Origin of the sequence: Shinella sp. WSC3-e, from assembly GCF_945994535.1 — a bacterium.
GTDB classification, from domain to species: Bacteria; Pseudomonadota; Alphaproteobacteria; order Rhizobiales; family Rhizobiaceae; genus Shinella; species Shinella yambaruensis.
In genome coordinates this window covers 3296174-3410359 of the sequence record NZ_OZ000530.1, presented here as the reverse complement: position 1 = coordinate 3410359, position 114186 = coordinate 3296174, and the positions used below count along the sequence as shown (strand labels likewise).

The 114186-nt window shown below is 65.9% G+C and carries 100 protein-coding genes (2 of these 100 only partly in view); 70 read left to right on the top strand and 30 right to left on the bottom strand.

Features of this window, described 5'->3' with window-relative positions; all coding sequences use genetic code 11:
- The 4 genes in view from AABF56_RS16825 to AABF56_RS16810 are tightly spaced (at most 39 nt apart) and all read left to right on the top strand, a layout consistent with a single transcriptional unit that may run on beyond the window.
- Positions 1–351 carry the final stretch of a FecCD family ABC transporter permease gene (locus AABF56_RS16825; RefSeq protein WP_272806826.1) on the top strand. It extends 699 nt beyond the left edge of the window, so the window shows 351 of its 1050 coding nt (coding positions 700–1050); its start codon lies off the left edge, out of view; its stop codon occupies positions 349–351.
- Entirely contained in the window at positions 348–1409 is a 1062-nt protein-coding gene (locus AABF56_RS16820) for a FecCD family ABC transporter permease (RefSeq protein ID WP_272806825.1), read from the top strand. The genes AABF56_RS16825 and AABF56_RS16820 overlap by 4 nt, the downstream gene beginning before the upstream one ends.
- Positions 1406–2245 carry an ABC transporter ATP-binding protein gene (locus tag AABF56_RS16815; protein WP_272806824.1) on the top strand — a complete coding sequence of 280 codons (840 nt, stop codon included), beginning with the start codon at positions 1406–1408 and terminating at the stop codon, positions 2243–2245. Before AABF56_RS16820 ends, AABF56_RS16815 begins: the two co-directional genes overlap by 4 nt.
- A gap of 39 nt (positions 2246–2284) precedes the next feature.
- Complete coding sequence (locus tag AABF56_RS16810) at positions 2285–4012, top strand: ABC transporter ATP-binding protein (RefSeq protein ID WP_272806823.1); 1728 nt, start codon at positions 2285–2287, stop codon at positions 4010–4012.
- 115 nt (positions 4013–4127) lie between these two features.
- Here the strand turns inward: AABF56_RS16810 and AABF56_RS16805 are convergent, their stop codons facing one another.
- Both AABF56_RS16805 and AABF56_RS16800 read right to left on the bottom strand, forming a co-directional pair.
- The gene (locus AABF56_RS16805; RefSeq protein WP_272806822.1) at positions 4128–5141 is read right to left on the bottom strand and encodes a substrate-binding domain-containing protein; all 1014 of its coding nucleotides are present in this window, start codon (positions 5139–5141) and stop codon (positions 4128–4130) included.
- 10 nt (positions 5142–5151) lie between these two features.
- A complete protein-coding gene (locus tag AABF56_RS16800; RefSeq protein WP_272806821.1) occupies positions 5152–6504 on the bottom strand; it encodes an ROK family protein in 1353 nt (450 codons plus the stop codon).
- Between the two features lie 185 nt (positions 6505–6689).
- Here AABF56_RS16800 and AABF56_RS16795 point away from each other — a divergent pair, with 185 nt between their 5' ends.
- From AABF56_RS16795 to AABF56_RS16770, 6 genes are all read left to right on the top strand, one after another.
- A complete protein-coding gene (locus AABF56_RS16795) occupies positions 6690–7502 on the top strand; it encodes a sugar phosphate isomerase/epimerase family protein (RefSeq protein ID WP_272806820.1) in 813 nt (270 codons plus the stop codon).
- 48 nt (positions 7503–7550) lie between these two features.
- Complete coding sequence (locus AABF56_RS16790; RefSeq protein WP_443021163.1) at positions 7551–8669, top strand: substrate-binding domain-containing protein; 1119 nt, start codon at positions 7551–7553, stop codon at positions 8667–8669.
- Positions 8670–8779: 110 nt separating this feature from the next.
- The gene (locus AABF56_RS16785; RefSeq protein WP_272806818.1) at positions 8780–9946 is read left to right on the top strand and encodes a Gfo/Idh/MocA family protein; all 1167 of its coding nucleotides are present in this window, start codon (positions 8780–8782) and stop codon (positions 9944–9946) included.
- Entirely contained in the window at positions 9943–11517 is a 1575-nt protein-coding gene (locus AABF56_RS16780; protein WP_272806817.1) for a sugar ABC transporter ATP-binding protein, read from the top strand. Before AABF56_RS16785 ends, AABF56_RS16780 begins: the two co-directional genes overlap by 4 nt.
- Positions 11510–12445, top strand: coding sequence for an ABC transporter permease (locus tag AABF56_RS16775; RefSeq protein ID WP_272806816.1), 936 nt, complete (start codon positions 11510–11512; stop codon positions 12443–12445). The genes AABF56_RS16780 and AABF56_RS16775 overlap by 8 nt, the downstream gene beginning before the upstream one ends.
- 2 nt (positions 12446–12447) lie before the next feature.
- Complete coding sequence (locus AABF56_RS16770) at positions 12448–12747, top strand: putative quinol monooxygenase (protein ID WP_272806815.1); 300 nt, start codon at positions 12448–12450, stop codon at positions 12745–12747.
- Between the two features lie 525 nt (positions 12748–13272).
- Here the strand turns inward: AABF56_RS16770 and rhaM are convergent.
- The 5 genes from rhaM to AABF56_RS16745 all read right to left on the bottom strand — a co-directional run bounded on the left by rhaM (position 13273) and on the right by AABF56_RS16745 (position 18674).
- Positions 13273–13590, bottom strand: coding sequence for an L-rhamnose mutarotase (rhaM, locus tag AABF56_RS16765; protein ID WP_272806814.1), 318 nt, complete (start codon positions 13588–13590; stop codon positions 13273–13275).
- 11 nt (positions 13591–13601) lie between these two features.
- A complete protein-coding gene (locus AABF56_RS16760; protein WP_272806813.1) occupies positions 13602–14606 on the bottom strand; it encodes an ABC transporter permease in 1005 nt (334 codons plus the stop codon).
- 119 nt (positions 14607–14725) lie between these two features.
- Positions 14726–16246: a sugar ABC transporter ATP-binding protein gene (locus tag AABF56_RS16755; protein ID WP_272806812.1), complete on the bottom strand. Its 1521-nt coding sequence runs from the start codon at positions 16244–16246 to the stop codon at positions 14726–14728.
- 54 nt (positions 16247–16300) lie between these two features.
- Positions 16301–17485: a sugar ABC transporter substrate-binding protein gene (locus AABF56_RS16750; RefSeq protein WP_272806811.1), complete on the bottom strand. Its 1185-nt coding sequence runs from the start codon at positions 17483–17485 to the stop codon at positions 16301–16303.
- A gap of 70 nt (positions 17486–17555) precedes the next feature.
- A complete protein-coding gene (locus AABF56_RS16745) occupies positions 17556–18674 on the bottom strand; it encodes a mandelate racemase/muconate lactonizing enzyme family protein (RefSeq protein ID WP_272806810.1) in 1119 nt (372 codons plus the stop codon).
- 168 nt (positions 18675–18842) lie between these two features.
- On the opposite strand from AABF56_RS16745, the gene AABF56_RS16740 reads away from it, so the two are divergent.
- The 11 genes from AABF56_RS16740 (at position 18843) to AABF56_RS16690 (ending at position 28808) form a co-directional block, all read left to right on the top strand.
- Complete coding sequence (locus tag AABF56_RS16740) at positions 18843–19571, top strand: FadR/GntR family transcriptional regulator (RefSeq protein ID WP_272806809.1); 729 nt, start codon at positions 18843–18845, stop codon at positions 19569–19571.
- Positions 19568–20344, top strand: coding sequence for an acetoacetate decarboxylase (locus tag AABF56_RS16735; RefSeq protein WP_272806808.1), 777 nt, complete (start codon positions 19568–19570; stop codon positions 20342–20344). Before AABF56_RS16740 ends, AABF56_RS16735 begins: the two co-directional genes overlap by 4 nt.
- A 2-nt stretch (positions 20345–20346) precedes the next feature.
- Entirely contained in the window at positions 20347–21318 is a 972-nt protein-coding gene (locus tag AABF56_RS16730; protein WP_272806807.1) for a C-terminal binding protein, read from the top strand.
- A 14-nt stretch (positions 21319–21332) separates the two neighbouring features.
- On the top strand, positions 21333–22379 hold the full coding sequence (locus AABF56_RS16725) for a Gfo/Idh/MocA family protein (protein ID WP_272806806.1): 1047 nt from the start codon (positions 21333–21335) through the stop codon (positions 22377–22379).
- 2 nt (positions 22380–22381) lie between these two features.
- A complete protein-coding gene (locus AABF56_RS16720) occupies positions 22382–23200 on the top strand; it encodes a sugar phosphate isomerase/epimerase family protein (protein WP_272806805.1) in 819 nt (272 codons plus the stop codon).
- Positions 23197–24003, top strand: a complete 807-nt coding sequence (locus AABF56_RS16715) for an SDR family NAD(P)-dependent oxidoreductase (protein ID WP_244769717.1) — start codon at positions 23197–23199, stop codon at positions 24001–24003. Before AABF56_RS16720 ends, AABF56_RS16715 begins: the two co-directional genes overlap by 4 nt.
- Positions 24000–24755, top strand: coding sequence for an SDR family NAD(P)-dependent oxidoreductase (locus tag AABF56_RS16710; RefSeq protein WP_272806804.1), 756 nt, complete (start codon positions 24000–24002; stop codon positions 24753–24755). Before AABF56_RS16715 ends, AABF56_RS16710 begins: the two co-directional genes overlap by 4 nt.
- A gap of 14 nt (positions 24756–24769) precedes the next feature.
- Complete coding sequence (locus tag AABF56_RS16705; RefSeq protein ID WP_272806803.1) at positions 24770–25822, top strand: zinc-dependent alcohol dehydrogenase family protein; 1053 nt, start codon at positions 24770–24772, stop codon at positions 25820–25822.
- A 632-nt stretch (positions 25823–26454) separates the two neighbouring features.
- Positions 26455–27750: a TadE/TadG family type IV pilus assembly protein gene (locus AABF56_RS16700; RefSeq protein WP_272806802.1), complete on the top strand. Its 1296-nt coding sequence runs from the start codon at positions 26455–26457 to the stop codon at positions 27748–27750.
- A 26-nt stretch (positions 27751–27776) separates the two neighbouring features.
- Positions 27777–28289, top strand: a complete 513-nt coding sequence (locus AABF56_RS16695; RefSeq protein ID WP_272806801.1) for a TadE/TadG family type IV pilus assembly protein — start codon at positions 27777–27779, stop codon at positions 28287–28289.
- A gap of 6 nt (positions 28290–28295) precedes the next feature.
- The gene (locus AABF56_RS16690) at positions 28296–28808 is read left to right on the top strand and encodes a TadE/TadG family type IV pilus assembly protein (RefSeq protein ID WP_272806800.1); all 513 of its coding nucleotides are present in this window, start codon (positions 28296–28298) and stop codon (positions 28806–28808) included.
- 606 nt (positions 28809–29414) lie between these two features.
- Here AABF56_RS16690 and AABF56_RS16685 read toward each other — a convergent pair.
- The 3 genes from AABF56_RS16685 to AABF56_RS16675 form a co-directional block, all read right to left on the bottom strand.
- Positions 29415–29978, bottom strand: a complete 564-nt coding sequence (locus tag AABF56_RS16685) for a methyl-accepting chemotaxis protein (protein ID WP_272806799.1) — start codon at positions 29976–29978, stop codon at positions 29415–29417.
- Between the two features lie 58 nt (positions 29979–30036).
- Positions 30037–31926 (bottom strand): methyl-accepting chemotaxis protein, encoded by a 1890-nt coding sequence (locus AABF56_RS16680; protein ID WP_272806798.1) that lies wholly within the window; start codon positions 31924–31926, stop codon positions 30037–30039.
- A gap of 162 nt (positions 31927–32088) precedes the next feature.
- Positions 32089–32259 (bottom strand): hypothetical protein, encoded by a 171-nt coding sequence (locus tag AABF56_RS16675; RefSeq protein ID WP_272806797.1) that lies wholly within the window; start codon positions 32257–32259, stop codon positions 32089–32091.
- Between the two features lie 163 nt (positions 32260–32422).
- On the opposite strand from AABF56_RS16675, the gene AABF56_RS16670 reads away from it, so the two are divergent.
- Positions 32423–34096, top strand: coding sequence for a hypothetical protein (locus AABF56_RS16670; protein WP_272806796.1), 1674 nt, complete (start codon positions 32423–32425; stop codon positions 34094–34096).
- 10 nt (positions 34097–34106) lie between these two features.
- Here the strand turns inward: AABF56_RS16670 and AABF56_RS16665 are convergent, their stop codons facing one another.
- Positions 34107–34289 carry a hypothetical protein gene (locus AABF56_RS16665; protein WP_272806795.1) on the bottom strand — a complete coding sequence of 61 codons (183 nt, stop codon included), beginning with the start codon at positions 34287–34289 and terminating at the stop codon, positions 34107–34109.
- 402 nt (positions 34290–34691) lie between these two features.
- On the opposite strand from AABF56_RS16665, the gene AABF56_RS16660 reads away from it, so the two are divergent.
- The 13 genes from AABF56_RS16660 (at position 34692) to AABF56_RS16600 (ending at position 50851) form a co-directional block, all read left to right on the top strand.
- Positions 34692–36725 (top strand): methyl-accepting chemotaxis protein, encoded by a 2034-nt coding sequence (locus tag AABF56_RS16660; RefSeq protein ID WP_272806794.1) that lies wholly within the window; start codon positions 34692–34694, stop codon positions 36723–36725.
- 93 nt (positions 36726–36818) lie between these two features.
- On the top strand, positions 36819–38876 hold the full coding sequence (locus AABF56_RS16655; protein WP_272806793.1) for a putative bifunctional diguanylate cyclase/phosphodiesterase: 2058 nt from the start codon (positions 36819–36821) through the stop codon (positions 38874–38876).
- Between the two features lie 26 nt (positions 38877–38902).
- Positions 38903–39382, top strand: a complete 480-nt coding sequence (locus AABF56_RS16650; RefSeq protein WP_244769730.1) for a hypothetical protein — start codon at positions 38903–38905, stop codon at positions 39380–39382.
- Positions 39379–41394 carry a GGDEF domain-containing protein gene (locus AABF56_RS16645; RefSeq protein ID WP_272806792.1) on the top strand — a complete coding sequence of 672 codons (2016 nt, stop codon included), beginning with the start codon at positions 39379–39381 and terminating at the stop codon, positions 41392–41394. The genes AABF56_RS16650 and AABF56_RS16645 overlap by 4 nt, the downstream gene beginning before the upstream one ends.
- A gap of 126 nt (positions 41395–41520) precedes the next feature.
- Positions 41521–42282 (top strand): FadR/GntR family transcriptional regulator, encoded by a 762-nt coding sequence (locus AABF56_RS16640; RefSeq protein ID WP_272806791.1) that lies wholly within the window; start codon positions 41521–41523, stop codon positions 42280–42282.
- A 108-nt stretch (positions 42283–42390) separates the two neighbouring features.
- Positions 42391–43368 carry a substrate-binding domain-containing protein gene (locus AABF56_RS16635; RefSeq protein WP_244769733.1) on the top strand — a complete coding sequence of 326 codons (978 nt, stop codon included), beginning with the start codon at positions 42391–42393 and terminating at the stop codon, positions 43366–43368.
- 102 nt (positions 43369–43470) lie between these two features.
- Entirely contained in the window at positions 43471–45042 is a 1572-nt protein-coding gene (locus tag AABF56_RS16630; protein ID WP_272806790.1) for a sugar ABC transporter ATP-binding protein, read from the top strand.
- Positions 45035–46042: an ABC transporter permease gene (locus AABF56_RS16625; RefSeq protein ID WP_272806789.1), complete on the top strand. Its 1008-nt coding sequence runs from the start codon at positions 45035–45037 to the stop codon at positions 46040–46042. Before AABF56_RS16630 ends, AABF56_RS16625 begins: the two co-directional genes overlap by 8 nt.
- A 3-nt stretch (positions 46043–46045) precedes the next feature.
- Positions 46046–47674: a GMC family oxidoreductase gene (locus tag AABF56_RS16620; protein ID WP_272806788.1), complete on the top strand. Its 1629-nt coding sequence runs from the start codon at positions 46046–46048 to the stop codon at positions 47672–47674.
- Positions 47671–48084, top strand: coding sequence for a hypothetical protein (locus AABF56_RS16615; RefSeq protein WP_272806787.1), 414 nt, complete (start codon positions 47671–47673; stop codon positions 48082–48084). Before AABF56_RS16620 ends, AABF56_RS16615 begins: the two co-directional genes overlap by 4 nt.
- A gap of 12 nt (positions 48085–48096) precedes the next feature.
- Positions 48097–48879, top strand: a complete 783-nt coding sequence (locus AABF56_RS16610; protein ID WP_272806786.1) for an SDR family NAD(P)-dependent oxidoreductase — start codon at positions 48097–48099, stop codon at positions 48877–48879.
- A gap of 28 nt (positions 48880–48907) precedes the next feature.
- Positions 48908–50089 (top strand): L-rhamnonate dehydratase, encoded by a 1182-nt coding sequence (rhmD, locus tag AABF56_RS16605; protein WP_272806785.1) that lies wholly within the window; start codon positions 48908–48910, stop codon positions 50087–50089.
- Between the two features lie 15 nt (positions 50090–50104).
- Positions 50105–50851, top strand: coding sequence for an SDR family NAD(P)-dependent oxidoreductase (locus AABF56_RS16600; protein WP_272806784.1), 747 nt, complete (start codon positions 50105–50107; stop codon positions 50849–50851).
- Positions 50852–50936: 85 nt separating this feature from the next.
- On the opposite strand, the gene AABF56_RS16595 is transcribed toward AABF56_RS16600, so the two are convergent.
- Positions 50937–51989 (bottom strand): LacI family DNA-binding transcriptional regulator, encoded by a 1053-nt coding sequence (locus tag AABF56_RS16595; RefSeq protein WP_272806783.1) that lies wholly within the window; start codon positions 51987–51989, stop codon positions 50937–50939.
- 318 nt (positions 51990–52307) lie between these two features.
- On the opposite strand from AABF56_RS16595, the gene AABF56_RS16590 reads away from it, so the two are divergent.
- From AABF56_RS16590 to AABF56_RS16505, 18 genes are all read left to right on the top strand, one after another.
- Positions 52308–53585, top strand: a complete 1278-nt coding sequence (locus tag AABF56_RS16590; RefSeq protein WP_272806782.1) for an amino acid ABC transporter substrate-binding protein — start codon at positions 52308–52310, stop codon at positions 53583–53585.
- 84 nt (positions 53586–53669) lie between these two features.
- A complete protein-coding gene (locus AABF56_RS16585) occupies positions 53670–54416 on the top strand; it encodes an ABC transporter ATP-binding protein (protein ID WP_272806781.1) in 747 nt (248 codons plus the stop codon).
- Positions 54416–55144, top strand: coding sequence for an ABC transporter ATP-binding protein (locus AABF56_RS16580; protein WP_244769744.1), 729 nt, complete (start codon positions 54416–54418; stop codon positions 55142–55144). Before AABF56_RS16585 ends, AABF56_RS16580 begins: the two co-directional genes overlap by 1 nt.
- A gap of 12 nt (positions 55145–55156) precedes the next feature.
- Entirely contained in the window at positions 55157–56035 is an 879-nt protein-coding gene (locus AABF56_RS16575; protein ID WP_244769745.1) for a branched-chain amino acid ABC transporter permease, read from the top strand.
- On the top strand, positions 56032–57078 hold the full coding sequence (locus tag AABF56_RS16570; RefSeq protein ID WP_272806780.1) for a branched-chain amino acid ABC transporter permease: 1047 nt from the start codon (positions 56032–56034) through the stop codon (positions 57076–57078). The genes AABF56_RS16575 and AABF56_RS16570 overlap by 4 nt, the downstream gene beginning before the upstream one ends.
- A gap of 63 nt (positions 57079–57141) precedes the next feature.
- The gene (locus tag AABF56_RS16565; RefSeq protein WP_272806779.1) at positions 57142–57927 is read left to right on the top strand and encodes a glutathione S-transferase family protein; all 786 of its coding nucleotides are present in this window, start codon (positions 57142–57144) and stop codon (positions 57925–57927) included.
- A 17-nt stretch (positions 57928–57944) separates the two neighbouring features.
- Positions 57945–58871 carry a dioxygenase family protein gene (locus AABF56_RS16560; RefSeq protein ID WP_272806778.1) on the top strand — a complete coding sequence of 309 codons (927 nt, stop codon included), beginning with the start codon at positions 57945–57947 and terminating at the stop codon, positions 58869–58871.
- Positions 58872–58874: 3 nt separating this feature from the next.
- The gene (locus tag AABF56_RS16555; protein ID WP_272806777.1) at positions 58875–59636 is read left to right on the top strand and encodes an SDR family NAD(P)-dependent oxidoreductase; all 762 of its coding nucleotides are present in this window, start codon (positions 58875–58877) and stop codon (positions 59634–59636) included.
- A complete protein-coding gene (locus tag AABF56_RS16550; RefSeq protein ID WP_272806776.1) occupies positions 59636–60514 on the top strand; it encodes a 3-keto-5-aminohexanoate cleavage protein in 879 nt (292 codons plus the stop codon). The genes AABF56_RS16555 and AABF56_RS16550 overlap by 1 nt, the downstream gene beginning before the upstream one ends.
- Positions 60515–60545: 31 nt before the next feature.
- Positions 60546–61550, top strand: coding sequence for a quinone oxidoreductase family protein (locus AABF56_RS16545; RefSeq protein ID WP_272806775.1), 1005 nt, complete (start codon positions 60546–60548; stop codon positions 61548–61550).
- A gap of 9 nt (positions 61551–61559) precedes the next feature.
- Complete coding sequence (locus AABF56_RS16540; RefSeq protein WP_272806774.1) at positions 61560–61892, top strand: cupin domain-containing protein; 333 nt, start codon at positions 61560–61562, stop codon at positions 61890–61892.
- Positions 61893–62024: 132 nt separating this feature from the next.
- Complete coding sequence (locus tag AABF56_RS16535) at positions 62025–63074, top strand: alpha/beta hydrolase family protein (RefSeq protein ID WP_272806773.1); 1050 nt, start codon at positions 62025–62027, stop codon at positions 63072–63074.
- Between the two features lie 190 nt (positions 63075–63264).
- Positions 63265–64509, top strand: a complete 1245-nt coding sequence (locus AABF56_RS16530) for an acyl-CoA dehydrogenase family protein (RefSeq protein WP_272806772.1) — start codon at positions 63265–63267, stop codon at positions 64507–64509.
- Positions 64510–64579: 70 nt separating this feature from the next.
- Positions 64580–65329, top strand: coding sequence for an electron transfer flavoprotein subunit beta/FixA family protein (locus AABF56_RS16525; protein ID WP_272806771.1), 750 nt, complete (start codon positions 64580–64582; stop codon positions 65327–65329).
- Positions 65329–66279, top strand: a complete 951-nt coding sequence (locus AABF56_RS16520) for an electron transfer flavoprotein subunit alpha/FixB family protein (RefSeq protein ID WP_272806770.1) — start codon at positions 65329–65331, stop codon at positions 66277–66279. The genes AABF56_RS16525 and AABF56_RS16520 overlap by 1 nt, the downstream gene beginning before the upstream one ends.
- Positions 66280–66326: 47 nt before the next feature.
- Positions 66327–67385 carry a helix-turn-helix transcriptional regulator gene (locus tag AABF56_RS16515; RefSeq protein WP_272806769.1) on the top strand — a complete coding sequence of 353 codons (1059 nt, stop codon included), beginning with the start codon at positions 66327–66329 and terminating at the stop codon, positions 67383–67385.
- Positions 67382–67858 carry a (2Fe-2S)-binding protein gene (locus AABF56_RS16510; protein WP_272806768.1) on the top strand — a complete coding sequence of 159 codons (477 nt, stop codon included), beginning with the start codon at positions 67382–67384 and terminating at the stop codon, positions 67856–67858. Before AABF56_RS16515 ends, AABF56_RS16510 begins: the two co-directional genes overlap by 4 nt.
- Positions 67855–69954 (top strand): xanthine dehydrogenase family protein molybdopterin-binding subunit, encoded by a 2100-nt coding sequence (locus AABF56_RS16505; RefSeq protein ID WP_272806767.1) that lies wholly within the window; start codon positions 67855–67857, stop codon positions 69952–69954. Before AABF56_RS16510 ends, AABF56_RS16505 begins: the two co-directional genes overlap by 4 nt.
- Before the next feature lie 120 nt (positions 69955–70074).
- Here the strand turns inward: AABF56_RS16505 and AABF56_RS16500 are convergent, their stop codons facing one another.
- From AABF56_RS16500 to AABF56_RS16470, 7 genes are all read right to left on the bottom strand, one after another.
- Complete coding sequence (locus AABF56_RS16500) at positions 70075–72033, bottom strand: SWIM zinc finger family protein (protein WP_272806766.1); 1959 nt, start codon at positions 72031–72033, stop codon at positions 70075–70077.
- A gap of 3 nt (positions 72034–72036) precedes the next feature.
- Complete coding sequence (locus AABF56_RS16495) at positions 72037–73176, bottom strand: VWA domain-containing protein (protein WP_272806765.1); 1140 nt, start codon at positions 73174–73176, stop codon at positions 72037–72039.
- Positions 73173–77114 (bottom strand): DUF4132 domain-containing protein, encoded by a 3942-nt coding sequence (locus AABF56_RS16490; RefSeq protein WP_272806764.1) that lies wholly within the window; start codon positions 77112–77114, stop codon positions 73173–73175. The genes AABF56_RS16495 and AABF56_RS16490 overlap by 4 nt, the downstream gene beginning before the upstream one ends.
- A gap of 21 nt (positions 77115–77135) precedes the next feature.
- The gene (locus AABF56_RS16485) at positions 77136–79463 is read right to left on the bottom strand and encodes a DUF5682 family protein (protein WP_272806763.1); all 2328 of its coding nucleotides are present in this window, start codon (positions 79461–79463) and stop codon (positions 77136–77138) included.
- A complete protein-coding gene (locus AABF56_RS16480) occupies positions 79435–80520 on the bottom strand; it encodes an ATP-binding protein (protein ID WP_272806762.1) in 1086 nt (361 codons plus the stop codon). The genes AABF56_RS16485 and AABF56_RS16480 overlap by 29 nt, the downstream gene beginning before the upstream one ends.
- A gap of 301 nt (positions 80521–80821) precedes the next feature.
- Positions 80822–82822, bottom strand: coding sequence for an amidase (locus AABF56_RS16475; protein ID WP_272806761.1), 2001 nt, complete (start codon positions 82820–82822; stop codon positions 80822–80824).
- Positions 82823–82866: 44 nt separating this feature from the next.
- On the bottom strand, positions 82867–83244 hold the full coding sequence (locus AABF56_RS16470) for a hypothetical protein (protein ID WP_272806760.1): 378 nt from the start codon (positions 83242–83244) through the stop codon (positions 82867–82869).
- 215 nt (positions 83245–83459) lie between these two features.
- On the opposite strand from AABF56_RS16470, the gene AABF56_RS16465 reads away from it, so the two are divergent.
- On the top strand, positions 83460–84029 hold the full coding sequence (locus AABF56_RS16465) for a hypothetical protein (protein WP_272806759.1): 570 nt from the start codon (positions 83460–83462) through the stop codon (positions 84027–84029).
- A gap of 147 nt (positions 84030–84176) precedes the next feature.
- Here the strand turns inward: AABF56_RS16465 and AABF56_RS16460 are convergent, their stop codons facing one another.
- The 8 genes from AABF56_RS16460 to AABF56_RS16425 form a co-directional block, all read right to left on the bottom strand.
- Positions 84177–84380, bottom strand: coding sequence for a hypothetical protein (locus tag AABF56_RS16460; RefSeq protein WP_272806758.1), 204 nt, complete (start codon positions 84378–84380; stop codon positions 84177–84179).
- A 354-nt stretch (positions 84381–84734) separates the two neighbouring features.
- Positions 84735–85808: an ABC transporter ATP-binding protein gene (locus tag AABF56_RS16455; protein ID WP_272806757.1), complete on the bottom strand. Its 1074-nt coding sequence runs from the start codon at positions 85806–85808 to the stop codon at positions 84735–84737.
- Complete coding sequence (locus AABF56_RS16450; RefSeq protein WP_272806756.1) at positions 85801–87336, bottom strand: sulfatase; 1536 nt, start codon at positions 87334–87336, stop codon at positions 85801–85803. Before AABF56_RS16450 ends, AABF56_RS16455 begins: the two co-directional genes overlap by 8 nt.
- Before the next feature lies 1 nt (position 87337).
- A complete protein-coding gene (locus AABF56_RS16445; protein WP_272806755.1) occupies positions 87338–88165 on the bottom strand; it encodes a carbohydrate ABC transporter permease in 828 nt (275 codons plus the stop codon).
- Positions 88162–89097, bottom strand: coding sequence for a carbohydrate ABC transporter permease (locus AABF56_RS16440; protein WP_272806754.1), 936 nt, complete (start codon positions 89095–89097; stop codon positions 88162–88164). Before AABF56_RS16440 ends, AABF56_RS16445 begins: the two co-directional genes overlap by 4 nt.
- Positions 89098–89107: 10 nt before the next feature.
- A complete protein-coding gene (locus AABF56_RS16435) occupies positions 89108–90463 on the bottom strand; it encodes an extracellular solute-binding protein (RefSeq protein ID WP_272806753.1) in 1356 nt (451 codons plus the stop codon).
- A gap of 107 nt (positions 90464–90570) precedes the next feature.
- Entirely contained in the window at positions 90571–92121 is a 1551-nt protein-coding gene (locus AABF56_RS16430; RefSeq protein ID WP_272806752.1) for a hypothetical protein, read from the bottom strand.
- A gap of 154 nt (positions 92122–92275) precedes the next feature.
- The gene (locus AABF56_RS16425) at positions 92276–93379 is read right to left on the bottom strand and encodes a GntR family transcriptional regulator (protein ID WP_272806751.1); all 1104 of its coding nucleotides are present in this window, start codon (positions 93377–93379) and stop codon (positions 92276–92278) included.
- Positions 93380–93636: 257 nt separating this feature from the next.
- Between AABF56_RS16425 and AABF56_RS16420 the strand changes: the two genes are divergently transcribed.
- From AABF56_RS16420 to AABF56_RS16365, 12 genes are all read left to right on the top strand, one after another.
- Complete coding sequence (locus tag AABF56_RS16420) at positions 93637–94434, top strand: ABC transporter ATP-binding protein (RefSeq protein WP_272806750.1); 798 nt, start codon at positions 93637–93639, stop codon at positions 94432–94434.
- Positions 94431–95222: an ABC transporter permease gene (locus tag AABF56_RS16415; RefSeq protein ID WP_272806749.1), complete on the top strand. Its 792-nt coding sequence runs from the start codon at positions 94431–94433 to the stop codon at positions 95220–95222. The genes AABF56_RS16420 and AABF56_RS16415 overlap by 4 nt, the downstream gene beginning before the upstream one ends.
- A complete protein-coding gene (locus AABF56_RS16410) occupies positions 95219–95998 on the top strand; it encodes an ABC transporter permease (protein ID WP_244769778.1) in 780 nt (259 codons plus the stop codon). Before AABF56_RS16415 ends, AABF56_RS16410 begins: the two co-directional genes overlap by 4 nt.
- A gap of 23 nt (positions 95999–96021) precedes the next feature.
- Entirely contained in the window at positions 96022–97065 is a 1044-nt protein-coding gene (locus AABF56_RS16405) for an ABC transporter substrate-binding protein (protein WP_272806748.1), read from the top strand.
- Between the two features lie 66 nt (positions 97066–97131).
- A complete protein-coding gene (locus tag AABF56_RS16400) occupies positions 97132–98199 on the top strand; it encodes a Gfo/Idh/MocA family protein (protein WP_272806747.1) in 1068 nt (355 codons plus the stop codon).
- The gene (locus AABF56_RS16395; protein ID WP_272806746.1) at positions 98190–99215 is read left to right on the top strand and encodes a Gfo/Idh/MocA family protein; all 1026 of its coding nucleotides are present in this window, start codon (positions 98190–98192) and stop codon (positions 99213–99215) included. Before AABF56_RS16400 ends, AABF56_RS16395 begins: the two co-directional genes overlap by 10 nt.
- 10 nt (positions 99216–99225) lie before the next feature.
- Positions 99226–100191, top strand: coding sequence for a glucokinase (locus AABF56_RS16390; protein ID WP_272806745.1), 966 nt, complete (start codon positions 99226–99228; stop codon positions 100189–100191).
- 222 nt (positions 100192–100413) lie between these two features.
- A complete protein-coding gene (locus tag AABF56_RS16385) occupies positions 100414–102063 on the top strand; it encodes an ABC transporter substrate-binding protein (RefSeq protein WP_244769783.1) in 1650 nt (549 codons plus the stop codon).
- 39 nt (positions 102064–102102) lie between these two features.
- A complete protein-coding gene (locus tag AABF56_RS16380) occupies positions 102103–103149 on the top strand; it encodes an ABC transporter permease (protein ID WP_272807525.1) in 1047 nt (348 codons plus the stop codon).
- Entirely contained in the window at positions 103146–104063 is a 918-nt protein-coding gene (gene nikC / locus AABF56_RS16375; RefSeq protein WP_244769785.1) for a nickel transporter permease, read from the top strand. Before AABF56_RS16380 ends, nikC begins: the two co-directional genes overlap by 4 nt.
- The gene (locus AABF56_RS16370; RefSeq protein WP_272806744.1) at positions 104060–104893 is read left to right on the top strand and encodes an ABC transporter ATP-binding protein; all 834 of its coding nucleotides are present in this window, start codon (positions 104060–104062) and stop codon (positions 104891–104893) included. The genes nikC and AABF56_RS16370 overlap by 4 nt, the downstream gene beginning before the upstream one ends.
- Positions 104890–105639 (top strand): ABC transporter ATP-binding protein, encoded by a 750-nt coding sequence (locus AABF56_RS16365; protein WP_272806743.1) that lies wholly within the window; start codon positions 104890–104892, stop codon positions 105637–105639. Before AABF56_RS16370 ends, AABF56_RS16365 begins: the two co-directional genes overlap by 4 nt.
- 6 nt (positions 105640–105645) lie before the next feature.
- On the opposite strand, the gene AABF56_RS16360 is transcribed toward AABF56_RS16365, so the two are convergent.
- Positions 105646–106119: an Lrp/AsnC family transcriptional regulator gene (locus AABF56_RS16360; protein WP_272806742.1), complete on the bottom strand. Its 474-nt coding sequence runs from the start codon at positions 106117–106119 to the stop codon at positions 105646–105648.
- A 176-nt stretch (positions 106120–106295) separates the two neighbouring features.
- Between AABF56_RS16360 and putA the strand changes: the two genes are divergently transcribed.
- Complete coding sequence (gene putA, locus AABF56_RS16355; RefSeq protein ID WP_272806741.1) at positions 106296–109982, top strand: trifunctional transcriptional regulator/proline dehydrogenase/L-glutamate gamma-semialdehyde dehydrogenase; 3687 nt, start codon at positions 106296–106298, stop codon at positions 109980–109982.
- Positions 109983–110035: 53 nt separating this feature from the next.
- Here putA and AABF56_RS16350 read toward each other — a convergent pair whose 3' ends face one another.
- Together AABF56_RS16350 and AABF56_RS16345 are read right to left on the bottom strand one after the other, a co-directional pair.
- A complete protein-coding gene (locus tag AABF56_RS16350) occupies positions 110036–110614 on the bottom strand; it encodes a UbiX family flavin prenyltransferase (RefSeq protein WP_272806740.1) in 579 nt (192 codons plus the stop codon).
- Positions 110611–112122: a UbiD family decarboxylase gene (locus AABF56_RS16345; protein WP_272806739.1), complete on the bottom strand. Its 1512-nt coding sequence runs from the start codon at positions 112120–112122 to the stop codon at positions 110611–110613. Before AABF56_RS16345 ends, AABF56_RS16350 begins: the two co-directional genes overlap by 4 nt.
- Before the next feature lie 108 nt (positions 112123–112230).
- Between AABF56_RS16345 and ubiT the strand changes: the two genes are divergently transcribed.
- The 3 genes in view from ubiT to ubiV are tightly spaced (at most 9 nt apart) and all read left to right on the top strand, a layout consistent with a single transcriptional unit that may run on beyond the window.
- Entirely contained in the window at positions 112231–112731 is a 501-nt protein-coding gene (gene ubiT / locus AABF56_RS16340; RefSeq protein ID WP_272806738.1) for a ubiquinone anaerobic biosynthesis accessory factor UbiT, read from the top strand.
- Positions 112722–113699: a ubiquinone anaerobic biosynthesis protein UbiU gene (gene ubiU, locus AABF56_RS16335; RefSeq protein ID WP_272806737.1), complete on the top strand. Its 978-nt coding sequence runs from the start codon at positions 112722–112724 to the stop codon at positions 113697–113699. Before ubiT ends, ubiU begins: the two co-directional genes overlap by 10 nt.
- A gap of 9 nt (positions 113700–113708) precedes the next feature.
- On the top strand, positions 113709–114186 hold the 5' portion of the coding sequence (gene ubiV / locus AABF56_RS16330) for a ubiquinone anaerobic biosynthesis protein UbiV (RefSeq protein WP_272806736.1). The gene runs 458 nt beyond the window's last position; the window shows 478 of its 936 coding nt (coding positions 1–478); the start codon lies at positions 113709–113711; its stop codon lies beyond the right edge, outside the window.

Here is a 114186-nt window from a genome sequence, read left to right as displayed (position 1 = left end):
GTGGTGCTCGGTGACAGCCTCGCCCGCGCGCTCGGGGCCGATGTGCTGCGCGCGCGCATCATCGTGGTGATCGCCGTCACGCTCCTTTCCGGCGCCGGCACGGCCGCGGCCGGTCCGATCGGCTTTATCGGACTGATGGTGCCCCATGTCGTGCGCTGGCTCACGGGGCCGGACCAGCACCGTATCATTCCGCTCACCATGGTCTTCGGACCGGTCTTGCTTCTCGTCGCCGATATTGTCGGCCGCCTCGTGCTCCATCCCGGCGAGATCGAGGCGGGCATCGTCACCGCCTTTCTCGGTGCGCCGGTGCTCATCCTGCTGGCACGGCGCGGCGAGGCGCGCGGCCTGTGAGGCGGAGCCGGTCGTCCTCCATCGGCTTCGGCCGCCCCGTGCTTGCCGTCAGGGCTTTCGGCGGCCGGCTGTCGTTCCTTCTCGATCTGCGTGCGCTCTCCATCGGTCTTGCGCTTCTCCTGCTGGCGCTCGCCGCCGCCGCGATCTCGCTTGCGAGCGGCGCCTATGCCGTCGCCCTCGCCGATGTGGGCCGCGCGCTTCTCGGCGAGGGCGAGGAGATGGCCCGCATGATCGTCACCGAATGGCGCCTGCCGCGCGCAATGCTTGCGCTGCTCTTCGGCGGGGCGCTGGGTTTGAGCGGGGCGATCTTCCAGTCGCTGACACGCAATCCGCTCGGCAGCCCGGACGTCATCGGCTTCGCCGCCGGTTCCTATACCGGCGCGCTGGTGGTGATCCTCCTCCTGTCGGGCGGTTACTACGAGACGGCGGCGGGCGCGCTGATCGGCGGTATCGCCACGGCGCTCGCCGTCTATCTGCTGGCCTGGCGCCGCGGCGTGAAAGGGTTCCGGCTGATCATCGTCGGCATCGGCGTCTCGGCGATGCTCGGGGCGTTCAATGCCTGGATGATCCGGCAGGCGGACCTGAAGGTGGCGCTCGGCGCCGCCGTCTGGGGCGCGGGCTCGCTGAACGGCCTCGGCGTCGAGCAGCTCGTGCCTGTCCTCCTCGTCCTGTGCCTCATCGTGCCGCCGACGCTGTTCCTTGCACGGCCGATGCGCCAACTCGAGATGGGCGACGACGTGGCCATGGCCTCCGGCGTCAATGCCAACCGGGTCCGTCTGTGCCTGATGGTGCTTGGTGTCGCGCTCACGGCCACTATCACGGCCGCCGCCGGGCCCATCGCCTTCATCGCCCTTGCCGCCCCGCAGATCGCACGGCGGCTGACCCGCTCGGCCGGCGTGGCGCTCCTGCCCTCGGCTCTGACGGGCGGCTTCCTGTTGTCCGCTGCCGACTGGGCCGCCCAGCACGCCTTCACCGCGCAGCTTCCCGTCGGCGTGATGACCGTCAGCATCGGCGGTCTCTACTTCCTCTGGCTCATCATCCGGGAGGGCCGCAAATGACGACCGACCGCCTTCACGCCCGCAACCTCACGCTTGCCTATGAGGAACGGACGATCTCGCGGGATCTTTCCGTCACCATTCCCGACGGATCCTTCACCGTCATCGTTGGGCCGAATGCCTGCGGCAAGTCCACTCTGCTGCGCGCCCTGTCGCGGCTGCTCGTTCCCGTAAGCGGAAGCGTCATCCTCGACGGCCAATCCATCGTCGCGCTGTCGTCCAGGGAGGTCGCCCGCCGGCTCGGCCTCCTGCCGCAGAGCGCCGTCGCGCCCGAGGGCATAACGGTTGCCGATCTGGTGGCGCGCGGACGCTATCCGCACCAGACGTTCCTGCGGCAATGGTCGCGGGCGGACGAGGCCGCCATCGTCGCGGCGATGGAGGCGACGCATGTCGCCGATCTTTCCAGCCGCCTTGTGGACGAACTCTCCGGCGGCCAGCGGCAGCGCGTGTGGATCGCCATGGTGCTCGCCCAGGAGACGCCGCTCCTGCTGCTCGACGAGCCCACCACCTTTCTCGACATCGCCCACCAGATCGAGATGCTCGATCTCCTCGCCGACCTCAACGCCGAAGGCCGCACTGTCGTCGCCATCCTGCACGATCTCAACCACGCCTGTCGCTATGCCTCCCACCTCATCGCCATGAAGGACGGGTGCATTCTCGCCGAGGGCGGGCCGGAAGAGATCGTCACCGAAGGCCTCGTCGAGGACGTCTTCGGCCTTTCCTGCCTCGTTGTCGACGATCCCGTCTCCGGAACTCCCATGATCGTGCCCAGGGGGCGGGATAGACAAAATCGCGCCACGGAGCAAAAGCCTGTGACGCGCGTCGGCGGGTCGAGATAATCATCGCCACTAAGTCAAATACCGAAAGCGCGCCTGCCGATGTCAGCCCTTCTGAAGCGTTTTGCGTCCTACTATCGTCCGCACCGCGGCCTGTTTGCGCTGGACTTCTCCTCGGCGGTCGTCGCCGGCCTCCTGGAGCTCGCCTTTCCCGTCGCCGTGACGCTGTTCATCGACCGCCTGCTGCCGACCGGCCGCCTCGACCTCGTCGCGCTCGCGGCCCTCGGCCTCTTCCTCATCTACCTCGTCAATGCCGGCCTGCAGGTCATCGTCACCTACTGGGGCCACATGCTCGGGGTGCGCATCGAGGCGGAGATGCGCCGCAAGGCCTTCGACCACCTGCAGAAGCTCTCCTTCGGCTTCTTCGACAACCAGAAGACCGGCCATCTCGTGGCCCGGCTGACCAAGGATCTCGAGGAGATCGGCGAGGTCGCCCATCACGGGCCGGAAGACCTCTTCATCGCCGTCATGACGCTCGTCGGCGCCTTCGTGCTGATGCTGTGGGTGCATGTGCCGCTCGCCTTGATCACCGCCGTCATCGTGCCGCTGACGGCCTTCGTCACCACCCATTACGGCGCGCGCATGACCACGACCTGGCATGCGCTCTACGGCCGCGTCGCCGATTTCAACGCCCGCATCGAGGAGAATGTCGGCGGCATCCGCGTCGTGCAGGCCTTCGCCAACGAGGACCACGAGCGTAAGCTGTTTGCCGAGAGCAACCGGAACTACCTCGTCACCAAGCTCCAGGCCTACAGGGTGATGGCGGCCTCCATGTCGCTCTCCTACCTTTCCATGCGCTTCGTGCAGGTGGTGGTGATGCTGGCCGGCGCCTGGTTCGTCACGCGCGGCGAGCTTTCGGCCGGCGGCTTCGTCGGCTTCCTGCTCCTGGTCGGCGTGTTCTTCCGGCCGATCGACAAGATCAACGCGATCATCGAGACCTATCCCAAGGGCATCGCCGGCTTCACGCGCTACACGCAGTTCCTCGACACGGAGCCGGACATCCGGGACCGCGAGGATGCCAGGGATGTCGGGCGCCTTGCCGGCGATATCGAATATCGCGCCGTCAGCTTCGGCTACGGTGCCGACCGGCCGGTCTTCGGCGGGCTGAACGTTTCGATCGGGGCGGGTGAGACGATCGCCTTCGTCGGCCCGTCCGGCGCCGGCAAGACGACGATCTGCTCGCTGCTGCCGCGCTTCTACGAGGTCGCATCGGGCGCGATCACCATAGACGGCATCGACATCCGCGACATGACGCTGCGGTCGCTGCGCTCGAACATCGGCATCGTGCAGCAGGACGTGTTCCTGTTCGCCGGCACGATCCGCGAGAACATCGCCTATGGAAGGCTGGAGGCCAGCGAGGCGGAGATCCTCGATGCGGCGCGCCGGGCGCGCCTCGACGACGTGATCGCCAACCTCGCCGACGGTCTCGACACGGTCGTCGGCGAGCGCGGCGTCAAGCTCTCGGGCGGCCAGAAGCAGCGCCTCGCCATCGCCCGCATCTTCCTGAAGAACCCGCCGATCCTGATCCTCGACGAGGCGACCTCGGCGCTCGACACGCAGACGGAGCGGGCGATCCAGCAGTCGCTCGCCGAGCTCTCGGCCGGCCGCACCACGCTGGTCATCGCCCATCGCCTCGCGACCATCGCGAACGCCGACCGCATCCTCGTCGTCGACGACGGCCGCATCGTCGAAAGCGGCAGCCATGCCGAGCTCATGGCCAGAAAGAATGGTCGTTATCGGGGTTTCCACCTGACTCAGGCGGCCGGTTAGGGCAGTCCTTCCTTGCTCAGAAAGGGATGAAGCTAGCCTGATTTAGTCGCTGAAAACGGAACTACCAGCAGCTGAATAGGCGAGGCCCTTGGTTCGAATCCTTTCAAGAACGGGGCTATTTTTCCGGGCCGACGAGGCTGAGCTTGCGCAGCACTTCGCGCGGCGCCGGCATGCGCCAGACGGTCTGGAAACATTCCACGACATTGCGCGCCGTGACGGCAAGGCCGGGCAGCGCGACCCAGGCGGGGGCTAGCCGGCCGAGGAGAGCGGTCACGACTATGGAAGCGGCGGTTTCGCCCTGCCGGAAGGGTTGCTGGGCGGCGATCGCAACGAGCGGTTCACTGGCGGCGAGGCCGATTGCAGCCTCCTGGCCAAGGTCCACCGTCGCCATCGAAATCCTGCGGCCCATCGCTTCGAGAACCTGGGCGGCGGTCATTGCCGGCGTGTCCCAGACGACGAAGAGGCCGGCAAGCCCGGGATGGGCTTCGGCAAGGTTTCGCGTGGTCTTGGCGACTTCTGAAAGGGCAGGGAACCGCCGCATACGCAGCGTCACATCCGGACGGTTGATCTGCATCCATTTGACGAAGGCGATTTCGCGCTCGTTCGTTGCAAAGAAGTCGGCGTCATAACCGAGTACGCCAACCTCCGCACCATCAGGCAGATGAGGCGACAATCCTTCCGCCGCAATCTTGCCGAGCCCGAAATTGTCCGCCGAGACGAGCGAGATATAATCCTTGCCCGGAAGAAGGCCGGTCGGCACGTTGTCGAGCAGGACGAGCTTTATGCCGGCCGCCGCGACGCGCGCATGCGCTGCTGCCACTTTGGAATTCGCGACGGGCAGCGAGATGATGGCGTTCGGCGCCTCGCCGATCAGCCGCTCCAGCGCCTCGATCTGCACCTCCGGCGTGAAGGCGCAATCGACCACGTCGATGACCGCGACCCCGCAATTGCCGAGCATGCCGACAATGCCGGAGAGCTGCTGTTTGGCCCAGTCGCTGGCAAGCGTGTGGAGCACGATCGCGACACGGAAGCCGCTTGCCCGTGCGCGCGCCATGTCTTCCGGCAGCAGCAGCACCCGCTCGGGTGCCGATGCCCGCTCGCCGTGAGGGCCGAGACCAGTAATCGCCATTGCTTCCTCCTCAAACATCCGGCGGCCGCAGGCTGTTTCCCTCCATGGTCTTCCTCCGGGCAATCTCGTCCTTCACCTGCTGGAAGAGCGGATGCGCCTGGGGCCGGCCGGCCATGATCCAGTCCCTCAGCATGGCAGGGGCGAACAGGCCTTCCGTCGCGACGATCGCGGCCCCGACAAGCCCTGACGAACTGCCCATCTGCGAGCGGATGATCTGCAGGTCCCGGCTCACCAGCGGATGGCAGGCGCCGTAGATCGCCTCGCGCGCGGCGGCAAGAAGGATGTCGTTCGTCTGGGCGATCGAACCCGACAGCACGATGAGTGCCGGGTTCAGCATGTTGGCCAGCGTCGCGACCACCTGACCGATCAGCCGGCCGCTCTGCGCGAGAATATCGATCGCCGCGGCGTCGCCCATTTGAGCAGCCTGCGCGACTTCGAGGGCTGTGATGTCGCTACCGCGCCGCATATGCTCGGCAAGGATAGGGCTCGCGCCATGCTCGGCCGCCACCTTGCCGTCCTGGGCGATGTGGTCGGAACCGGCCATGGCTTCCAGCGTGCCGGTCCTGTCGCCCACCGTCACGGGAACGGAACCGATAAGGCCAACGGCGCCCTGCGCGCCGCGAAACAGCGCGCCGTCGTTTGCAAGACCGGCGCCGATGCGTTTGCCCACCTTGACGAACAGCATGGTGTTGCGGCCGCCGCCAGCGCCGGCATGGAGTTCGCCCATCGTCATCGTCTCGACACTGGAGCGCAACCAAACCGGAGCGTCGAAGGCCGCGATGAGCGTCTCGACCAGCGGGAAGCTCTCCCAGCCGGGCAGGACCCCGGGCGTGCTGCGCTGGAAAAGCGCTTCACCGCCATCCGGCACCGCACCGGGTACGGAAATGGAAATGCCATAGAGCTGCGGATCCGCCTGCCGCTCGAGAATCCAGCGGAAAAGCGTGATCAGTCGCTCTGCCAGGGCGGAAACCGGCTGGGCCAGCTCGGCTGCCTCATGATGCTCCATGAGCAGGGATCCGGCGAGATCGGCGACGCCGACGCCGATGGCGGTCTGGTCGAGCGTCGCAACGAGAATGCGGCCGCGATCTGCCGCAAACCGCACGAGGCGCGGCGCGCGGCCGCCGGTGGGGGTGCCGAGCTCGCTTTCATCGATGAGGCCCAGTTCGCCGAGCGTTCCGAGCCGATCCGCGACGACGGCGCGCCCAAGCTCGCTGTGGCGTTCGATTTCCTGGCGGGTGGTGGCCTGTTCGGTGCGAACGAGGTTGAGGATGTCGACGAGGCTGGGGGCAGCGGTTTCGGAGACGCGCGGACGGCCTTTGCGGCGGGGATATCCATCAGTTTGCGCGGTCGCCGTCGTCGGCATGGGTTTTCCTTTCTGGCGGCTTCGCCTTCTTTCCCTTGATAATGCCGCTTGTTTCGACTGGCAACATCGAACTTTTGCATTAAATCAGCAAAAGTATTGATAGATATGCGCATAAATAATTGACATCAGGTTTTTCACGCCGTAAGACGGTCTGCAGTCGCGACGATCACTGGGAGGAGGCGCCGATGTCGAACTTCAAGCTCGCCTATCATGCGAACTGCTGGGGCAATCTCGGCGGGGATGCAGTCGGCGTAACCTCGATCACCAATCTCGCTTACCGCACCTTCGGTGACATGCGTCGTGCCTTCGCCGACATTGCCGCGGCAGGCTACGAGGGCGTCGAGCTCTTCGACGGCAACCTTCTCGATTTCAGCACTGACGACATGCGCTCCCTGCTCGCCGATAATGGGCTCGCGCTGGTGGCGACCTATGCCGGCGGCAATTTCGTCTTCGACGATATCCTGCCGGAGGAACTGGCCCGCGTGGTGCGCGCCGCGGATCGCGCCGCCGAACTCGGAGCACCCCATCTCGTTGTCGGCGGCGGCGCCAAGCGCTTCGACGGTATCCGCGAGGCGGACTATCACAAGCTCGCGGCCGCGCTCGACCGGGTGAAGGAGATCGCCGAGGCGCGCGGTCTCACCGCCCATTATCACCCCCATCTTTCGACAATCGTCGAGGGGCCGGCGGATGTGCGCAAGATCTTCGGGCTAACCGGCATCCATTTCTGCCCGGACACGGCCCATCTCGCGGCCGCTGGCGGTGATCCGGCCGCCCTCATTCGCGAGCATGCGGCGCGCATCTCCTATGTCCATCTCAAGGGTTTCCAGAAGGAGCCCTTCACCTTCACGCCCATCGACCGTGGCGACGTCCCGACGGACGGGATCATCGCAGTCCTTCGGGAGACCGGCTTTGCCGGCTGGGTTTGTACCGAACTCGATTCCTGGCCTGATCCGCTTGAGGGAGCGAAAGCGAGTATGGCCTATCTTAAATCGGCCTGACGGCCGCGACCGGGGCGGGAGCCCCACTTTCGGGAGGAGAAAGTGATGATGACGAGACGATTCCTGTTGGGTACGGCCGCCGTGCTGGCGCTTGCTCTTGCCTATTCTGCACCGGCCTCGGCCGATCCGGACACCGCGCTCGCGGAGCTCCAGAAGACGGTCCTCTCCAAGGGGCCTTCTGGCGAAGACCCGTCGCCGGCGTCCGATGTCACGCTGAACGACGAGGAACTCGCCAAGATCAAGGGCATGAACGCGACGGCGGCGATCGTCATGCATTATGGCGGCAACGACTGGTCGCGCGCCCAGGTCAACGGTCTGCAAACCCAGTTCGCCGCGATGGGCATCAAGGTTCTTGCGGTGACCGATGCGGGCTTCAAGCCGGAAAAGCAGGTCGCCGATATCGAGACGATCATGGCGCAGAAGCCGAGCGTCATCGTCTCCATCCCGACCGATCCGACGGCGACGGCCGCAGCCTACAAGGCGGCGGCGGAGGCCGGCACCAAGCTCGTCTTCATGGACAACGTGCCGACCGGCTTTGTGGCCGGGAAGGACTATGTGTCGGTCGTCTCGGCAGACAATTACGGCAATGGCGTCGCCTCGGCTCATCTAATGGCGAAGGCGCTGAACGGCGAGGGCGATATCGGCCTGGTGTTCCACGCCGCCGACTTCTTCGTCACCAAGCAGCGTTACGAAGCCTTCAAGGCAACGATCGCCGCCGACTACCCCAACATCAAGATCGTCGCCGAGCAGGGCATCGGTGGACCGGATTTCTCAGGCGACGCCGATAAGGCGGCGTCTGCGATCCTCACGTCCAACCCGAACATCAAGGGCATCTGGGCCGTCTGGGACGTGCCGGCAGAAGGTGTGATCTCGGCCGCGCGTGTCGCCGGTCGCGACGACCTCGTCATCACCACCATCGACCTCGGCGAGAACGTGGCGATCTCGATGGCCCAGGGTGGTTTCGTCAAGGGGCTCGGTGCGCAGCGGCCCTATGATGCCGGCGTGGTCGAGGCCAAGCTCGCCGGCTATGCGCTGCTCGGCAAGGAAGCCCCCGATTTCGTCGCACTTCCCGCTCTTCCGGTGACGCGGGAGACTTTGCTCGACGGCTGGAAAGCGGTCTATTCCAGCGAAGCGACCGACAACATCAAGACGAGCCTCGGCCAGTGATGATGGCAGGCACGGGGCATGATCATGCTCCGTGCCGCATGGAGTGAGCCGGCTCAGGCCGGCAGATGGAACGCGGCTTGCCTTAGCCGCTATCGTTCAGGAGAAACCCGATGACCAAAGTGATGAACGTCGCCATGATCGGCGGCGGCTTCATGGGCAAGGCGCATGCCATGGCCTATGCCTCCATGCCGATGTTCTTCTGGCCCGCACCGGCCATCCCCCATCGCAAGGTCGTCGTCGACGTGACGGACGGCATGGCGGAGGAAGCACGCCGCCGCTATGGTTTCGAAGAGGCATCCTCGGACTGGCGCGCTGTCGTCAACCGTCCGGATATTGATGTCGTCGACATCTGCACGCCCAACAATGTGCATGCCGAAATCGCCATCGAGGCGGCGAAGGCCGGCAAGCACATCATCTGCGAGAAGCCGCTCGCCCGCACGGTCGAAGAGGCGAGGGCGATGCATGACGCGGTGAAGGCTGCCGGCGTCATCCACATGGTCGCCTTCAATTATCGCCGCACGCCGGCCGTCGCACTCGCAAGGAAATATATCGAGGAAGGCCGCATCGGCCGTATCCTGAACTTCCGCGGCACCTATTTGCAGGACTGGTCGGCCGATCCGGATTCACCGCTCTCCTGGCGCTTCCAGAAGAAGATCGCCGGCTCCGGCTCGGTCGGCGACATAGCCACCCATGTGGTCGATCTCGCCCACTATCTTGTCGGACCGATCGCCGAGGTGAGCGCGCTCACCACCACCTACAACAAGACACGCCCCCTCCAGCAGGGCGGCGTCGACAAGCTTGGCGCGGCGGAAAAAGCCAAGGATGCGGAACGCGGCGAGGTGGATGTCGACGACGAGGTCGTCTCCATGCTGAAATTCGAGGGCGGCGCGATCGGAAGCCTGGAAGCGACCCGCAACGCCTATGGCCGCAACAACTTCATCACGCTGGAGGTCCACGGTACCAAAGGCTCGATCCACTTCAACTACGAGCGCCGCGACGAACTGCAGGTGATGTTCGCCGACGACCCGGCCGATGCCCGCGGCTTCCGCACCGTCTATACGGGTCCGGCACATCCCTATGGCAATGGTCTCTGGCCGATCCCCGGCCTCGGCATCGGTTATTCGGAGACGAAGATCGTCGAATGCTACGATTTCTTCTCGGCCATCGCGAAGAACCGGCTGCCGAGCCCGAACTTCGAGGATGGCCTGTTGACGGAACTCGTCGCCGACGCCCTTATCCGCTCGGGTGAGACGGGACAGTGGGAGAAGGTGGGATGACTGCGAGCGCCGCTGCCGTCCGCATGACCGGCATAAGCAAGGCCTTCGGTGGGGTGCGCGCGTTGGACGACGTTTCCTTCGAGGTCTTGCCCGGCGAGGTTCATGCGTTGCTCGGCGGCAACGGCGCCGGCAAGTCGACGATCCTAAAGGTCTTGAACGGGGTGCATCGCCCCGATCAGGGCGCAATCGAAGTCGGCGGCGTGCCCCTGACCACACATACGCCGGAGGCGTCGCGTGCCGCCGGCATCGCGATGAACTACCAGGAAATGAGCCTGGTTCCGACTTTGACGGTCGCCCAGAACATCTTCCTGACGCGGGAATGCCGTGACGGCATGGGGCTCATTGACGACCGGGAAGCCGAGCGGCGCGCGGCGGACATTTTCGCGCTGCTCGAAGTCTTCGTCGATCCGAAAGCCGTGGTCGGGGATCTGGGGGCCGGCCAGAAGCAGCTCACCGAAATCGCCAAGGCGATCTCGCAGGACGCCAAGATTCTGGTTCTGGACGAGCCATCCACGGCGCTCGCCGTTTCCGATGTCGAGCGGCTCTTCGTCTTCCTGCGCAAGCTGAAGGCCAAGGGCGTGGCAATCATCTATGTCAGTCACCGCATGGACGAGATCGCCCGCATCGCCGACCGCGCCACGATTCTGCGCGACGGCCGGCATGTCATCACCGCGCCTCTTGGCGAGCTATCGATCGATACGATGATCGAGCACATCGTCGGCAGGCGCTCGAAAGGGCTCTCCGATGTCGAGCGCGGCCATTCCATCAGGGGCGAGGTGCTGCTGGAGCTCGACCATGTCAGCGGCGTTCACAAGCCGGAAGACATTTCCCTGACGCTGCATCGCGGCGAAGTGGTGGGGCTTGCCGGTCTGCTCGGCTCGGGCCGCTCGTCTCTGGCGCGGGTGATCGCCGGCATCGACCCGGCGGCCAAGGGTGAGATCCGTATCAAGGGCCGCCCCGTCACGATCCACAAGCCGGGTGATGCGATCGCCGCGGGTGTCGCGCTGGTGCCTGAGGCACGCGCAACGCAGGGCATCATTCCCGCCCATTCGGTGGCCTCCAACATGATCCTCGCCGTCATCGATCGGCTGTCCAAGGTCGGTCTCGTCGACACGAAGGCGGCAAACGCCCTGACCGACACGCAAATCGAGCGCCTGCGCGTGAAGACGGCGAGCCGCGACCATGCCGTCTCGACGCTTTCGGGCGGCAACCAGCAGAAGGTGGTCATCGGCAAGTGGCTCGCCACCGATGCGGACATCCTCATCCTCGACGAGCCGACGGCGGGCATCGATATCGGTTCGAAATCCGAGATCATCCGCCTGGTGCGTGAACTCGCTGCCGCGGGCAAGGGCATCGTCATGATCTCGTCGGAGCTTTCCGAATTGCTGACCGCCTGCGATCGCATTCTCGTCATGTCCGATGGGCGCGTGCACCAGGATCTGCCGCGCGAGGCGCTGGAGGATCCGTCCGTGCCCGCCGACGACCTTGCCCACCGTCTCCAGGCCGCCGAACAGCGCTTGCAGATCGAAATCCAGAAGGCCCTTTCGGTTCAGGAGGTTTCCCATGGCTAACGCCTTCTTCGCCAACTGGCGCCAGAACATCATCTATATCGGCTTCGTCGTCATTTTCCTCGTCTTCGCGGTGACGCTTGCTGACAAGGGGTTTCTCAACCCGAACAACCTGCTCAACATCGTGCGGCAGACGGCGATGATCGCCGTCATGGCGATTGCCATGACCTTCGTGCTTTCGGCCGGCGAGATCGACCTTTCGGTCGGCGCGGTCGCAGGCCTTTCGACCGTCACCGTCGCGATGGCGATCGCCGCAGGCGGCCCGCTCGTCGGCGTCGGTGCCGGCATCGCCACGGGACTTGCGGTCGGCATGTTCAATGGCTGGCTCACCACCCGCATCGGTATCCCGTCCTTTCTCACCACGCTCGCCATGATGGGCATCGCCAAGGGTGTCGCCATGTGGATATCGGCGACCGCGGCCGTGCCGATCCTGTCGCCCGGCTATTCCTGGCTGTTCGGCGGCGGTGACCTAGGGCCGGTGCCGGTGCTGCTTGTCTGGATGGCGGTGCTCGGCGGCATCGGACACATAGTATTGCGTCGTTCGGGCTTTGGCCGACGGGTGCTTGCGACCGGCGGCGGCGAGACGGCGGCGCGCTATTCCGGCATCGATACCAAGGCCATAAAGTTCAAGGTGCTGGTCATCTCGTCCTCGGCAGCAGCACTCGCCGGCATGCTTTATGCCGGGCGCCTGCAATCCGGCCGCTTCCAGCTCGGCGAGGGCGACGAGCTCTCGGTCATCGCCGCCGCGGTGCTTGGCGGTACCAGCCTGTTCGGCGGCAAAGGAACCGTCATCGGCACAATCGTCGGCGCATTGATGATTGGCCTCATCAACAACGGCCTCATCCTGATGGGCCTCGAATTCAGCCAGCAACTGATCGCCCGTGGCGGCATCATCATCCTCGCCGTCGCGCTCAGCCAGAAGAGGAGCTGAGGATGACCGTCACCGTCGTCGCCACGATTGTAGCCCGCCCCGAGATGCGCGAAGAGTTGTATCATCTGCTCGCCGCACAGGTGGCGCCGACGCGTGCCGAGGTGGGTTGCCTCAACTACGACTTCCACGTGGACGCAACCGATCCCTGCATCTTCGTGTTCTACGAGAATTGGAGAAGTGAGGCGGACTTGGGTGCTCACATGGCAATGCTGCATCTCAAGCCGTTGCTCGAGCAGGCTGAGCGGCTGGTCGCAAAGCCGATAGAGGTGCGCCGCTTGATAATGATCAGCAAAGAAGTTTGATTCATACAATTCCTGACAGGATATCGGTTCGTATTCCTTCAACGCTAATAAGACTCTACAAGCCTCTGTGCATTCAGGCCCCCGCAACCAAACAAAGCCCCGCCGTAACACGACGGGGCTTTTTTGCGTTCCGGCCCTCTCCCGTCAACCGCTAACCCGACAGCGCTTCCTCCCACCCCGAACATCCCAAAACATTGCAACGGGAAGGCAGGCGTGGCCTTGTTGCGTTCTCAACTCCAGGTTTGCGCGAGCGGGCAGGCCTCAGGTTACAGGGCTTGAGCTGAATGTCTCTTGCAACATCTCACGGTCTAGCGAAGGCGAGGCATCGGCCATCGTCGCGGAAAAATTGATGGGGACGCGTTTGGCCTGCCGGCCCTCATCGGCGATTGATTGTCCCGTGCATGCGAGGCCGTGTCGGCGCGGATGAGACGGGCGGCGCGGCGACCGTTCTGTTGAAAGTGCTTCGTCGTTTGCCCGCGGCCCGGCTTCCTTCCAAATCCGTATCCGCCGGCGTCTCGGCGGGTTCTACGCCATATGGAAGACCGGTTTGAGTGGCACGACATGCGGCTCGCCGCGGTCGTTGTACTGCATGATATCGGCCATGAAATCCCACCAGCGGCGGTTCACGTCCGTTTGCGGCAGCGCGTCCATGCTATGGTCGTCCGCCCGCACCAGCGTTGCGAAGAGGTGGTTTGTCTCCTCGTCCAGCCAGATCGAGTAGTCGGACACGCCGGCGTCGCGTAGGGCCTGGCTCAGCTCCGGCCAGATCTCGTCGTGGCGCTTCTTGTATTCGGCCGCCTGGCCGGGGTTGAGGATCATTCGGAAGGCGATGCGTTCGGGCATGACGGTTCCTTTCAAATCTGCGAGCGGATGCGGAGCTGGTCGAGGCCGACGGCGAGCAGCAGGACGGCGCCCTTGGTGACGTCCTGCCAGAAGCTCGAGACGTTGAGCAGGGTGAGGCCGTTGTTCAGCGTGCCGAGGATGAGCACGGCGAGCAGCGTGCCCCAGACCGAGCCGCGGCCGCCGAAGAGGCTGGTGCCGCCGAGGATGATGGCCGCGATGACGGTGAGCAGGTGCTTGCCGACGGCATCCGGGGCGGCGGCGCCGAGCATTGCGGCGACGACGATGCCGGCGAGCGCGCCGGAGACGCCGGAAAGGATGTAAAGCTTGATCTGCGTTCGATCGACCGGGATGCCCAGCATGCGGCTGGCGTCGGGATTGCCGCCGGAGGCGTAGATGTAGCGCCCGAAGGGCGTGAAGGCCATGACCCACCAGATGGCCGCGAAGAAGACCAGCATCAGGATCAGCGGCACCGGCACGCTGAGGATGCGGCCGGAGCCGATCCAGTTGAAGCCGGGGATGGCCAGCGGCTGGGTGAGGCCGCCGGTCAGCACCAGCGACAGGCCGGTGATGATGCTCATCGAGCCGAGCGTCACGATGAAGGGATTGAGCCTGAGACCGTTGGTCAGCATGCCGTTGCCCCCGCCGATCGCGCCGCCGGCGAGGATGGCGATGGCGCAGGCAAGCCAGATGTCGATGCCGGCGGCATAACACAGCGAGACGATGACGCCTGAAATCCCGGCCACCGCGGCGACGGAAAGGTCCAGTCCCCCGGCGATGATCAGCGGCGTGCCGGCCGCCGCCATCAGGCCGACGAAGGCCATGTTCGAACCGATGGACAGGAGGTTCTTGAAGGTCAGGAAGAAGGGCGAGAGGATGGTGAAGACCACCAGCAGCAGGAGGTAGATGACGAGCAGCATCGCCGTGCCCGCCCAGGACTTGCCGAGCAGGCTGCGCCCGGCCTCGGGCTTCGGTGCTTCGCTCTGGCTACCCACGGTCTTGGCCGTTTCCTCGGACATGGAATCCTCTTTCCTGACTTGGAGCATTTCCGGCGAGGCGGATCGCCCGAAAATGCTCTATCTCTTTGTTTTCACACAATCCCGACCGCAAACTCTCGCGGCCTCATGATGGAATTGCCCTAGATGGCTTCAGCGGCGGCCGGTTTGGAGGCGGCGTTCATCAGCATCGCGGCCGAGACCGGCGCCTCATAGGTCGCGGCGACGCGGCCGCCGTCCAGCACGACCGACCGGTCGGCGAGGCCCGCGACCTCCTCCGCATCCGAGGAGATCAGCAGGATGCCGAGGCCGTTATCGGCCATCTGGCGGATCTGCCGGTAGATTTCCGCCCGCGCGCCGACATCGACGCCGCGGGTCGGCTCTTCCAGGATCAGCGCCTTGAGGTCGCCGATCAGCCAGCGCGCGAGGCACACCTTCTGCTGGTTGCCGCCGGAGAGACTGCCGATCGCCTGTTCGGCGCCGCGCGCGCGGATGGCGAAACGCCGGATCCAGTCGTCGGCGGTGGCCGTTTCCGTCTTGCGCTGGACGACGAGCCCCTTAGTGAAAAGCGGCAGGTTGCAGACCGACATGTTCTCGCGCAGGCTCAGCATGGAGATGATGCCTTCCTGCTTGCGCTCGGCGGCGACCAGCCCGAGGCCGGCGGCAACGCCCGCCTCGGCATTGCGGATCGCATAGGGCCGGCCGTCGACGGTCGTGCGGGCGGCTCTTGCCTTGGGTACGGCGCCGAACAGGGCACGGCCGGCCATCTCGACGCCGGAGCCGATCAGCCCGTGCATGCCGGTGATCTGTCCCTTGCGGATGGTGAAGTCGACACCGTGCAGCCAACCGTCCACCGTCAGGCCTTCGACGGTGACGACGTCGGATGCGACGCCGGTCGAACGGGCAAAATCCGGATAGAGGTTTCCAACCCGGTTGCCGACGATCGCTTCCAGCACAGCATCGACATCGGTCTTCTTCGTCTCGAACCGGCCGGCATTGCGCCCGTCGCGCAGGACGACGATCTCATCGGAGATCTCGAAGACCTCCTTGAGGTAATGGGAGATGTAGACGACCGAGATCCCCTCTGCCTGGAGGCGGCGGACACATTGGAAGAGCATCTTCACCTCGGCGTCGGCGAGCGAGGCGGTGGGCTCGTCCATGATCAGCATCCGGGCGTTGCCGGCCATGGCGCGGGCGATCTCGACGATGCGCTGGACATGGTGCGAGACCGTGCCCATGCGGGTCTTCGGCGAAAGCCAGTCGAGGCCCATGCGCACCAGAAGCTCGGCGGCGCGGGCTTCCACGGCAGCCTTGTCCACCGTGCGCAGCGGGCCGGAGCCCTTTGTCGGCAACGCACCGAGCATGATGTTCTCCGCCACCGTCAGGTCCGGAAAGATCGACAACTCCTGCGGCAGCAGGCGGATGCCGCCGGCGATGGCGTCTGCCGGTGCGCGAAAATCGGCCGGCCGGCCGTCGATGCGGATCTCGCCGGCATCGCGCGTGTAATTGCCCGACAGAATCTTCATCAGCGTCGACTTGCCGGCGCCGTTGGCCCCGAGCAGGGCAACGACCTTGCCCTCGTCGACCCGAAGGGAGACATCGGACAGCACGGCGACACGGCCGAACGACTTGCCAATGCCGGTCATCTCAACAAGGCCTGCCATCCATTCCTCCCATGCGCGAAAGGGCGCGCGAAAACCGCGCGCCCGGCTGCATCGTCACTTGCTCGGGATCAGCGTCTCGTAACCCTTGAGCGATTCCTGCCCCTTCAGCGAAGCGAGATGGGCTTCGAATTCCGCCTGCGGGAAGGCATAGTCGAAGCCCGGCTTCTCGCCGCACTTGTAGTCCTTGTAGTACTCGCAGACATTGGCCTTGGTGATCATGACATGATTGACCAGCACGGCCGGCGGCAGTTCCTTGCCGGCGAGGGCCGCCAGCGCGATCGGGATGAGATAGTTGCCGTAGCGCTCGGGGAAGTAGCCGGTGGCAGCGACCAGTTCCGGCTCCTCGGCCAGCGCCTGGGTCTCGTCCGCGCCGTTGCCGACGGCGATGACGTCGGCCTCGCGGCCGGCCTGCTTGACGGCGCGCAGCATGCCGATCGCGGACTGGTCATTGATGGCGTTGATCATGATCGGCACGCCATCCGGAATGCGGCCGAGCAGGTTGGTCATCTGGGTGAAGGATTCCTGCAGCGTGTTCTTGGTGTCGATGCGCAGCATCTGTTCCTTGGGGAAATCCGGCACTGCCGACAGGAAGCCGGCCTGCTGGCCTTCGGTGCGCATCGCCGGGATCGCGCCCGACTGCGGCAGCTCGCCGATGACGTAATAGCCCTGCTTGACCTTGTCGGCGCCGAATTTCGCGATGGCCGCCTGTCCGAGATAGGAGCCACCCATGAAGCCGGACTTCGGGTTGTTGGCGCCGAAGAAGGTCGCGCCTTCCATCGGAATGTCGATGGCCGCGACCTTCACATTGTCCTGGTTGAAGACGTTCATCACCGTCGGGCCGAAATTCACGTCCGTCTGGAACTCGATGACATAGTCCACATTGCGCTGGACGAAGGACTGCGCATTGGCGAGCGCGGTCGGGCCGTCGAGCCGGTTGTCGGCGATGGTCAGTTCGACGCCGGCCGCATCGGCATTGGCCTGGATGCCTTTTTCGACCACGACACCGAAGGTCATGTCGCGCTGCAGGTTGGCAAAGCCGATGACATATTTGGAGCCGTTGCGCGGCGGGGTGACGGCGGTCGCGTCCTTCACCATAGCCTGCAGCTGCTCTGCGGAGAGCATCGCGCCATCGAAGCTCACAGGGTCAAATCCGTGGAAGTCCTCCGCCGCGGCGGTGCCTGCAATCGTCAGTGCGAGCGCGGTGGCCGAGGCCAGAGCCGCCAAATTCCATTTCATCATGTTCTCCTCCCTGAAAATGCCGATGGTCAATTGCATTGGTAAACTTGTCAAGCAAGTTTACTTGTCTGGATCATATGGCAAGCCGGTTCAGCACCGCTTCGTTGATGGTGACGCCGAGCCCCGGGCCGGCGGGCGCGGACATCTCGCCGCCGGCATGCCAGATGGGCTCCTCCACGAGCTCGTTCTGGACGACGACCGGAAAGGGTTTCAGCTCGAACAGGCGCGCCGTGCGCGAGGCCAGCGACAAGTGAAGGCTGGCGGCCGTGAGAATGGCGGTGCTCCAGGCATGGGCGTTGATGGTAATGCCGTTTGCCGCGCAGAGTGCGTCGATCATGCGAAAGCCCGTCACGCCCTCGGCGCGCGCCGGGTCGACGCCGAGAACATCGACCGTGCCCGTCTCGATCAGCCGTCTGTAGCCGCTCACCGTCCATTCCCGCTCGCCCGTGCCGATCGGCACGTCGACCGCGGCCTTCAGCGCGCGATAGTCCTCGATGAAGGTGGGATAGAAGGGTTCCTCGATCCAGCCGATGTCACACTCGGCCATGCGCCTGACGGTGGCGACGGCGGTCGCCACGTCCCATTTCACGCCGTTGCCGGCGTCCACGATGATCTCGAAATCCTTGCCGACGGCCCTGCGCAGGGCGCTGATGAAGGCGACGTCGTTATCCGGATCGCGGCCGATGTTCGACAGGCCCTTCTTGGCGAAGCCGAGCTTGACGCCCTTGAATCCCTGCTGCTGGAAGCCGGCGATCTCGGCCACGCAGTCCTCGATGGTCGCCTTGTTGACATGGCTGGAGGCATAGGCGGGCAGGGACGTCCGGGCATTGTCCGCAAGCAGCGCATGGAGCGACTTGCCCTGGCGCTTGCCGTCGATATCCCAGAGTGCCATGTCGAGCGCGCTGTAGGCGAAGCAGGCGATACCACCCTCGCCATACCACCAGCAATGCGCCCGCATGCGTTCCCAGGCCCCGCGCACGTCGATCTCGCCGGCCTCGACGAGCAGATCGCCGAGCGCTGCGATGATCGTCGCCGTCGCCTTGCAGGCCTCCGGCCACATGGCGATGCCTTCGCCCCAGCCGACGACGCCATCCACCGTCTCGACGCGAACCAGCGTCGTCATGCGCCGGTTGGCGAAGTCGTTCGGATCGGAATAGGCGATCACATAGGGTCGTACATGGCGGATGCGCATGATGGTTCCTCACGCGCCGTGCGGTTCTGCTCCTCACCCGCCGACGCTGGCGATTGACTAACACTATCTCTGCCATTACGTCAATAAGTGGTAAGGCCACTTGGCCACTTGACAAGATTGGGGACAAGATGCGCAGATGGTCTCCGGGAAGCATCGGGAGGAAGCAGCGTGCAGGAACGGAGCCTTTCGGGCGTCGAACCGGTCAAGAAGGCCGGGCTCACGGAAATCCTCGTGTCGCGGATTCTCGGCCTGGTGACGGCGGGCAATCTCAAGGCGGGCGATCACCTGCCGTCCGAGCGCAGCCTGGCGGAATCCTTTCAGGTCAGCCGCCCGACGGTGCGCGAGGCGGTGCGGGCGCTCGCCGTCCTCGGGGTACTGGAAATCCGGCACGGCGGCGGCATCGTCGTTTCGCAGTTGAGCGCGGCCGATCTCCTGAAGCCGCTGACCTTCTTCCTGACCCTGCAGAACACCGAGGTGGACAAGCTCTACGAGGCGCGCGAACTGATCGAGGGCGACATCGCGGCCCGTGCAGCGGTCAATGCGAGCGCCGAAGATGTCGCCTTTCTCGAAAGGTTGATCGCGGCGCAGGAGGCTGCGACGGAGACGCCCGTGCAGTACCGCGAGGTCGATACGGCGTTCCACCGGCGGCTTGCGGAGCTTGCCGACAACGAATTCCTCGCCCGCACCGCCGAGAGCCTGAACATCCTCGGCCTCGAGTTCCGCAAGGTCGCATCCGAGACGGCCGGGGTCATCAGCGGGTCGATCGCGGATCACCGGGCGATCGTGCAGGCGCTCCGGGAAAAGAACGCGGAGGCCGCGCGCGCCGCGATGGCCGCCCATATGCGCAATGTCCTGCGCTCGACGCGGGAATCGATGAAAGCCGGAGGCCGGGTATGACCGAACGTCGCTGGGGGCTGACGAAGCCCACCGAAGCCGATATCGCGAGAGGCGGGTTCTCCACGCCGTGGGATGCGCCCTTCATTCCGCCGTTCCCCTTCCGGTTCCGCGATTGCGAGATCCTGACCGTCTTCTACCGCACGGATCCCGCTGCGGCCGCCTTCCTCGCCCCGCCGCCGGTCCGCGCGGCCGGCGATGTCGTGGCGATCCATCTCTACAAGATGAACGATACGGACTGGATCGGCCCCTACCATGAATGCAACGTGATGTTCGGTGCGGAGGTCGCCGGCCGGGCCGGGGCCTATTCGCCCTATCTCTTCCTGCATTCGGACGGCGGCGTGTCGCACGGGCGTGAAATCCACGGCCAGCCGAAGAAATATGCCAATCCCTCGCTGGAGTTCCGCGGCGATCTCATTGTCGGTACGGTCGAGCGCAACGGCATCGATGTCGTCACCGTGACGACGCCCTACAAGCAGCGCCAGGTCGATCCGGCCGAGATGCGCCGGCATTTCGATTTCGGCACCAACCTCAACCTCAAGGCGATCGACCATATCGACGGCCGGCCGGCGATCCGGCAGATCACCTCGCGCAAGCTGACGGACGTTGCCGTGCGCGAATGCTGGGTCGGACCGGCGACCGTCGAGCTTCGGCCCAACGCGCAGGCGCCGGTCTACCGCCTGCCGGTGGTCGAGCCGATCGAGGCGTTCTTCTGGAAGGCCGACTTCACGCTGGTGAGCGGCGAGGTCATCCACGATTACCTCACCAAGGCATGACCATGAACAAGCGCAAAGTCGTCGTCACCGATTACACGTTCCCGGCGCTCGCGCAGGAAGAGGCGGCGGCGATCGCCTCCGGCGCGGAGTTTTTCGCCTGTCAATGCCGTACGGCGGACGAGGTGGCCGAGGCGGTGCGCGGGGCGGATGTCGCCGTGGTGCAGTTCGCGCCGCTGACCGCGCGGGCGATCGAGGGATTGGCCAAGGGGGCGGCGGTCATTCGCTACGGCATCGGCTTCGACAATCTCGATATACCCGCCGCCAATGCGCGCGGCGTGCCGGCCGGCTACGTGCCGGACTATTGCATCGACGAGGTGGCCGATCACACCGTGGCGCTGATCCTCACGCAATTGCGCAAGGTCGTGCGGCTGGACGCCAGCATCCGCGCCGGCGAATGGGCGGCGGTGGCCGTGGCCAGGCCCCTTGCCGCCTATCGCGAGACGACGGTCGGCTTCCTTGGCTTCGGCCAGATCGCGCGGGCCGTCGCCGACCGGCTGCGCCCCTCCGGTTTCCGGTTCCTGGCGGCCGATCCCGTGCTGGATGCAGCAACCGCGAAGGACCTCGGCGTCGAGCTGGTCGATCCGGAAACCCTCGTGGAACGCGCCGACGTCCTGAGCCTGCATGCGCCCGGCACGCCGCAGACGACGAAGTTCGTCAATGCCGGGCGGCTGGCCCGCATGAAGCCCAATGCCTTCATCGTCAACACGGCGCGCGGCGTGCTGGTCGACGAGGCGGCGCTCGCCGAGGCGCTGAAGGCCGGCAGGATCGCCGGGGCGGCGCTCGATGTCTTCGAGATCGAGCCGCTGCCGCCGGAATCGCCCCTGCGGGATGCGCCGAACCTGATCCTGACGCCGCATGCGGCCTGGTATTCCGCGGCGGCAATCGAGGCGCTGCAGGGGCTCGTCGCCGACGATATCCGCGCCCATCTCGCCGGCCGGCCGCTGCGCCGGCCGGTGCCCGGCTCAAAGACGTGAGCGAGGAGGAGAAAATGCCCGACACGGTCAATATCGGCGTCATCGGGGCCGGCTGGTGGGCCACCCTCAGCCATATCCCGGCGCTGATCGCCAATCCGCATGTCGATATCGTCGCCATCAATCGCCCCGATGCGGACGGGCTCGAGACGGTTTCGAAAACCTTCGGCCTGCCGCACGCCTATCTCGACGCGCGCGACATGCTCGAGAAAGAAACGCTGCACGGCGTCGTCGTCGCCTCGCCGCATGTGCTGCATGCCGAACATGCGACGCTTGCGCTGGAGCGCGGGCTGAAGGTGCTGATCGAAAAGCCGATGGCCACGACCGCCGCCGATGCGCGCGCCCTCGTCGCGCTGGCAGAGGCCCGGGGCGGCGAGATCATCATGCCCTATGGCTGGAACTACAAGGCGATGACCGACGCTGCGCACCGGCTGATCCGCGAGGGCTGGGTCGGCGAGGTTCGCCATGTCGTCGCGCAGATGGCTTCCGCGCTCGCCGATCTCTTCGGCGGCGAACCGATGGTCGAGACGAAGGATCACCTGTTCCGCCCGCCGGCTTCGACCTGGGCCGATCCCAAACGCTCCGGCGGCTATGGCTGGGGCCAGCTGACGCACGGGCTGGGCGCGGTGTTCCGCCTGGTCGACCTCGCACCGGCCCGGGTCTTCGCGAAGACGGGGCTGTCGCCCGCCGGCGTCGATTTCTACGACGCCGCGGTGGTGGAGCTCGCCAACGGCGCGACCATGGTGCTGTCGGGCTCGGCCACCGTGCCGAAGGCGCGGAGTTTCCAGCTCGATATCCGCGTGTTCGGCACTGAGGGCATGCTGTTGTTCGATATCGAACGGGCGCGCGTCGAGGCCGTGCGCCATGATGGCAGGACCCATGTCGAGACGCTGGAGGCCGATGCCGGTGCTTATGAACAGGTCGAGCCGATCACCCGGCTGGTCGACCTGTGCCGGGGCCGGGATGTCGTCAATCCGGCCGATGGGGTGATCGGCGCGCGCGCGACGGCCGTGCTCGACGCAATGTACCGCTCCGCGAAATCCGGGCGGATGGAGGAGGTATGACGATGAAACTGAGCATCACGAGCTGGTCCTTCCCGCTGCTGACACTGGACGAGGTGGGCGCCGTTGCGCGCGCGATCGGCATGGAAGGCCTCGATATCGGCTATTTCTACCGCTCGGCCCTCGACAAGGCGCGCCTGCTGGCGGAGCCGGAGGCCTATGGCCGCGAGATCGCTGCAAGGCTGCCCTTGCCGGTGTCCAACCTCTATCATCTGTTCGGCTCCTCGCCGGCCGAGCGCAATCTCGCCCTGCCGGATCACCGTGCGGAGAACCTTGCCGATTTCCGCAAGGTGCTCGCCTTCTGCAAGGCGGCGGGGGCGCCGACCGTCTTCATCCTGCCGGGCATCATCAACGGCGCGCAGACGCGGGCGCAGGCGCTGAACGAAACGGTGGAATCGCTGAAACCCCTGATCGAGGCGGGGCAGGAGGCGGGCATCGACGTCTGCGTCGAGCCGCATGTGCATTCCTATCTGGAGACCCCGAGCCTGACCGCCGAGATGTGCACGCGCGTGCCGGGCGTCAAGCTGGCGCTCGATTACGCGCACTTTGCCGTCTCCGGCTACCGGCAGGAGGAGATCGACGTGCTGATCCCCTGGCTCGGCCACGCCCATCTGCGCCAGGCCCGGCCGGGCGCGCTGCAGGCCAAGATGGAGCAGGGAACGCTGAATTTCCCGGCCATGTTCGCCACGTTCAGGCAAAGCGGCTTTGCCGGCTACGTCGCCAGCGAATATGTCCATCAGGACTATTTCGACACGGTGCACGACGACGTGATGTCCGAGACGATCAAGATGCGCGACCTCTTCTTTGCCTGGAGAAAAGCATGAGCGGCAAGGCAGTCATCGTCACGGGCGGCGCCGGCGGCATCGGGCTTGCCGTCGCCACCCGGCTGAAGGCCGACGGTTTTGCCGTCGTCATCGCCGACCGCGATGCGGATGCGGCACGCCAAGCGGCAGCCGGCATCGGCGCGGACTGGCGCGTGCTCGATATCGCGGAGGAAGGCTCGGTCGTCGCCACGGTCGGCGAGGTGGCGCAGGCCCATGGCGGGCTGGCCGCCGTCATCAACAATGCCGGCGTGCACATGCAGAGCCTGGTGGTCGAGACGAAGGTCGAGGACTGGGACCGCATCCACACGGTCAATGCCCGCGGCACCTTCCTGATGTGCCGCGAGGCGGCGCGCGTGATGGGGCCGCAGGGCGAAGGCCAGATCGTCAACATCGTCACCCGGCTCGGCTACGGCAATCCGTTCTCCTCGGTCTACATGTCCTCGAAGAATGCGGTGGCGGCGCTGACGCAGTGCTTGGCGGTCGAGATGGCCGCGACCGGCGTGCGGGTGAACGCCGTCGCCCCCGGCCATGTCGGCGTCGGCACGGGCATGGAGGCGGCGTTCCGCAAGAAGGCGGAAAAGCTCGGCAAGGACTGGGATTCTTTCGAAAAGCAGGTGATCGGCTCCATTCCGCTCGGGCGCTGGTGCAAGCCGGAGGACGTGGCCGGCGCGGTTTCGTGGCTGCTCGGCCCTGATGCGGACTTCGTCACCGGCGAGGTGATTTCCATTACCGGCGGCTTCCAGGCTTATGGCATTTCGCCGGATCGCCAGACCGTGCTCAACGCCATCGAGGCTGCATCATGACCATTGATCTTGCAGGCAGAACGGCGATCGTCACCGGCGCGCGCCACGGTCTCGGCGCTGCGACGGCGATCGCCCTGGCCGGGGCCGGTGCGCACGTCGCGGTCTGCGGCCGGCGCGCCGGCGATTGCGTCGCGGTCGTGCAGGCGATCGAGGAGGCCGGCGGACGGGCGCTGGATGCGGCGCTCGATGTCGCCGATCTCGCCAATGTCAAAAGCCGGGTGGCGGAGATTGCCGACCGGCTCGGCGGTCTCGATGTCGTCGTCAACAATGCCGCGACGATCGAGCCGATGTCGCCGGTCGCGGCGCTCGACGCGGAAAAATTCGATCTGGCGATGCGGGTGAACGTGTCGGGTGCCGCCGCCGTCGTGACGGCCGCCTGGCCGCGCCTTGCCGGGCATGGGCGGATCGTCAATCTCCTGTCCGGTGCCGCGGTGCGGCCGCTGCATGGCTGGGCGGCCTATTGTTCCGGCAAGGCGGCGCTCTTGATGCTGACGCGTGCCATCGACGCCGAAGGCAAGGCCGAGGGCATCCGCTGCTTCGGCATCGCTCCCGGCCTGGTCGACACGGCGATGCAGGCGAGCATCCGTGCTGCCGGTATCAACGAGGTCTCCAGCATTCCGCAGGAGAAGCTCTCCGATCCCAAGGTCGCGGCAAAAGCGATCGCCTGGCTCGCCTCCGGGGCGGGCGACGATTATGCCGGGGCCATGGTGGATGTGCGCGACACGGACTTCATGGCGAAGGTCAACGGATAAGAGGGGGAAGTACGATGCCCAGGATGCTGGCCGCCTACCTGCCGGGGAATTCGACGGTGGAGCTGCGCGAGATCGAGAGGCCGGCACCCGGTATCGGCCAGGTGCTGCTGAAGATGAAGGCGTCGGGCATCTGCGGCAGCGATATCCACTATATCTACCACAAGCATCTGGGCGACGATCCGCGTACCGCCTACCAGGGCGTCGTCGCCGGGCACGAGCCGGCGGGGGAGGTCGTGGAACTCGGCGCCGGCTGCCGCCATTTCAAGCCCGGCGACCGCGTGGCGGTCTACCATATCTCCGGCTGCGGTTTCTGCCGCAACTGCCGCAAGGGGTTTCAGATCTCCTGCACCGATCCCGCGCGCGCCGCCTATGGCTGGCAGCGGGATGGCGGCCATGCCGAATACCTTGTCGCCGACGAGCGCGACCTCGTGCACCTGCCGGATTCGCTAAGCTACCGGGACGGCTGCTTCGTCTCCTGCGGTGTCGGCACGGCCTATGAGGCGGTGCTGCGCGGCAATGTGTCGGGCGGCGATGCGATCGTCGTGGTCGGCCTCGGGCCGGTCGGCATGGCGGCCTTGATGCTGGCGAAGGGACGTGGCGCGCGCCTTGCCATCGGCGTCGATACGCAGGCCGATCGGGTCGAGACGGCACGAGGGCTGGGTCTCGTCGACCATGGACTGGTGGCCGGTGCCGAAACGCTCGGCGAGATCGAGTTGCTGACCCGGGGCGGGGCGGGCGTCACAATCGACTGCTCGGGCAATCCGCGCGGCCGGCTGCTGGCGCTGCAGGCGACACGGACCTGGGGACGCTGCGTCTATATCGGCGAGACGGGGCCGGTCCAGTTCGACGTCAGCGACGATCTCCTGCACCGCCAGCGCACGATCTACGGCTCCTGGGTGACCAGCGTACACAACATGGATCAGTGCTGCGAGGACCTCGACGCCTGGGGCCTGCACCCGCACGACATCATCACCGATGCCTTTGCACTGGACGAGGCAGCGGCGGCCTACCGGCTGATGGCCGGCGGCAAGTCGGGCAAGGTGATCATCGCCTTCGACGGCGCTTAGCATACGTATCAGGAAGGTGTGGCTCCGGTCTCGCGGTTACGGCGGGGCATCGGACGGCTGCCCAGGCGTGCGGTCGTTCACGTTGCATAGTCAAAGATAAAATATACCTTTATTCAAGAGAATGATATTTCCATGGATATGAAATCTGCCCGCATGATTGGCAATTGTAATTAATGCTGTATTTTTTGATTCCAGCTATGATATTTAGGAATTTATAGAATACATGAAGTAATATATTGATCTATGATGCTTGTTATGGCGAAATTTCAAGATACACTCCGTGTATCGTTGCGTATCTTTTGCAAATATCAATTTTTAACTTCCTGATAAGATTCCAGGCCAATGCTGGGGGCGATCACTGATCATCCCCTTTGCGAGCATGATGTCTCGCTCCGATCGGCCCGACGGCCGTTTGAGGGAAAACTTGGCGGATAGACGGTCCTGATGCCAGCGGCGGATTAGCGCCGGCGGCGCGGATCTCACAATCAGAACGTTGCATCTGACATGCGCGGAACGGATCCCGGTTGGCGATCCGGTGAGCGATCCATGGCGACGGCCACTTCCGGCCGGACGGTCGACCGATCGTGCCATGGGCGTCGTGCTGTCACGGGTGCGGGTGCAAGGACGACGGAATGAAACGCAGTATTCTGAATGATGCCACGGGCAACGTCGCGATCATGTTCGCGATCTGTCTTTCCGTTATGGCTCTTATGGCAGGAGCCGGTATCGACCTCGCGCACCGCGAGCTTATTCGGCGCGAGTTGCAGGGCAGCCTTGACCGCGGGGTGCTCGCAGCCGCCTCGCTCTCGCAGAGACAGGAAACGGAAAAGACGCTCCGCGACTACTTCAAGACCCTGCCCTACGCCGATGACGTGACCATCACGATCGGCTCCTCGATCGTCAAGTCGACAGCGCGCGAGATCGCAGCGTCTGCGAGCTACGTGATGAAGACCGCCTTCCTTCCGCTCGCGGGCATAGACACGATGCGCATCGAGGTCGTGGCATCGGCCACCGAGGCGCGGCAAAATCTCGAACTTTCCCTGATCCTGGATGTCTCGGGCTCGATGGGCGAGAACAACCGCCTGGGGAACCTGAAGGTGGCCGCCAGACAGTTCGTGGAAGCGCTGCTGACTAAGGAGACCAGGGCCTACACCTCGCTCAGCATCGTTCCCTTCGCGGGCCAGGTGAGCGCCGGCGCTGCCGTCTTCGACAAGCTCAACCCCGGCGGGCGCTTCCACGACTATTCCTCATGCTTCGAGTTTTCCGCCGAGCGCTTCGGGAACCTGACGCCCAGCTTCAAGAACCGGCAGCAGATCGCGCACTTCACGGACGAGTACTTCGGGCGGACGGACCTGCAGCCATGGTGGTGTCCCGTCGGCGAGACCACGATCACCTACCATTCCAATGACGCGTCGTATCTGAAGGCGCGCATCGACAAGCTCGAGCGGCACGGGGGAACGGGAACGCAGTTCGGAATGCAATGGGGACTCATGCTGCTCGATCCGACAGGGATCGCGATCACCAATGCGGCCATTGCCGGCGGCCTCATGCCGAAGGCATTCGCAAACCGGCCGGCAAAGTTCGAAGACGAATCGACCCTGAAGGTCATCGTGCTGATGACCGACGGCGAGGTCATGGGGCAATACCGTCCCAAGGATCCCTATCGCTCTCCCGACCTTCCGCCGGACAACAAGTACATCACCAACAAAGCCACCGCCGTCGAGCAGCTTTACCGCGTCTGCGACCTTGCAAAGGAGAAGGGCGTCGTCGTCTTCACGATCGGCTTCGAGGTCGAGGGCATCGCCCACGAGCAGATGGCGCGTTGCGCGACAAGCCGCGCGCACTACTTCTCGGTTAAAGGCCTGCAGATCGCCGAGGCGTTCAAGTCCATATCGGGCAGCATACGCAAGCTGAGGCTCACCCAATGAGCCGGACGAACATCAAACATGGTCGGATGACCAAAAGCCTGCTGCAAAGCCGTGATGGCGCCGCCGCAATCGAGTTCGCCATTCTCGCGCCCGTCACATTGCTGCTGATCTTCGCCACCCTGGAGGCCGGCTGGATCATCACGCAGTCGATCATGCTGGACCGGGGGCTGGCGGTCGCGTCCCGGTCGCTGCAGATCGGCAGCCTTGCAGATCCGACATACGAAGAGGTGCGCGCGCGTGTCTGTCGCGAGGCGATCATCCTTGCGGATTGCGAGACGGCCCTTCGGCTCGAATTCACGCCGATAGACCGGGAGAGCGACTTTCCTGCCGCGGATGCTCCTTGCGTCGATCGAAAGGTGCCGATCGCGCCGGCGACCGCGTTCAATCCCGGGCGGCGTGCGCAGATGGTCTATGTCCGCGCCTGCTACATGCTGGCGCCGTGGTCGCCCGGCCTGAAATTCGGATTTGCCATGCCACACAGCGAGACCGGCGAGGTCCGGCTGACCTCGCTGTTTGCCTTCGTCAACGAACCCGGATGAGATGCAATGCGTATCCTGCATGACAAGACCGGCGCCGCGGCCGTCGAGTTTGCCATCGTCGCTCCCGTCATTCTGCTCCTGCTGCTCGGATGCCTGGCCGTGTTCGACATGTACCGGTCCAATGCGCGACTGGAGCAGGCGAGCCTGATCGTGGCGGACATGGTCTCGCGCGAAACCGCTCTGGATGGGGGCTACGCGAAGCGGCTCTATGCCGTCTTTGGCGAATTGTCGGAGACGGCGAATGTGCCGAACGCCCTGAGGCTGACCAGCATTGCCAACAGGGAAGGGCGATATACGGCGGATTGGTCGGTTCAGATGGGGCGGGCAGACCTGCTTGCGCCGGCGGGCCTCTATCTCGACGAAATTCCCGCGCTTTCCGATCAGGACAGCGTGATCCTCATCGAGACGGGCACCATCTACACCATGCTGTCATCGATCTTCGGCATCGAAACCGTGCATTTCCACAATCGGAAATTCATCCGTCCGCGGTTCATCAACGCAACGGTATTTTCCGGGTGATCCGGGCGCAGTCCCTTTGCCTTGGGGCTGCATTTGTCCGGACACGTTCGATAGTGCTCGTCGCCGCGTTCCGTCGTCATGCGGCCGCTCGTTTCTGTCCCTTCAATCCGGCGCGTCCGCCCGAATCGAGCCGGGGAATCGTCGTTGACTGGTTGAGCAGGACGTCGGCGGCGTTCTCTTTGCTTGGCCGCCGACAAAAAAGCTCACGGGGGCCAGTAGGCCTCCGCCGTCAGCGCGTTTGCAACACCAATCCGCCGGCATGGCGAGGGGGCAAGCAAGGCGCAAGAGATTTAACCGGGCTCATGCCGGTACCTCCTTTTCCTCGGGAGGCAGCGTAAAGGACGAGCGTCGCCCGGTTCCGGGGCGGCCGAAAGGCCTCGATGATCGTTTGGCAGGCCGCTTGATAGGCGTGAATGTTGGCAGCGTTTCCGCGTGTGTCGGTTCGCCGGGGCAATGGCTCCGGTGAGGAGCGCGGACTGAAGGGCAAGGGCCGAAGCAGTTGCCGGCAAGCCAACCGGCCGGCGGCGTTATCGAAAAGGAATCAAGGGCATCGAATGCCCCCGAAGACTGGAGGAGGGATTCCCCTCCGGCCTTGGCCCCTATTGTCTACGTGCCGGCGGCGACCGCGCGCAATGTGGTGCTGTTCGCGAGGCGGAAGTGGCTCAGAAGCTGTCGCAGGCGCGACGCTTCCTGCGCAAGCGTCGAGGTTGCCGCGTTCGTGTCCTTCACCATCTCGGTGTTCTGCCGGGTGACCTGCTCCATCTGGCTGACCGCCGTGTTGACCTCGGCAAGGCCGACGGTCTGCTCGCGGGCAGAGACGGCGATTGCTTCCATGTGCGCGTTGATCTGGCCGATCTCGGTTCCGATCGCCCGCAGCGCGTCGCCGGTCTGCTCGACCGGCCGCACGCCATTGTCGACTTCGGATGTCGAGCTGTTGATCAGGCTCTTGATCTCCTGGGCCGCCTGCGTGAGCAGCATCCGGCTTTCGAGCCAGCCGGCGACGCCGTCAGCTGCCTGTCGCCCGGTCTGCCGGATGCTCGAGCGAACGGCGTCGTCGATCGCGCGGCTCTGGAGCCCGTCGATGTAGAACGAGAAACATGCAAATGCCGTGACGGCCGCATAGGAGATGTCGGTCAGAATGCGCGTCATCAGGCTGGATCGCTTAACCAAGGTCTGCTCCCGGGGTGACAAAGTTGGAATGGTGTCGGGCTGAGAGAGCGGCAGGGGATCAGAATTCCTGCCAGCCGTTTGCCGCCAGCCTGGCGCCTTGCGCCGTGACCGCCGGCGCCGCCATTGCCGAGGCAATAGAGCGAAGGCCATGGACCTCGCGTCCGGCATCGCAGGTCCTGGACAGGCGGAACTGCCCGACCATCTCCCTCAACCGGGCCGCATCATCTGCAAGCGTCGCCGATGCCGCATTGGTCTCCTCGACCATCGCGGCGTTCTCCTGCGTGACCTGGTCCATCTGGTTGACCGCCGAATTGACCTCCTGCAGGCCGATCGACTGCTCCCTGGCGGACATGGCGATGGCATCGACATGATGGTTGATCGTCGCGACATATTCGCTGATGTCCTTCAGGGCCCCGCCGGTCGCGCTCACGAGTTTCACGCCGCCTTCGACCTCGCCGCTGGAGGTCTGGATCAATCCCTTGATCTCCTTGGCGGCGCCGGCCGAACGCTGCGCCAGTTCCCGGACTTCCTGGGCGACGACGGCGAAGCCCTTGCCGGCCTCGCCCGCCCGCGCGGCCTCGACGCCCGCGTTGAGCGCCAGGAGATTGGTCTGGAAGGCGATCTCGTCGATGACGCCGATGATGCTGGAGATGCGGTTGGAGGACTCCTCGATCCGCCGCATCGCATCGACGGCATCGACGACCACGGCATGGGACTTCTGGGCGTTTTCGTTCGCCTGTGCGGCAACGGCACGCGCCTCGTCGGCCCTGCGCGACGCGCTCGTGACATTCGCCGTGATTTCATCGAGCGCGGCCGCCGTCTGTTCGAGGGCCGCGGCCTGGCGCTCGGTCCGGCGCGAGAGATCGTCGGCCCCGCGGCTGATCTCCTGCGTGCCGCTGCCGATCGATACGATCGCCTCGGAAACGGAGGCGAGCGTCCGCCCGAGCTGCCCGACGGCGCTGTTGAGATCGTGGCGCAGGGCTTCGAATTCCGCGGAGAAAGGGGTTTCCAGGCTGAAGGCGAGGTCGCCCTCCGCGAGCCTCTTCAGGCCGCTTGCAAGCTCCGAATTGGCCTGCCGGATCATGTCCTTCGCGCGGTGCTCGGCCTCCTCCTGCATCGCCATCCGCTCCGCCTCGGCGCGCTGGCGCGCTTCGCCAGCTTCCTGTTCAAGCTGGTGATTGCGGCGCGCCGCCTGCCGGAACGTCGCGATGGCGCGCGCCATCTCGCCAATTTCGTCCTTCCGGTCATGGGGGCTCCCGTCATCCGTCAGGTCTCCATCGATGAGCCGGCGCATGGCGGCAATCTGCCCTGAGAGCGGGCGAACGATGTGGCGTGAGGTAAAAATGAAGAAGGCCAGCGCGATGACCAGGACGGAGCCGATGACGATGGAGCCGATGGTCTCCAATCGCTCGAAGGAGGCTTTCTTGTCGAGGAGAATGGTTTCCGCCTGCTTGACCTGCAGGTCCGAAAGGATCGAGATCGTGGCGGTTACCGGATCGATGCTCCGGTAAAGCTCCTTCTGAATGAAGTCATCGAGGGCAACACGGTTTGCGGACTGGAGAATGTCTTTGAGGCGGCCCACCGATGCATCGGCGGCTGCCAGCTTTTGCTGTGCGCTCGAGACGAGGCTGGCCTCCTCTATCGTGAGCTCCGTACCCGTGTAGGCCCGCCAGTGCGTGTTGATCGAGGCCGTGGCGTTGTTCAGCGACGCGAGGCCGTCCTCCGTGGTGATGGCGCCATGGTTCGCCTTGTGCGCGGCGTCGACGATGGCCACGGCATAGGCATCCGAGATCACCTTGAGGTCCTTCAGCGGCAGGATGCGATCCGTATAGACGCTGTCGAGCGTGACGGAGGTTTCCTGGAGAATGCCCCGGACATGGAGCGCAAGGCCGATCGCGATGGCGCTGAGTATGGCAATGGCTCCGAGGAGCTTGAACTTGATGGACATGGGAATCCCCCGAATGTAAATGTGGGAGGATTTTCTTGATTTGAGGGTAAATTAAGCGTTCATCGAGTGTCTGGCGGAATGAGATTGACTATTTATGCTACGCTGGAATTATGGAAGTTCCTGAATGATACTTGTGTTGGCGTAACGATACGAAGCGTCGTATCAATGATACGCACCGCATTTATCGGATCGGCGGCTTCCGGCACTCAGGGCATGTTTTGCAGGAGACAACCCGTGGATGTCCGCCGGGCGGTGGCGAAAAGGCGGCGCACGCTCGATTTCCAAAGCCTGCTCTGGCTCCTCGCGTTCGTTCGCTTCGTCGTCTGCAGCCATGGCGTGTGTCCGGGCTATGGGCGGCTCCTTCCGCGTCCTCGCCGGCGCGGTGGGGCGGGATCGCGTCCCGCTTGCGTGCAAAACGGGTCGATTCGGGATATACGAAGGGCCTAATAAGCGGCGCTCTTGCGTCGCGCCTTGGGGGAGGCAGCGCAAGTATCATATGGCAAACATGCAGAAGCCATCGGCAGAGCAGATCTGGCGAACAGTCGCGGCGATAACGGCGACGGATCCCTTCCGCAAGTCGGACCGCATGACCGGTCTTCTGACGTATCTCGTTACACAGGTCATCGAGCAGCCCGATACGAGGATCACGGCGGAGGCCATCGCCGCGGCGCTGTTCAACCGGACGGACGATTTCAATGCCGTCGACGATCCCATCGTACGAACGACCGTCAGCCGCCTGCGGGCGGCGCTTTTGGCCTATTTTGCCGATGACACGCGAACGGACGACGTCGAGATCCGCATCGCGAAGGGCAGCTATACGCCTGAATTCGTTCATCGCGGTGGGAAGCGGTCGGAATATGCGCGCGAGCCCGGCGGGCCGGCGAAAGACGAACACCGCCCCGTATTCTCGCGCGCCTCTGCGCTGATCGGCCTCGGTGCAATCGGCGGCGTCCTGGCGCTTCTTGCTCTCGGCGCCTGGCTGACGATGGGGCGCACGCGCGATGAGGCGGGTTACATGCCTCGTATCTTCGTTCAGCCGATCAAGGTTCTGGCCGCCGCGGGAGACGCCCAGGCGCTCGCGGCGGAGGCGGGCGACGTCCTGGTGGCAACGCTGTCGAATGTCGGCGGCGCGGCCATTGTCGATTCCGATCGGAACCGGCCGTCTCCCGGCGAAGGGGTGATGTCATCGGACTACGAGTTGCAGACCACGCTGCGCGAAGGGGCGGGCGACCTCACCGTGTCCTGGCGGCTGGTCGATCCTGAAACGGGTATCGTCCTGTGGGCCGCAAGCCAGACGGCGGCGAAGAATGGGGCGGGAACGCCGCAGCAGGTCGCAAGCCTCGTTGCCTCGAAGGTGCTCGGGCTCGATGGCGCAGTGCCCATCCTGCAGTCGCGTGTGGTGAATTCGAACGAACTGACAAGGTGCTTCTCCAATGCCCGCCGCATCCTGTTCGTCTACGGCGAGGAAACGCAGCAACAGACGGTGGATTGTCTCGATAGAACGCTCAGTTCGTCGCCGAATTTCGCAGACGGCTGGGCCATGCTCGCCTACAGCAACTATCGCCTGAGCACCTATGCCGTCTCGAAGGGCGAGGACCCGGCTCCCTATATTGCAAAGGCGACGGTCGCCGCCGCGCGGGCGCGGGAACTGGCGCCCCAGAATTTCCTCACGCAGGAGGCCCTTGCCTATATCGCATTCAGCACCGGCGACGTCGCCACGTTCAAATCGATAGCATCGACCCTGCTGCAACGCTATCCGGGCGATCCCGACATCAAGGTCCGTTTCGGCCTTCGCCTGGCGACGGTCGGTGAGGAAGAGGAGGGGCGCAACCTCGTCAAGGAAGGCATCGCCGCCGGCGCTGCGTCGAGCTCGGCGGCGTACATGTCCCTTGCCTTCAGTGCCTATACGGAAGGTCGAGACCGGGAGGTCATCGAGCTTCTGGAAAAAGGCCGCCAGGGAAGCGACTATCTCTACGAGGTCCTGAAGACCGCCGCCTATGGCCAGCTGGGCGATGCGGAGAACGCGCGGACGGCCCGCGACGAGCTGCTGAAGATCCGGCCCAACTACGCCAGGGATTTCCCGAAGGATGCCGCAAACCGGCGCGCCAGCCCGCAACTGACCGAGCGTTTGGCCGACGGCCTGCGGAAGGCCGGCCTAGAGATCCAATAGAGGCCGACGTCTACCGCTTGGCCGCGTCGGCGGAATTGCATTTGCTTCCCGCCGTGATGACCTGCCGACGCAGATTGTCGCGAACGGCCTCCAGTTCCTGCGCCAGGGTTCCCATCAACTTGAGAATGTCTTTGCCCGAATCCTTTGCGAGGTCGGCATTGGTCTTTTCAGGAAATACAATAACGTTCGACATCTTTAACCTCGAATCTTGCGTTTATTTGTATTTATTCAAGATATGTTGTCGCTTCTCTTGATTAATAATGAGTTAAAATTGAATGTTCGAACAAGTGATACTTGAGGTGTATCTTAAGATACTCCCCGTGTATCTAAGATAATTTACGATAAAGGCGCAATATTGCGGTCAAGTTGCTGATTTTTTACTAACCATTAATTTGGAATACTCATAGTCCGGCTCTGCGCAACGAGCAACCACGCCCAGTCGGCGTGCATGGCAAGCGTCCAGAGCAGCTTGCTCCGATGCCCGGCGCGTATGGAATCCGGCGGGAATGAGCTCCCGCTCCAATGACAACTTGTCTCATGACGAGGCTCGGTTGGCCTCGCAAGGTCGGTCGCTGTCGATCGAACGATTGCGGGCATGTCGCTCATTTCCGGAGCCATCCCGATGCGCATCAAGCAGTTCTTCATCATCTCCTCAGCCGCCACGATCGTCGTGGCGGCCGGCCTCATCCTCTCGCTCTGGCTCTATGGGAAAGCCGAGACGCAGGTGAAGGCCGCCCATGTCTCGCAGTATCGCTCCTATCTGTTGGCCGATGAGGTCCGGCAGTCCTCGGACGATCTGACGCGGCTTGTCCGCACCTATGCCGCGACGGGTAACCCCGATTTCAAGGATCAGTACAACCGCGTGCTCGCGATCCGGGACGGCAAGGCGCCGCGTCCGGCCGACTATCACCGTATCTATTGGGATTTCGTCGCTGGCGGCATCGCCGAGCCGCAGCCGTCCGGTGAAGCGGTTTCGATCGGCGACCTGATGAAGCAGGCCGGTTTTACCAAGGAAGAGTTCGCGCTGCTGGACGAGGCAAAGAAGCGCTCGGACGGGCTGGTCAAGCTGGAGGTCGAGGCCATGGCGCTGGTCGACGACATCAACGAACGCACCAGTGCCGCGTCCCGGGCGCGCGCCATCGCGATGCTCAATTCGCAGGACTATCACAAGCTGAAGGCCAACATCATGCAGCCGGCCGACGAATTCTACGTCGCCCTCGAAACGCGGCTGAAGGCGGCGATCCATGCGGCGGAATCGACGGCCGCGTTCTACTGGACCGCCGTCATCGTCTCCACCGCGCTTCTCGGGGCGATCCTCGGCGTCTTCGGCGTTACCGTCTTCGTGCGGGTCATCGGCGGGATCCTGTTCCTGCGGAGCGCCATGGACCGGATTTCCGGCCAGCAATTGAGCGAGACCGTGGCGGGGCAGGATCGCCGCGACGAGATCGGCGACATGGCGACCTCGCTTGAAGGCTTCCGCCAGGCTGCCCTTGCCAAGGTTATGCTCGAGCAGGAGGCCGAGCGCCAGCGCGATGGTGCGGAGGCGGAACGGCTTCGCATCCAGGTGGAGGCCGATGCGGCTGCGCAGGAGCGCCTCGACCAGGCGACCAGTGGCCTTGCCAACGCGCTTCGCCGTCTGGCGAAGGGTGACCTCTCCTTCGAACTGGCCGAACCCTTCCACCAGGACTTCGAGCCGCTGCGGCACGATCTGAATGCGACGATCGGCCAGCTGGCGAACGCACTCGGCGCCGTCGCGCGCAGTGCCGAGACGATCTCGCTGGGCACCGGCGAGATCAGCACCAGCGCCGACGATCTTTCCAAGCGGACCGAGCAGCAGGCCGCCTCCCTCGAACAGACCGCCGCTGCGCTGGAGCAGATCACCGCCAATGTGACGAGTTCGGCCAGGCGCACGGAAGAGGCGCGGCAGGTCGCGACCCAGGCCAATGTCAGCGCCGCGAAATCCGGCACGGTCGTCGCCAATGCCGAGGACGCGATGCGGCGCATCGAGCACTCGTCGGGCCAGATCTCAAACATCATCGGCGTGATCGACGACATCGCTTTCCAGACAAACCTTCTGGCGCTCAATGCCGGCGTGGAGGCTGCGCGCGCCGGAGAGGCGGGTAAGGGCTTTGCCGTCGTGGCGCAGGAAGTGCGCGAACTCGCGCAGCGCTCGGCGAATGCCGCCAAGGAGATCAAGGGCCTGATCGGGAACTCGACGGCCGAGGTCAAGAGCGGCGTCGAACTGGTCCGTGAAGCCGGCCAGGCGCTCCGGACGATCGAGGAATATGTCGGCTCGATCAACCAGCACATGGACGCCATCGCCACCGCCGCGAAGGAACAGTCGGTCGGCCTCGCCGAGGTCAACACCGCCGTCAACCAGATGGACCAGGTGACCCAGAAAAATGCGGCCATGGTCGAGGAGACCAACGCCGCCGGTGCGACGCTCGCCGAGGAAGCGCTGAAACTGCGGGACCTCATCTCGCACTTCGCGCTTCGCGGCCAGCGCCGCGCGGGAGCGTCGGCCGCCGTCAAGGACATGCCTGCCCCACGCCCCCAGCCTCGCTCGCTCCCGCGCATGCACGGCGCGAATGCTCTCGCCGTCCATCCGGGCACCTGGGAAGAGTTCTGAGAGCTGCACCCCTCCGGCAACCCCCTGTGCCGGAGGGGACAGATATTTTTCTTGCGGCGCGCCGAGCCGGCTGCACCGCGGAGGTTCACGAGAATGATAGGCCCGCTATTCCGTGTATTCGCATCAGAGCAGGATCCGCGCGATCGCGAGGAACTGGTCGTCGCGCAATACAAGTCGCTGACGAAGCAGATCCCGCTTCTCTACGTCATCCTGCTGTCGAATGCCTGGATGGTGGCGCTTTCCCACCATGGAAGTGCACCCGTGCCGCTGACCCTGCACATACCCGTCATCCTCACGGGGCTTTGCGTTGCGCGCCTGCTGCGGTGGTGGCGCCGTTCGCAGGCCGAGCCATCGTTTTCCGAGGCCAGCCGCTCGCTCAGGGCGACGACCGTTCTGGCGGGCCTCCTCGCCGCCGCTTTCCTTGCATGGGGACTGGCGCTCTACAGCTACGGGACGGCGTTCACCCAGGGGCAGGTGGCATTCTTCATCGGCATTACGGTGGTCGGCTGCGTCTTCTGCCTGATCCACCTGCCTCTGGCCGCCCTGTGCGCGGCCGTCATCGTCAACATCCCCTTCGTCGTCTTCCTCGTCTCGACCGGCACGCAGGCCTCCATCGCGGTTGCCGTCAACATCTTCCTGGTATCGATGGCGATGCTGGCGATCCTCGGCACGCACTACAACGATTTTGCGAGCCTCATTCGCGAGCGCCGGCGCCAGCGCCTGAAGCAGGCGGAAATCGAGGACCTGGCCGCCGAAAACAGGTGGCTCGCCAATCACGACGCGCTGACCGGGCTTCCCAACCGGCACAATTTCCTCGCCGCGATCGATGCCGCCCTTTCCAGCGTGAACGCAAGGCATGCGGAACTCTTCATCGCGGTCGTCAACCTCGACGGGTTCCGCGCCGTCAACGATGCCTTCGGCAACCAGGGCGGCGATCACGTCCTGATGGAGGCTGCCCGACGTCTCGGGAGCAAAGACGATATCGACTTCATGGTCTTCCGGCTGGGGGGCGATGAATTCGGGCTCGTCTGGCAGCGGCCGCGCAATGGCGTCGCCGCCGTTCTGGCCGAGTGCGAGGAAATTTGCGCCTCGCTCGCCGTTCCCTATCCGATCGGCGGCGTCGAGGCCCGCATCTCGGCCACGATGGGGCTGTCCTCGTCGGGGACCGTTGCGGGCTGCGCCCGCTCGATCCACGAGGCCGCGCAATATGCGCTGGTCCACGCGAAGCGAAACCACCGGCGCGGGCGCGTGACGCTCTTCACGATGGACCACCAGGATGCAATCCGGCGGCACTCGATCCTGGAGCAGGCGATGCAGACGACCGACCTCGATGCGGAGCTGACGCTTGCCTTCCAGCCGATCGTGGACGTCCGCTCCGGCCTGCCGATCGGCTTCGAGGCGCTGGCCCGCTGGGACAGCCAGGACCTGGGGCCGGTCCGGCCGGACGAGTTCATCGTTGTCGCCGAGCGCGCGGGTCTCGCCAATCGGCTCACCTGCGTGCTGCTCGCCAAGGCGCTCGCCGTCGCGGCGACCTGGCCGGCCTGGCTCAGGCTCTCCTTCAATCTCTCCATGCAGGACATCTGTTCCTCGGACAGTGTGCTGCGACTGGTCGCGATCCTCAACCGAAGCGGCGTCGATCCCGGGCGCATCGATTTCGAGATCACGGAAACGGCCGTCGTCGGCGACTTCGATCAGCTTGTGGAGGCCGTCACCGTCCTGAGAGCCATGGGGGCCGGTATCTCGCTCGACGACTTCGGCACGGGCTATTCCACGCTCTGGCAAGTCAACCGGCTCCCGCTCGACAAGATCAAGGTCGATCGAAGCTTCGTCACCAACATCAACGAGAGCGCCACCGGCTACAAGATCGTCAAATCGGTGATCGCCCTTTGCCGCTACATGAAGATCAACTGCGTGATCGAGGGCGTGGAGACCGTCGAGGAGCTGGACACGCTGCGCGAGCTCGATTGCGGCCTTGTCCAGGGCTACTACTATTCGCGTCCGCTGCCCGCCGATGCCGTGCCGGGCTACATCGACGCGACCTTTGCCGGAACGGCCGTTTCCCGCCGATCGCAAAATGAACCCGCCGAGTTTCCAAAACCTCGCCGACGCAACTTTGCAGGCCGCCGCCAAGCCGCGCGCCGCCCTGCCTGACCTTCACCCCACCAACGGAGATCGAAATGTCCATTCTTTCCAAAATCGCAGCAGGCCTCGCCATCACCGTCGCGCTCGGCGCCGTACCGGCCCTTGCCGATCCGCTCTTCACGATCCGCACCGCCGACAGCGCCAGGACCCTGGACGTGACCGCGGACATGATGGCCAGGGTGGGAAGCGTCACCTACCGGACCATCCTGCCGGGCACGGACGGGGCTGTCCACGAGGTGAAGGGGCCGTTGATCCAAAAGCTGCTCGACGAGGCGGGCATTGACGCGGCGAACTACATGGCCGTCGCGCTCGACAACTACGAGATCGAAGTGCCGGCGGAAGACTTTAAGGCCCACGGGGCCATCGCCGCGGTCGAGGTCGACGGCAAGGCTCTCACCGTGCGCGACAAGGGCCCGGCGTGGATCGTCTATCCGGCAACGGACAATCCCGCCCTTGCCGACCCGCTCTACGAATCCCGCAGCGTCTGGCAGTTGAAAGAACTCGTGGCACAATGACGGCATTGCGAACCCTTCTCGGCAAGCTGCCGCTGGTACGCTTCCCCATCATCCTGGCGCTCTTCGTCATCATGCTGCCGGTCTGCTATCTCGGCCTGGCGGGCATCGCCGACGGGATCAACAACCGGCTCTATTTCTCCGCCAGACTGGAGGAGGCGAGCCGGCTCGAGCTCGAAGCCACGACCTTCTTCAGCAAGGCGGAGGCCTTTGCCGAGGGCGAAGCGCGGCGGACGCAAAAGGAGGTCGGGCTGGCGCTCGATCTCTTCTGGTCGCGGGTGGATGTCCTTTCGACCAAGTCCTACCGGCGGATCCAGGAGGACGAAGCGCTCGATGAGGCCTTGATCACGGAGCTGCTGTCGGCGATGCCGGCGCTGGAGCAGGCGGCCGCGACGCTCCGGCAGGGAAAGCCCGAAAGCTATCGGGACGTCGGGGCTTTCGCGCGACGATACCGCGAACGGATCATCGCCTTCAGCGACGATGCCAACAAGGCGCGCCGCAAGCGCATGAACAAGGCGGTCGAAACCCACCTCAAGAGCGTGACGACGTTGAAGCGAATCCAGATCGCCTATGTCGTCCTCGGCGTCGGCGCCGTGATCTACGTGCTGACGGAGCTGTATCTCACCCGCCGCCTCAACCAGCGCCTCGGCCGCAGCATTGCCGAAAACCGCCAGCTGCTCTTCACGGATCATCTGACCGGGATCGGCAACCGCGCCTGTTTCGAGAATCTGCTGAAGGAGCTGGATGCCGTTCCGCAGGCGGATTTCTCCGTCATCTATTTCGATCTCGACGGCTTCAAGCAGGTCAACGACACACTCGGCCATGCCATGGGCGACACGCTGCTGAAGCATGTCGCGTCCATCCTCGTCGCGACCCACAAGGACCAGGCCGCGGCCTCGTTCCGCTTTGGCGGGGACGAGTTCGCCGTGCTCCTCGTCGGCGGCCCCGAAGAGGCCTCGTCCTATGCGGAGAGGGCCGTCAACCGGATCGCCAGGCCTGCGGTCCTTGCGAAGAACATCGTCCAGGTCTCGGCAAGCGCGGGCTTCTCCCATATGCGGGATCTCAGCGCGGGCGAGGCGACCGACGCCCTCATGCGCAATGCGGACCTTGCCCTCTACGCTGCCAAGTCCGCCGGCCGGAACTGCGTCCGGCCGTTTGCCCCGCCCATGCTGGTCGACCACGAGCGAAAGGTCCGGCTGGAGAAGGCGCTGTCGGAGGCGGTGCGCCGCGGTGCGGTCGATGTCGTCTTCCGGCCGATCCTGGACCTCAGGACGTTCGCGTTGCGAGCAGTGGAGGTCCGGCCCGCCTGGACCGACAAAACCTATGGCGTGATCGCGCCGGCGGAGATCAGGGCGATCGCGGAGGACGGCAATCTCGCCCTCGAACTCTCCGCAGGCATCCTCGGCAAGGCATTCCGCGCACTTGGCCCTCGTGTTCTGCAGCGGATTCCCACACTCTACCTCGATATCCCGGAAAACCTGTTGTCGCAGCCGACCTTCGCGGGCCATCTGTGCCGCCTCCTCGATGAATTCTCCATCGAGCGCGGCCGCCTTCAGCTGGAGCTGCGGCGCGCCGCGAAACCGGACTATGGCGAGACCTATCTCGCGAGCATCCGGCACCTGCGGGATGCGGGCGTCGCCTTCGCCACGAAGGATATCGGCAGGGCCATCGATCGGCGCAACAGGCTCGCCAATCTGGATTTCGGCACGCTCAAGCTGGACCGCGCGCTCGTCGAGGAGGTCAGCCGGTCGGAACGCAGCCGCGGCGTCGTTGCGGGCCTTGCGGTTCTGGCGCGCCAGATGTCGGCCGCCATCGTCGCGCAGGGCATCGACAGCACCGACGACCTGAAGCGTCTTCGCCAAATGAACATTGTGTTGGGCGAGGGCCGTGCGCTTTCGCCCGTACTGTCGCCACCGGAGCTCGTGAAGCGCCTTGACGAGGGCTTCGGGGCGTTCGACGCCGTGACCAGGGAAAAGGGCGCGGCGCAGCGCCGGGCGACGTTGCGCCTGATGTGACCGGCAAGCGTGAAAACCGAATGGTTGCTGACGTCTTGCCAGACAAGTTTGCAGGTTTTGGAGCCGCGTTGTAGTCTCCACCTTCGTATCGGCCGTTCGGCCGTGCCTGCAAACGTGGAGAATTCAATGCAAGAGCTGGGACAGATCACGCCGCTGGAGCGTGCGCCGGCGGCGGCCGAGCGGGTCGCCAACCAACTGCTCGAACTGATACGGTCCGGCAACCTGAAGGCCGGCGACGTGCTGCCGTCCGAAAACGACCTGGCGCGCGCGCTGCAGGTCAGCCGTCCCGTCGTGCGCGAGGCGCTGCGCGGGCTCTCGATCATGGGTGTCGTGGAAAGCCGCCAGGGCGGGCGCTGCTACGTGACCAGCCTCGAAGTCTCCCGGCTTCTTGCGCCGCTCCAGTTCGTCATCGCGCTCGATGAGAGCAATGTGAACGCGCTCTATGAGGCGCGGCTGATCATCGAGGTGGGGCTGATCCGGCTCGGTGCCGCGCTCGTCGATGACGCGACGCTTGCCCGATTGCGGGAAATGGTGACCGCCGGCTACGGCCTGACGAAGGATCCCGTCGGCTTCCGGGTGCTCGATCTCGAGTTCCACGAGCAGATCATGACGATCGCCGGCAATCCTTTCATGGAGGTGGTGGCGCGCAGCCTTTACCAGCTCGGCATGGAATACCGCCGTGTCGCCTCCGAAACGCCGGGCGTGCTGGACCGCAGCGCGGCCGAGCACGAGGCGATCGTCGAGGCGCTCGCTACGCGCGATCCGGAAGCCGCCGCTGCCGCCATGCAGGCCCATCTGAGTTCCATCAACCGCACGACCTACGACGCCATGCACCGTGTCGGCACCGAGAAGACCCGCAGGCGGAACGGGGCGCCGGCCGCCTTTTAGTCGTTTTGTAAACTTAGCTTACAAGATTACCGGTTGACAACTTTCGCGTTTCTGCCGATGATGCTGCTGCGCCGATGGAGGAGCGTCATCAGGGAGGAATTCGATTTGTTGAGGAGACTCACCACGACCGTCGCAGCGCTTGCGCTGGCGGCCGTCATGCAGAACGGTTCTGCCTTCGCGCAGGACAATGAACTGACCGTCGGCGCGATCTATCTGGACGCGCAGGGTTTCTACGCCGGCGTCCGCAAGGGCGTTCAGGTCGGCGGCGCCGAGCTCGGCAAGAATGTCCAGATCATCGAAACGAATGCCGGCGGCGACGTGGGCAAGGAAGCGTCCTTCATCGACCGGTTGGTCTCGGCCGGCGTGGAGGCGATCATCCTTTCGGCGGTGTCGCCGGACGGGTCGGTACGCGCGATCAGGCGGGCGCATGAGGCCGGCATACCGATCGTGTGCTACAACACCTGTCTCAACGAAAAGGACATGAAGGAATACGTCTACGCCTACGCGGTCGGCGATCCCTTCCAGTTCGGCTACAAGATCGGTCAGGTCGCGGCGGACGATTTCGTCAAGGCAGGCAAGACCGAGCCGAAGATCGGCATTCTCAACTGCGAATTCGTCGATGTCTGCGTGCAGCGCCGGCTCGGGTTCGAGAAGGCACTCGGCGAGAAGGTGCCGGGCTTCAAGATTGTCTCCAACCAGGAGGCGACGATCCTCGACAAGGCCATCTCGACGGGCGAGAAGATCATCACCGCCAATCCGGACCTCGATGCCCTGTGGGGCGAATCCGGCGGTGCGGCGCTCGGCGCGGCCAAGGCGATCCGCAATACCGGCAATGCCGGAAAGATCATGGCCTACGGCTCCGACATGACAACCGAGATCGCGCAGGAGATCATCGCCGGCGACGTGATGCGCGGCACCGTGGACGTCTCGGGCCAGGCGCTCGGCAAGCTCGCCTTGCAGCAGGCGGTGAAGGCGATCGAGAAGGAGCCGCAGGGCGCGTTGATCGTGCCGAACCCGATCGACCTCTACACCAGCGCCGACGAGGCGAAAGCCTGGCTTGCGGCCCATCCGGACGGCCTGCCGTGAGGCGGTAGCCTTTCCGTTCGAGCGTGCCGGTCGCGTTCCGGCCGGCACGTTCCTTCCTGTCGGCGACACGCCGACGCTCCCTTTCTCGAAACGAATGACCCTATGGCAGCACCAGCTCCATTGCAGCAACCGGTTCAGCCCATTGCCGGCATTTCGGGCGCCGTGAAGCGCTATGCCGGCGTCGTTGCGCTGGACCGTGTCGATTTCGCCGTGCGGCCGGGCGAGGTGCGCGCCCTGCTCGGCAAGAACGGCGCCGGCAAGTCGACGCTGATCCGGCTGCTCACCGGCGCCGAGACGCCTGACGAGGGAACCGTGACGCTGGCCAGCGAGGCCCTCGACCAGTCCGGCGAGAACCGGACGCGTCAGGCCTCGGCGCTTGGCGTGCGGTCCGTCTACCAGGAACTCAGCCTGGTGCGCGATATCAGCATCGCGGAGAACATGTTCCTCGGTGCCTGGCCGCGCCGGTGGGGTGTGCTCGACCATCGCGAGATGCGCCGGCGCACCGCCGAGGCGCTGGAAAATCTTGGTCTCTTCCTCGATCCGGCGACCGTGATCGCCGCGCTCAGCCCCGCCGAGCGCCAGCTCGTCGAAATCGCCCGCGCCACGATGGGCGCGCCGAAGCTGGTGATCCTCGACGAACCGACGAGTTCGCTGGCGGCGGCGGAGGTGGAGCAGGTGTTCGCGGCGGTCCGCCGCATGCGCGAGCGCGGGGTCGCGCTGATCTATGTCAGCCACCGCATGAAGGAGATCCGCGAGATCGCCGACACGGCAAGCGTGATGCGCGACGGCCACATCGTCTCGACGCTCGATATCGGCGCGGCCGACACGCGGGACATCGTGCGCATGATGCTCGGCCATGACGAGAAGAAGGACGACCTCGTGACGCCCCGTGCGGCCGGAAAGACACTGCTGTCCGTCCGCAATGTCAGCTATCGGCCGAAGCTCCAGGATATCAGCTTCGATCTGAGGCAGGGCGAGGTGCTCGGCATTGCCGGCCTGCTCGGTTCGGGCCGGACGGAGCTTCTGCGCATCATCGCCGGCCTGGAGCGGGCCGATGCCGGCAGCGTGAGCCTCGATGGTGTCGACGTCACCGGCGAGAGCTGGGCCGGCATGCTGAAGCGCGGGCTCGGCATGACGCCGGAAAGCCGCAAGGACGACGGCATCGTGCCGCTGCTCGGCATCGACGAGAACACGGTGATGACCGACGCCAGTGCCGTGACATCCTATGGGGTCCTGTCGGCCCGGCGGGTTGCGGCCGCGACACGCGGGATCGTCGAGCGCATGAGCGTGAAGGCGCCGGAGACGACGACGCCGATCGGCACGCTGTCGGGCGGTAACCAGCAGAAGATCGTGATCGGCCGCTGGGTCTATGCCGGCTCGCGCCTGCTCCTGCTCGACGAGCCGACGCGCGGCGTCGACGTCGAGGCCAAGAGCCAGATCTACGCCATCATCCGCAAGCTCGCGGCCGAAGGCCGGAGCATCGTCTTCGTCTCCAGCGAGATCGAGGAACTGCCCCGGGTCTGCGACCGGGTGCTGGTGCTGCGCGAGGGCCGCATCGTGAAGACCTTCACCGCGCCCGGTATCAGCACCGACGACCTGATGACCGCCAGCATCGCTGGCCAAGTGCCCGACCCTGCCGGTCGGGACCATCGAAATGGAACGGACCATGACTGACGCCACTGCCGCACGGGCGGCCGCAAGGCCGCAGCGCCGCCTCGATTTCCAGCGCATGAACGAGATCGGCCTATTGGTCGTGATCGCGCTGCTCTATCTCGCCTTCTATCTCTACGCCAACAACTTCCTGACCTTCCGCAACCAGGTGTCGATCCTGCGCGATGCGGCGACCTTCGGTATCGCCGCCTGGGGTGCGACGCTGATCATCGTGGCGGGCGAGATCGACATCAGCGTCGGGCCCATGGTGGCCTTCCTGTCGGTCTGTTTCGCCTTCCTGCTGAAGTCCGACGACATGCCCATGGTCATGGCCTTCCTCTCGACGCTGGTCATCGGCGGGGCGCTCGGCGCGATACCCGGCATCCTGCGGGCCGTGTTCGACGTGCCGTCCTTCATCGGCACCCTCGGCCTCTGGAGCGCGCTGGGCGGGCTGGCGCTCTATTTCACCGACTCCGTCCCCGTCACCATTCCGGCGAACGATTTTCTCGACTGGCTGGGCGGCGAGCTGTTCGGCCTGCCGATCTCGGCGCTTGTCATGTTCGTCCTCTTCGGCGTCTTCGTCTTCATCAGCCGCAAGACGGCATTCGGCCGCTCCATCTTCGCCATCGGCGGCAATGCCAGCGCCGCGCATCTGGCGGGCATCAAGGTCCGGAACATCCGCGTGGCGCTGTTCGTCATCGCCGGCGTGCTCGCCGCGGTCACCGCGATCCTGCTCACCGCGCGGAACGGCGTCGGCGATGCCAGTGTCTCGCGCAGCGGGCTCGAATTCAGCGTCATCTCGGCCGTCGTGGTCGGCGGCACGGCGCTTTCCGGCGGGCGCGGCTCCATCCTCGGCACGCTGCTCGGCATCTTCGTCATCTCGCTGATCGGCAACGGCCTCGTGTTGATGGGCGTCAACTCCTACCTGCAGCCCGTCGTCAGCGGCGTCATCATCGTGGCGGCCGTGCTGCTGAACATCCTCGCCTCCCGCTACGGCGCGCGGCGCAACCGCAAGGGTGCGTAAGACATGGCCGAGACGCTGAAACCCATCGATTGCGACGTGCTGGTGGTCGGCTCCGGCCCCTCGGGCGCGGTCTTCGCCAAGCGTGCCGCGGAGGCAGGCATGCGCGTCGTCTGTCTCGAGCAGGGCGACTGGGTCGACTACTCCAAGGCGATCTCGGACAAGCCCGGCTTCGAACTGACCGCCTCGCGCGACTGGCAATATGTGCCGACCAAGCGCGAAAAATCCGGCGACTACCCCATCGCCGTCGAGGATTCCGATATCATCCCGCTCTACTGGAACGGTGTCGGCGGATCGTCCATCTCCTGGGCGGCGAACTGGATGCGCAACCTGCCGAGCGATTTCCGCGTGCGCACGCTCGACGGCGTCGCCGATGACTGGCCGATCTCCTACGAGGACCTGATGCCGCACTACGCGCGCACCGAGCGTGAATTCGTGGTGTCGGGCGTCGCAGGCGATCCGATGTATCCCGGACAGGACGAGCTGCTGCCGCCGGTGGACCTGACCAGGGCGGGCCGCCTCGTCGCCGCCGCGCAGAACAGGCTCGGCTGGCACTGGTGGCCCGGCACCAACGCCATCGCCACCGTGCCCCGCAACGGCATGGAGCCGTGCCAGCAGCGCACCGCCTGCATGTGGGGCTGCGTGGAGAAGGCGAAGGCCTCGACCGACCGCACGCACTGGCCGGCCCTCATCAGCCAGGGCGTGCGCCTCGTGACGAATGCCCGCGTCATCCGCATCGAGCTCGACCGGAAGGGGCTGGCGCGGGGTGCCGTCTATATCGACCGTACGACGGGCAGGGAGCATCTCGCCAAGGCCGCCATCGTCGTCATCGCGGCCAACGGCATCGGCACGCCGCGCCTGCTGCTTTCCAGCCGCGTGCCCGGCAAGGAAGATGGCATCGCCAACAGTTCCGGCCTCGTCGGCAAGCGGCTGATGCTGCATCCCACCGCCGCGGTCGTCGGCCTGTTCGACCAGCCGCTCGAAAGCTATCGCGGCGCCTGGGGGCAGGTCGCCTACACGCTGCAGTTCTACGAGACATCGAAGGACCGCGACTTCGTGCGCGGCTCGAAATGGAGCCTGCAACCGACCGGCAGCCCGGCCCAGATCGCCCGCCGCTGGCCCTGGGGGGACGAGAACCAGCTCTGGGGCGAGACCTTCCACGAGGAGTTCGCCCGCCGCTTCGGCCGGTCGGTCTCGTGGGGCATCATCTGCGAGGACCTGCCGGACACGGAGAACCGCGTGGAGCTCGACGAGGCGGCGCCGGACGACACCGGCATGCCGGGCGTGAAAATCCACTACAAGACGGGCGAGAACTCCCGGCGCATGCTGAAGTTCATGGTCGAGCGGGCGCGGGAATCGCTGATCGAGGCGGGTGCCTACCGTACCGTGACCGCGCCGCAAAGCCGCGAATCCGGCTGGCACATCCTCGGCACGGCGAAGATGGGCGACGACCCGAAAGACAGCGTGGTCGACCGTTACGGCCGGGCCCATGACGTTGCCAATCTCTTCATCGTCGACGGCAGCGTTTGGCCGACCTCGGCCGGCGTCAACCCGACCGCCACCATCGCCGCCTTCGCTTCGTGGAGCGCCGCCCATGTCGTTGCGAACCGGGCAAGCCAGAGGATGGCGTCATGAGCACCGAACCGTTGACCCAGGCCGAACGCAGCCGTCTCGAAGGGCTTTCCGATACCCTCATCCCGCCGGCTCCCGGTCATCTGTCCGCCAGCGAGGCGGGCATTGCCGGCGCGCTTCTGGAGCAGGCGCTGGCCTATGCCCCCGGCTTGGTCACCGTGCTGCGCAAGGTCATCGCCGCCGTCGGCGATGCGCCGCCGCGCCCGGCGCTGCTTACGCTGAAGGCGGCGGATCCGGCGACCTACGACACCTTCTGCGAGACCATCGCGGCCATCTACTTCCTGTCGCCGGACGTGCGCGCGGCCGTCGGCTTTCCGGGGCGCGAGCCGAAACCGGCGCGGGTCGATGTCGCCGATATCGAAGACCTGCTGATGCCGGTGCTGGAAGCCGGCTTTGCGCCGCGTGCCATCTAGGGAGAGCCGACCATGCTTCTCGAAGGCAAAAGAGCCATCGTCACCGGCGGATCGCGCGGCATCGGCAGCGCCATCGTCGTGGAGTTCGCCCGGCAGGGTGCGGATGTGGTTCTCGGCTATTTCGGCGAGAACGACAGCGGCTACGGCAGGGCTTCGGCGGTCGACGGCGTCGTTGCCGAGGTCGAGGCGCTCGGCCGCAGATGCGTGCCCGTCGAAGGCAATATCGGCGAGCCGGCCACGGCCGCGAAACTGGTCGATGCGGCGGTGACGGCGTTCGGTGGCGTCGATGTTCTGTCCTCCAATGCCGGCATCTGCCCGTTCCACGGTTTCCTCGACATGCCGCCGGAGATCCTGCAGCGCACCGTCGCGGTCAATCTCGAGGGGGCTTTCTACATCTGCCAGGCGGCGGCCAACCGGATGAAGGCGCAGGGCACGGGCGGCGCCATCGTCGCCACGAGCTCGATCTCGGCGCTCGTCGGCGGCGGCATGCAGACGCATTATACGCCGACCAAGGCCGGCCTGCATTCGCTGATGCAGTCCACCGCCATCGCGCTCGGCCCCCATGGCATCCGCTGCAACTCGGTGATGCCGGGCGCGATCCTGACGGACCTCAACCGCGAGGACCTCGAGGATGAGGAGAAGCTTGCCTATTTCAGCAAGCGCATCCCGCTCGGCCGCATCGGCCAGCCCGGGGACGTCGCGACCTGCGTCGCCTTCCTCGCGTCCGACATGGCGGCCTATGTCACCGGCGCCTCGCTGCTCGTCGACGGCGGCATGTTCGTCAATCTTCAATGACAATCCACCTGACCGCCGGAGCAAGGCCATGAGTTCACCCTTCCGTATCGCCGCCGTGCGCACCTATCTCGTGGAAAGCCAAGGGGATGGCGGCGATTACCACCGGCAGAAGGAGGGGCACTGGCTGATCGACACGCTGATCAGCAACCCGATGTCCGCCTATCCGGACTACAAGGCCAGCCGCACGAGCTGGGGCATCGGCGTGCTCGGCTCCATCGTCGTCGAGATCGAGACGGAGACGGGGGCGACAGGCGTTGCCACCGGCTTCGGCGGGCCGCCCGCTCTCTGGCTGATCCGCAACCATTTTTCCCGCTTCCTCGTCGGCCAGGATGCCCGAAACATCAACCGCATCTGGGACCAGCTCTTCCGGGCCTCGATGTTCTACGGCCGCAAGGGCCTGCCGATCGCCGCGATCAGCGTGGTCGATCTTGCGCTGTGGGATCTCGTCGGCAAGGTACGGGGAGAGCCGGTCTACAATCTCATCGGCGGGCTGAGCCGCGAGGAGATCAGCTTCTACTGCACGGGGCCGGCGCCGGACGCGGTCAAGGCGCTCGGCTTCTGGGGCGGCAAAGTGCCTTTGCCGCATGGCCCCGCGGATGGCGAGGAGGGGTTGCGCGCCAATGTCGCCTTCCTCGCCCGACACCGGGAAAAGGTCGGCCCCGGCTATCCCCTGATGGTGGATTGCTACATGTCGCTCGACGTGCCCTATGCCATCAGGCTGGCGGAAGCCTGCAAGCCGCTCGATATCTACTGGTGGGAGGAGGCGCTGCATCCGGACGACGTGGAGGGCTTCCGGCTGATCAAGCAGGCGCAGCCGACCGTCCGCTGGACCACCGGCGAGCACGAATATTCGCGCTACGGCTTCCGGCGGCTGATCGAGGAACGGCTGATCGACGTCCTGCAGCCGGATGTCATGTGGGTGGGCGGCCTCACCGAGCTGCTGCGCATCTCCGCGCATGCCTCGGCCTATGACATCCCTGTCATCCCGCATGGCAGCGGCCCCTATTCCTACCATTTCATCGCCTCCCAGCCGCACTCGCCCTACTGCGAATACGTCGCCGCGAGCCCGGACGGGCGCTCCGTGCTGCCGGTCTTCGGCCGGTTGTTCAGGGACGAGCCGATGCCGCGGAACGGCAAGCTCACCGTCGGGAATGCCCCCGGCTTCGGCATGGAGATCGCCGACCGGGCGATGCTGACGCTTTTCGAATAGGACAGGATCAACAGGATGAACCAGATCGACCTCACCGGCCAGACGGCCGTCATCACCGGCGGCGCGCAGGGCCTCGGCTTCGCCATCGCTAGGCGCATCGCCGCGTCGGGCGCAAGGGTCGCGCTTTGGGACGTGGACGCTGCCGAACTGCAAAGGGCCGTTGCCGAACTCGGCGAAGCGGCATGCGCCGTCCCCGTCGACATCACCGATCCGCAGGCGGTGGTCGATGCGGTGGCGCGGACCGAGGCGGAACGCGGGCCGATTTCCATCCTCGTCAATTCGGCCGGCATCGCCGGGCCGAACCATGCGCTCGACGACTATCCGCTCGACGATTGGAAGCGCGTCATCGACATCAACCTCAACGGCGCCTTCTACGTGAACCGCGCGGTGGTGCCGGGCATGAAGGCGCGCGGCTACGGCCGCATCGTCAACATCGCCTCGATCGCCGGCAAGGAAGGCAACCCCAACGCATCGGCCTATTCAGCCTCGAAGGCGGGGGTGATCGGCATGACCAAGTCGCTCGGCAAGGAGCTGGCCGGCCAGGACATCGCCGTCAACGCCATCACGCCGGCCGCCGCGCGCACCCGCATCTTCGACCAGATGAAGCAGGAGCATATCGACTACATGCTGTCGAAGATCCCGCGCGGCCGGTTCCTGGAGGTCGACGAGGCCGCCAGCATGGTCGCCTGGCTCGTCTCCCGCGAAAACAGCTTCACCACCGCCTCCGTGTTCGACCTTTCGGGCGGCCGGGCGACCTATTGATGCCGGCGGGCTGCCATGGGTAATTCCAGCAAGGGAACGTTGCGGCCTGCCTGCTGCGCCGACGGACTACGCCGGCTGACTTGCCTCATGCCGGCCGGTCCTCATCGTCCTGCCTGACCCGGGCGGTGCTCTCGCGAACGACGATTTCGACGGGGAGGATCGTCTCCATCGGAATGTCTTCGGCCTTGTCGCCATTCATGAGCTTCAGCAGCACGGTGGCGGCGGTTTGGCCGGCGCTGTGCTGGAGAATCCGCACGGTCGTCAGCCGGGGACGGATCAGTTCGAGGAACGGCATGTCGTTGAAGCCGGTGACGGAGATCTCGCGGGGGCAATCGATGCCGTGCTCGCGCAGTTCGTCGATCGCGCCCAGCGCGAGACGGTCGTTGGCGCACAAGGCGGCGGTGAATCTCCTGCCCGATGCCAGCAGTTCCCGGATGCAGCGCGCGCCCTCCTTCTCGTCGAAGCGCCGGGCTGTCGCCACGAGGGCCGGATCGAAGTCGAGCGAGAGTGTCGCGGCGGCATTGCGGAAGGCGGCCAGGCGAAGCTGGCCGGTCGACAGATCCTGCGGGCCGGCCACATGGGCGATGTCGCGATGCCCGAGGTCGCGCAGATGGCGCAACATCTCGCAGATGCCGGCATCCTCGTCATTGATGATGTAGGGGATCTGCGAGTTCTCGACCATGCGGTTCAGCGTCACCACCGGCAAGCCTTCGGCTGCCGCCCTCGCGATGGAAGGGTCGCTCCTCAGCACCGCCGCGTGGATGATGCCGTCGACGCCGCGGTCGCGCAGCACGTCGACGAGGCGGGTTTCCCTGTCCCGCTCGCTGTCGGTGTTGACGATGATCGACGCATAGCCAAGCGGCTCCAGAACGCTTTCGATGCCGCGCAGGATCGGCGGGAAGATGACGTTGGTAATGTCGGGGATCATCACGCCCACGGTCATCGTGCGATTGGTCCGCAGGCCCGCGGCGATGCGGTTCGGCCGATATCCCAGCGCGTCCGCCGCAGCCTGGATGCGGCTGGCGACCTCCTCCGTGATCGACTTGCGCTCGACCGGATCCAGGGCCCGGGAGACGGTGGATACGTGCACGCCCGTCTCACGGGCGATGTCCTTCAGCGTAATCCGTTTCTGCCGCATCTGGCCCCCTTTGATTTGCACATATTAGCAGATCGCGGACGGCGTACGCAATCGTTTGCAAAAATCCTTGACCAAACGCAAGTCCCATGATACCTCATCTTCGCAATCGATTGCACGGAAAGGCTTGGAGGAGTGTTCGTGCATCGAGCAACTGCTTGGTCGTCAAGGAGGGCGGGCGAGCAAACATCCCCAATGGACCCGGACGGAAAAGCGGGCAAGGCCGCAGGACGAACTTTGCCGGGCATGGAACGCAGCCGGGTGTCTTAATAGCGGACGCCTGGTCATCGATGCAATCGAGCGCTAACGGGAGGAAGGCGTATGAGATTGAACACATTGCTCGCGGCAACGGCCGCGGCGGCGATAATGGCAGGCGCGGCGCATGCCGAAAACCTGAAGATAGGCGCTTCGCTGCCGATTACCGGCGGCCTGTCGGTCAGCGGCGAGAAGCACAGGCGCGGCTATGAACTCTGCACCAAGCTGATCAATGACGCCGGCGGCATTCTCGGCCGGCAGGTCGAGCTGGTCGTCAGCGACAACCGGTCGGACACCGCAACCGCGATCAACCAGTATGAGCGCTTCATCAATGTCGACAAGGTCGAGGTCGTATACGGCACGTTTTCGAGCCGCCTGACCTTTCCCGTCGCCAGCATCCTTTCGAAATACAACATGGTGCACGCCATTCCCTCGGGCGGCGCCTTGCGCATCTACGAGCAGGGTTACAAGAACCTGTTCTACTTCCAGGTCAACGCTGCCGAATATACCGGCAAGGACGTGGCCGCGGTGATCAAGCAGCTCATTCCGGCGGGCGAGGCGCCGAAGTCTGTCGCCGTGGTCTCGGCCGACGACTTCTTCGCCAATGCCATCGAGGCGGGCCTGCTCGGGCAGAAGGTGAAGGACCCGGCGACCGACAAGGAGATCGCCGACCTGGCACCAGGCTATCTCTCCGACGCGGGCATCGAGGTGCTGATGCAGGAAAAGTGGCCGGAGGAAGGCTTCAACGACTGGCTGAACCTCGCCAACTCGATCAAGCGCTCCGGCGCAGAAATGGTCATCGGCCTGACGGCCTCGGCGGAGGAGGCCGTGCAGCTGACACGCAGCCTCAAGACCGTCGGCGCCACGCCCAAGCTGGTCTATCTCAGCCAGGGCGCGCAGACGGAGTTCGTCGAGGGCGTCGGCAAGGAAGCGGCCGATGGCGTGCTGAACCACACCACCTGGCACAAGGACGTGCCGTTCGAGAGCACGCTGGCCGGCAAGCCGTTCAACAATGCCGACTTCGTCAAGGCTTTCACCGCCGAATACGATGTCGAGCCGGATGAGGACAGCGCCATTCCGTTCGCCGTTTGCCAGGGCATCGAGCAGGCGATCCTCGGGGCGGGCACGACCGACAATGCCAAGATGGGTGAATGGCTGCATGCGCGCACCAAGGACGATCCCGTGCGCACCGTGCTTGGCCGCTTCTCCTGGGACGAAGTCGGCCTGCCGGTGGAGAAGTCCCACATCATGACGCAGTGGCAGGACGGCAGCCTGACCTTCGTCTACCCGACCGGCGAATTCGAAGGCGTGTCGCCGTTCCGCTACCCCAAGAACGGGTTCTGAGAAGACGGCAGCGGAAAGGTGCCCGGCGTGGGCATCTTTCCCACTGCGGCCATTGTCGGCGCAACTCGGAAGAGGAGATGGCGCATGCTTGAAGTGAAGAACCTCTGTAAGCATTTCGGCGGCATCAAGGCCGTCGACGGTGTCACGTTCACGGTCGAGAAAGGCGCGATTACCGCCCTGATCGGACCGAACGGCGCCGGGAAGACGACCGCGTTCAATTGCATCAGCCGGACGGCGGCGCCGACATCGGGCGAGGTCTGGCTCGACGGCGAGCGGATCGACCACCTCCGCCCCCACAAGATCACGGCGAAGGGCCTCAGCCGGACCTTCCAGATCTCGCGCAATCTCGGCGACATGACCGTGATCGAGAATGTCATCGTCCAGTCCAGGGTCGATGGCCTGCGCGGCCTGTTCCGCCCGGCCATGTCGCGGGAGGAAAAGGACAAGGCGATGTCGATCCTCGATTTCCTCGGCATCACCCGCATCGCCCACGAGGATGGCCACAACCTTTCCTACGGCCAGAAGAAGCTCATGGACCTTGCCGCGCTCCTGATGTCCGATCCCAAGATCATCCTGCTCGACGAGCCGGCCGGCGGGGTCAACCCGTCGCTGATGGAGGAGATCGTCGGCCATATCCGCGCGCTCAACGACAAGGGCCTGACGGTGCTGATCGTCGAGCACAACATGGACCTGATCATGCGGCTCTCGCACAAGGTCGTGGTCATGGCGCACGGCAAGGTCATCTGCGCCGGCACGCCCGATGTGGTGCGCAAGGATCCCCATGTGCTCGATGCCTATCTCGGCGGCGTCCTGGAAGACGAGGCAGCCTGATGACGAAGCTTCTGGAGGTCACCAACATCACCGCCGGCTACGGCGACGGCCCCGCCATCATCGATGGTGCCCAGCTGACCATCGAGCCCGGCAAGGTCCATTGCATCATCGGCCCGAACGGCGCCGGAAAATCGACGCTGCTCAAGGCGATCTGCGGCATGCTGTCGATCCGCAAGGGCGACGTCGTGTTCAAGGGCGAGCGGCTGAACGGGCTGCGCCCCGACCAGATCCTGCGCAAGGGCATCTGTTTCGTGCCGCAGGAGCGCGCACTGTTCGCGAAGATGACCGTGCGCGAGAACCTGCGCATGGGCGGCTTCATCCTCGACGACAAGCGGGAGCTGGAGCGCCGCATCGACGGCATCCTGGAACGCTTCCCGATCCTTCGCGAGCGTGCCGACCAGCATGCCGGCACCATGTCCGGCGGCCAGCAGCAGACGCTCGCCATGGCCCGCACGCTCATCATCAAGCCCGACATCGTCATGCTCGACGAACCGTCCCTCGGCCTGGCGCCGAAGGTCGTCCAGGAGATGTTCGACATCATGAAGATGATGTCGGCGGAAGGCGTCACCGTGCTCCTCGTCGAGCAGAATGCGCTGATGGGCCTCAAGAACGCCGACTGGGGCGTGGTGCTCGATCTCGGCCGGACGCTGTTCGAAGGCCCGGCCGCCACGGTGCTGGCCGATCCGCGCATCCAGGAACTTTACCTCGGCGGCAAGAAGGCCGCCTGACGAGGAACAGACATGGCAGAGATATTGCAGATTCTGATCCTGGGCCTGGCGCTTGGCGGCGTCATCGCCCTCATGGGCTCCGGCCTGTCGCTGGTCTTCGGCGTGATGCGCATCGTCAATCTCGCCCATCCCGCGCTGATCATCGGCGGTGCCTATATCACCTACCTGGCGTTCAAGACGTTCGACATCGATCCGATCGCCATGCTGCCCGTCGCAGCCGTCGCCATGGCCGCCGTCGGCGTGGTGCTCTACCGGCTGCTGTTCCAGCGGGAGGCCAAGAGCGCCAAATATTCCGAGATGACGGTGCTTCTCACCTTCGCGCTGGCAATGATGGTGGAAGGGCTGCTCGGCGGTCTCTTCACCAACACGCAGCGGGTGACGTCGCCCGACTACGCCACCGCCGCCTTCTTCATCGGTGATGTCTTCATCCCCAAGGGGCAGCTCTATGCCGGCCTCGTCTCGCTGGCGATCATCGCGGCGCTGTCCCTGTTCCTCAAATATTCGCGGCTCGGCTATGCCATCCGCGCCACGACGCAGAACCGTGAGGCGGCGGAGCTCCTCGGGGTCAACGTGCAGTTCATCAGCGTGCTCGCCTTCGCCATCGGCATCGGCCTTGCGGGCGCCGCCGGATCGCTGGTCAGCTTCGTGTTCAGCTTCTTCCCGGCCAAGCACTGGGAATGGATCGCCATGCTGATGTCGGTGGTGGTGCTCGGCGGCATGGGCAGCATCCTCGGCACGGTGGTGGGTGCGCTGATCCTGTCCGTTGTCGCCGCCTTTGTCGGCACCTGGATCGGGGCGACCTGGTCGACGCTGACCTTCTTCCTCGCCCTTTTCATCATTCTGCTGGTTCGGCCCCAGGGTCTGTTCGGCGAAAAACCGGAGATGGCATGATGGCCGTTACCCTTCAGGATTCCAGCGCCAGCGCCGTCATCGAGGCACGCCGCGCCCACAACGAGAAACTGTCGCGCAAGGCGGACCAGACCCGGGCGACCTGGTTTCCGCTCACGCTGCTTGCGCTGCTTGCCGCGATGCCGCTGCTGCAATTCGTCGGCAACTACAATTACGTCCTGCACCTGGTGCTGTTCACCGCGTCCTATGTCGCCATGGCCTCGGGCTGGAACATCCTCGGCGGTTTCGCCGGCTATGTCTCGCTCGGCCACGCCGTGTTCTTCGGCGTCGGGGGATATTTCTCCGGCATGCTTCTGGCGCGCTACGGCATTTCCACGCTGATCACCGCGCCGCTCGCCGGCCTCGTCGCGGCGGCCATCGGCTATGCCGTGGGCTTGGTCACGCTCAAGGTGCGCGGCCCGAGCTTCATCATCTCGTCGATCGCCCTTCTGATGATCGCCCGCATCCTGTTCGACAACTGGCATTTCATCGGCGGTGCCAACGGCCTGACCCTGCCGCCGAACGATCTGTCGGTGCAGTGGGCCAAGCTGCCCTACTACTATGCGATGCTGGCGATCGCGGCCTTCACCATATGGTCGGCCTACAAGATCAAGCACTCGAAGTTCGGCCTCGGCCTGCGTGCTCTTTCGAAGGACGAGATCAAGGCGGAAAGCGCCGGTATCGACACGCGCTTCTACAAGGTCGCGGCCTTCGCGCTCTCGGCTTTCTTCGTCGGAATGGTGGGCGCGGTGTGGGGGGAGTATCTCACCTATCTGCGGCCGAACATCTTCCTGCTCATCCTGGTCTCGGCCAACATGGTGCTGATGTGCATCCTCGGCGGCAAGGGCACGATCGCCGGGCCGGTGATCGGCGCGATCCTGATCGTCGCGCTCAACGAGCTCTTCGTCGCCACCATGGGGGCCTCCGAAATCAACATTCTCGGCACCGGCCTGGTGATGGCGATCGGCCTGATCTTCTTCCCGCTGGGACTGGTCGGAACCCTTGCCAGAAGCGGAAGGCTCCCCCGCATCCTCAACTGGGACTAGCAGGGCGCCGCCAGGCCCCGACATCGAGGATACGGCTCGTACGGTCAACGAGAGGAAAACGACATGCCGGAATTCGTTCTCTACAACGCGCCGCAGTCCACATGCAGCCAGCGGGTCCGTTATGTGCTTCATGCGAAGGGCAGGGTCTTCGAGGAGCACAGGCTCGATCTCTTCAAGGGGGATCAGCTCACGCCCGAATACCTCGCGATCAATCCCAATGGCGTGGTCCCGACCCTGCTGCATGACGGCGCCCCGGTGACCGATTCCGCCGTCATCATGGAGTATCTGGAGGACATCCTCGGTAGCGTTACGCCGCTGAGGCCCGGCGATCCGCTCAAGGTGGCCGAGATGCGCGCGATGCTGCGCTTCATCGACGAGGTGCCGACGCCGGCAATCCGCGTGCCGTCGTACAACCTCGCCTTCCTGCCGCACTTCCAGGCGATGGGCGATGAAGAGTTCCAGGCGCTGTGCGACAGCAAGCCCCTGCGCCGCGAATTCCTCATGAAGATGGGGCGCACCGGGTTCCCGAAAGCCGAGATGGACGAGGCCCTGGCGCGCCTGCAGCGCGGCATCGACCGCATGGCGACATGGCTTGCCGCCAGCGGCGGGCCCTGGCTGATGGGCGCGGAGCTCAGCCTTGCCGATATCGCGATCATGCCCGTCATCGTGCGGATGGACGACATCCGGCTTGCCGGAATGTGGTGCAAAGCGCCCGCCATCGGCCGCTGGCTCGAGAGGGTCCGGCAAACGCCCGCCTTCTCCGCGACCTACTATCACGGGTCGCTGCTGACCGAGAAGTACCCGCATCTCGCGGCCGCCGCCAAGCGGCGCGAACCCATGGACGCATGAACGCAGTGGAGGATGAAATGGACTATGTCAGCACCCCGCCCAAGCTCATCACCAGGGAAGCCGACGTGACGCCCACCGTTCTTGCGGCGATGGCGGACACCGACAATCCCCGGCTGAAGGAAATCATGACCGTGCTGGTGGAACACCTCCACCAGTTCATCCTCAAGACGCGCCCGACGGAGGAGGAGTTCGAATATGCGCTGCGCTGGATCGTCGAGATCGGCCAGCGGACGAACGAATTCCACAACGAGGTGGTGCTCGCCGCCGACGTGCTCGGCGCATCCACGCTGATCGACCTCATCAACAATGACGGCATGCAGGGCGAGACGATGTCGGCGCTGCTCGGGCCGTTCTACCGCGGCGATGCGCCGGTCTGCGCGAACGGCGACTGTATCGCCCGCTCGCAAACGCCCGGTGCCACGCTTTTCTTCTCCGGCAGGGTCATCGGAACCGACGGCGCGCCGATCGCCGGGGCCATGCTCGATGTGTGGCAGGCATCGCCGGTTGGCCTGTACGAGAACCAGGATGAAACCCAGGAGGATTGCAACCTTCGCGGCAAGTTCATCAGCGAGGCCGATGGCCGGTATCATTTCCGCTCGGTCAAGCCCGCCGGCTATCCGGTGCCGACCGACGGGCCTGTCGGCGTGCTGCTGCGGGCCCAGAACCGTGAACCGATGCGGCCGGCGCACGTCCATTTCATCGTGTCCGCGCCGGGGCACAAGACCCTGATCACGCAGATTTTCTCCGACACGCCCGAGGCGCTGGCGGCGGATGTCGTGTTCGGCGCCAAGCAGCAGATCGTCGGCAACTTCGTCATGCATACCGCGCCGCATCCCGATTATCCGGATGCGAGCCTGCCCTTCTACACCTGCGAATACGATTTCAAGCTGGTGCCTGGCAAGTCGACGCTGCCCGTCCCGCCGATTTCGGGAAAGAAGAGCTGAGCCATGGCTGCGCAAGACTCCCATCGTCCTCTTGAGGGCAAGGTGGCCGTCGTTGTCGGAGGCTCCGGCGGTATCGGTCGCGAGACCTGCCGGATGCTTGCCGCCGCCGGTGCCACCGTCGTCGTCGGCTACCGTTCGGGCAGGCAGAAGGCGGCGGAGATCGTCGGCGAGCTTGCCGGCGAAGGCCATGTCGCGCTGCCGGTCTCCATCGAGGAGACCGCGACGATCGAGGCGTTCCGGGATGGAGTGCTGGAAACGTTCGGCCGCGTGGACATCCTGGTCAATACGGCAGGCGTCACGGAGCCGGTGGCGCATGGCGACCTCGATGCCCTGACCGACGCGATGATCGACCGCATCTTCATCAACAACTGGCGCGGTGTCTTCGCCACGATCCGCGCCTTCGCGCCGGCGCTGAAAGCAAGTGGCGACGGCCTGATCGTCAACGTCTCGTCGATCGCCGCCTTCACCGGCATCGGCTCGAATGTCGCCTATTGCGGCGCCAAGGCGGGCCTCGACATCATGGCGAATTCGCTCGGCCGGGCGCTCGCCCCCGAGATCCGCGTCATGGTGGTCTCGCCCGGGGCCGTCGACACGCAATTCGTGCCCGGCAGAGGCAAGGAATTTGCCGACAAGGTCGCCGCGACCACCCCGCTCAAGCGGATTACCAGCCCGCTGGACGTCGCCGAGGCGATCGTTTCCTGCGCCACGCACCTGAAGTTCTCGACCGGCAGCCGGATCGTCGTCGATGGAGGAAGGCACCTGTAATGCAGCCGAAAGTCATCATCACCTGCGCCGTGACCGGCAACCTGACGACACGGGAGAACCATCCCGGCCTGCCGGTGACGCCGGAAGAGATCGCCGATGCCTGCCTCGAGGCGGCGGATGCCGGGGCCGCGATCGCCCACATCCACGTGCGCGATCCCGAAACGGCGAAACCGTCCATGGAGCTGAAGCACTATCGCGAGGTGGTCGAAAGGATCAGGGCGAAGAACAGTGCCCTGATCCTCAACGTGACCACGGGACCGGGAGGACGCTATCACCCGAGCGACGAGAATCCGGCGGTGGCCGGCCCGCGCACGACGCTGATGCGGCCGGAAAAGCGCGTCGAGCATATCACCGCGCTGAAGCCCGACATCGCCACGCTCGACCTCAACACCATGACCTTCGGCAACGAGGTGGTGATCAACACCCCCGGCAATGTGAAGATCATGGCCGACCTCATCAACGAGGCCGGCTCCAAGCCGGAGCTCGAGGTCTTCGATACCGGCCATATCGTGCTCGCGCAGGACCTGATGAAGGCGGGTGTGCTGAAATCACCGGCGATGTTCACTATCGTCACCGGTGTCAAATACGGCTTTCCCTCCACCACCGACGTCATGGCCACCGCCGCGCGCATGCTGCCGCGTGATGCCGCGTGGACGGGCTTCGGCGTCGGCCGGATGTCGTTCCCGATGGCGATGCAGGCCTATCTGCTCGGCGGGCATGTCCGCGTCGGCCTTGAGGACAATTCCTACATCGCCAAGGGCGTGCTGGCGAAGGGAAACGGCGAACTGGTGGAGCGCGCCCGCGACCTCATCGAGAAACTCGGCGGGCAGATTGCCGGTCCGTCGGAGGCCAGGGAAATCTTGGGGCTTGCGGCCTGAGCGGCGCAGCTGGAGCAAAGGAGACGAAGACATGAACATTCAAGCAAGCGCCAAAGCCGGCAATGCCCTCAGGGTTTCCCAGAAGTCGCCGGATCTCGACAACCTTCTGATCGATGTCGTCGAGGTGGCCGTACCGCGCCCCGGCCCCGGCCAGGTGTTGGTCGAGGTCGTGGCGGCGGGGGTCAATCCCAGCGACGTCAAGGCCTCGCTCGGCCACATGCCGCATGCCGTCTGGCCGCGCATACCGGGCCGCGACTTCGGCGGCATCGTGCGCGAGGGACCGTCGCAGATGATCGGCATGGAGGTCTGGGGCGGCGGCGGCGAACTCGGCATCAGCCAGGACGGCAGCCACGGCAAATGGATGGTGCTCGACCAGAAGGCGGTGCGCGCCAAGCCGGAGAATTTCTCGATGGAGGAGGCCGGCTCGGTCGGCGTGCCGTTCATCACCGCCTATGAGGGCCTGCGCGAGGCGGGCGGCGCCAAGCCGACCGACGTCGTTCTCGTCTGTGGCGGAAACGGCAAGGTCGGGCAGGCGGCGATCCAGCTTGCCACGATGGCCGGGGCGAAGGTCTTTGCCGTCGAATACAATGCGCAGCCCTTGATGGGCCACGCCAACGGCCCGGTCACGATGCTGAACAGCGCCGTCGACGATGTCGCTGCCATCGTTCGCGACATGACCGGCGGCCATGGCGCCGATATCGTCTTCAACACCGTGGGCAGCCCCTATTTCGAGATTGCCAACAAGGCGATGGCCAAGCAGGCGCGGCAGATCTTCATCTCGACCTTCGACCGCGCCGTGCCCTTCGACATCTTCAACTTCTTCCGCGGCCGCCACAAATATATTGGCATCGACACGCTGGCGCTGTCCTCCGTCGATGGCGCGCGAATCTTCGACAGGCTGAAGCTGAAGTTCGAGGAGGGCCTGCTCAAGCCGTTCCCGATCAACCCCGACTGCTGCTACGACCTCAAGGATGCTGCGAAGGCCTATGCCTCGGTGCTGCGCGGAACGCCCGAGCGGGTGCTGCTCAAGCCGTAAGGAGAGATCATGCAGGTCACCCGCTACAGCGAGGCGAAGCCTTACGAGGCTCCCGAACATTACGACATGCGCTGTCTGCGCCTGCAGGGCAAGGAGGCGACGGCGACGGATACGATCTGGATCGGCCTGTCGCATCTCCTGCCGGGCGGGCGCACCTCGCTCAAGGGGGCGGCGGTGGAGAAGATCTACATCGTCGTTGCCGGCGAAGTCACAGTTGAAACCGTCGATGCCGTCGTCACGCTCGGTGTGCTCGACAGTTGCCGGCTGGCGCCGGGCGAGGCGCGCGTGCTGGTCAACCGTACCAACGCGCCGGCATCGATCCTGCTTGCGATGCCGACCTGAAACCGAACGAACGGCAAAACATGTCGTGCGGAGCGGAAAGACACCGGTCGAAGGCGGAATCCTGTCCGCGTGAACCCAGGCGTTTGATCCCTGACGATGGGATATATCCGGCACCGCTGGAAGGACAAGAGAATGAGCGAGACGGAAAACAGGTTGCTGAGCGTGGTGGAACACTGGCTGCCGCGCATGGAGGTTGCCGGCATCCCTTCGGCGACGGCAAAGGCCGTGATCGACAGTGCCGGTGTCTGGGAGAACTGGCTTGCAGCCTGGAGCGCCGAAGGCGACCGCCATGCCGGGATGGGCGAGGCGGCCCTTGCGCGGGGCCGCAGGGTCACCGCCGGCGAGGCATTTGCCCGCGCCAGCCTGTTCTACCACTTCGGCCAGTTCATGGCTTTCGACGACCTTGACGCGAAGGAGCGCGTCGCGGCGCTGAAGGTGGCAGCGTTCCGCAAGGCCGCGCCGCTGCTGGAGCAGCCCGGCGAACCGGTCGAGGTGCCGTTCGAAGGCGGCGTGCTGCGCGGCTATCTCCGCCGGCCGGCGGGGCAGGAGCCGCATCCGCTGGCGCTCATCATCCCCGGCTCGGATTCCACCAAGGAGGAGTTTCCGGCGTTCGAACGGCATTTTCTCCTGCGCGGCATGGCGACGCTGTCGCTCGACGGTCCGGGACAGGGCGAGGGCCGGTCGCACGGCCACCTGCGGGCCGACGTCGCGCCGGCCGTCGCCGCGGCGATAAAGGCGGTCGAGGGCCGGCCCGGCCTTACGGGCGCCGTCGGCCTGGTCGGCATGGCCTTTGGCGGCTTTCTGGCGCTCCGGGCGGCGGCGCTGGAAGGGCTCGCCGCCGTCGTTTCCATCAATGGCTTTTATGATCTCGGGGCGCTCTGGCCGACATTGCCGAAGGTCTACCAGGACAACATGACCTTCGCGCTGGGTGGTGACGACGTCGTCGAAAGCGCCCGTCGTTTCACCCTGGCGGATATCGAGGGGCCGGCGGTGCCGGCGCTCGTTCTGCATGGCGGCCGCGACAGGATCTTTCCGCCGTCGGAAGCGCAGAAATGCGCCGATACGTGCAGGGCCGGTGCGGAACTGCATGTCTTTCCCACCGGAAACCACGTCTGCAACAACATCCCCTGGATGTACCGGCCGCTCGTCGCCGACTGGCTGGCGGAACGGTTGAAGGCGTAGCGCAGCGGGGCAATGGAGCCGGATGGCAGCTCGTTCGGGCTGGTGTGAAACAGGAAAAGTCCACTCGAAACTGGACGATTGTCCACCACAAGCGGACGCCGGCGCCTGATCCGATATCCCGGGTGCTGATACCAATTGCGGCACAGCGGAAGGCCAGCAGCCGACCGCTTTGCACTCAAGGGGAGCGAAGATGATTCACGCCGATGACGGGATATTGTCCCAGGAACAACGCCTGATGCGTGACAGCTGCCGATCGTTTGTCGACGATGTGGTGACGCCGTTCATCCGGTCGAACTGGCAGCGCGAATGGGACATGAGCCCGGGCGAACGGTTGCCGGGCGCGATCCTCGAAGGCGCGGAAGCGATCGGCATCCGCACCCTCGGCGTGCCGGAGGAATTCGGCGGGATCGATCTCGAGCGGGAGACCGAGGTGCGCACCTTCGCCCTGATCGCCGAGGAGATCGCCCGCGGCGATTCGGGCCTTGCCGACAAGCTGGTGCAGAACTGGAAGGTCTCGATCGTCATCCGCCAGTTCGCGGCGAAACACCTGCAGGAAAAATGGTTCCCGCGCCTGCTGGAGGACCCGAAGTTCCTCCTGGCGCACTGCCTCACCGAGCCGAGGGGCGCCTCCGACCGCTGGCTGCCCTACAACGTCCCGGAAGCCTCCATGCACACCAGGGCGGTGCCGGACGGCGACCACTGGGTCATCAACGGCCGCAAGCAGTTCATCTCGAATGGTTTCGACGCCAGCCTCTATGTCGTCTATGCCAATACCGATCCTTCCGTCGGCATGCTGCAGGGCACGTCGAGCTTCCTGGTTCCCCGCGAAACGCCGGGCCTGACCATCACCAAGTGCAACGAGACGATGGGCTGCCGCTTCATGAACAACGGCGAGCTGGTCTTCGAGGATTGCCGCATCCCGGCCGACTACCTGCTCGTCAAGAGCACGGCGCTGGCCTCCGCCGGCCAGTATTTCCGCGCCGGCAAGATCATCCAGGCGGCCAAGAACCTCGGTGTCGGCGTTGCCTGTTTCGAGCGCACGGCCGACTATGTCCAGAACTATGTCCAGGGCGGGCGCATCCTGATCAAACACCAGGCCGTGGCGCTGCGGCTCGCCGACATGGCGACGCGCATCGAGGCCGTGCGCTCGCTGGTCGAGCGAGCGTCGAAGGCGGTGGACGAAGCGCATCCCGACGCAGACGTCCTGTGCAACATGGCGAAGGTCTACGCGTCGGAGGAGATCATGAAGGTCGCCACCCACGCGCTGGAGCTTCACGGCGGCAACGGTGCGATGCTCGAATTCGGCATCGAGAAGCTGTTCCGCGATGCGGCGATCTTCCTGCACATGGATGCGACGGTCGATGTCAGCCGCATGAAGATCATCAAGAACATGTTCCCCGCCACCGCCGGCAAATATGCCGGCCCGGAAACCTGAAGCGAAGCGGGCGGGCGGGCGGCAGGGCCGGAGGACCCTGCCGCCTGTCCCGGCCAAGGGAGGAACACAGATGAAGATACTGGTTGCGGTGAAGCGGGTTGCCGATCCCAATGTCAAGGTGCGTGCCCTGGCGGACGGTTCGGGTGTCGACCTTGCGAACATCAAGATGACGATGAACCCGTTCGACGAGATCGCCGTCGAGGAGGCGGTCCGCCTGAAGGAGGCAGGGCTGGCGAGCGACGTCGTCGCCGTGTCGATCGGTTCCGAAAAATCCGCCGAGACCCTGCGCACGGCCCTCGCGATGGGGGCGGATCGTGGCCTGCTGGTCCGCACGGATGCGGTTGTCGAGCCGCTCGCCGTCGCCAAGATCCTGAAGGCCGTCGCCGAGGCCGAAAGGCCCGACATCATCATCACCGGCAAGCAGGCGATCGACGACGACGCCAACCAGACCGGCCAGATGTTGTCGGCGTTGCTGGGGTGGGGGCAGGGGACGTTTGCCTCGAAGCTCGTCGTCGGCGACAAGGCGATCGAGGTCACCCGCGAGGTCGACGGCGGCCTGCAGACGGTCGGCCTGCCGCTTCCGGCGCTGGTCACCGCCGATCTCAGGCTGAACGAGCCGCGATACGCCTCGCTGCCCAACATCATGAAAGCAAAGAAGAAGCCGATCGATGAACGGACGCCCGCCGACTACGGCGTGGCCGTCGAGCCGCGCCTGACGGTCGTGCGGGTGCACGAGCCGGCAACCCGCAAGGCCGGCATCAAGGTCGGCTCGGTGGGCGAACTTGTCGAGCGGTTGCGTATGGAAGCAGGAGTTCTCTGATGACCATTCTCGTTCTGGCAGAGCATCAGGATACGCAGCTTGACGACGTCACCGCCAAGGCGGTCTCCGCCGCAGGGCGGATCGGCGGCGAGGTCCACGTCCTTGTCGCGGGGTCCGGCTGCCAGGCGGCGGCCGAAGCGGCGGCGGGCCTTGCGGGCGTCGCCCGGGTCCTCCTCGCGGACGACCCCTCCCTGTCGAACCGGCTCGCGGAGCCGGTGGCGGCCCTGGTCGTCAACCTTGCGGGCGGCTACGACGCCGTCCTCGCACCCTCGACCACCAGCGGCAGGAACATCCTGCCGCGCGTCGCCGCGCTGCTCGATGTGATGCAGATATCCGACGTCGTCGCGATCGACGGGCCGGACCTGTTCCAGCGCCCGATCTATGCGGGCAACGTGATCCAGACCGTGCGGTCCACGGACGCGAAAAAGGTGCTGACCATTCGCGCATCCTCCTTCCCCGCCGCGTCCGTCGCGGCGGCGGCAGTGCCGGTCGAAGCTGTCGCCATCCCGGAAAACCCCGGCCGGTCGACGTTCGTGCGGAGCGAATTTTCGCGGTCCGAGCGTCCGGAACTGGCGGGGGCGCGGATCGTCGTGTCGGGCGGGCGGGCGCTGGCCTCCGCCGAAAACTTCGAGACTGTGCTGGCACCGCTGGCCGATACGCTGGGCGCTGCGATCGGCGCGAGCCGCGCGGCCGTCGATGCCGGTTATGTCTCGAACGATCTCCAGGTCGGCCAGACGGGCAAGATCATTGCGCCCGACCTCTACATCGCCTGCGGCATTTCCGGTGCGATCCAGCATCTCGCGGGCATGAAGGATTCCAGGGTGATCGTCGCGATTAACAAGGATCCCGATGCACCGATCTTCCAGGTCGCCGACTATGGTCTGGTTGCCGATCTGTTCGAAGCCGTGCCGGAATTTCATGCAGCGGTTGCCGAAGGCGCAAAAGCCTAGGTGATCGGGAACCACGTCTCGCCAAACGACCGCAGACAGGAGCGAACATGGCCAAGGGAAGGGGCAGGAAGACGGTGCCGCCGCATTCGGATCCGGACGAGAATCCGGAAGATCGGACCGATGCCGTCCCCTTTCGCTCCTACGCGCTCGACAGGTCCGACAGCCCGCGTTTCCACATCCGGCTGGTGGAGAACACCCAGCGGCTCTACCTGGCCCACAAGCATGATTATTTCCAGATCCTCTATTTCCTCTCGGACGCCCCGGCGATGCGGATCGGCCTGACCTCGCACAAGCCCAAGGCCGGCTCCATCTACTTCATTGCACCGATGGTGCCGCACCAGATCCGGTTCGACTATGCGACGCGCTGCATCGTCGCCTATTTCGATCTCGACTTCCTTCGCCCCAATATCACGCGGTCCTACCCCATGGCGGAGCTGGTGCGGCTGGCGTCGGAACTGACGCCCTTCGCCTGGCAGAACCATGTGAGTTTCGATCTCGACGCCGCGCAGAGCGAACGAACGGAGCGCGCGATCGCTTCGATGATCGAGCAGCACCGATCCGAGCGTATCGGCGCGATGGAGATCGTTCGCGCCGAGCTGACGCTGATGCTGGCCACCCTGTGCCAGGACTACGAGGCCGAATTCGCGGAACTGTCGAGGACCCTGCCGGTGGTCGGCCGCGACAGCGGGCACATGCGCCGCATCGCCGAGTTCATTGGTGAAAACTATACGCGCGGCCCGAGCCTCGATGAAGCGGCTGCGGCGGCGCGCCTTTCCAAGAGCCGGCTATGTGCCCTGATCCGCCAGTATACCGGCACCAGCTTTCAGGTGCTGATCCGCGAAATGAGGATCGAGGACGCGCGGGAGCGCCTGGTTCTGACCGACGATACGATCGGCCAGATCGCCTACCGCGTCGGCTACAACGACGAGAAGTATTTCCTCCGGGCGTTCAAGAGTTCGGCGGGGATGACGCCGAGCGCCTACCGGCTGAAACGGGCCAAGGAAAACCTCGCCGCCTCCTTGCCCGAGCGACCCTTCTCGCCGCAGGCGGGTACCCGGCGTTCGGTTCCGACCTCTCTCGACAGTGCCGCGAGGCGCAAACCATGAGCTCTTCCATCTCATTCCAGCTCAACGGATCAATGGTGCGGGTGGATGATGCTGGCGACGAGCCCCTTCTCTTCGTGTTGCGGAACCGGCTCGACCTCAAGGCGGCCCATTTCGGCTGTGGCCTGGAGCAGTGCGGCGCATGCGTGGTCAGCATCGACGGGCAGGCGCGCTACTCCTGCACGCTGCCGGTGTCTGCGTTGGCCGGGGCCGATGTGACGACCCCCGAGGGGTTGGGTGGCGATCCCGTCGGGATGGCGCTGCTCGAAGCGTTCGAGGCAGAGCAGGCCGGCCAGTGCGGCTATTGCATCTCCGGCATCCTGATGCGTGTCCACGCGCTGCTCAAGGCGCAATGCCGGCCGAGCCGCGAGGCGGTGGTTGCCGCGCTCGACAAGCATCTGTTCCGGTGCGGCGCGCATGGCAGCATCCTTCGGGCCGTCGAGCGCGCCGCGGCCCGTCTCGGCGGGGGAGCATGATGATGGACAATGCGCTCCCCAAAAGCCTCCAGGACAATCCCGAGCTGGGCCGCTGGGTTTCCTTCGACGAGCCGGGCATTGTCGGCATCCGATCGGGCAAGGTCGAACTCGGCCAAGGCATCCTCACGGCCCTTGCCCAGATCGCCGCCGACGAACTGTTCCTCGATCCGGGGCTGGTCGCGCTCGTTCCCTGCGACACGGATTGGTCGCCGGATGAGGGCATCACCGCCGGCAGCCAGTCCGTCGAGGTCTCGGGGGCATCCATCCGCATCGCCATGGCGCAGGCGCGTGCGGCCTTGATCGATGTTGCCGCGGCCCGCCTCGGCGCCGATCGTGCCGGCCTGTCCTGTCGGGACGGGGACATTCTTCTCGATGGCGCACCGACGGGGCTCGATTTCTGGTCTCTCGCGCCCGAGGTCGATTGGCGGCAGCATGTCAGCGGCGACGTGCCCGTGCAGCCCGTCGGGGCCTATCGCGCCGTGGGGGAGAGCCATCCGCGCATCGACATGGCGCCGAAGCGCGGCGGCAGCGGTTTTATCCACGATCTTTCCCTGCCGGGGCTGCTGCATGCCAGGGTCGTCCGGCAACCGTTCCGGCTGGCGCGTCTGGCCGATGTCAATGACGCGTGGCTCCAGCGTCGCCATCCCGGTATCACGGTCCTGCGGAAGAACGATTTCCTCGCCCTCGTCGGCCCCGATGAATACGGTGTCCATGCCGCACATGCCGAAGCGGACAGATTCACCGCATGGGAAGAGGCGCCCGGCCGCTGGCGCCCGGCGGAGACGGCCGGCGAGACGGTCATCCGGCCCGGAACGGTTCCGTCTTCTCCGGGGGCGGCAGGCATAGACGTGCGATATTCGCGGGCGCGTGTGGCGCACGCATCGATCGGACCGTCCTGCGCACTGGCCTGGCTCGATGCCGGCCGGTTGACGGTGTGGAGCCATTCGCAGGGTATTTTCCCGCTTCGCGCGCAGATTGCCGGATGCCTCGGGTTGGAGTTGTCGGCGGTACGGGTCATCCATGCGCATGGTTCCGGCTGCTACGGCCACAACGGCGCTGACGATGCCGCGCTCGACGCGGCCATTATCGCGCTGGAACTGCCGGGCCAGCCGGTGCGCGTACTGTGGTCGCGCGAAGACGAGCTGAGCCGTGGCCCGCTAGGGGCCGCCATGTCGGCCGGGGTCGAGGCGGAGATCGACGCTGCCGGCGGGGTGGCATCGTGGCGCCTGTCGGTCGTGAGCGAGCCGCATGCCCAGCGCCCGGGCTTCGGGGGACATGTCAATCTCAGCTCGGCCGAAGCGCTCGACAGCGCACGTCTGCCGGGAAAGGTCGAGGACCTTCCTGCTGCCGCCGGCGGCGGTGCCGCGCGAAATGCCGTGGCGATCTACGATTTCCCGGGCCAGCAAATGACCGTCCGGCTCGATACGCGCAGCCGCATCCGCACCTCCTCGTTGCGCTCCCTGGGCGCCCATCTCAATGTCTTTGCCATCGAGTCCGCGATGGACGAGCTGGCGGATCTCGCCGGCGCCGATCCGCTCGACTTCCGGCTGCGTCATCTCGGCGACGAGCGCTGCCGCGCCGTTCTCGAAGGGGCGGCGGAGATGAGCGGCTGGCCCGGCAGCCACCGGGCGGGCGAAGGGCGGGCGCTCGGGATCGCTGCTGCCCGCTACAAGAACAAGGGTGCCTGGCTTGCCGCCGTCGCGGAAGTCTCGGTGGACGAGGAGATCAGGCTGGAGCGGCTGTGGCTTTGCGCCGATGTGGGCCTTGTCGTCAACCCGCAAGGCGCGCGAAGCCAGATCGAGGGAGGCGCCATCCAGGCGGCGAGCTGGACCCTCAAGGAAGAGGTGAAGGTCAAGGACGACCGGGTGCCGGCCTTCGACTGGAGTGCCTATCCGATCCTGACGTTCTCGGAAATTCCCGAGATCGAGACGCGGTTCATCGTCGATCCGGCGCGCGCGCCCCTCGGTGCGGGCGAGGCCGCGCAGGGGCCGGTGGCCGCGGCCATCGGAAACGCCGCGTCCCGGGCGCTTGGCCTGAGGCTGCGCGACCTGCCGCTGACGCGGGAACGGCTGGTCGAGGTTCTCATGGGCGCCTGACCGGTATTCGCATTCGGTCCGATTTTCCGCGGCCCGGCTGCGAGGGATCGACGATCGCGACAGCGTGGAGTTTGATGTCGCGATCGTCCGGGCCGGCGGGCTTTGCGGCGGCGATCTGGGTCAGGCAGGAGGGCCCCGGTCGGTATCCATGGCAAGAGGTGCGGCGGCCTCTCGGCTTTCGTGCAGGGTCAGCAGCCAGATCGCGGCGTTGCAGAACGGGGTGATGATGTCCGGGGCGGGAGCGCTGATCCAGCCTGCGAGCCTTTCGGCCATTGTGCGGTAGCCGGCATTGTCGAGGCGCGTTGCCAGCGCGGTGCCCGTCGCACCTGCGGCGTTCCGCGCGCGCATTCCGCCGTGCAGCACGCCGCCGAGGAGGATTTCCGTTTCCTCGAGCAGGTCGTTCGGCATATCCCGGAGCGCGGGAGTGACCGCATGCGTGCTGTCGTCGTCGGCGTCGAGGTCGGGCACGATGAAGCGGTCGGCAGAAAGCGACCACGGCGTGCAGACGAGCGCGCCGCCTTCCATTCTCACCGGTCCTGCGACATGGCGTACCGGCCCCCAGCTTCCCGATAGCGCGGCGGCAAGAATCCTGGTCGCACTGGGTGCGGCGGCATCGAATTCGCGTTCGAGATGAAGGGTGCCGCCATCGTTGCACAGGCGCACCGCTCCTTCCCATATCTGGCGACCGGGTGCCCAGGATTGGCCGAGAACCGCGTCGATATCGAAGACATGCACGGTATCGCACAGCCTGCGCGGGCGCAGCAGCGAGATCGGCCGGCTGCGCAGGGCCGTGGCGATCGGCGTAAGGCTGGCGGCCGCAAGCGGCGCCGGAAAGGAAAAGGCGGCGTCGCGCGGCATGACCTGCGTGCGTCCGCCAGAACCGCTGCCGAGGCTGAGCAGCCCATCGGCCCGGCGCCGTGCGACGCTGGTGAGGATCTGCCCGCGGCCGACACCGGCGACCGGCAGTCCCGGCGCCATCTGCCGGCGGCGCACGGTGGCATGGAAGGCGTGCTTCTCTGCCGGGAGCGGCGAGAACAGCTTCTCGATGAGCATGGTTGCGCCCATGTCGCTATCGGCGAGCAGCACGGACGCGCGGATATCGGCACCCTCCTGCCGGAGCCGGGCGCCGAGCGAGACCAGGCGCGATTTGCCCATGGCGGTTTCGAAAGGCTCGCCAATGCCGAGGGCGGTGGCCGCGTCCCCGGCCCGCGTACGGGCGAAAAGCTCGGCCGCGATCCTGAGCACGGCCCGCTCGTCGTAGCGGGCGCTGCGGGCCTCGTAGGCCTCGACCTGTTCGGAAAGCGCGCCGAGGACGAGAAGGATCTGCGCCGCGCCGCAGTCACTCGCATGCCGGAGGGCCGCTGCCAGCGGCTGCTCGTAGGCGGCGGGTCCTGCGACGATACCGGCCTCGACGAGACGGGTGATGACGGCATCGCACGCCGCGCGCAGCCTCTCCCGATCCCCGCCGTCTGCGGCAGCATCGCCGCCGCCCAGGGTCGTTTCCCTGCCGCCAGCCGCTGCGTGAAAGCCGCGGATGGCCAGGGCGACATGCGCGCAATGCTGTCCCTGGGCGCAGTCGCAGCGGGCATAGGACAGGTCGCCGGGCACGAGGAAGCGCACGCTTGCCATCGGGAGATGCGCCGTGGGGGTCTGCCCGTAGTCGAGACGGATCGTATGGCGCGATGCCAGAAGACGGATGAGTTCCGCCCGTGTCGATGGTGCGAGCGTCGCCTCGAAGACCTCTGGATCGAGCGACGCCGGGCTCCAGGCCTCCCTGTCCGGCGTGGTGTCGCCTGACGCCTCTGCCCTTTCCGCCCGATAGGCGACCGCCAGCATGATGCGGTGGCGGCAGACACCGGAGGAGGGGCAGGTGCAGCTTGCATCGGCAAGGCCCTGGCTCGGGGCAAGGCGGGTCAGCGTGCCGTCGGCAAAACGGGCTTCGATCACCCCCGCTGCCGTTTCCGCGATCGCCGGGCCGGTGCCGGCCGCCAGTTCGCGGACTGCCCGCTTGACAAGCCCCGCATTGGAAAGCTGAATCAATCCTTCGTCGGTCAGCGCGATGAGATCAGGCCGCGCCATCGCCTAGCGCCCGATCTTTTCGGCGAGCCAGCCGGCAAGCTCGCCCGGCGTCATGGCTCCGATGTCCGCGCCGGCGGCGAGGAGTCGGCGCGCCATGTCCCGGTCATAGGCGGGCGCCGCGTCCGAATCGAGCGCGGCAAGGCCCAGCACCAGCGTGCGCTGGGCGGTGAGCGCGGCCACGCGCTGCTCCAGCATGGCCTCGCTTGCCCCCTCGAAGAAATCCGAGATGAGCACGACGATCGCCCGTTCGGGCTGTTCGATGAGGCTTGCCGCATAGGCGACGGCGCCCTGGATGTCGGTGCCGCCGCCGAGCTGCACCTTCATCAGAAGCTCGCATGGATCGTCAACGTCCCGCGTCAGGTCGATGACATTGGTGTCGAAGGCGACGAGGTGCGTGCGCACGCCCGGCAGGCCCCAGAGGCAGGCGGCCGTCACCGCCGAGTGAATGACGGAATCCAGCATCGAGCCGCTCTGGTCGACAAGCAGAATGATCTGCCATGTCTTCATGTGCCGCTGGTTGCGCGCGAAGAAATGCAGCTTCTCGACGGTCAGCCGGCGCGTCTTCGGATCGTAGTGCTTGAGGTTGTCCTTCAGCACGCGCCGGAAATCGAGGTCGCTGGCGATGCGGAAGCGGCTGTGGCGCCGCCGGTCGATCACGCCGGAAAAGGCGAGCGCCAATTCGCGGCTGAGCTTTTCCATCAGCTGGCGCACGACCTCCTGCACCAGCTTGCGGGCGAGCACGAGGATATCGGGCGACATCAGGTGCTTGGTGCGCAGCACCGCCTTCAGCAGCGTCTCGTTCGGCTCGGCGCGTGCCAGAACCTCGGGATTCGTCACGACGTCGTCGATGGCGTAACGCTCGATGGCGTCGCGTTCCAGCCGCTCGATGGTTTCCTTCGGGAAAAGCCGGTGAATGTCGTTGATCCATTGCGGCGTGGTGAGCGCGGACGGTCCCCGGCCGCCCTGGCGCGCGATGTTGCGGGTGCCGTCTTCCTCCTCACGGCCGTAAAGCCAGTCGAGCGCGGCATCCATGGTGATCGCCTCGCCCGAAAGGCTGCAGCCGGCAGAACGGCACGCTCCATCCGCCGCCTCGCCGAGGACGAGGCGCCAGCGCGTCAAGGCGTCGAGGGCAGGGCGTGTCATTTCACCGCCGTTTCCGCCAGAAGCGCGAGCCCGCGCAGCATCTCGCTCGCCGTTACAGGATCGAGGTCGCCGAACGTGCGCGTGGCGCCTTTCTTGCCATAGAGCGATTCCAGCGAAAGTTTTCCGAGAGTCTGGTGCTTGTCCTCCAGGTCCGCCGCGCCGGCGAAAAGGCCGTCGCCGAAATAGAAAATGGCGTCCTTCGTCGTGCCGTCGGCAAAGCGCACGGGCCGCTCCAGCCACCAGATGCAGCCGCTGTCCTGCGGTGCGCCGAGCTGCCAGCCGCGGGCCGCCATGCCGCGGATGCGGGCGGATTCCACCTTGAGGTTTTCGAAGCGGCCGATCTCGTGGGCGGACTTCTCGGCCTCGTCCAGCATATGGATTTCGCGGCCGAGCTGCGGAAAGGGCTGCGAGATCTCATAGTCGCCGAAGAGCGCGCCCCAGGCGTCGAGCCCGCCTTCCGGCAGGTGCAGCGGGTGGACAAGCCCGATGGCTCCCGGCGCGTCGACGGAAAAATCGAGGTCGAGCGTGTCGTCCGCCGCATCCGTCACGGACAGGTCGTCCGAGACACGGAAGATCGTCGTCGGCGTGGTGCGCGGATCACGGTCGTCATAAACGCCCCAGACGAGGCGCTGGGCAAGGTGGCGGATCAGCGGATGGCTGGCGAAGAAGGTCCAGAACACCGCGGGCGCCACGCGCCTCGACGTGGAGAGCATGTTTTCCAGCCGCGCGATCTGCAGGCTGGCCACGGCGCGCGCATCCTTCTTCAGCGCAGACCATTTCTTCACCGCGGCGGCAGAACGTTCGGCATCGTCCGACCTCAGCGGTTTCGGCAGGTCCTTGAGCCGCTTGCCGGTCTCGTCCTTCACCCAGGGCTTCAGGAATTCGTCGAAGCCGACGCGGAAACGGCGTGGCCCGAAATCGAGCTCCAGGCCGCCGCGCTCATCGAGGTCGAGGTCGGGTGCGAGCCGGTCGGCCAGCTCTTCCGGCGTCAGGTCGCGCGCCTCGGCAAGGGCGGCGATCTTCTCGCGCGCCCGCTCCTGAAGGCCCTTGAACTTCAGCTTCTCGGCGATGCCGTTGAGGTTCATCAACGCGACGTCCGTGCCGATATCGGCAAGCACGTCGAGCCCGGTCACCGCGCGCTGGTGGGCGGATTCGCCCGGCCATTTCCGGATCAGCCGCGTCAGCTGGCGGGCACATTCGTCATCACCCAGCCACCCGATGGCGCGGAGCGCCCAGCCGTCCTTGCCCGGTGCGCCCTCGGCCAGCCAGGCGGAGAACAGGTCCCACGAGAAGCGGGCAAGGCTGTCGGCCGTTGCCGCCTCCTTCGTGACGTCGATGCCGGCATAGATGGCCTCGGGCGTCGAAAAGGAGATCATCTCGGCAAGTGCCGTCATCGCCTCGTCCGCCAGCGCGCCACCGTCCTTCAGGACGGGCCGCGTCAGGCTGGCGGGCTTGAACCACGCAGGCAGTTTGCCGATCCGTGCCGGATACCGGCCGAGCGGATCGCGGTCGAGCACTTCCGCGAGCGCCTCGTGCACATCGGGAGACTGCGCCTCATAGGCCCGGGCGATCGTCTCAATCTCGGTGCGCGCCTCCGTGCCATCGGCGGCCAGCCAGCGCAGCGTGTGCTCGGCGGCATCGCGCGCCGCACCCTTCCTGCCGACCGCATCGGGGATGAGCCGGGTGATGGCGGTCGGGCGATGGTTCCGCAGCCACTGCATCGCGGGAAGCCGCGCCTTCTTGAGCTTGAGGAGGGCGCGGGCGGCCAGCGGGGCGATCTCCGCCGCATCGGTGTCCCGCACCTTGTCGAGCATGCCGACCGGGTCGTTTTCGACCTGCCTGAGGAGGCCCGGCAGGGCCCTTTCCCCGAAGCGCTCCATCATGCGCGGATAGATATCGCCCATGAAATAGCTGGCCACAGCGCCGGGGCAGCCCCAAAGCGTCAGCGCAAGCCCGTCGGGCTGGCATTCGAGGCCGTCGAGAAGCGTATTCCAGCCGCTCGCGTTGAGCCCGTAGGAGCGGGCATGGATGATTTCGTTCACGCGCTGCGAGACGAAGCCGAGGACCTTTTCCTCGTCGTCGCCCCGCTGGGGCAGGTTCGTCGCGCGCGGGACGTTGTACCAGGCGGGAAGCGCTTTCGATTCGAATTCGCGGATCGCCTCGATCAACTTTTCGGTCGTCTTGACGGTATGGACGCGGGACAGGCGCCACCTGTTGTCCTCGGGCAGCGGACCTTCGCGATGATAGCGGAATGGCGTGGCGATCGGCGCGAGGTCGAGCACCCTGTCCTCGCTCTTGACGGCCTTCTTGCGCCAGGGCGGGTCGCGCAGGACCATCGGCACCTTCTCGGGTGGGGCGAGGGGAACGTTGCCGGCTTCGAGCAGCTTTTCGAGCTGTGCGAGCGGGCGCCCCCCGCCGGCCCATGCCCGCAGGGTTCCGGCGGGATATTGCTTGACGAGGTCCATGACGCGGGCGCGCACCACCGGCTCGTTCCGCCCGCCGGCGAGGACTGCCAGATGCTGGCGCAAGCCGAGCGCCGGATTGGCGGCCATGGCCTCGTCGAGGGCGGCGCGGATCCATTTTTCATGCAGGTACGGCAGGAGCTGCGCCAGCGCGTTGTCTTCGCCGGTTGCCAGGATGACGCGGGCGAGCTGCGTTCGCTGGGCGTCGTAGCCGTAGTGGAGCAGCCAGTCGAGGAGGGGAACGGCGGGCTCGCCATGATGGCGCGCATTGGCGATGACGCTGGCCGCGATATCGGCGAGCGGGACGTCGAAATAGCCGTAATACATGAAGTAGGATCGTCGCGTGCGCCACTTTCCCGTGGTGGCGGCCGGCGCATCGACGAGCAGCGGCACCATCGGGAGCGAGGCTCCGATATCCTGGCCGGCGGCGGCCGCCTCGTGGATGACGGCAAGCGGCTTGAGGTCGTGCTCGACCGGCCGGTCATCGGCCAGGATGAAGGAATAGGCGGCTTTGCGTGGCCAGTCCTGTTCGGCATGGTAGGCCGGCGTCAGGAGGCCGATCGCCCGCTCGTAGTCCTCCTGCGGCAGGCTCGTCAGCACATCGCGCAAGGCAAGGTCGAACGGTTTGCTCCAGGACGAGGAATCATAAGCGCGGTGCTTGTCATGGTTGACGCCGATGAAGGGCGCTGCCGCCTCGATCACCCGCTCCACGCCGCCGGTCGCGGACAGCCAGAACAGGAAGGCGCGCAGGCAGTAAATGCCTGCCGGCCGCCCCTCTTCGCCGTCCTTGTGCATGACCAGGCCGCCACTCGCAAGCAGGATGCGTGCGATCCACTTCTGTGCCTCGGCGGCGTCCGGGGCGGCCGGTGCCTTGCCGGTGAGCGTGGTTTTCAACCAGCCGGAGACGGACCCCTTCGGGCCGGTCTCGCCGATATTCTCCTCCAGCCAGGCGAAGGCGTCGCTGCCTTCCTTCTTTACGGCCGGCTTGATGCTGCGCAGGTCCGCAAGGAGATGCGCCCAGGCGCTCGCCGCGTCGAGAGAGCCGTGCGGGCGCGAGCGGGTGGCGAGGGGTTTGCCGATCAGGGCATCGAGCTGTGCCTCGTCCGGACGGAATTCGGGGGATGCGTCCTGCGGCACGTCATCGCCGGACACCGTGGCGGCCGATGCTTCGTCCTCTGCTGCGGCTGGCGCGGGTTCCCGCGCCATTTCCGGCCGTACCCCGGCCTCCTGCGGCTTTGGCGGCGCGGATGCGGCAGGAGCGGCCGCGCCATTCATCGCCGGCACATAGCCCTTGCCGGTCTTTTCCTTGACGAGCTTCTTCTTTTCCTTCTCGGCGTCCTCGGCGCTGTCGAAATCCTTCTCCTTCGTCTGGCCCTGCGTGCCGATCCGCCCGAACCGCACCGTCAGCCGGTTTCCTTCGACGGCGGCTTCCCAGAACTTGGACGATTTTCCTTCGACGAGTTCATAGCGTTCCATGCGGTCCTTCCTCATCTTCCATCAAACCAGCCCGGCATCGGCAAGGCGCCGGGCGACGATTGCTTCGAGCGCCAGCGCTGCCGCCTGATCGGCGACATCCGCCGGCTGGCGCATCCATTCGAGCGCCCGGATTTCGGCCTGCGCCTCGCCTATCCCCGCCGCGCGCAGGATGACGCGCGACAACCGTTCCCGCTCGCGCGGCGGGAAGAAGGCAAAGGCTTGCCGCAGCGCCGGGAGCGCGATCAGGAACGCGTCGTCCGGCCAGTCGTCGACGAGCGTGCGCACGGCATCGATCAACGCGTTGTCGGCTGCGATCTCTTCCCGCGCCAGCGCGAAAAGCCCGGAGAGGAAGTCGCCGAGCTGATCGGGCCGGCTGAAGCGGCGCATGTGCCCGGCAATGTCGTGGCCGCTGCTTTCACCGCAGGCGACGAGCGTGCCGAGCGCCGCGCCAGCCACGGCCGGGGCGGTCTGCGCATTCGCGAGGCAGCGGCCGAGCATGGCCAGAAAGGCGCCGCGTTCGATGGCTAGGTCGGGACCGTCGCGCAGCATGTCGCGGCAGGCAACGAATGCCGGGATGGCGCGCAGGCCTTCCTCGTCGTTCCGGATTGCTTCGGCGGCCTGCAGGACGCGGCTAAAGGCCGTTTCGCAGAGTTCGCCCAGCGCCCGGTGCGCCGCCGCACCGAAAATCTCGCCGAAGCGGTAGAGGCCCATGGCCATGCGGCCCGCTGCGCCGACGGCGCCCATGTCGTGCGAAAGCCCGATGCCGTGTGCGAGCTGCGCCGTCAGGTCGTTTTCAAGGGCCAGCAGGCCGGCGAACAGCGCATCGGCAAGGCAGGCCGAAAGTGCCTTGAGGTCGCTTCGCGCCTCCGCCGCCCGGTCCGCCAGCAGGGCGGTCGCGGCCATCGGCAGCGTGCCGCCCCAGCGGGAGGCCTCGATCAGCATGCCCTCCGCATCACGGTGCCGTATCAACCGGAAGCTTTCCTGCGGTGCGGCGGGGCGGGGCGCCGATGGTCCTTCGAGCCGCTCAAGGCCGGGCATGCCGAGGACGCGCAAGGCGTTGAGGATATGGGCCTGCTCCCTGTCGGCCGGCACGCGCCATTCCAGCTCGATCCGCCGCGCGCTGTGCCCGGGCGTGAGCCCGGCATGCTCAAGCCTCTCCTCGATATCGATGACCAGCGGTGGCCGGCGCGCGCCAGGCGCCAGCCGCCCCTGCCGTTCGCCCGTCAGCGCCTTCAGCATGGCGACGAGCGCGGGATGGGTGCCGGCCCGGACGGCACCCTCGCGGGTCCAGGCGGCGGGCTGGTCGAGCCCGTCCTTCACCAGCGTCGCGAGGGCGGCGTCGAGCAGATCCGTGCGCAATACCGTGCGGTGGCCGCGCGTAAGCGCGAGCGCCTGTCCATGGGCGTGCCATGCAACACGGTCGGCCGTGGAGACGACCTGCCCGGCTGCGCGCATCGCCTGTGCGATTGCATTTTCAGCCCAGTTTGCCGCCGCTTCCAGCCCGCGTGCATGAACCTGTTCGTAATAGGCAGGGGAGGGCATGCCGGAGGCATAGCCGGTGAAGCGGTCGAGCCGGCGATAGTCGTAGGGCACGAGGTAGCTGCCGGCGTGCTCGTCGTCGGCGGGAGCGGGCACGTCGGGCCGCGCCCCGTCCGCCGCCCGCGCCAGCCGCCGGATCGCTTCGGCATGCCAGCCGCCGCAAACCAGGACGACCTTGCGGCTTCCGGCCTCCCGCAGGGCCCAGGCGGCATGGCGCGCCATGAACTGCTCGCGCGCGTTTTCGAGCGGATCCTCGTCCCCGCCTGGCCGCAGCAGGTCGAAATAGCGCTCGAGGCGATGGTCCAGTTCGTCCGGCGGCGCCTGTTCGGCCAGCGTATCCCAGACCGCATCGCGGCCATCCTCGCCGAGCGCACGGGCGATGGCCGCCTCGGCGGCAGCGGCGTGCCGACCGTGCGGATCGGCATAGCGGTTTGTCCGCGCGCCAAAATCGGGGTGCCATGCCGGAAGGTCGCAGAAGAGCGGCGTCGCGCCCGCCTCCCACGCCGCCTGCAGGGCCTGCCATTCCGGCGAATAGGCGCAGAAGGGCGAATAGGAGGCGAAGCTGCGGTGCCGCGTCGCATGATAGCTGAAGATGGCGAGCGGAAGCTGATGGTCGAGCCTCAGGTCGCCAAGATGCGGGTTGAAATCCGCCGGTCCCTCGATCAGCACGAAAGCCGGACGGTGCCGCTTGACGGCGCGACGCACCAGATGGGCGCAGGCCGGCGAATGGTGGCGTACGCCGATGACGACGAGCCTTTCGTCCGCAGCCGCCGGCTGGCGCTCAGGGCGTGAGAAGATGCCGAGCCGCATAGAATGCCTTCCAGGCTTCGCCGGACCGCTTCGCCGCCTTCTGCTCCAGATAGCGCCGGAGCTTTGCCAGATCGTCCGCATTGTCCTTGGCAGCGGTGCCGGCAAGGCATTCGACGATGTCTTCCGGCCGCCCCCGGTCGCCGCGCATGTAGTGGCCGCGCACGCCGACCGCATGGGCGACGCTGACCGCTTCGGCGGTGCTCATCACCGAACTCAGCCGTTCCACGCCGCCTTCCGCCGAAAGGCCGTCGCGCAGGTCGCGAAAGCAGGTGACAAGCACCTCCAGCACGTCGTCGTCGGGTGCGGCCGGCACGCCGGAACGGGCTAGCAGCTTCGCCGCCTCGCGCCTGACCAGCGCCAGCTCCTCGTCGGCATCGCGGATGGGAAAGACCGTCTCGAAATTGAAGCGCCGCTTGAGCGCCGCCGACATTTCGTTGACGCCGCGGTCGCGGGTGTTGGCGGTGGCAATGACGTTGAAGCCGTCGCGGGCGAAGACCATGCCGTCCTCGCCGGGCAGTTCCGGCACGGCCATGACCCTGTCGGACAGGATCGACAGCAGGCAATCCTGCACTTCCAGCGGGCAGCGCGTGATTTCCTCGAAACGCACGATCTTGCCGTCCGACATGCCGTGGTAGAGAGGCGCGGGGACGAGCGCGCGCCGGGTCGGCCCTTCCGCGACGAGCAGCGCATAGTTCCAGCCGTACTTGATCTGATCCTCGTTCAGCGACGCACCGCCCTGGATGGTGAGCGTCGAATCCCCGCTTATGGCGGCTGCGAGCAATTCGGAAAGCAGGCTCTTGGCCGTGCCCGGCTCGCCGATGAGGATCAGCGCACGGGACGTCGCGAGCGTGACCATGGCGCGCTCGATGAGGGAGGGGGACACAACGAGCTTTGCGCTCGCTCCGTCACCGCCGAGAACAAAGGCCTTGACCGCCCTCAGGGACAGTGCCCAGCCAGGCGGCCGGGGGTCCCTGTCGCTGCGGCGCAGGGCTTCCAGTTCTTCTCGATAGGCGATTTCGGCAGGGGGGCGCTGAACGGCGGCGGTCGGGTGGGGCATGCGGCGGGACGGTCCTGTTCTGGCGGGTTGCGTCGAAACGGGATCAAATTCCTTGGCCGCCTGGAAGAGCGGCCAAGGGCAACATATTGCTCCGGGGTTACGTTTCAAGGTCCGGCTTTCTTCGGCCGTGGCTTGAAATAAATGCCCGCGTTCCTTCTCGGGAAAGGGCCTGCCGCCGGGCCGGTGGCATCCATGGGAGGATTTCAAGCCGCGACCCTTGTCCGGCGGGAAGCCACGAGCAGTACATGCACCGGGTCGCAGATGCGGCCTGGTCTGTTCCCGATGCGGTCGATCTGTCGGCTCAGACGGTGCCGCCGACGACGGCATAGGCGGCCGTACCCTGCGCGCAGGCGATCACGACATGGCCGTAGGGATTGCGCCATTCGCTATGGACATGGGTGTTCTTGTCCACGACGAGGCTTGCGCTGATTTGCATGCCGTCCTGCTGGAACGAGACCGGCTCGCCGTTCACCGTCAGCCAGAGCAGTGGTGTCGGGCTTTGCGCCTGTATCGACAGACGCTGGCGTCCCGAACCGTCGGGCGCAATCGAGGCGGTCAGTCGCAGTCCGGCCATGTCCGGCGGTTCCGTTTCCGCGACGCCGGGCAGCTCCGGAAGCTCGGGCGTCCGCGGCGGCGCTTGGCGATAGGCGCCGGTCCTTTCGAAGGCGCAGGCATAGGCGAGCAGCGCCGTGTCGTCGAAAGCCCGGCCGGCGAAGGTCAGCCCCGCCGGCATGCCGATGTCGGCAAGCATTCCCATCGGAACGGTCACCGTCGGAATGCCCAGATGGCGGATCGCCAGGTTGCCGTTGGCCACCCAGGTGCCGTTCCGCCAGGCAAGATCGGCCGAGGCGGGGTTCACGTCGGCATCCGCCGGGCCGATATCGGCAACGGCCGGGAAGATCACCGCGTCGAGTTCCAGCCGGTCCATCCAGGCTTCAAGGTCGATGCGCCGGGTCTCCTCGAGCCCCCGGAGCCCTTCGGCAAGGCCCGGGATATCGTCGAATACGGCGATGGGATGCTCGCGCAGATGGACGGGATAGTCGGCGATGCGATCGTCGAAGCCGTGGTAACGGTCGGGCAGGCTGCCTTCCGGCGCGGGGAAGATGCGCCTGCCGTCGACATCGGCAAGCCGCTGCAGGGCGGGGTCGGCATTGGCCGCCAGAAAATCATCCCAGGCCCAGGCGGACAGGTCCATGATTTCGCGGCGTAGGTAATCCGGGCTGACGAGGCCGCGTGTCGCGATGGTCGGCGCGCCGGGGCGGTCTCCCTCGTAATTGCTGACGACGGGGAAATCCGTCACCACGACCTCGGCCCCGGCCGCTTCGAGCGCCGCCCGCGCGGCAAGGCAGAGCGCGATCATCGAGGCGCGCGTCTCGATGCGCTGGCCGGTCGGGCCGCCGATCCCCACCTTCTCGCCGGTTCCCGCCGCCGGATCGGCATTGATATACATTGCCGGTAGCCCGAACCGTTTGCCCGAAAGGCTCGCCGTTCGGGCGATCCCGACATAGGACCGGGGCCGGATATCGGAGGCTTTCGGGATCGCGACCCAGGTCTGGCGACGCCAGAAATCGCCGCGGTTTTCGGGATCGTCGGCGACGATGACGTCGAGCAGCTCCAGCATGTCCGCCATCGAACGGCTGTGCGGCACCACGACGTCCATGGTCGGCACGAGCGGCCAGTTGCCGCGCACGGAGATGACGCCCCGGCTCGGCGTATAGGCGCAGAGTCCGTTGTTGGCGGCCGGCGCGCGCCCGCTCGACCAGGTTTCCTCGCCAAGCCCGAAGGCCGCGAAACTCGCGGCGGTCGCGGTCCCCGATCCGTTCGAGGAGCCCGAGCCGAAGGCGGCCGTCAGCCAGTCGGCATTGTAGGGGGATTCCGCGCGCCCATAGACGCCGCGCTGCATTCCGCCATTGGCCATCGGTGGCATGTTGGTCAGCCCGATCAGTACGGCGCCCGCGGCCCGCAGGCGGGAAATCGCAAAGGCATCCTCGGTCGCGATCAGATCGGCGAAGGCGGGCGAACCGGAGGCGACGCTCAGCCCCTTCACCTTGTAGCTGTCCTTGGCGGTGTAGGGAATGCCGTCGAGCGGGCCGAGGCTTTCGCCGCGCGCGCGCCTGAGGTCCGAAGCGTGCGCTTCGGCGAACATATCGGGATTGAGCACCGGCACGGCGTTGAGGGCAATGCCGTGCCGGTCGTAACGCGCAATGCGGTTCAGATAGGCCGCGACCAGGCCGACGCTGGTTGCCCGACCGGTTCGAAGCGCTTCGCGCAGTTCACCAATCGACGCTTCGACAATCCTCATCGATGCTCTCCCGCAAGAGTTATGTCTCACCTGACGCAGCGCCGTCAGACTTCGAAGACCTCGTCGAAGGATTCGGGAAACGTCTGGCGGGCGGTTTTTTCATTGATGATGAGGAGCGCCTCGTAGGAGAGCGGATCGAAGTCCTTCCCGGCGGGCAGGACCTCGCGGCCGAAGAGAAGGTTGAGGCGCGCGGCGTCGAGGTTGCCGCGTTCGAATGGTTCCGCACCGAAATGATGCCAGAGGGCGTGGAGGAAGGCGGCGTCGATACGGTGTTCGGCCGTGCCCGGGCGGGCCCGGCGCGGCAGGGCCTTGATCGGCGTCACGCCTCGTGGGTTGGCGCGCCTGATGGTGAACTGGACGCCTGTGCCCGGCATGCCGGACGGGAAGCCGCGATGTTTCATCATGTCGGGTGGGTTCGCCATCCGTCTCTCCTTCTGCGCTTCCCTGTACGTCACAGCGGAGCGTCCAAGTCCCCGCAGATGATGGATTTTAGACCGGTTCCGGCTTTGCGGGCGGCGTTGCCGGGTATGAGGATGTTTCGTTCACCTGCCCGACGGGTGCCGCACAAGCCGTATTAGCTGGTTTTCGGCCGCATATCACGTCGATTTTCAGCGATCTTGTTCCCGCAGGCCGTGCCATGGAAAATGATACCGCCGCCGGCTATTGTCTGGAATCGTGCCGGGACTTTTCCGGCGGCAGCAAGGATTTTCGCATGATCCGGATAGCAATGGCGACAGTGCTCATGGTCCTTCCGATTTCTGAAGCGGCTGTCGCCATGCCACCGACCCCGACTGTAGCGCAGCTTCTGGACATCTGCCTGTCGTCCACGGTTTCGGAAGCAGCGGCGAAGGGAAGCGCGCTCGGATGGGGCCGGATGAGAGATCAGGAAACCGCGGCGTGGCGCACGAGTTTCCTGGCTTACAATGGCGGATCGGTGGACGTGATAGGCTGGCGGCGGGGAGAAAACGAGGGTGCCGGCCTATTGTCTTTCTGGATAGCGAAGGGGGCGAACAGCCACAGGGCATGCTCCTATTCCCTTGCCGGCCCCTCCGCGCTCCTGGACGCCCTGACCGAGCACCTGGGGACTCCCGACACCCTTGATAAATCCGGTTCCGGTGCAACAGCCTATTGGAAGAAGGGGGCGATGGAGGTCTCGTTCTCGCAGTTCGGATCGAGCACCGGCGTCAATATTGCACATAGCGATTAGGTGGCGCCACCCGCTTCCTGCCTGCCCCGCTTCGGATGTCGGGTCCGTTTGAAGAAGGAAGACCCGGGAGCGCCTCGTATCGCTCGACCGGGTCCCTGCGCGAGCGGCGCGGCTTGGGCATCGCATCCGCCGGCGCAGTGTCTCCCGTCAGCGAACCGGCGGGAGAATGGTGTTGCGCTCGCGGCAACGGGCAAGCGCCTCGTGCAGGATGCGCCGGGCACGGTAGGCGTTCAGGGGGACGGGCTGGTTGTGTCGGTGGACCCAGTCCAGCCGCCTGTCGATGTCCTTGATGGCACGGGCAAGACGCTGGGCGGGTGTGGGGTCGTTGGTCAGACGGTGAAGGGTCTGCATGGGCATGAAAGGCACCTCGAATCGGCTCCGTCATGGAGCGGGCTCACGTTTACCCAGCCATTCGCAGGGGCCTACCTACTTTTGATTGTATGCACCATTCGACTCCGCGAAAGGTAAACAATCGGCTACCCGCCGTGCCGGAATAGGCCATGGGCCGGGGTGACGGGCAGGCCGGTTGAATCCGGTCTCCCCGCCAAGCCGTCCCGACGTCGAAGCGAGCCGCGCCAAAAGGCAACGCCTCCCGGGATATGGGAGGTGTAGGCTTTTGGCGCGCCGTTCTGGCGGTTGTATGCGGAATGGCGAACCGGGCTGGCGTGCACGGTCGAAGCCCGTGCAGGTCGGATGACTGAAAGCTCAGATCCGTGCGGCGGTGCCCGGCCCGTCACCCATCCGGCGGCCGCTTTGCGGGTCGAAGAGGTGGAGGCGCGCGGCGTCGGGCAGGATATGGACGGTTTCGCCGGGCCGGATGTGCAGGCGGTCGCGACCGAGATAGGTGAGCTTCTGCCCGGCCATATCGAGCAGCAGCAGGGTTTCAGACCCGGTCTGCTCGACGACCACGACGGTCGCGGCCGTGCCCGCGGGATCGAGCGTCAGGTGCTCCGGTCGGATGCCGAGCACGGTCCGGGCGGTGTCGGCGATCGTCCCCGTCGCGACCGACAGGCCGCAGCCGGCGATGAACCGCCCCTTCTCGACGCGACCCTCGATGAAATTCATCGCCGGTGAGCCGATGAAGCCGGCGACGAACATGTTGGCGGGATGGTCGTAGAGATCGAGCGGCGAGCCCACCTGCTCCACCACGCCGGCCCGCATGACGACGATCTTGTCCGCCATGGTCATCGCCTCGACCTGGTCATGGGTGACATAGACCGTCGTGGTGCCGAGGCGCTGGTGCAGCGCCTTGATCTCCGCGCGCATCTGCACGCGCAGCTTGGCGTCGAGATTGGACAGCGGCTCGTCGAACAGGAAGACGCGCGGATCGCGCACGATGGCGCGGCCCATCGCCACACGCTGGCGTTGCCCGCCCGAAAGCTGGCGCGGCAGGCGGTCGAGCAGGGCGGAGAGGTCAAGGATTTCGGCGGCGGCCGCAACGCGCCTGTCGATCTCCTCCTTCGGCTTGCCGGCGAGCTTCAGCGAGAAGCCCATGTTCTTCGCGACGGTCATGTGCGGATAGAGCGCGTAGTTCTGGAAGACCATCGCGACATCGCGCTGTTTCGGCGGGATGTCGTTGACGACGCGCGCGCCGATGCGAATTTCGCCGCCGGAAATGCCTTCCAGCCCGGCGATCATGCGCAGAAGGGTGGACTTGCCGCAGCCGGACGGGCCGACCAGCGCGACGAATTCGCCGTCCCTGACCTCGACGTCGACGCCGCGCAGCACCTCGACGCTTCCATAGGACTTGCGGGCCTCCCGGATCTGGACTTCAGCCATGGTCGCCTCCCGAGGCCGTGCCGAAGGCAAGGCGCGAGAAGGCTTCCGGCGGCGCGCCGTTCGCCCGCATCAGCCGGGTCATCAGGTCGGCAAGGCGCCGTTCCTCGCCGGGGTCGGCGAGCGGCTTTTCCTGGCCGGGATCGCTTTCAAGATCGTAGAGCCGCGTCTCGGATTCGAGCAGCGCGCCGGGGCCGTAGTTGTTGTACATCGGCGACCGCTCGATCACCGGTACCTTCAGCAGCGTCGCGCCCTTGGTGAAATCGAGCGGCGGCGAGAGTTTGACGGACGCCAGCTCAGCCGGCGTGAACGGCGAGAAGATATGCGTCGGCATCAGCGTATATTGGTAGAGTTCCTGCTGCGACAGATCCTCCGGGAAGCGGTGATAGGTGTAGCGCCCATCGGCGACGTTTACTGCACCGCCGAAATAGCCGAACAAGGCCCCCTCGCGCGGCGACGGACCGGCGGCCGTGGCGCAGAGCGAAACGCCCTCGTTCTCGGCCGGCGGCGCGGCACCGAAGAGATCGAGGAAGGTCGCGGCAAGGTCGATCGACTGGGTGAGGGCCTCCGAGCGGCTTCCGGCGCGTGCCGCGTGGCGCGGGTCGTGCACGAAGAGCGGGATATGCGCCACTTCCTCGTAGAGGTTCATGCGGTTCTTCGCCCAGAAATCGTGCTCGCCGAGCAGGAAGCCGTGGTCGGTGGTGACGACGAGGGCGGTGTCCTTCCACAGGTCATGCCGGTCGAAATAGTCCAGCAATTCGCCGAGCAGGTGGTCGCACATGGCCACCACGGCATAGTAGTTGGCGCGCAGTTCCTCGCATTCCTCGGGCAGCTCGTCGACGCGGCCGTAGCGCGGCCAGTCGCGGATCGGGCCCTGCCAGCCGGTATCGAACTGCGCCTTGAAGCGTTCCGGCGCCGTGAAGGGTTCGTGCGGGTCGAAGGTCTCGATCTGCAAGAGCCAGTTGTCGGCCTCGCGGTTGCGGTCGAGGAAGTCGAAGCCCTCGGCAAAGCAGCGCACGGAGGGGAAGTCCTTCTCTTCTTTGATGAACTCGCGGTTGATGATGTTCTGGCCGAAATAGGAGCGGCGCTGGTCGCTGAACTGGCGAGTATGGTATTTCTCGCGCAGGCGCTCCCAGTGCGGCTGCACCATGGCCTTCCAGCGGTCGCCCTCCTGGCCGCGCACGAATTCATAGGAATCGTAGCGGTTGTGATAGGTCGCCCCGCCGTCCTCCCAATAGTGGAAATGGTCGGTCACCAGGTGGCTGTAGGTGCCGCGCTCCCGGTGCAGGATCTCCGGGAAGGCATTGTCGAAGGGCTCCAGCGGGCCCCAGCTGCGGTGCAGGAAGGTGAGGCGGCCGGTCAGCATGTCGCGCCTTGCCGGCATGCAGGGCAGGCTGCCGACATAGTGCTTGTCGAAGGTCACGCTGCGGGCGGCGAGCCGGTCGAAGTTCGGCGTCGGGATGCGCGTTCCGCCGTAGGGCCCGAGCAGGTGCCGGTTGAGGGAATCGAAAAGAACAAAAACCGCCTTCATGCTATTTCACCGCTCCTTGCGTGAGCCCCTTGACGATGTAGCGCTGCGCGACGAGCAGCACGAGGATGGCCGGGACCATTGCCAGCGCGGCGCTGGCGGCCATCTGGGTGTACTGGATCTCGAAATCCTGGGCGAACTTGGCGATGGCGACGGGCACGGTGGCCGTCTGCTTCATCGTCAGCGTCAGGGCGACGGCGAATTCGTTCCAGGAGAAGATGAAGGTGAGGATCGAGGTGGCGGCAAGGCCCGGCGTGATCAGCGGCAGGATGACATGCCACAGGATATGCGGCGTATCCGCCCCGTCCATGATCGCCGCCTCCTCCAGCTCCTTCGGCACGTCGCGCACGAAGACTGCCATCAGCCAGATCGCCATCGGCAGGTTGAGCGTCGCATGGGCGAGGATCAGGCCGGTGAAGGTGTTTTCCAGCCCCACCGCCCGCGCCATGGTGAACCAGGCGCTCGCCAGCGCCACCGGCGGGATCATGTGGAAGATCATCGTCCAGGCGAGGAAGAGATGCACGGTCCAGGCGGGCCAGCGCATCCGGTTGAGCGAGAAGGCGGCAAGCGTCGCGATGACGACGCACAGCACGGTGCTGACGATGCCGACGATGATCGAGTTGCGGTAGTTGAGCAGGAAGTCGGAGGTCTTCGACCAGAGCACCTCGGCGAAATTGCTGCCGATGGGCGTGAAGAGTACGTCGCCCATCAGAAGCGAGATCTGCGTGCGGAAGCCGGCCGCGACGGTCCAGGCGATCGGCGCGAGAACGAGCGCGGCGCCGACCGCCAGCGCGACATGGACCGGAAGGACGGAACCCGTGCGCCGGCTCATGAGGCGGCTCCCGTGCGGCGGCGCGCCGAAAGCGCGAGGACGAGGAGCAGCGAGACGAGGAAGATGACGGTGACCGACATGGCCGAGCCGTAGCCCGCCTTGTCCTCGGTGAAGAAGCGCTGGTAGAGCGTGAAGCTGATCACCTCGGTCGAGGTGCCGGGGCCGCCGCTGGTGAGGAGATAGACCTCGTCGAAGACCTTGAAGGCGAGCACGAGGCGGAAGGCGAAGGTGACGATGATCGTCGGGATCATCAGCGGCAGCGTGACGTAGACGAGCTCCTGCCAGGCGCCGGCGCCGTCCATCCGGGCGGCCTCGAAGACATCCTGCGGCAGGGATTCGAGACCCGCGAGGAACAGGAGGAAGCAGAACGGCGTCCAATGCCAGATATCGACGGCGATGACGGAGAGGAGGGCGGTTTCGGGACTGCCCAGCCAGTCGTGCGGCAGGATGCCGACAAGGCCGAGGGCCTTGTTGACGAGGCCGAAGTCGAAATTGAGCATCAGCTTCCAGATGGCGCCGATGACGATGCCGGGGATGAGGATGGGCAGGATGAAGATCGCCCGGTAGAGCACGCGGCCGCGCACAATCTTGGTGCAGAGCAGCGCCATGGCGAAGCCGAGGACCATCTGGCCGGCGACGGCGCCGAAGGCGAAGATGAGCGTGTTGGAGATACCGGCGCCGAAAAGGCTGTCGGAGAATAGCGCCTGGTAATGGGTGAGGCCCACCCAGGTGCGCACCTGCTGCCCGTCCGCCCAGGTGATGTTCTGGAAGCTGGTGAGAAACAGGTTGGCGATGGGCAGGACGCTGAGGGCGAGCATCATGGCGAGGGCCGGACCGAAGGTCAGCCAGCGCCAGAGACGCTGGCCGCGGTCTTCGGAGACCTTTGCCGGCCGCCGCGGGGACGATAGGGTCTGTGCTTGCGCGGCGGCCATGGTCCGGTCCTTACTTCAGCGGATCGAGCTTGCTGGTCTTGTAGGAATGGCCGGCCATGATCTTTTCGATCTCGTCGGACATGCCGTTCAGCGCGTCGACGGTCGTGATCTCGCCGGCGACGGCCCGGTTGAGCCCGAGCTCCAGCACCGAGATAACCTCGCTCGCTTCCGGGAACTGGTAGATGTTCACCGCATGCGGCAGGGCCTCGGCAAGCGGCTTCATCCAGCGGTAGCGGCGCTCGTCGGCGATCGGTTCCTTGTAGACCGCCGCGTTGACGGGGATGCCGCCGGCCTTGGCCGTTTCGAGCTGCGCGGCCTTCGTCTGGAACCAGCGCAGGAACTCCACGGCGGCCCGCTTGCGGTCGTCGGGCACGTTCCTGGAAATGCCGGCCAGCCAGTGGCCGAGGCCGGGCGAGGTGGTCAAGCCCTCCACGGAGGGCGTCGGCGCCCATTCGACCTTGTCGACGATGGCCGATTTGTTCGGATCGTCCATCTGCGACCAGGCGGCGATGACCATCATGATATGCGCCGTATGGCCGGTCACCATGGCCTGGATGACCTCGGCCTGGTCGGAGGCCGCCGTCTTCGGGTGGCCGGCTTCCTTTGCGAGGCGCACATAGTAGTCGAGCGCTTCGCGACCCTGGTCGGAGTTCAGCGTGACGGAGTAGTCGCCCGTCGACTGGTCCTTGAAGATGCCGCCGCCGAAGCCGTAGAGATAGGGATAGAAGTCGTAGGCGACGGTGTGCGGCCCGCGCGCGCCGCGCTGCACGATGCCGTACATGCCCGGCGGGTTGTGGAACTTCTTGGCGTTGGCTTCGAGTTCCGCGAAGGTCTTCGGTGCCGAAAGGCCCGCCTCCTGGTAGAGGTCGCCGCGATAGTAGAGCATCGGGATCAGCGGCGAGACCGGCATCGACATGAGCTTGCCGGCCTTGGTCATCGTCTTGTTGGCGGCATCGTAGTAGATCGTGTCGCCGAGCGTGTAGATTTCCGGGTCGAGCTGGAAGCCGGGGTCGATGTCGGTGATGGCCTCGACGAAGCCGCCGGCATACATTTCCGCGAACCAGCCGGAGTTCATGATCAGGATGTCGTACTGGCCCGCGCTCGCTCGCACGGAGTTGCGCTGCTTTTCGAGCGAGCCGGCGAAGGGGTTGACGTCAAGTTCCACCTTGTTGCCGGTCTCGGCCTCGTAGGCCTCCACCGTCCTGCGGAAGCTTTCGAACCAGGGTGACTGGTTGATCACGATGGTGATCGGTGCGACGCTGGCGGCGTAAAGCGGCCGGAATGCGCCGGGAACGAGGCTGGCGGTGGCCGCCATGCCCATGCCCTTGAGGACGTTGCGTCTTGGAATGCGGGTCGTAAAGGTCATCGATGAGTCTCCCATTGCCTCATGATTGTTCACTGCTTGGTCTCGGCATCCAAGAAAACGGGTGCTCGCCGCGGTCTTGATGCCGCATTCGCTTTGCCGCCATTCTCCTATTCGCAGAAAATCGGGCTTGCCCAGTTCCACTGGCCATTGGCTTGGCGCATGCGGGCATAGATCCAGTCGCCCTTGCGCAGCGGCTCGATGGCGAGCCGGCCGCGCCACTGCCATTGATGCGGGCGCGGCAGCGGATGCAGGCGGAAGGCGGGGCTGTCGATCGGGCCGAGATTGCCCGAAAGCGCGCCCTCGAGCAGCCGTTCGGCGCTCGCCTCGAAGGTCTGGCCGTCGAGCACCAGCCGGATATTCGCATCCGGCGTGATGCGGATGCGGGCGGCGATCGCCTGCATGGCGGCAGTGGTGTTGTTGGGGTTGGCGATGGAGCGGATCGTGAAGTCGATGCGGTTGCCGGAAAGGCGGATGTCGTTCTCGTCCTTCGCGTCGCCGCCGCCCTCCAGCGGCGAGACCACTTCGGAACCGCGCAGGCGCGGCTCGACGGAGAGGATGTCGCCGCCGGAAAGCGCCAGCGAGCCCTGCCAGTCGTGGAATTTTCCGCGCGCGCCCCAGCCGAGCTCCAGTACGAGCAGCGTTTCCATGCTGCCGTCGGCAGTGTCGACCGGGCTTCTTTGCAGGTCCGATGTCACCCGGCCGACCACGTCGCCGTTGCGGATGAGGTCGATATAGTCGATGGCACCGCCCGCGACCGCTTCAAGCTCCAGCATGTCATGTCCGCCGGCGGCCACGCTGCCGCCCTGCACGGCATCGCCGATCGCGAAGAAGAGGTGGCTCGCATCGCCGGTAAGCGCATTGGTGCGGCGCCGGTGGATACCCTCCCAGAGCGCTGCGCGGGAATTTTCCGGCGCATAGACGGCCGAGCGGCCGTGGCCGTAGGAGCCGGGATAGCCGCTGTGATGGTCGGTATTGCCGAGAAAGCCGAAGCGGATGCCGCGGTTGAGGCCGTGGCGGGCGGTGGACCGGCCGTCGCTCGGGCCCATGGAATGCAGGAACGGCCGGTCCATGACCGACGTCTCGGAACAGCCGTGCATGGAGACGATCTCCATCACCGGCGAGAGGTCTTCCACGACCGTATCCCAATTCACCCCCCGCGCGCCGAGGCGGTAGCCGATATGGTGCGGGAAGGCGAAGACGCCGTCGCCATAGGCGGCGCGCAGCCTGGCATGCAGGTCCGCCGGCGTATCGGCCTTGATCACCGCCTGGCGGGCGATGTCGCGATAGACGATCGTATAGTCGCCATGGGCGAAGGAATGGATCTCATAGCCCGGGAAGACGGTGAAGACGCCCGGTTCGTCCGCCGCCGCCAGCATATCGAAATGGGCGTCCCACAGCTTTTCGAGCCTGGCGAAGCCCTTGACGTGGAAATCGACGATGTGGGCGACGCGCGGGTCGTCGACCGGCATGTCGGGCCAATAGGCATGCCCGGTGACGGAGACGAAATCCAGCTGGCGCTGCGCCCGGCGCAGCGCCTGTTCGAGGCTGCCATGGCCATAGGAAATGTCGCAGTGGTTGTGGATGTCGCCGTAATAGGGCCGGACGCCAAAGCGTGCGGCAAGGGGCTGTAGCCGTTCCGGCAGACGCTCACCCAACATACTGCACCCCTCCCGTTGCGAATGGCCGGGAAGCGCCATGCCCCGGGCGAACTCGCCTGATACAATATGTATTGTACCGTAGCAGATGCATCCCTCGATGCAAGCGTGTTTTTTGGGAAGAGGTGCGTGCCGTCGTCCGGCCGGCGCATGTCCTTCAGCGGGACGGCGCGCCGGTGCTGTCGCGGAACTCGGCGAGGCAATCGAGATAGACGATCTGCGGCGCCTCGCGCGGCGCCGCGATGCGCTTGTGGATGACCTCGATCAGGCTCCTGGCAGCGGCCAGATACGAGCTGCCGGCCATGCTCATGAAGCCGAAATGCTCGGTCGGAACGTCGTGGTGGCCGAGCACGACGAGGCTGAGGTCCTGCGGGCAGGCAATGCCCATTTCGGTGAGGCACTGCCGGATGCCGAGGCTATCGGAAATGCCGAGCGTCGCCATCGCCGTGAAGGGAAGCCGTCCGTGCCGGTCGACCAATGCGCCGAGCGCCGTCTTCAGGGCGTCACCGACCCGCTGGGTGGGATGCAGCACGCCGCCGAGCGCGATGCTTTCGGTGTGTTCCCAGCCTGCCTTGTGGCGGCGGCCGAGCCGGTCGAAGGCGCGCCGGACTGAGAGGATCGGCTGGGCCATCGAATCCAGCGAAACCAGCGCGATCGAGCGGTGTCCCAGCTCCGAAAGATGCTCCAGCGCGAGGTCCAGCGCCTCTTCCCAGTCGGTGCCGACCCGGTCAATATCGACGCCCGCGACGGAATTGCCGTCGACGACGAGGGCGCGCGTCTTGCCCTGGAGGAGATGGAGCAGCCGGATCGGGATGTTCTCGTAATGGGATTGCAGGATCGCCGCGTCGAAATCCGGAACCGATGTCAGGATATCCAAAAGGTGGCCGGTATTGTGGTAGGAGATCTGCACCACCTTGCTGCCCGTGCGCGACAGGTGCCCGACGATGTGATTCTGCACCAGCATGCAGCGTTCGTTGAGGCTGGCATTCGACAGGATCAGCAGGCTGTCGAGGTGCCTTGCGGTGTCCGTCCCACCGTTTACGGCGGCATCGCCGTCCTTGACGACATAGGTCCCGCGGCCGACCTGCGAAGTGAGGAGCCCTTCCTCGCGCAGGCGCGTCAGCGCCTCCTGCACGGTCGCCTGGCTGACCTGGTGGCTGCGCATCAGCTCGCGCACCGTCGGCAGCCGCGCACCGTCGTCGAGCCGGGCAATCTGGTCCCGCAGGGATGCGAGGACCGTATGGGAGGAGGCTGCGCGCAAAGGTCTGCCCCGATCGTCGATTCGTGTCTGCTTCTTGTTGCTTCTAACCGGATACATTTTGAATCCCGCCCCGGCAATCCCGCCTCGTCGGCCGATTGGCCGGGGAGATGGGCCCCATGTTCGCACCTGATTGTATTATAGCGAATACAAATTGCACTTTACAATTTGATTTTCACGTATACGCTTGATCCCGGAATGGCAAAAGCCATCCACCGCAGCGATCGGAAGGGGAGTCCGTCGTGTCGCAGAGCCCTGTCATGGAACGACGCAGCCCGGATGCCGGCGCGGGAGGCCACGGGCCTGCCGAAACGGCCTTCATCCGCATCGACGGTGCGCGCAAGGTGTTCACGCAGCGCAGCGGCGGTGCCGTGCCGGTGCTCGACAATGTCGATCTCGCCATTGCGGAGAACGAATTCGTCTCGTTCATCGGCCGCAGCGGCTGCGGCAAGACGACCCTTCTCAACATGATCGCCGGGCTGGAGGACGTCTCGGCCGGCCGCATCGCCATTGCCGGCAAGGTCGTCACCGGGCCGGGACAGGGGCAGGGCGTCGTCTTCCAGCAGCATGCGCTGTTTCCCTGGCTGACGGCGGTGGACAACGTCGCCTTCGGCTTCCGCAAGTCGGGCCTTGCCAAGGCCGAGCGCCGCCGGCGCGCCCTGGATCTCCTGGCGCTCGTCGGCCTGGAAGCTGCGGCGGGGCGCTATCCGCGCGAAATGTCCGGCGGCATGCAGCAGCGCGTCTCCATTGCCCGCGCGCTGGCGCTCGATCCGCAGATCCTCCTGATGGACGAACCCTTCGGTGCGCTCGACGAATTGACGCGCATCGAATTGCAGCAGGAGCTGCTGCGCATCTGGGAGGCGCGCCGCAAGACGATCGTCTTCGTCACCCATTCGATCAGCGAGGCCCTGATGCTGTCGGACCGGATCGTGCTCTTGGCACCTGATCCCGGCCGCATCAAGCGCATCTTCCCGGTCGATCTGCCGCGCCCGCGCCTGCGCACCGATCCGGGCTTCAATGCGCTCTACCAGGCCATCTGGAACGAGCTTTCGACATGACGCGCAAACTCGTTCAGGCGCTTCCGCCGCTAGCCGCCTTCACCGTGCTTCTCCTCCTCTGGGAGGCGGGAGTGCGCTACGGCTTTCTCAAGCCCTATCAGTTCCCGCCCGTCAGCCGCATCGCGCGCGGCTTCGTCGAACTGTCGACGACGGGTTTTCCAACGGGTGTGTCGATCTGGTCGCATGCGCTGACCACCATCCTGCGTGTCCTCCAAGGCTACGGTGCGGCGCTGGCGCTGGCGATCCCGCTCGGCCTCGTCATCGGCGCGCTGCCGGTGGTGGACAAGCTGACCGCGCCGCTCATCGTCTTCTGCCGCTCGGTCGCCACGCTCAGCCTCCTGCCGCTCGTCATCGTCTGGTTCGGCGCGGGCGAGCTGACCAAGGTCTTCCTCATCGGCTACGGCTGCTTCTGGGTCATGCTGTCCAATGTGATCGCCGGCGTGCGCTATGTCGATCCGACGTTCGTCAGGGCCGCGCGCACCTTCGGCCTGAAGGGGCTGGAGCTCTATCGCAGCGTCGTGCTGCCGGCCGCCCTGCCGCGCATCTTCGCCGGCGCGCGCATGGCGCTCGGCGTCGGCTTCATGGTCATCGTCGGCGCCGAGATGATCGGCACGATCGAGGGGCTGGGCGCGCTCATCATGGAGGCGCGCACCTTCTATCGCAGCGAGATCACCATCATCGGCATGCTGGTCATCGGCCTCATCGGCTTCACCATCTCCGCCGGCCTGATGGCGCTGGAGCGCGCCATGCTGCCCTGGGCGGGCGATCTCGACCGGGTGCGCCGATGAAACCGCTTTCCCGCCTTTCCGCCGCCAGCGACCTGACCCTTGGCCTCATCGGCGCGATCCTCGCCGTCGCCGCCTGGGAAATCAGCGCCCGCACCGGGCTGGTCGATCCGGCGATCTTCCCGAGCCCGTCGCTCGCCATCCGCGCGGCGGCCGAGCGCCTGACGGCCGAGACCGTCGCGGACAACCTGTTCTGGAGCCTGCTGCGCGTCTTTTCCGGTTTCCTGCTCGGCGCGCTGGCGGGCGCGGCGGTCGGCATCGCGGCGGGCTGGTATCGCGGTTTCGGGGCCATCGCACGGCCGCTGATCGAGCTTCTGCGGCCGATCCCGCCGCTCGCCTGGATCCCGCTTGCGATCATCTGGTTCGGCCTCGGCGAGCCGTCGAAATTCTTCATCATCTTCCTCGGCGCCTTCTTTCCCGTCGTCACGGCGGCCTATCAGGGCATGCGCAGCATCGATCCGATGCTGCTGAAGGCGGCGCAGACCTTCGGGCTCAGCGGCGTGCCGCTGCTCCTGCGCGTCGCCGTGCCGGCCGCCGCGCCCGATCTTGCGACGGGCGTGCGCATCGGCTGGGGGCTGAGCTTCGGCGTGCTGGTCGCCGCCGAGCTGATCGCGGCCGACCGGGGGCTCGGCTACATGATCATCAACGAGCGCAACACCGGCGGTTCCGTCGGCGTCATCGTCGTCGGCATCCTGCTCATCGGCGCGCTCAACCTCATCACCGACGCGGCCATCGGCGCCGCGATCAAACGCTGGATCGGGCGCTGGCACGGCGCCTGAGAGATAACAAGAGGGAGAACCACATGCGCATCGTCCTGAAATCCCTGATATCCGCCGCCATGGCCGGCATGCTGCTTGCGGCCGGCCCGTCCGCCGCCGCCGAGGTGGAGACCGACACGCTGTCCATCAGTATCGGCCCGGACCTGCCGTTCCTCGTCCATATCGTCGCCAAGGAGAAGGGCTGGTTCGACGAGGCCGGCTTCAAGAATGTCGAGTTCAGGACCTTCGCCTCCGGCAATCTCGCCGGCGAGGCGCTTCTTGCCGACGAGATCCAGCTCTGGACGCCCGGCAACCTGCCGCCGGTCTCGATGGCGCATAACGGCGTGCCTGTGGTGATCCTCGGCACGAATGCCGTCAGCCACGGGCTGGAGAAGATCGTGGTGCGCCAGGATGCCGGTGTCGAGGCCCCGGAAGACCTCACCAAGGTGAAGCTCGGCCTCTTGGTCTCCTCCACCTCCGGCGCCCTGCTCGCCAATGTCGCGAAACACTACGGCCTCGACGCCACGAAGCTCCAGACGGTGAACCTTGCGCCGCCGGAGGCGATGGCCGCCATGGCCAACAACGAGATCCAGGGCATCGTCTTCTGGGAGCCCTTCCCCTATCGCGCGGTGCAGGAGCAGGGCGCCAAGATCGTGCACACGGGCACGAAGAGCTTCTTCGCCAAGAACAATGGCGAGGATGTCGCCGTCTCCAACAACCGCACGGTCTGGGTCGCCTCGCAGGACTGGGTGCGCGCCCATCCCGTGGCGACGGAGGCGCTGGTGAAGGTGCTCGCCAAGGCGCAGGCCTATGTGACCGACCCGGCCAAAAAGGACGAGGTGCTGAAGATCTTCTCCGACTTCCAGAAGCAGCCGGTGGAGATGAACGCCGCGCTCCTCGGCGACTACACTTTCACGCCGGATGTCGACCAGTCCTATGTCGAGGACATGGCGGCCATCGTCGATTACCTCAAGGCGACGAACCGCATTCCGGGCGAGGCGAAGGACGTGCTCACCTATACCTATACAGCCCCGCTGAAGGCGGTGAATGCCGCGGCCGTGTCGGTCGAGGGCCAGTGGGCGCCCTGATGCCCTGAAGAAACCGGGCGCCTGCCGCGGCGGGCGCCCCCTTGCCATCAAAGCGGATTGATCACCATGTCCCGTTCGGCTGCCGACCGGATCGCCGTTGCCGTCATCGGCGCTGGCTTCATCGCCGACTACCATATCAACGGCCTTCGCGCCGCCGGCGGGGCGGATGTCGCCGCGCTGGTCGGCCGGCGGGCGGAGGCGACGCGGGCGCGGGCCGCGGCGCTCGGCATCGGCCGGGCCGAGACCGACTATCGCCGCGTGCTCGACGACAGCGCCATCGACGCCGTGGTCATCGCGACGCCCGACGATACGCATGAGCGCATCGCCATCGACGCGCTGGAGGCGGGAAAGTCCGTTTTGCTGCAAAAGCCAATGGCGTTGGACAGCGCCCAGTGCCGCGCCATCCTCGCCGCGGATGAACGGGCGGGGCGGCGCCTCACCGTCAGTTTCATGCACCGCTATTTCCCGGAGGTGCGCTGGCTGCGCAATCAGATCGCGGCCGGCGCGCTCGGGGCGATCCATTCGGCGCGCCTTCGCAACGCGACGCCCGGGGCGGACTGGAACGACTGGTTCTTCAAGCCCGGCAACGTTTCGGGCGGCGTCGTCATGCAGCTCGGCGTGCACGGCATCGATCTCGTGCAGCACCTCCTCGGCCCGATTGAAACCGTCGCCGCCGACATGACGACGGCCAAGCCGGAGCGCCGCCTTGCCGATGGGCGAACGGTGCGGACGGAGCTGGAGGACAATGTGCTCGCCACCTACCGGCTGGCCGGCGGCGCGCGGGTGAGCCACGAGATGAGCTATACCGAGCTTGCCGGATGCGACCGGTTCCGCCTGGAACTCTATGCGGAGCGCGGCACGGTCTGGCTGCGCACGGAGCGCGGCGCGGCGGCCATCCACGCGCCGTCCGTCACGGGTGCGGCGGGCTGGGTGACGCCCGACCTCCCGGAGGAGCCGCTCGGCGCGGCCCATCATCGCCACTGGCTGTCCGTCGTGCGCGGCGAAGCGCCGGCCGACGATACGGCCGCTGCCGGGCTGCGCTCGGTCGAGGTGGCGGAAACGCTTTATGCAGCAGCGCGGTCCGGCACGCGGATGCCGGTCGGCGGGCAAGGGGAGAAGGCCGGATGCGCCTGAAGATCGCGATACTCGGCGTCGAGCACTACCACGCCAATTTCTGGACCCGCGCCTTTCTGGAGCGGCCCGAGGTGCAGGTCGTCGGCGTCTGGGATGCGTCCGGGGCCGCGGCGGCGGATTTTGCCGCCCGCCATGGCCTCGATGTGGCGCCCGACCTCTCGGGCCTCATCCGCAAGAGCCACGCGGTCGCCATCTGCTCGGCGACGAGCGACCATCTGGCGCTGGTGGAGGCGGCGGCTGCCGCCGGCCGGCCGGTGCTCTGCGAAAAGCCGCTCGGCATCGACCGCGCCCAGTGCGGTGCCATCGCCGATGTGGTGGCGCGCACGGGCATCCGCTTCATGCAGAGCTTCCCGAAGCGTTTCGACCCCGCCAACCACGAGATCGCGCGCCTCCTTCAGGAAAAGGCGCTCGGCCGCGTGACGCTGTGCCGTGTGCGGCATGGCCACAGCCACGGCCTGACGGAGGCCTTCCGCTCCGCCTGGTTCGTCGATCCGGCGCGCTCGGGCGGCGGCACGCTGCTCGACGAGGGCGTGCACGCCGCCGATTTCCTGCGCTGGATGTTCGGCGAGCCGGAAACCGCCTATGCCACGCTCTCCTCCACGCTCGGCCTGCCGGTGGAGGACACGGCGGTCGCCACTTTCCGCTATGCGGACGGCATGATCGCCGAGGTGACGACAAGCTGGTGCTTTGCCGGCGCGGACACGTCGATAGAGATCTACGGGACGGAGGGTTCGCTCCTGCTTTCCGGCGTGGACATCGCCTCGCGTCCGGCGCGCGAGACGGATTTTTTGCGCGTCTTCCGGCGCGGCGAGGAGGGGGGATGGTCCGCCCTGCCGGTCGTGCCCGCGTTCAAGACGGGGGTGTTTCACGAACATGTCGCCTGGGCCTTCGTCGATGCGCTGAAGAACGGCGGCCCGATGCCGGTCACGATCGAGGATGGCCGCAGGGCGTTCGCGATGATCGATGCAGCCTATCGGGCCGCCGCCGCCGGTGCCGCCCAGCCGATCGCGCGATAGGCGGATTTCCATGCTTGCACTGGCCTGCGATATCGGTGGAACCAATACCCGCCTCGGCCTTGTCCGCGACGGTATCCTGCTCTCCGGGAGCACGGGCAGCTATTCCAATGACGATTTCGAGGATTTCTATGCCGTGGCCGCGACGTTCCTACACGAGCGCGGCACGCAGCGCGTCGACAGCGTCTGCATCGCCCTTGCGGCCGTGGCGACGGCCGAAGGCGCCACGCTGACGAACCGGGACTGGACCATCGCCCGCGACCGCGTGGCGGCGGCCTCCGGTGCGGGCAGGGTCGATTTCATCAACGATTTCGAGGCGCTCGGCTATGCGATGGGGCAGGTGGAAAAGCTCAAGACGCAACGCCTGACGCCGGGCAGGGCGCATGGCCGGCCGGGGCCGCGGCTGGTGCTCGGCGCGGGCACGGGCTTCAACGCCTCGGCCTGGTGTCCCTCCCGCTTCGGCGGGGCGCCCCATGTCGTGGCGGCGGAATGCGGGCACATGACGCTGCCGCTCGCCGGCGAGGCGGAATTCTCGTTGCAGGGCGCGCTTTCGGTAGGGCGCGGACGGGCGTCGGTGGAGCGCGCCCTGTCGGGCCGCGGCCTCTTCGAGATCTATCAATGGCAATGCGCCGAGGCCGGCCGGGTGCCCAGCGTTGCGACGGCTGCGGACGTGTCGCGCCTTGCGGTCACGCGGGCGGACAGGGATTGCGAGCAGGCCGGGCACATGTTCATGCGCCTGCTCGGGCGGGTGTGCGGCGATCTGGCGCTCGCCTATCTGCCCTTTTCCGGCGTCTACCTTTCCGGCGGTGTCTCGCGCGCCTTTGCGCGTTCCCTCTCCAAGGACCCCACGTTCCTCGACGCCTTCCGCGCCAAGGGCCGCCAGGCGGATTTCATGGAAAGCTTTCCCGTCCACCTGCTTCTCGATGATCGCACGGCGCTTCAGGGATGCGCGGAATGGTTGCGCCTTTCGGCAGCTTGATGCCCGCGATGTCGGGCAGTGTCCGTTAGCAAGGGCTTTCATATTGCTCGGCAATCGTCGTTCCGGCCGCTCCCGCAGGAGTGGCGCCGCTGTTTTCTGCTGTATGGCCCCGAAGGGGGATTGTCTTTGCCGTCGATATCGTGATTGAATTTTAGGAATGGCATTCGGTGCACGCGTGTGCATCGGATACCGAAGGAAAATCGTGCAAAACGGGGAACTGGAATGAACAGGGAAACCATCACCGTACGCGTTCGTCCGCTGCTGGCCGGCGCGGCCTTCTCTTTGTTGCTTGCATCCGGCGGCATGGCGCCGGCCTTTGCCGAGACGCCGGCCGACACGCTGGTGCAGGCCTGGGCGATCGACGACACAATCACGCTCGACCCGGCCGAATCCTTCGAGCTGAGCCCGGCCGAATTCCTCGGCAACGGCTACGACATGCTGGTGCGTCTCGATATCGACGACACGACCAAGGTCAAGGGCGGCATCGCCGAGAGCTGGGAAGTGTCCGAGGACGGCCTGACCTATACGTTCAAGCTGAAGCCGGGCATCAAGTTCGCCTCCGGCAACCCCGTCACCGCCGAGGACGTCGCCTGGTCCTTCGAGCGCGTCGTCAAGCTCGACAAGAGCCCGGCCTTCATCCTCACCCAGTTCGGCCTTAACGGCGACAATGTCACCGAAAAGGCTAAGGCCGTGGACGAGGGCACGTTCGTCTTCACCGTCGACAAGGCCTATGCGCCGAGCTTCGTGCTCAACTGCCTTACCGCGACCGTGGGCGCCGTGCTCGACAAGAAGCTCGTCATGGAGCACGCCGAAGCCAGGACGCCGAGCGACGAATACAAGTACGACACGGATTTCGGCTATGGGTGGATGAAGACCAACTATGCCGGCTCCGGCCCGTTCAAGATCCGCGACTGGCGCGCCAACGAAATCCTCGTGATGGAGCGCAATGACAACTATTACGGCGAGAAGCCGGCGCTCACCCGCGTCATCTACCGCCATGTCAAGGAAAGCGCGACCCAGCGCCTGATGCTCGAGGCCGGCGACATCGACGTCGCGCGCAATCTCGAGCCGGGTGATTTCGAGGCGGTTTCCAAGAACGCCGATCTCGCCACCACCAGCGCGGCGAAGGGCACGGTCTATTACATCAGCCTCAACCAGAAGAACGAGAACCTTGCCAAGCCGGAAGTGCGCGAGGCGCTCAAATATCTCGTCGACTACGACGCGATCGGCGCCACGCTGATCAAGGGCATCGGCGAGATCCGCCAGACCTACCAGGCCAAGGGCGTGCTCGGCGCGCTCGATGCGAGCCCCTATACGTTCGACGTTGCCAAGGCGAAGGAGCTGCTGGAAAAGGCGGGCCTGAAGGACGGCTTCTCCGTCACCTTCGATGTGCGCAACACGCAGCCCGTGACCGGGATTGCCGAATCCTTCCAGCAGACCGCCGGCCAGGCCGGCGTCAAGGTCGAGATCATTCCCGGCGATGGTAAGCAGACGCTGACCAAGTACCGCGCCCGCAACCACGATATGTATATCGGCCAGTGGGGCATGGACTACTGGGATCCGAACTCGAACGCGGAAGCCTTCACCTCGAACCCCGACAATGGCGACGAGGCCTCGGTCAAGACCCTGGCCTGGCGCAATGCCTGGGACATCCCCGAGCTGACGGGAGAGGTGAAAGCGGCGCTTCTGGAGCGTGACAACGACAAGCGCGCCGAGATGTACAAGAAGCTGCAGCAGCAGGCGCTGGACACGAGCCCCTTCGTCATGATCTTCCAGCAGACCGAAGTGGCCGGCATGCGCGGTAACGTCAAGAACTACAAGCTCGGACCGAACTTCGATACGAACTTCCTTGCGCCCGTGACCAAGGACTAAGTCTGAAGGACCGGTCCCTTGAGCACTGCTGAAAGACGGATGCCGGCAAGGCGCGCCAACAGGCGCGCCTTCGCGACCCTCAAAGCGATCGCCGGCTTCGTCGTGGTCGTCGCCACCACTTATCTCGGTCTTCTCGCCGTGACCTTCTTCATCGGTCGCGTCGTGCCGATCGATCCGGTTCTGGCGATCGTCGGCGACCGCGCGCCGTCCCATGTCGTCGAGCGCGTGCGGCAGGAAATGGGCTTCAACCTGCCCTATTACCAGCAGTTCTTCCTCTATGTGAAAGGCGTGCTGCAGGGCGATTTCGGCACATCGGTGCTCACCACCAATCCGGTGATGACCGATATCCGCCGCGTCTTTCCGGCGACCATGGAGCTTGCCACCGTCGGCACGGTCATCGGCGCCGCCTTCGGCATCCCGCTCGGGGTGCTCGCGGCCGTCCGGCGCGGCAGCCTTGCCGACCAGATCGTGCGCATCGTCGGCCTCGTCGGCTATTCGGTGCCGATCTTCTGGCTCGGCCTCCTCGCCCTTCTCGTGTTCTATGCCCGCCTCGGCTGGACGTCCGGTCCCGGCCGCATCGACGTGGTGTTCGAATATACCTTCACGCCGATCACCGGCTTCTTCCTGCTCGACGCGATCCTCAATCGCGACTGGGCGGCCTTCCGCGACATTGTCTCGCACATCGTGCTGCCGGGCTCGCTGCTCGGCTATTTCTCGCTCGCCTATATCAGCCGCATGACGCGGTCCTTCATGCTGAACGAGCTCGGCCAGGAATATATCGTTGCGGCGCGCGCCAAGGGCCTGTCGGAAACCCGCATCATCTGGGGCCATGCGCTGCGCAATGCGGCCGTGCCGCTCGTCACGGTGATCGCGCTCTCCTATGCCGGCCTGCTGGAAGGCTCGGTGTTGACGGAGACCGTCTTCGCCTGGCCGGGCCTTGGCCTCTACATCACCAATTCGCTGCAGAATGCTGACATGAACGCGGTTCTCGGCGGCACCATCGTCATCGGTTCCGTCTTCATCGCCATCAACCTGTTATCCGACGTGCTTTACCGCATGCTCGACCCGCGGACGAGGACACGATGAGCGAAACCGCCATGACCCGCCGCGAATGGCTTCTGACCGACCGGCCGCAATCGCGCCTGCAGGCCCGGCTCGGCCGCGCCTATGTCACCTGGCGGCGGTTTGCCGCCAACCGGCTCGCCGTCATCGGCATGCTGATCATCCTCGGGCTGATCGTGCTCGCGATCTTCGCGCCGCTGCTGGCGCCGTATTCGCCCTATGTCGGCGATCTCGCCAAATCCCGCCTGCTGCCGCCGGATGCCGCCCATTGGCTCGGCACGGACGACCAGGGCCGCGACATCCTCTCGCGCCTCATCTACGGCTCGCGCCTGACGCTCCAGGTCGTGGTGCTGGTCGCCATCATCGCCGCGCCGCTCGGCCTTTTGGTCGGCACGGTCGCCGGTTATGCCGGCGGCTGGGTGGATGCGGTGCTGATGCGCATCACCGACATCTTCCTCGCCTTCCCGAAGCTCGTGCTGGCGCTCGCCTTCGTCGCGGCGCTCGGGCCCGGCATCGGCAATGCCATCATCGCCATCGCCATCACCTCCTGGCCGCCCTATGCGCGCATTGCCCGCGCCGAGACGCTGACGGTGCGCAATTCCGATTATATCTCGGCCGTGCGGCTGATGGGCGCCTCGCCCTGGCGCATCGTGCTGCGCCATATCATGCCGCTCTGCATCTCCTCGCTCATCGTGCGCGTGACGCTCGACATGGCGGGCATCATCCTCACAGCGGCCGGCCTCGGCTTCCTCGGCCTCGGCGCGCAGCCGCCGCTGCCGGAATGGGGCGCGATGATCGCCTCCGGCCGCCGCTTCATCCTCGACCAGTGGTGGGTGGCCGCCATGCCGGGTTTCGCCATCCTCGTCGTCAGCCTCGGCTTCAACCTTCTGGGCGACGGCCTGCGCGATGCGCTGGATCCGCGCGGGAGCAGCCAATGAGCGCACTTCTCGACGTCAAGGACCTGCGCGTCTCCTTCCCCACCCGCACCGGCATGGTGGAGGCGGTGCGCGGCGTTTCCTTCACGCTCGGCCGTGAGCGGCTGGGCATCGTCGGCGAAAGCGGCTCGGGCAAGTCGCAGACCGGCCGCGCCATCATGGGCCTGACGCCGGAGCATGGCCGCATCTCGGCGGAGAAGCTGGAGTTCAACGGCATCGACCTCACCGGGACGTCGAAGGCCGAGCGGCGCGCGTTGCGCGGCAAGCGCATCGCCATGATCCTGCAGGATCCGAAATATTCGCTCAACCCGGTCATGAGCATCGGCCGCCAGATCATCGAGACGCTGCGCACGCACGAGCCGGTCGGCAGGGCGGAGGCGCGCAGGCGGGCGCTCGACATGCTGGCCGCCGTGCAGATCCGCGACCCGGAGCGCGTCTTCGACCTCTATCCGCACGAGGTCTCGGGGGGCATGGGCCAGCGCGCCATGATCGCCATGATGCTGGTGGCCGGCCCGGAACTGTTGATCGCCGACGAGCCGACCTCGGCGCTCGACGTGACCGTGCAGCTCGACGTGCTCGGCATCCTCCATCGGCTGGTGGCCGACCGCGGCATGGGGTTGATCTTCATCTCGCACGACCTCAGGCTCGTGTCGTCCTTCTGCGACCGGGTCATCGTCATGTATGCCGGGCGCATCGTCGAGGAACTGCCGGCCTCCCGGCTTTCCGAGGCCGAGCATCCCTATACGCGGGGCCTGCTCAACTGCATGCCGAAGATCGGGGTCGACCGGCATCCCCTGCCCGTCCTCGACCGTAAGCCGGAGTGGGCACTATGACGGCGGCTCTCGCCATCGACGGCCTCGGCGTCGTCTTCGACGATTTCGTGGCCCTTCAGGATGTCAGCCTTACGGTGGAACCGGGCGAATCCTTCGGGCTGGTCGGGGAATCCGGCTCCGGCAAGTCGACGCTGCTGCGGGCGGTCGCCGGGCTCGCGCCGGTTTCCGCCGGCACGATTGTCGTTGACGGCAAGACGCTCGGAGACAAGCGTGACAAGGCCTTCTATCGACAGGTGCAGATGGTGTTCCAGGATCCCTATGGATCGCTGCACCCGCGCCAGACGGTCGACCGGCTGCTGCTGGAACCGCTCGCCATCCACGGCTTCGACGATTCGGAAAGCCGCATCGTGCGGGCGCTGGATGAGGTGGGGCTCGGCGCGAGCTTCCGCTTCCGCTATTCGCACCAGCTCTCGGGCGGCCAGCGCCAGCGCGTGGCGATCGCCCGGGCGCTGATCCTCGAACCCTCCATCCTGCTGCTCGACGAGCCGACCTCCGCGCTCGATGCCTCGGTGCAGGCCGAGGTGCTGAACCTGCTCGAACAGGTGCGCGCGGCGCGCAAGCTTACCTTCGTCATGGTCAGCCATGACCTTGCCGTCGTCACCCATATGTGCGACCGGCTGATGGTCATGCAGCATGGCCAGGCGGTGGAGCAACTCGCTTCCGTCGACCTTGCGGCACACCGGGTGACGCAGGACTATACGCGCAGCCTGCTCACGGCCAGCGAAGGCTTCCGCCGAAACGGCTGACCGGGTTCAGCGCCCGCCTTCCTTGATGGATTCCATGGCGACGGAGGTCGAGGTGCTGGCGACGTTCGGCAGGCTGGAGATCTTCTCCCCCAGCACCTCCCGGTAGCGGCGGATATCGGCGGTGCGGATCTTGATCAGGTAGTCGAAACGGCCGGCGATCATGTGGCACTCCTCGACCTCCTTGATCTTGCGCACCGCGCTGTTGAAGGCGTTGAGCGCCGCCTCCTTGGTGTCCGAAAGCTTCACCTCGGCGAAGGCGACATGGTCGAGCCCGAGCTTCTTCGGGTTGAGCACGGCGCGGAAGCCGTCGATATAGCCGTCGCTGATCAGGCGCTGCAGGCGCAGCGTGCAGGGCGTCTTCGAAAGCCCGACGATTTCGGACATTTCGGTGATGGAAATCCGAGCATTTTCAACGAGAAGATCGAGGATCTTGCGGTCGATCGCGTCGATTTCGCCAGGAAACGGCTTTGTCTTGGACATTTGTCTCACCTAAAGCGCCAATATATGGAGATAGCTCCTGCCTATACGCATATAATGGTGAGAAAGTCGCACGGCAATCGACTATGTTCCGCGCCAGTGCCATGAGGCTGGAATGCATCGGCAAGCGGTGTATCCTCTCCTCGCATCCAGTGGCCGAACCCGAGATGGTGATGGAAATGGTCCAGTCTGCAAACGAACAAAAAATCTCCGCTTTCGCTGACTTCGCGCCGCCGATCCGGCCGCAGGGCGAGCTGCGCCAGCGCATCACCGCCGCCTACCGCACGCCGGAAGAGGACGCGGTCCGGCCGCTGCTCGAAAAGGCCACACTGCCGGCCGATGTCGCAGCGCGCATCCGCGAGACGGCACGCACGCTGATCGTCGCGCTGCGCGCCAAGCACAAGGGCTCGGGCGTCGAGGGGCTGGTGCATGAATATTCGCTCTCCAGCCAGGAGGGCGTCGCGCTGATGTGCCTTGCCGAGGCGCTGCTGCGCATTCCAGACAATGCCACGCGCGACGCGCTGATCCGCGACAAGATTTCGGAAGGCGACTGGAAGTCGCATATGGGGGGCGGCCGCTCGCTCTTCGTCAATGCCGCCACCTGGGGCCTCGTGGTCACGGGCAAGCTGACCTCCACCGTCAACGACCGCGGCCTTTCCGCCGCCCTCACGCGTCTCATCGCCCGCTGCGGCGAGCCGGTCATCCGCCGCGGCGTCGACATGGCCATGCGCATGATGGGCGAGCAGTTCGTCACCGGCGAGACGATCGACGAGGCGCTGCGCAATTCGTGCGCCCTGGAGCGTAAGGGCTTCCGCTATTCCTACGACATGCTCGGCGAGGCGGCGACGACGGCCGCGGACGCGGAGCGCTATTATCGCGACTACGAGAACGCCATCCACGCCATCGGCAAGGCCTCGGCCGGCCGCGGCATCTATGAAGGTCCCGGCATCTCGATCAAGCTGTCCGCGCTGCATCCGCGCTACGTGCGCGCCCAGGCCGAACGGGTGATGGGCGAACTGCTGCCGAAGGTGAAGGCGCTCGCGGCCATCGCGAAGTCCTACAATATCGGCCTCAACATCGATGCCGAGGAGGCCGACCGGCTGGAACTGTCGCTCGATCTTCTGGAAGAGCTTTGCCACGATCCGGCCCTTGCGGGCTGGGACGGCGTCGGCTTCGTGGTGCAGGCCTATGGCAAGCGCTGCCCCTCCGTGCTCGATTTCATCATCGACCTTGCCCGCCGCTCCAACCGGCGCATCATGGTACGCCTCGTCAAGGGCGCCTATTGGGACGCCGAGATCAAGCGCGCGCAGCTCGACGGGCTGGAAGAGTTCCCCGTCTTCACGCGCAAGATTCACACGGATGTCTCCTACATCGCCTGCGCCCGGAAACTGCTAGCGGCGAAGGATGTGGTCTTCCCGCAGTTCGCCACGCACAACGCCCAGTCGCTCGCCACGATCTACCAGCTCGCAGGCCCGGATTTCCGCGTCGGCGACTACGAGTTCCAGTGCCTGCACGGCATGGGCGAGCCGCTTTACGACGAGGTCGTCGGCGAGGAGAAGCTGAACCGTCCGTGCCGCATCTATGCGCCGGTCGGCACGCATGAGACGCTGCTGGCCTATCTCGTCCGCCGCCTGCTGGAAAACGGTGCGAACTCCTCCTTCGTCAACCGCATCGCCGATCCCGCTATTTCGGTCGACGAGCTCATTGCCGATCCGGCCGCCGTGGTACGCGCCATGCCGGTGCCGGGCGGCAAGCATGACAAGATCGCGCTTCCCGCGGAACTCTACGGCAAGGGCCGCCTGAACTCCGCCGGCCTCGACCTTTCCAACGAGGCGGTGCTGGCGAAGCTTGCGCAGGACCTTGCGAAGACCGCGGCCGTCGAATGGCAGGCCGCGCCCAGGATCGCCGATGGCTCCAGCGAGGGCGAGCGGCGGCCGGTGCTCAATCCGGCCGATCACAGGGATATGGTCGGCACCGTCGTCGAGACGACGGATGCGGGCGTCGCGAAGGCTGCGAGGCTTGCGCTCGAAGCGGCCCCGGCCTGGGCCGCCGTGCCGCCGCGCGAGCGCGGCGACCGGCTCGACCGCGCCGCCGACCTGATGCAGGCCGAGATCGCGACGCTGATCGGCCTTGCCATCCGCGAGGCGGGCAAATCCGCCGCCAACGCCATTGCCGAAGTGCGCGAGGCGATCGACTTCCTGCGCTACTATGCCGAACAGGCGCGGCGTACGCTCGGCGCCGGCCATGCGCCGCTCGGCCCGATCGTCTGCATCAGCCCGTGGAACTTCCCGCTGGCGATCTTCACCGGCCAGATCGCGGCCGCGCTCGTCGCCGGGAACCCGGTGCTTGCGAAACCGGCGGAGGAAACGCCGCTGATCGCCGCCGAGGCCGTACGCATCCTGCATGAAGCCGGCATTCCGGCCGGCGCGCTGCAACTGCTGCCCGGCGACGGCCGCGTCGGCGCCGCCCTTGTCGGCGCACCGGAAACGGCGGGCGTCATGTTCACCGGCTCGACGGAAGTCGCTCGCCTCATCCAGAAGGAACTCTCCGGCCGTCTCTCGCCGGCCGGCAAGCCGATCCCGCTGATCGCCGAGACCGGCGGGCAGAACGCGATGATCGTCGATTCCTCGGCGCTTGCCGAACAGGTGGTGTTCGATGTCATCGCGTCCGCCTTCGACAGCGCCGGCCAGCGCTGCTCGGCGCTGCGCGTGCTGTGCCTGCAGGAGGACGTCGCCGACCGCACGCTCACCATGCTGAAGGGCGCGCTTGCCGAACTCACGATCGGCCGCACCGACAAGCTCAATGTCGACACCGGCCCGGTCATCACCGCGGAGGCGAAGCAGACGATCGAGGCGCATATCGAGAAGATGCGCGCGCGTGGCCGCAAGATCGAGCAGGTGGCGCTGCCCGCGGAAGCTGCCCGCGGCACCTTCGTTTCGCCCACCATCATCGAGCTGCAGTCGCTTGCCGACCTGGAGCGCGAAGTGTTCGGTCCGGTCCTGCATGTCATCCGCTACAAGCGCGAGGATGTCGACCGCCTGATCGACGATATCAATGCGACGGGCTATGGCCTCACCTTCGGCCTACACACGCGCCTCGACGAGACGATCGCCCATGTCACCAGCCGCGTGAAGGCGGGCAATATCTACGTCAACCGCAACATCATCGGCGCCATCGTCGGCGTGCAGCCGTTCGGCGGCCGGGGGCTCTCGGGCACCGGGCCCAAGGCCGGCGGCCCGCTCTATATCGGCCGCCTCGTGCAGGTTCCGCCGGTTCCCCCACAACACAGCTCCGTGCATATCCAGCCGGCGGTGCTCGATTTCGCCCAGTGGCTGCGCGGCAAGGGTAAGGCCGGGCTTTCCGATCAGGTCCGCGATCTCGGCAGCAATTCGGCGCTCGGGCTGGACATCGAGCTTCCCGGCCCCGTCGGCGAAAAGAATCTTTATGCGCTTCATCCGCGCGGCCGGATTCTCCTCGCCCCGGCGACGGAAGAGGGGTTGCTCGCCCAGCTCGGCGCGGTGTTCGCCACCGGCAACAGGGCGGTGATCGATGCTGCCTCCGGTCTCCAGCCCGCGCTTGCCGGCCTTCCGGCGAGCCTTGCGGCGCTGATCTCCTGGTCGTCCGATTGGGCGGCGGATGGTCCCTATGCGGGGGCGCTCGTCGAAGGGGATGGGGACAGGGTGGTCGAGGCCGCCCGCCGTATCGCCGCGCTGCCCGGCCCGCTCGTCCTGACGCAGGCCGCCACCACGGCGGAAATCCGGGCGGGGGCGGATGCCTATTGCCTCAACTGGCTGCTCGAAGAGGTCTCGACCTCCATCAATACGGCCGCCGCCGGCGGCAATGCCAGCCTGATGAGCATCGGCTAAGGCATTTTTGAAATCCGGGCCGCTCCTTCGAGCGGCCAGGTTTCGTTTTCCAGCTATCCGGCCCCCTCCCAGGGCTTGGCAAGGGACGGGTGCGGCATTGCCAGGAGATCGATGGCACGGGCGGCGAGGTGGTCGACGATGTCGGCCACGGATTGTGGGCGATGGTAGAAGGCCGGCACCGGGGGCATGACGATCGCGCCCATCTCCGTGACGGCACACATGTTGCGCAGATGGCCGAGATGGAGCGGTGTCTCGCGCGCCAGAAGGACGAGTCGGCGGCGTTCCTTCAGTTGCACATCGGCGGCGCGGCCGATCAGCGTGTCGGTCCGGCCGGTGGCGATGGCCGAGAGCGTCTGCATGGAGCAGGGCGCGACAATCATGCCGCGGACGGGAAACGAGCCGCTGGCGACCGATGCGCCGATATCGCCTGTCGGATGATGGCGGTGGACGAGCGGCAACAGGCGTTCCAGCGCGTCCGCGCCGCATTCGAGGTTCAGCGTGCGGCGCGCGGCATCGGAGACCACGAGATGGATTTCGATATCGCCGAGCGCGGCAAGGCGTTCGACGATGCGTACGGCCAGCGCCGCACCGGAAGCGCCCGTGATGCCGACGATCACCCGTTCGGTCTTCATGCGAACGGCTCCGAAAGGCCGAGGGAGGCCCAGAGACCGTCCACCTTGGCGACGACGTCGGGCGTCATGGCGAGGACCCGTCCCCATTCCCGCTCGCTCTCCGTGTCGATCTTCCGTGTCGCATCCAGTCCGAGCTTGCCGCCGAGGCCGGATTTCGGGGAAGCGAAGTCGAGATAGTCGATCGGCGTGTTTTCCACGAGCATCAGGTCGCGGCTGGCATCGAAGCGGGTGGAGAGCGCCCAGATCACGTCCGGCCAGCTTTTCACGTCGATGTCGCCGTCGACGGCGATGATCAGCTTGGTGTAGCTGAACTGCGGCAGCATGGACCAGAGACCCATCATCACCCGCCGCGCTTGGCCGGGATAGCGCTTGTCGATGGAAACCACCATGGCACGGTAGGAGCAGGCTTCGGGCGGCAGCCACAGGTCGAGGATCTCCGGGAACTGGCGCTTCACCAGCGGCACGAAGAGTTCGTTCATCGCCTCCCCCAGCCTCGACGGCTCGTCCGGCGGCCGGCCGGTATAGGTGGAGAGGTAGAGCGGGTCCTTCCGCAGGGTGATCGCCGAGAGCATCATGACCGGGAAGGGCTCGACGGCATTGTAATAGCCGGTGTGGTCGCCATAGGGTCCTTCGTCCGCCGTCTCGCTGGCCGAGACCGTGCCTTCCAGCACGATTTCCGCGCTGGCGGGGATAGGCAGCGGCACGGTGAGGCCACAGGCCGTCTCCTGTCGCCGGCCGTTCAGCACACCGGCAAAGCTGAGTTCGCTCATGCCGTCGGGCAGCGGCATGACGGCGGCAAGGATCGTCGCCGGATCGGCACCGATGACGACCGCGACGGGCATGTCGCGCCCGGCCGCCTGCCAGAGGCGATGGTGGCGCGCCCCGCCGCGATGGGCGAGCCAGCGCATGATGAGCCGGTCCTTGCCGAGCTTCTGCATGCGGTAGATGCCGACATTGATGTCTGCCGGATCGTCCGGCGCCCGGGTGATGACGAGCGGCCAGGTGACGAGCGGGGCGGGCTCGCCCGGCCAGCAGGTCTGGATCGGCAGGCGGTCGAGATCGGCCTCCTCGCCCTGCCAGACGATCGCCTGGCAGGGGGCGCGGCGGACCGTGCGCGGGTTCATCGAGAGCGCGGCTTTCAAGTGGGGCAGCTTCTGCCAGGCGTCGCGCAGCGAGCGCGGCGGCTGCGGGTCGCGCAGGTCCGCGAGGAAGGCGGCAAGGCGCGGCAGGCCGCCGGCGGCAAGGCCGAAACCCCATTCGATGCGCTCGCGCGTGCCGAAGAGATTGGTAAGCAGCGGGATCGGCTGGATGCGTCCCTCCGCATCGACCGGCCGCTCGAAGAGCAGCGCCGGCCCTTCCGCCGCCAGTACGCGGCGGTGGATTTCTGTCGCCTCGTGCACCAGCGAGACGGGCTCGCGGATGCGCACCAGCCTTTCCCGCCGCTCCAACAGGGCGACGAAATCCTGAAGGCTCTCGAAACGGCGCGGAACGGGAGTATCGGCTTTCATGCGGCACCCTTGCAGGGGAAAAATGTTGTGGTCTTTGACCTGGCGCAAATTCCCGCGGAGCAAGGCTCCCTAGGGTCCGGGTATTCGTTTCTGCCGAAGGCCAGCCGCATGCTTCCCCCGCTCCTTGCAAAACCGGTCGATCTCGCGCCCCTCTGGCTGGTGGAGCGGGTGGCGCGCACCCTCTTTTCCGGCGTGCTGAAGGCCCATCCCGAGCTTTTTGAGCGGCTCGGCGATTATCGCCGCACCCGCTACGGCTTCTCGCCCGTCGATCTGCCGCTGCATTTCACCGTCGTGCCGGCCATGAAGGCGCTCACCGTCTCGCGCGGCGCGGCGCCCCCTGTCGATGCGCGGATTGAGGGGCCAATGGTGCTGCTTCTCGGCCTGCTCGAAGGCCGCTGCGATGCCGATGCGCTGTTCTTCTCGCGCGACCTCTCGGTCACCGGCGACATGGAGGCGATGCTGGCGCTGCGCAACGCGCTCGACGACAGCGCCATCGACCTGCCGCGCGAGCTCGGCGCGCTGGCCGGTCCGCTCTCGCCGCTCATCGCCGGCACGGCGCGCTACATCCGCGGCAAGGCGCTCGAAGGAAGGGATGCGACATGGAACTGATCTGCCCCGCCGGCACCCCCGCCGCCTTCCGCGAGGCGGTGGAGGCCGGTGCCGATGCCGTCTATTGCGGCTTTCGCGACGAGACCAATGCCCGCAACTTCCCGGGCCTCAACTTCAGCCGTGAGGAACTGCGCCAGTCGATCGCGCTTGCCCGTCGCAAGAAGGTGCAGACCTTCGTCGCGCTCAACACCTTCATGCGGGCGGGCGACGAGGCGCTGTGGTATTCGGCTGCCGACGACGCGGTGGCGATGGGCGCCGATGCGCTGATCCTCGCCGATTTCGGCCTGATGGCCTATGTCGCGGAAAAATTCCCGCAGCAGCGGCTGCATGTCTCGGTCCAGGCTTCCGCCTCGAACCCGGAGGCGATCCGCTTCCTCGTCGAGGCCTTCGGGGCAAAACGCGTCGTGCTGCCGCGCGTCCTGACCGTGCAGGACATCGCCCGGCTGACGCGGCAGATCGACTGCGAGGTCGAGGTCTTCGCCTTCGGCGGGCTCTGCGTCATGGCGGAGGGACGCTGCTCGCTCTCCTCCTATGCAACGGGCAAGTCGCCCAACATGAACGGCGTCTGCTCGCCGGCGAGCCATGTACGCTACCGGCAGGACGGTGCGGACCTCGTCTCCGAGCTCGGTGCCTACACGATCAACCGCTTCGGCCCCGGCGAGGCCTCCGGCTATCCGACGCTCTGCAAGGGGCGCTTCGAGATCGGCGACGTCGAGGGCTACGCCTTCGAGGATCCCGTCTCGCTCGACGTCATCGACGAGATCGACGCGCTGCGCGCGGCCGGCGTCTCGGCGCTGAAGATCGAGGGGCGCCAGCGCGGCAAGGCCTATGTCGCCGAGGTGGTGTCGTCGCTCAAGAAGGCGCTCGTCGCTTCGCCCGGCGAGCGTGCCGCGCTCGTCGCCCGGCTGCGCGCGATGAGCGAGGGCCAGCGCACGACGACGGGTGCCTATGACAAACGCTGGCGATAGGAGACGGTGATGGCGACGACAGGCAAACCGGCGCTGAGCCTCGGCCCGATCTATTTCCTCTGGGACGGGCCGAAATGGCGGGACTTCTATTTCCGCATCGCCGACGAGGCGGCGGTCGAGCATGTCACGCTCGGGGAAACGGTCTGTTCCAAGCGCCAGCATTTCAGCGAGCCGCATGTCGCCGAGGTCGTCGAGCGGCTGGAGGCAGCGGGCAAGCGCGTGACGCTCTCCACGCTCGCCATGGTCACGCTGCCGCGCGAAAGCCGGCATGTGCGCGATCTGATCGCCGACAGCCTGCATACGGTGGAGGCGAACGACCTCTCCGCGCTCGGCCTCCTCAAGGGCCGGCCGCATTCGATCGGCCCGCTGGTCAATGTCTACAATGCGGCGACGGCCCGCACGCTTGCCGCCCGCGGTGCCGAGAACATCTGTCTGCCGCCGGAGCTGCCGGCCGGCTCCATCCGGCAGATGCTGGAGGCCATGCCGG

Bases quoted from the DNA above. Each gene is read 5' to 3' on its own strand.
- AABF56_RS16815 (WP_272806824.1), top strand. From the start codon at position 1,406: ATGACGACCGACCGCCTTCACGCCCGCAACCTCACGCTTGCCTATGAG.
- AABF56_RS16810 (WP_272806823.1), top strand. From the start codon at position 2,285: ATGTCAGCCCTTCTGAAGCGTTTTGCGTCCTACTATCGTCCGCACCGC.
- AABF56_RS16805 (WP_272806822.1), bottom strand. From the start codon at position 5,141: ATGGCGATTACTGGTCTCGGCCCTCACGGCGAGCGGGCATCGGCACCC.
- AABF56_RS16800 (WP_272806821.1), bottom strand. From the start codon at position 6,504: ATGCCGACGACGGCGACCGCGCAAACTGATGGATATCCCCGCCGCAAA.
- AABF56_RS16795 (WP_272806820.1), top strand. From the start codon at position 6,690: ATGTCGAACTTCAAGCTCGCCTATCATGCGAACTGCTGGGGCAATCTC.
- AABF56_RS16790 (WP_443021163.1), top strand. From the start codon at position 7,551: ATGACGAGACGATTCCTGTTGGGTACGGCCGCCGTGCTGGCGCTTGCT.
- AABF56_RS16785 (WP_272806818.1), top strand. From the start codon at position 8,780: ATGACCAAAGTGATGAACGTCGCCATGATCGGCGGCGGCTTCATGGGC.
- AABF56_RS16780 (WP_272806817.1), top strand. From the start codon at position 9,943: ATGACTGCGAGCGCCGCTGCCGTCCGCATGACCGGCATAAGCAAGGCC.
- AABF56_RS16775 (WP_272806816.1), top strand. From the start codon at position 11,510: ATGGCTAACGCCTTCTTCGCCAACTGGCGCCAGAACATCATCTATATC.
- AABF56_RS16770 (WP_272806815.1), top strand. From the start codon at position 12,448: ATGACCGTCACCGTCGTCGCCACGATTGTAGCCCGCCCCGAGATGCGC.
- rhaM (WP_272806814.1), bottom strand. From the start codon at position 13,590: ATGCCCGAACGCATCGCCTTCCGAATGATCCTCAACCCCGGCCAGGCG.
- AABF56_RS16760 (WP_272806813.1), bottom strand. From the start codon at position 14,606: ATGTCCGAGGAAACGGCCAAGACCGTGGGTAGCCAGAGCGAAGCACCG.
- AABF56_RS16755 (WP_272806812.1), bottom strand. From the start codon at position 16,246: ATGGCAGGCCTTGTTGAGATGACCGGCATTGGCAAGTCGTTCGGCCGT.
- AABF56_RS16750 (WP_272806811.1), bottom strand. From the start codon at position 17,485: ATGATGAAATGGAATTTGGCGGCTCTGGCCTCGGCCACCGCGCTCGCA.
- AABF56_RS16745 (WP_272806810.1), bottom strand. From the start codon at position 18,674: ATGCGCATCCGCCATGTACGACCCTATGTGATCGCCTATTCCGATCCG.
- AABF56_RS16735 (WP_272806808.1), top strand. From the start codon at position 19,568: ATGACCGAACGTCGCTGGGGGCTGACGAAGCCCACCGAAGCCGATATC.
- AABF56_RS16730 (WP_272806807.1), top strand. From the start codon at position 20,347: ATGAACAAGCGCAAAGTCGTCGTCACCGATTACACGTTCCCGGCGCTC.
- AABF56_RS16725 (WP_272806806.1), top strand. From the start codon at position 21,333: ATGCCCGACACGGTCAATATCGGCGTCATCGGGGCCGGCTGGTGGGCC.
- AABF56_RS16720 (WP_272806805.1), top strand. From the start codon at position 22,382: ATGAAACTGAGCATCACGAGCTGGTCCTTCCCGCTGCTGACACTGGAC.
- AABF56_RS16715 (WP_244769717.1), top strand. From the start codon at position 23,197: ATGAGCGGCAAGGCAGTCATCGTCACGGGCGGCGCCGGCGGCATCGGG.
- AABF56_RS16710 (WP_272806804.1), top strand. From the start codon at position 24,000: ATGACCATTGATCTTGCAGGCAGAACGGCGATCGTCACCGGCGCGCGC.
- AABF56_RS16705 (WP_272806803.1), top strand. From the start codon at position 24,770: ATGCCCAGGATGCTGGCCGCCTACCTGCCGGGGAATTCGACGGTGGAG.
- AABF56_RS16700 (WP_272806802.1), top strand. From the start codon at position 26,455: ATGAAACGCAGTATTCTGAATGATGCCACGGGCAACGTCGCGATCATG.
- AABF56_RS16695 (WP_272806801.1), top strand. From the start codon at position 27,777: ATGACCAAAAGCCTGCTGCAAAGCCGTGATGGCGCCGCCGCAATCGAG.
- AABF56_RS16690 (WP_272806800.1), top strand. From the start codon at position 28,296: ATGCGTATCCTGCATGACAAGACCGGCGCCGCGGCCGTCGAGTTTGCC.
- AABF56_RS16680 (WP_272806798.1), bottom strand. From the start codon at position 31,926: ATGTCCATCAAGTTCAAGCTCCTCGGAGCCATTGCCATACTCAGCGCC.
- AABF56_RS16675 (WP_272806797.1), bottom strand. From the start codon at position 32,259: ATGGCTGCAGACGACGAAGCGAACGAACGCGAGGAGCCAGAGCAGGCT.
- AABF56_RS16670 (WP_272806796.1), top strand. From the start codon at position 32,423: ATGGCAAACATGCAGAAGCCATCGGCAGAGCAGATCTGGCGAACAGTC.
- AABF56_RS16665 (WP_272806795.1), bottom strand. From the start codon at position 34,289: ATGTCGAACGTTATTGTATTTCCTGAAAAGACCAATGCCGACCTCGCA.
- AABF56_RS16660 (WP_272806794.1), top strand. From the start codon at position 34,692: ATGTCGCTCATTTCCGGAGCCATCCCGATGCGCATCAAGCAGTTCTTC.
- AABF56_RS16655 (WP_272806793.1), top strand. From the start codon at position 36,819: ATGATAGGCCCGCTATTCCGTGTATTCGCATCAGAGCAGGATCCGCGC.
- AABF56_RS16650 (WP_244769730.1), top strand. From the start codon at position 38,903: ATGTCCATTCTTTCCAAAATCGCAGCAGGCCTCGCCATCACCGTCGCG.
- AABF56_RS16645 (WP_272806792.1), top strand. From the start codon at position 39,379: ATGACGGCATTGCGAACCCTTCTCGGCAAGCTGCCGCTGGTACGCTTC.
- AABF56_RS16640 (WP_272806791.1), top strand. From the start codon at position 41,521: ATGCAAGAGCTGGGACAGATCACGCCGCTGGAGCGTGCGCCGGCGGCG.
- AABF56_RS16630 (WP_272806790.1), top strand. From the start codon at position 43,471: ATGGCAGCACCAGCTCCATTGCAGCAACCGGTTCAGCCCATTGCCGGC.
- AABF56_RS16625 (WP_272806789.1), top strand. From the start codon at position 45,035: ATGACTGACGCCACTGCCGCACGGGCGGCCGCAAGGCCGCAGCGCCGC.
- AABF56_RS16620 (WP_272806788.1), top strand. From the start codon at position 46,046: ATGGCCGAGACGCTGAAACCCATCGATTGCGACGTGCTGGTGGTCGGC.
- AABF56_RS16615 (WP_272806787.1), top strand. From the start codon at position 47,671: ATGAGCACCGAACCGTTGACCCAGGCCGAACGCAGCCGTCTCGAAGGG.
- AABF56_RS16610 (WP_272806786.1), top strand. From the start codon at position 48,097: ATGCTTCTCGAAGGCAAAAGAGCCATCGTCACCGGCGGATCGCGCGGC.
- rhmD (WP_272806785.1), top strand. From the start codon at position 48,908: ATGAGTTCACCCTTCCGTATCGCCGCCGTGCGCACCTATCTCGTGGAA.
- AABF56_RS16600 (WP_272806784.1), top strand. From the start codon at position 50,105: ATGAACCAGATCGACCTCACCGGCCAGACGGCCGTCATCACCGGCGGC.
- AABF56_RS16595 (WP_272806783.1), bottom strand. From the start codon at position 51,989: ATGCGGCAGAAACGGATTACGCTGAAGGACATCGCCCGTGAGACGGGC.
- AABF56_RS16590 (WP_272806782.1), top strand. From the start codon at position 52,308: ATGAGATTGAACACATTGCTCGCGGCAACGGCCGCGGCGGCGATAATG.
- AABF56_RS16585 (WP_272806781.1), top strand. From the start codon at position 53,670: ATGCTTGAAGTGAAGAACCTCTGTAAGCATTTCGGCGGCATCAAGGCC.
- AABF56_RS16580 (WP_244769744.1), top strand. From the start codon at position 54,416: ATGACGAAGCTTCTGGAGGTCACCAACATCACCGCCGGCTACGGCGAC.
- AABF56_RS16575 (WP_244769745.1), top strand. From the start codon at position 55,157: ATGGCAGAGATATTGCAGATTCTGATCCTGGGCCTGGCGCTTGGCGGC.
- AABF56_RS16570 (WP_272806780.1), top strand. From the start codon at position 56,032: ATGATGGCCGTTACCCTTCAGGATTCCAGCGCCAGCGCCGTCATCGAG.
- AABF56_RS16565 (WP_272806779.1), top strand. From the start codon at position 57,142: ATGCCGGAATTCGTTCTCTACAACGCGCCGCAGTCCACATGCAGCCAG.
- AABF56_RS16560 (WP_272806778.1), top strand. From the start codon at position 57,945: ATGGACTATGTCAGCACCCCGCCCAAGCTCATCACCAGGGAAGCCGAC.
- AABF56_RS16555 (WP_272806777.1), top strand. From the start codon at position 58,875: ATGGCTGCGCAAGACTCCCATCGTCCTCTTGAGGGCAAGGTGGCCGTC.
- AABF56_RS16550 (WP_272806776.1), top strand. From the start codon at position 59,636: ATGCAGCCGAAAGTCATCATCACCTGCGCCGTGACCGGCAACCTGACG.
- AABF56_RS16545 (WP_272806775.1), top strand. From the start codon at position 60,546: ATGAACATTCAAGCAAGCGCCAAAGCCGGCAATGCCCTCAGGGTTTCC.
- AABF56_RS16540 (WP_272806774.1), top strand. From the start codon at position 61,560: ATGCAGGTCACCCGCTACAGCGAGGCGAAGCCTTACGAGGCTCCCGAA.
- AABF56_RS16535 (WP_272806773.1), top strand. From the start codon at position 62,025: ATGAGCGAGACGGAAAACAGGTTGCTGAGCGTGGTGGAACACTGGCTG.
- AABF56_RS16530 (WP_272806772.1), top strand. From the start codon at position 63,265: ATGATTCACGCCGATGACGGGATATTGTCCCAGGAACAACGCCTGATG.
- AABF56_RS16525 (WP_272806771.1), top strand. From the start codon at position 64,580: ATGAAGATACTGGTTGCGGTGAAGCGGGTTGCCGATCCCAATGTCAAG.
- AABF56_RS16520 (WP_272806770.1), top strand. From the start codon at position 65,329: ATGACCATTCTCGTTCTGGCAGAGCATCAGGATACGCAGCTTGACGAC.
- AABF56_RS16515 (WP_272806769.1), top strand. From the start codon at position 66,327: ATGGCCAAGGGAAGGGGCAGGAAGACGGTGCCGCCGCATTCGGATCCG.
- AABF56_RS16510 (WP_272806768.1), top strand. From the start codon at position 67,382: ATGAGCTCTTCCATCTCATTCCAGCTCAACGGATCAATGGTGCGGGTG.
- AABF56_RS16505 (WP_272806767.1), top strand. From the start codon at position 67,855: ATGATGATGGACAATGCGCTCCCCAAAAGCCTCCAGGACAATCCCGAG.
- AABF56_RS16500 (WP_272806766.1), bottom strand. From the start codon at position 72,033: ATGGCGCGGCCTGATCTCATCGCGCTGACCGACGAAGGATTGATTCAG.
- AABF56_RS16495 (WP_272806765.1), bottom strand. From the start codon at position 73,176: ATGACACGCCCTGCCCTCGACGCCTTGACGCGCTGGCGCCTCGTCCTC.
- AABF56_RS16490 (WP_272806764.1), bottom strand. From the start codon at position 77,114: ATGGAACGCTATGAACTCGTCGAAGGAAAATCGTCCAAGTTCTGGGAA.
- AABF56_RS16485 (WP_272806763.1), bottom strand. From the start codon at position 79,463: ATGCGGCTCGGCATCTTCTCACGCCCTGAGCGCCAGCCGGCGGCTGCG.
- AABF56_RS16480 (WP_272806762.1), bottom strand. From the start codon at position 80,520: ATGCCCCACCCGACCGCCGCCGTTCAGCGCCCCCCTGCCGAAATCGCC.
- AABF56_RS16475 (WP_272806761.1), bottom strand. From the start codon at position 82,822: ATGAGGATTGTCGAAGCGTCGATTGGTGAACTGCGCGAAGCGCTTCGA.
- AABF56_RS16470 (WP_272806760.1), bottom strand. From the start codon at position 83,244: ATGGCGAACCCACCCGACATGATGAAACATCGCGGCTTCCCGTCCGGC.
- AABF56_RS16465 (WP_272806759.1), top strand. From the start codon at position 83,460: ATGGAAAATGATACCGCCGCCGGCTATTGTCTGGAATCGTGCCGGGAC.
- AABF56_RS16460 (WP_272806758.1), bottom strand. From the start codon at position 84,380: ATGCAGACCCTTCACCGTCTGACCAACGACCCCACACCCGCCCAGCGT.
- AABF56_RS16455 (WP_272806757.1), bottom strand. From the start codon at position 85,808: ATGGCTGAAGTCCAGATCCGGGAGGCCCGCAAGTCCTATGGAAGCGTC.
- AABF56_RS16450 (WP_272806756.1), bottom strand. From the start codon at position 87,336: ATGAAGGCGGTTTTTGTTCTTTTCGATTCCCTCAACCGGCACCTGCTC.
- AABF56_RS16445 (WP_272806755.1), bottom strand. From the start codon at position 88,165: ATGAGCCGGCGCACGGGTTCCGTCCTTCCGGTCCATGTCGCGCTGGCG.
- AABF56_RS16440 (WP_272806754.1), bottom strand. From the start codon at position 89,097: ATGGCCGCCGCGCAAGCACAGACCCTATCGTCCCCGCGGCGGCCGGCA.
- AABF56_RS16435 (WP_272806753.1), bottom strand. From the start codon at position 90,463: ATGACCTTTACGACCCGCATTCCAAGACGCAACGTCCTCAAGGGCATG.
- AABF56_RS16430 (WP_272806752.1), bottom strand. From the start codon at position 92,121: ATGTTGGGTGAGCGTCTGCCGGAACGGCTACAGCCCCTTGCCGCACGC.
- AABF56_RS16420 (WP_272806750.1), top strand. From the start codon at position 93,637: ATGGAACGACGCAGCCCGGATGCCGGCGCGGGAGGCCACGGGCCTGCC.
- AABF56_RS16415 (WP_272806749.1), top strand. From the start codon at position 94,431: ATGACGCGCAAACTCGTTCAGGCGCTTCCGCCGCTAGCCGCCTTCACC.
- AABF56_RS16410 (WP_244769778.1), top strand. From the start codon at position 95,219: ATGAAACCGCTTTCCCGCCTTTCCGCCGCCAGCGACCTGACCCTTGGC.
- AABF56_RS16405 (WP_272806748.1), top strand. From the start codon at position 96,022: ATGCGCATCGTCCTGAAATCCCTGATATCCGCCGCCATGGCCGGCATG.
- AABF56_RS16400 (WP_272806747.1), top strand. From the start codon at position 97,132: ATGTCCCGTTCGGCTGCCGACCGGATCGCCGTTGCCGTCATCGGCGCT.
- AABF56_RS16395 (WP_272806746.1), top strand. From the start codon at position 98,190: ATGCGCCTGAAGATCGCGATACTCGGCGTCGAGCACTACCACGCCAAT.
- AABF56_RS16390 (WP_272806745.1), top strand. From the start codon at position 99,226: ATGCTTGCACTGGCCTGCGATATCGGTGGAACCAATACCCGCCTCGGC.
- AABF56_RS16385 (WP_244769783.1), top strand. From the start codon at position 100,414: ATGAACAGGGAAACCATCACCGTACGCGTTCGTCCGCTGCTGGCCGGC.
- AABF56_RS16380 (WP_272807525.1), top strand. From the start codon at position 102,103: ATGCCGGCAAGGCGCGCCAACAGGCGCGCCTTCGCGACCCTCAAAGCG.
- nikC (WP_244769785.1), top strand. From the start codon at position 103,146: ATGAGCGAAACCGCCATGACCCGCCGCGAATGGCTTCTGACCGACCGG.
- AABF56_RS16370 (WP_272806744.1), top strand. From the start codon at position 104,060: ATGAGCGCACTTCTCGACGTCAAGGACCTGCGCGTCTCCTTCCCCACC.
- AABF56_RS16365 (WP_272806743.1), top strand. From the start codon at position 104,890: ATGACGGCGGCTCTCGCCATCGACGGCCTCGGCGTCGTCTTCGACGAT.
- AABF56_RS16360 (WP_272806742.1), bottom strand. From the start codon at position 106,119: ATGTCCAAGACAAAGCCGTTTCCTGGCGAAATCGACGCGATCGACCGC.
- putA (WP_272806741.1), top strand. From the start codon at position 106,296: ATGGTCCAGTCTGCAAACGAACAAAAAATCTCCGCTTTCGCTGACTTC.
- AABF56_RS16350 (WP_272806740.1), bottom strand. From the start codon at position 110,614: ATGAAGACCGAACGGGTGATCGTCGGCATCACGGGCGCTTCCGGTGCG.
- AABF56_RS16345 (WP_272806739.1), bottom strand. From the start codon at position 112,122: ATGAAAGCCGATACTCCCGTTCCGCGCCGTTTCGAGAGCCTTCAGGAT.
- ubiT (WP_272806738.1), top strand. From the start codon at position 112,231: ATGCTTCCCCCGCTCCTTGCAAAACCGGTCGATCTCGCGCCCCTCTGG.
- ubiU (WP_272806737.1), top strand. From the start codon at position 112,722: ATGGAACTGATCTGCCCCGCCGGCACCCCCGCCGCCTTCCGCGAGGCG.